Here is a 115,343-nt window from a genome sequence, read left to right as displayed (position 1 = left end):
CATTCATTAAATGAGCCAATATGACCAATTCCACCTAAAATCCAATTGATCATGGCAATGAAGGCTACGAAGACCAAAAGCATGGCCCCTACGTTCATGGCTAGTTTTAAACCTTCGGTGGTCCCATTGGAGATGGCGTCCAAAATATTGGCGCCAATTTTTTCCGAGGAAACATGTACATCCGTATTGACTTTCTCCGTTTGCGGATATAAAATTTTGGAAACCACGATAGCTCCAGGCGCAGCCATCACAGAAGCAGCCAAAAGATGCTTTGCAAAAATCAGACGTAAGGCTGGGTCATCTCCACCTAAGAATCCGATGTAAGCTGCCAATACCGCACCAGCTACAGTGGCCATTCCGCCGATCATAACCAGCAGGATTTCGGATTTGTTCATTTTTTCCAAATAGGCCTTGATCAGCAAAGGCGCTTCCGTCTGACCTAAAAAAATGTTTCCGGCAATGGAAAGACTTTCCGCTCCCGAAATGCCCAACGATTTGGATAACAACCATGCCAATGCCCGCACCACTTTTTGAATCACTCCTAAATAGAAGAGTACTGAAGTCAAGGCGGAAAAGAATATGATGGTCGGTAATACCTGAAAAGCGAAAATGAACCCAAAGGTATCCATGTCCACTACCAATCCTTCAAAAAGGAATTGGCTTCCGGCACGTGTGAAATTCAGAATTTCGACAAAAATTTCACCAATTACCTCAAAAACAAATTGAACTGCTGGAACTTTTAGAACCCCAATAGCAATAATCAGTTGAAGCACAAGGCCTATACCCACTGTTCTCCAATTAATGGCCCTTCTGTTGGCACTGAACAAAAAGGAAATCAATATCAAGACTGCCATTCCCAATGCCCCACGCCAGAGCGTGTTGATAGAAAACCCTTGGTTGGGTACCAATTGAGGAGTCTCCTTTGGGCTAATGTCGTCAATTATGGTGGTATCAATGGCCGCATTGATGGAATCCGCAGGAAGCAAATCCTGGCCCAAAGCAACGGTACTTGTAAAACATAATAGGGCAAGGAAAATCTTGATGGATTTTGGCATGCAGTGTTTTATTTACGTTTGGAGATTTCGTCCCGAAGTTTGGCAGCCTTTTCGTAGTCTTCATTGGCCACTGCCTTGTCCAGTTCTTTATGGAGTTCTTCCAAGGTCATTTCGCGATAGCCTTGGGAAGATGCACCGGATTCGATTTCCACGGTTTCGCCCTCCTGCAATATCTCGTCTACCACAATGCTGTCGTCCTCCTCGTTTTCCTCACTTTCCTTGGAAGAGAATTTCAAATAGATTCCAGCCTTGTCCAAAATGGTCTTGTACGTAAAAATGGGAGCATCAAACCGAAGGGCCAACGCTATGGCATCACTGGTGCGGGCATCCACAATTTCCTCTACTTTATCGCGCTCGCAGATGATACTGGAATAGAACACCCCATCCACCAATTTATGAATGATGACCTGCTTGACCACGATCTCAAATCTGTCCGCAAAATTCTTGAACAAATCGTGTGTGAGGGGTCGTGGAGGTTTTATTTCCTTTTCCAACGCAATGGCTATGGACTGGGCTTCAAAGGCACCAATGACAATGGGGAGCTTTCTATCCCCTTCAACTTCATTCAAAATAAGGGCATACGCGCCATTTTGGGTTTGGCTGTAGGATATCCCCTTTATTTTCAAACGTACTAAGCTCATATATTCTTCCTAAAACGAAAAAAGGCTGTTCAAATAAGTGGCACTACCATTATCTGAACAGCCCCTTGCTAAAGGCAAATTAACAAAAATTAAGTGTTCTGGGCTTTAAATTCCTTTAATTTTTCGATGAGTTCCGGTACCACTTCAAAGGCATCTCCAACGATTCCGTAATCCGCAGCTTTAAAGAAAGGTGCCTCTGGGTCGTTGTTGATCACTACTTTGGTTTTGGAGGCGCTCACCCCTGCCAAATGCTGGATGGCTCCTGAAATGCCCACGGCTATGTACAGGTTGCTGGCCACGGGTTTTCCTGTTTGTCCTACGTGTTCGCCATGGGGTCTCCAACCCAAATCGGATACAGGTTTGGAACAAGCTGTAGCTGCACCCAGCACATCGGCCAATTCCTCGATCATACCCCAATTCTCAGGCCCTTTAAGCCCTCTACCGCCAGAAACTACAATATCTGCATCCGCAATGGTCGCTTTTCCAACCACTTTGTCCACTTCCACAGATTTTGCAGTGAAATCGCCATCGCCCAGCGAAGGAGTAAAATCTTCCACTGTAGCGGAAACGTTGTTTTCATGAACGCCGTAAGCGTTGTTGGATACCCCAATTAACTTGGTGTCCGAATTGATTTCGGTATGCGCGAAACCTTTATTACTGAAAGCTGTTCTTTTTACCACAAAAGGAGAGGTGCTTTCTGGAGCGGCTACCACATTGGGTACATATCCGGCATTTAGTTTTGCGGAAAGAATAGGCGCCAAAAATTTGGCATCGGCGCTGGAACTTACAATAATGACCTTTGCACCTTCCGCTTCGGCCGCTTGGGCCAACACATGGGCATAAGCCTTGGCATTGAAGGTATCCAAATCCCCATTGCTGACCTTTAACACCTTGGAAACACCATAATTTCCCAAAGAGGCCTCATCTCCAGCGTTGATGGCCACCGCGGTAACGGATTCACCCATATCTTGGGCCACTTTGTAAGCGTAGGATGCAACCTCCAAAGCGTTCTTTTTAAATGTTCCCTTATCGGATTCTGTATATACTAGTATTGACATGTTTTTTAAAATTAAAAATCACAAGCTCCAAGCACCAATACCTTGGAATTTGGAAATTGTTGTTTGAGATTTAGATTACTTTGGCTTCGGTGTGTAAAAGATTGACCAATTCGCCCACATTTCCTGCATCCACCAACTTTACAGGGCCTTTGGCAGCGGGTTTTTCAAATTTTTGGTCTTGTGTAGGCTTTGGGGCATCTACGGGTTCCACCACATTCAACGCCTTTTTCCGTGCCATCATGATTCCGCGCATATTGGGAATTCGGAGATCACTTTCGGCTACCAACCCTTTTTGTCCACCGATAACAAGTGGCAAGGAGGTACTTATGGTTTCCTTTCCGCCGTCTATTTCCCTAATGGCTGTGGCTGAGGTACCATCCACTTCCAATCCTATACAAGTGTTTACAAAGTTCATATCCAACAGGGTGGCCAAGATACCTGGAACCATGCCTCCGTTGTAGTCGATGGATTCACGTCCGGCTATGATTAGGTCATACCCTCCATTTTTGATTACTTCGGCCAACTGACGGGCCACAAAGAAACCGTCTGTAGGTTCCGCATTGATTCTGATAGCCTCATCGGCCCCAATGGCCAGTGCTTTTCTAATGGTAGGCTCGGTTTGTGCGCCTCCTACAGTGGCAACATGTACCGCAGCTCCTTGTTTTTCCTTGAACCACATGGCACGGGTCAATCCAAACTCATCATTGGGATTAATAACAAATTGAACTCCGTTTGTATCAAACTTGGTATCCCCATCCGTAAAATTGATTTTGGAAGTGGTATCCGGTACGTTGCTAATGCAAACTAAAATCTTCATATCTTGTATATGTTTATCGCTTCAAAGATAGCTATAAAAATCATAAATTTATTATGCATGCATAATAAATTTTGTACTTTTTTTTGTTTTTCCTACTTCCTTTGTTCGTTTGGATTTTGCTATTTTTGCTTGCATTTTTAAGCACACAACTAATCTTAGTAGTACTACTTAATGAAAACATTACAATTTAGGCAAGCCATAGCCGAGGCCATGTCCGAGGAAATGCGAAGGGACGATACTATTTATTTGATGGGTGAGGAGGTTGCCGAATACAACGGAGCCTACAAAGCTTCCAAGGGAATGTTGGATGAATTTGGCCCGGAACGCGTGCTGGATACCCCGATTTCGGAATTGGGATTTGCAGGTATAGGTGTAGGTTCTGCCATGATCGGGAACCGTCCTATCATAGAATTCATGACTTTCAATTTCTCCTTGGTGGGAATAGATCAAATTATAAACAATGCGGCCAAGATCAGACAGATGTCTGCAGGTCAATTTCCATGCCCTATCGTTTTTAGGGGGCCTACTGCTTCCGCAGGCCAGTTGGCGGCCACACACTCACAAGCTTTTGAAAGCTGGTATGCCAATTGCCCGGGATTGAAAGTGGTGGTGCCATCCAACCCAGCTGATGCCAAAGGTTTGTTGAAATCCGCTATCCGTGATGATGACCCCGTGATTTTTATGGAATCCGAACAGATGTATGGCGATAAAGGTGAAGTACCGGAAGGTGAGTATACCATTCCGTTGGGTGTTGCTGATATCAAGAGAGAGGGAACCGATGTGACCATTGTTTCCTTCGGAAAGATCATCAAAGAGGCTTATAAGGCTGCGGATGAATTGGAGATAGAAGGCATAAGCTGCGAGATTATCGACTTGCGTACAGTAAGACCAATGGATCACGACGCCATTCTAAATTCTGTGAAGAAGACCAACCGCTTGGTAATTTTGGAAGAAGCCTGGCCTTTTGGCAATGTAGCCACGGAAATTACATATCATGTTCAGGACAAAGCTTTTGATTACCTGGATGCCCCTGTTGTAAAAATTAACACAGCTGATACCCCTGCACCTTACTCTCCCGTATTGTTAGCCGAATGGTTGCCCAATCATAACGATGTGATCAAGGCTGTTAAGAAAGTGTTATATAAATAAGTTACGTATATTTGTACGGTATATTAGCCTCGTCAACAAAAAGTTGATGAGGCTTTTTTTAAGGAATAGTTTTTGATAGAAAATTACTTTTAAACAAAAATGACCAAGCACTTTTGAAAAACCATCTCGGTTTTGCAGTGCGTATGTATCAGAACATGAGAAGATTCCTTGTCCCTATTTTTCTGTTATCCTTTTGTTCCCTTTTCTCGCAAACCAAAGTCAGTGGTATTGTGGTGGACGCTGATGGCTCTCCCATAGCCTTTGCCAATATTGTGTTCCCTAATTCTACAGAAGGAACCATAACCAACGATAATGGTCGTTTTTATCTGGAATCGGATAATACCTATTCGTCAGTGGAAGTTTCTTTCATTGGCTATGAATCTATGGTTATTGAGCTGGCCCAACGAGTCAACTACAACATGGAGGTGGTATTGGAGGAGTCCACGGAGCAATTAAAGGAAGTTATTGTATATACAGGGAAGCAATCCAAAAAAAATAATCCCGCCATTGATATCCTCAAGAAAATTTGGGCCAAAAAACGGGAGAATGGGGTGCGCAAGTTCAAGCAATACCAATATGACAAGTATGAAAAAGTAGAGTTTGATCTTAACACCATTGACAGCGCCCTGATTAAAAGTAAGCTCTTTAAAGGACTGGAGTTTATGTTCGAAAACCTGGATACCTCTCGGGTTACTGGAAAGACCTATCTCCCCATGTTTTTGAACGAGACCTTTTCCAAAGTTTATGGTGATAACCTTTTGGGTGAAGAAAAAGAGGATGTATTGGGGAATAAAAGCTCTGGTTTTGATGGACATCAATCCATTACCGCTTTTGTGGAAGACCTGTACTCCGATTATGATGTATACGAGAACTATCTGAAGTTTTTCGATAAGAGTTTTACAAGCCCGCTATCCAAAACTGGGGTGGATACCTATAATTATGTACTCTCGGATAGTACGTATATAGATGATAAGTGGTGTTATAACATCATCTATTACCCAAGACGAAAGAACGAGTTGACCTTTAAAGGGGATTTTTGGGTTGCGGATACTACCTATGCCATCAAAAAAATAAACCTTCAGGTCACCAAGAGTGCCAACATCAACTGGGTCAAGGAAATTTATATTGAACAGGAATTTGATGTGGTCAACGATTCTGTCTTTTTGCTAAAACGGGATTATATGTTAAGCGATTTCAGTTTTTCCAAAAAGGAGAAATCCCGGGGAATTTATGGAAAGCGGACATCCGTTTACGATAACTACCAGTTTGATACCAGTAGACCTGAGGACTTTTATAAGGCCGTTTCAGACCCGTATGACCCTAGGGTGTTTGCAAGGGATAGCACGTTTTGGAGCAATGCCCGTTTAGAGAGGCTGAATGAGGACGAATCTGGGATTTTCAAACTTCTGGACACCTTAAAAACAGTGCCCAAGTTCCGCACCTATTATGACATTGTCAGTATTCTCGGCTCTGGCTATGTGGAGATTGACAAATGGAATATTGATATCGGCGACATATACAGCACCTTCGGGTTCAATGACGCTGAGGGAACCCGATTAAGGGCTGGTGCGCGGACTTATTTTGGTCAAAATGATACCTGGCGATTGGAAGGGTATATGGCCTATGGCTTTACGGATAAGAAGTTCAAACATGGACTTTCTGCCAAGTTCTTGTTGGATAGGAATTCACGATTGATTTTGTCCGGGGGTCATCGAAGGGATATTGAACAGCTGGGATTGAGCCTAACCAGTACCAATGATGTATTGGGTAGAAGTATAGCTTCGTCCTCCCTGGTCACGGTTGGGAACAACAACCGACTGACCAATATTGACCTCTCCACGGTCAATGTGGAACTGGAGCCTGTGAAGAATTTTAGGGTTCGGTTTGGGAGTTCCATGCGCACCCTAAGCTCTGCCTTGCCAGATGATTTCAACTTGGATTATATTGATACTGAAGCGCCTGGCGGAATTTCATCAGAGGTCAAACAATTTGATATCAACACCACCTTAATCTATACCCCGGGAAGGCGGATTATTGGATATGGGGTGGAGCCAGTTTCGGTGAACGATGATTACAGCACCATTCTCCTTAACTATACCAAAGGGATTAGTGGGTTTTTGGAGAGCGATTTTGACTATGAACGAATCCAATTCTCCTACCGCCAACCTTGGCAAATAGGAGGTTTTGGTAGATTGACCAGTAGTGTGGAACTTGGGAAGACATTTGGAGAGGTGCCTTTAAGCTTATTGAGCGTAGTGCCAGGGAACCAGACCTTGTTTTCTTTGTATAATACCTTTCCCAACCTCGATTTTTATGAATTCGTTACGGATACCTATGCCACCCTTCATTTGGAGCATAACTTCAATGGGCGTTTGTTCTCAAGAATACCGGTACTTAGAAATTGGAATCTCCGTGAAATCGTAGGACTTCGGGGAGCTTGGGGACAACTTTCAGACGAAAACCGGGCCTTGAGTGCACCAGCCAATATTCCTTTAATGGCACCTGAAGATCAGATTTATTGGGAATACTCCTTTGGGATCGGAAACATCTTCAAAATCTTCCGGATTGACTTCAATTTCCGTGGCAATTATCTCGATAATCCGGATGCACGGCGTTTTGGGGTGACCGGAACCTTCGGATTTAACTTTTAATCAACATAATGTGTGCAATTTGTTGACGCAAATCCTTGGTTTGTGGCTATTTTTGCAAAAAATTAAATACCACACCCATGGCGAAAAATGAAGAAGTTACCTTTGATGTACTGATAGAAATTCCAAAGGGAAGTCGTAACAAATACGAATACGATTTTACCCTGCATAAAATCCGATTTGATAGAACCCTTTTTTCTTCTATGATGTATCCAGGTGATTATGGATTTGTTCCTGAAACCTTGGCTTTGGATAAAGATCCCTTGGATGTTCTGGTATTGGGAACGGAACCTACGTATCCCATGGTGGTAATGGAGGTGAAACCCATTGGGGTTTTCCACATGACCGATGAAAAAGGCCCGGATGAAAAGATCATATGCGTTCCGGTCAATGATCCGGTTTGGAGCAAGAGAAGTGATATCAGCGATATAAATCCACACCGTTTAAAGGAAATAGAGCACTTTTTTGCCGTATATAAGGATCTGGAAAAAAAGAAAGTAGATACTGGTGGATGGGGAGATGCCAAAGCCGCTGCGGAGATCTATAAGAAATGTGTGGATCGCTACAATGAGAGCGACCATAAAAAGAAACGCACCTTTACTATTTAGGAAGAATTTACCCGAAAAAAATGCGCTTTTGAACAACAAAAGCGCATTTTTTTTATTAGTCTGTATTTTACTACTTTTGCTGCCACTTAAAAACTCATAAATAACTACATAATTATGGAACTAATCGTAAAATTTCTGCCCGCATTCGGTGTTTTGGGCTTGTTGTACGTGTTGATCAAAAACGTATGGGTCTCAAAACAGGAAGTAGGGGATGCTAAGATGGCGAGGATCGCCAAAAATATTGCCGATGGGGCAATGTCATTTTTGAAGGCAGAATATAAAATACTCAGCATATTCGTAATCACCGTTGCCGTACTTCTTTATTTTAAGGGAAGTAACGAGGCAGGTTCCAATGGCATGGTAGCCGTATCCTTTATTGTGGGTGCTATCTGTTCTGCTTTGGCTGGTTTTATCGGAATGAAGGTAGCCACCAAAGCCAATGTAAGAACAACCAATGCTGCAAGAACTTCTTTGGGGAAAGCCCTAGAGGTTGCTTTTGCCGGTGGTGCTGTAATGGGTCTTGGTGTTGTTGGCTTGGGTGTACTTGGATTAAGTGGCCTATTTATGGTATATAGCGGACAAGGATGGGCGTTAGGTGAAGTATTGAATGTACTTTCCGGTTTCTCCTTGGGTGCTTCCTCTATTGCACTTTTTGCCCGTGTTGGTGGTGGTATTTATACCAAAGCTGCGGACGTTGGTGCTGACCTTGTAGGAAAGGTAGAGGCTGGTATTCCTGAAGATCACCCATTGAACCCTGCTACCATTGCAGATAACGTTGGTGATAACGTTGGTGATGTAGCCGGTATGGGTGCTGACCTCTTTGAATCGTACGTAGGTTCCATTATTGGTACCATGGTTTTGGGAGCTATTATTGTTACTCCTGGTTTTGATGGACTTGGTGCCGTTTATTTACCCTTGGCTTTGGCCGCGGTTGGTATTATAATGTCCATCATTGGTACTTTCTTTGTTCGTGTTAAGGATGGAGGTAACCCACAGACCGCTTTGAATATTGGTGAATTCGGTTCTGCTGCCTTGATGTTGGTAGCTTCATACTTTTTGATCAATGCCTTTATTCCAGAATCTATTGAAGGGCTTCCATTTGGAGCCATGGGTGTTTTCTGGGCAACAATTTCTGGTTTGGTTGCCGGTTTGTTGGTAGGAAAGGTTACCGAATATTATACGGGAACAGGTACCAAACCTGTTAACTCTATTGTTCGTCAGTCCGAAACAGGTTCTGCTACCAACATTATTGCAGGATTGGGTGTCGGAATGATGTCGACTATGATTCCAATTATTTTGATTGCCGCTGCGATTATCGTGTCCCACCACTTCGCTGGATTGTATGGAATTGCCATTGCTGCTGTAGGGATGTTGGCCAATACAGGTATCCAATTGGCGGTTGATGCTTACGGACCTATTTCCGACAATGCCGGTGGTATTGCAGAGATGGCCGAATTGCCAAGTGAAGTGCGTGAAAGAACAGATAAATTGGATGCTGTAGGTAACACTACTGCTGCTATTGGTAAAGGATTTGCGATTGCTTCCGCTGCCTTGACCGCTTTGGCACTTTTTGCTGCCTTTATGCAAACTGCAGGTATCCAATCCATCGATGTTTCCCAACCAAAGATTATGGCTGGTTTGTTGATCGGGGGAATGCTTCCCTTTGTTTTCTCAGCCCTGTCCATGAATGCCGTTGGTAGAGCTGCGATGGCAATGATTGAGGAAGTTAGACGACAGTTTAGGGATATTCCTCAATTGAAAGCCGCTTTGGAAGTAATGGTGAAATACGATTCTGATATTTCCAAAGCTTCCGAAGAAGATAGAAAGATATTTGATGCTGCAGATGGTGTAGCGGAATACGATAAGTGTGTTGAAATTTCCACCACGGCTTCTATTAAGGAGATGGTATTGCCAGGTCTTTTGGCCATTGCTGTACCTGTTGCTGTTGGGTTCTTGGGTGGTGCAAATATGTTGGGCGGTTTGTTAGCTGGTGTAACCACTGCCGGTGTTTTGATGGCTATTTTCCAGTCCAATGCAGGTGGTGCCTGGGATAACGCCAAGAAAACCATAGAAAGTGAAGGACGTAAAGGTTCCGATGCCCATAAAGCTGCGGTTGTAGGTGATACAGTAGGAGATCCATTCAAGGATACTTCCGGCCCTTCCTTGAACATCTTGTTGAAGTTGATGTCCGTTGTGGCCTTGGTTATTGCTCCTAGCTTGGTTAGTTTGTCTTCTGATGAGGTGAGCATGCTTAAGAAAGATGGAACAACTATTTCCATTACTGAGGACGGGATTAAGGAAACCGTTCCTGTGGAAAAGCAAATCAAAGTGGAAATGAGCAACACCGCTGAAGGAGAGTTTAAGGCTGTGGTTACTTCCACTTATGAAGTTGCTGGAGAACAAAAAGAAGAAGTAGAAGAGTTTGTTGCGGCTACCAAGGAAGAAGTTCAAAAATTAGTGGACGACTACAAAACGGCAAGCAAAGGATAAACCTTTTGTCATACAACAAATAAAAACCACGCCAAAGGCGTGGTTTTTTGTTCCCGATACTTTGAGATTGGGCTAATTCAATCTAAATGTTATGGGAATGGAAAAAGGAACTTTAACTGGCGTTCCTCTTTGCTTTCCAGGTTCCATTTTGGGAAGTTTGGATATGATCCTAGAGGCTTCGGATTCCAATATTTTGTGGGGGCCACGCATTCTTACATCGCCGATGCTTCCATCCTTTTGAATGGTAAAAACCACGTTGACCCGTCCTTGTAAGCCCATTTCTTGGGCAGGTTCTGGATAGCGGAAGTTTTTACGGATGTGTTTCTGGATCATATTTTGAAAACATTCTCTTTGGTCAGATGCATTTTCACAGCCTGGGAACATTGGGGCTTCTTCCACCGTTTTCCAGGGAACAATTTCAGGTTCTTCTTCTTTGGCAACTTCAATTTCGCCTATGCTGGCTATTACCGTTGTTTGATTTGGCTCAATTGGTTCAATAAAAGTTTCTGGTTTGTCATCGTCATCATCTATGATTTCTATGACTGGAGGTGTCTGAATTTTTGGAGGAGGAGGTGGTGGAAGCTTTTGAATGGTTACAGGAACGTTTTCCCTTAGATCATCGTCCGATTTTAAATGGGCTATATCCTTATAGGGTGTTTTGTGGAATGATTTCCATTCTAAAGCAACATAGGTCAGCAGTAGAACAGCGGCCAATCCAATGCTGAAATAGAGCAGACTATTTCGTTTCAATTCCAATTCTTGATTCTTTTTGAGTTCCATAATTTTCAAATTTTTTCCTTTTGGAAGTAAAAGGGAGTTATTAACTAGAACCAAGCTAGCTTGAAAATCAACCTGAAAAAACCAAGAATGAGGGAACGCTCCTTTTGGTTGAGGGAGCAGGAAAAATGTTAGAGTCCTAAGCCTTCTAAAGTAGTCTCCAACGCGTCGGTGGAAGGACTTGGCGCCATGGCATTTACTATTTTACCCTCGGGATCAATTAAAATATACCTAGGAATGCCCTTGATTTGGTAATCTTTTATAAATTCCGAATCCCAAGCCTTGTCCGCAATCAATTGAACCCCTGTCAATTCTTTGTCAACCACCATTTTTTTCCAATCGTCATAGCTACGGTCGGTATCAACAGAGATACTTAGAAATTCTATGTTTTTACCTCGGTATTTCTTTTCCACTTCCTTTAAGTCGGGAATCTCCTGGATACAGGGAGCGCACCAGGATGCCCATACATCAATATACACGTACTTGCCTTGAAAGTCTTCCAAGGATGAATGCCCGCCAGCATGGTTTTCATAAGCTTCAAAAGTAGGTGAATTAGCACCGGGCTTTATTTTTTTGATTCGGTTGTACGCATCCGTGATTTCCTGTTTGTGGGTCTCATTGGTGGAAAGGGACATAAACTTTTCATAGTAAGAATCCACATTTTGGATATAGGGCATGCTACCCCAAACGGTTCTATAAAGAACTGAATTTTTGATATTTTCCACTGGAATTTCCCCAACCACTTGAAAAAAGACTTCATTGGGATCCACCAAACTGTCTTTCTGCGCACGTTGTTTTATTTGTTCCTTGTAATGCAGATGTACCAGGGAATTGTAAAATACTGAATAGTCAAAATCCTCCTTGTTTAAAAAAGGCATGCTGGATCTTTCGTCCTCAAAGTTCTCTGAAACCGTGAAATTTGGATTTGCCGTAACATCGGCATGAGCAAAATCCTTATACTGCGCAAGTTGAATTATACTGTAATGGTCAATGGCTCTTTTCTCTTTTTCCCTAACATATTCTGGAATGTTAACTGTAGAATCGAGCAAACCATTGATAGCTAAGTTTAATTCTTCAACTTTTTTGACGAACGCTGGTTCTTTAAGGCCATAAAAAGTTTTAAAATCCATTCCTTCTATTTCCCGGTTTTTATCCTGTTTTTGGAGATAGTAACGGTTCAGGTCGGCCCCATCCCCCTCAAATTGAATTGTATTGGCAAAATCCCTAGGGTTGTAATCAAGATGGACAGCATACCCTTTTTCAAGATAAAGTACAATGTGGTTGATGCCGTCAGTCAATCTGTGCGGCATATCTGCCGTTAAAAAAAGAGTGTCCAAAAATTGACCTTCATCGCTCACGGGAATTTCCTTATTGAAGTCGCCATTAATTGAAATCAATCTGACCGACTCAATATCGGAGTTCGATAATTTGCCTGAAACGATGGCGTATTCCTTTTTAACCTCTTTTTGGGCGCAAGAAGCCATAAAAATGGCGAGCAGAATGGGAATAATGCTTCTCATGGTTTTGCTTTTATGTTCCGGTAATATCGGAAATGGATCGGTATAATCTAGAAATGTTGGCGGGGTGAATCATCAGAACAACCCGTGCAGTTCTGCATCAATACGGTTAATGACCTTGCCCAAATCCTCAGGGTCATCAACAAAGTTGATGTTGTCCACATCAAAAACAAGTAATTTGCCTTTTTCGTAAGTGTTGACCCAGGCTTCATATCGTTCGTTCAATCGACTTAGATAGTCAATGGAAATACTGTTTTCGTAATCCCGTCCCCGTTTATGAATTTGGTTCACCAAATTGGGAATGGAGCTTCTTAAATAAATAAGAAGGTCTGGGGGCTGCACCAAACTTTCCATGAGCTCAAACAGACTGGAGTAATTCTCAAAATCCCTATTGGTCATCAGTCCCATGGCATGCAGGTTCGGCGCAAAAATATGGGCATCCTCATATATGGTCCGATCCTGTATCACGTTCTTTCCACTTTCCCTGATTCTGAGAATCTGTCTGTAACGACTGTTCAGGAAGTAAATTTGAAGGTTAAAACTCCACCGTTCCATCTGGGTATAAAAATCATCCAGATATGGGTTGTCCACCACGTCCTCAAAATGGGCCTCCCATTTGTAATGTTTTGCTAGTAAATTGGTTAGTGTGGTTTTTCCAGCGCCAATGTTTCCGGCTACAGCAATGTGCATGGGGTAGTAGTGTTTTTTAGATTGGTGTTTGTACTATGGGGAAACCCTTAGCGCAATATACAAAGTATATCCAGTTGAAGAAAAAAAACAGATATAAATGGGGCTAAAAGATGATTTCAACAAAGTTTTAAAAATTACTTCCAAAGATGTATTTTAGCGCTTCAAAATGAGGATAGATTTGACTGATTGCAACCTCATAGACTGATTCAAATTCAGCAGCAAAAAATGCTAAAGCAGTTTACCCGGACAGGCTTTCGGGCTTCTCATAAGAGATTTGTAAACTCCTTTATACTTTTCCGTCAAATCCTATCCAACTAAAAAAGGACTATGGCATATTTGTTTACTTCTGAATCGGTAAGTGAAGGACATCCAGATAAAATTGCGGATCAAATCAGTGATGCCTTATTGGATAATTTTCTAGCCTTTGACCCCGAAAGCAAAGTAGCATGCGAAACTTTGGTCACTACTGGTCAAGTGGTATTGGCAGGTGAGGTAAAGAGCAACACCTATTTAGATGTGCAAAATATTGCCCGGGAGGTGATCAATAAAATTGGATATACCAAGGGGGAATATCAATTCAGTGGAGATTCCTGTGGAGTGATTTCGTTGATTCACGAACAGTCCCAAGATATCAATCAAGGTGTTGATAGAGGCAGCAAGGAAGAGCAGGGAGCTGGAGATCAGGGAATGATGTTTGGTTATGCCACCAAGGAAACGGAAAACTATATGCCCTTGGCACTGGATATTTCCCATAAAATCCTTCAGGTTTTGGCAGAGTTAAGACGTGAGGGATCTCAAATTGGGTATTTGCGCCCAGATGCCAAGGCCCAGGTAACCATAGAATATTCGGATGAGAACGTTCCTCAACGGATCGATACCATTGTGGTCTCTACCCAGCATGATGAGTTTGACTCAGATCAAAAGATGTTGGACAAGATCAAAAAGGACATCATAGCTATTTTGATTCCCAAGGTGAAGGAGTTATTGCCGAGCAATATCCAAGCCTTGTTCAACAATGATATCAAATACCACATCAACCCAACAGGAAAATTTGTGATTGGAGGCCCACATGGGGATGCGGGACTAACCGGACGAAAAATCATTGTAGACACCTATGGGGGAAAGGGAGCCCATGGTGGGGGAGCCTTTAGCGGTAAAGACCCAAGTAAGGTGGACCGCAGTGCCGCCTACGCTGCCAGACATGCAGCAAAAAATTTGGTGGCAGCAGGAGTTGCAGATGAGATTTTGGTACAGGTGAGCTATGCCATTGGGGTGGTGGAGCCTACCTCCATTTTTGTGGATACCTACGGCACGTCCAACGTTGATTTTTCAGATGGGGAAATAGCGGAAAAGACAGCAAAATTGTTCGATATGCGGCCTTCAGCCATTGAAGACCGACTTAAGTTGCGAAACCCCATTTACTTGGAAACAGCGGCCTATGGCCATATGGGCAAACAACCCCAGACTTTAACCAAGGTGTTTGAGTCACCATACAATGGTCGTGTAGAAAAAGAAGTGGAGCTTTTTACTTGGGAGAAATTGAACATGCTGGATGATGTAAAAAGAGAATTTGGAATTTAAAATCCCCCGTGTTCATCATAGACAGGAAAAGGGAACCTTTTGGTTCCCTTTTTTATTGGCATACTCTTTTGAACTTTAGTAGCTTTAGCAATTAAAATTTTCCACATGAGATTTCCCATCCAGACTTTGGTAGTGATTATTGGTCTATTGTTGGCCATTTCAAGCTGTAAAAAAACAGTCAAAACTGAAACAGCGGCAGAGGTCAATTTTGTCCAAGAGAATTATACCAAGCAAGAGGTGGATATTGAAATGCGGGACGGGGTAAAATTACATACCACAATCTATACACCAAAGGACACTTCAAAGGAATATCCCATTTTGATGCAACGAACACCCTATAGTTCCAGACCGTATGGAGCAGGGAACTATCGGTCTCAAATTGGTCCAAATGAACATTTGATGAAAGAAGGTAACATTATCGTATACCAGGATGTTCGTGGGAGATGGTTGAGCGAAGGGCATTATGAAAATATGCGGGCTTACATACCTAACAAGACTTCCAATGAACAGGTGGACGAAAGTTCGGATACCTATGACACCATTGAATGGCTCGTGAACAATGTGGAACATAACAATGGAAAAGTGGGTGTTTGGGGGATTTCATATCCAGGTTTTTACGCCACTTATGCCACAGTGGATGCGCATCCAGCACTAAAAGCAGCCTCGCCACAAGCTTGTATTGGGGATTTCTTTTTTGACGATTTTCACCATAACGGAGCCTATTTATTGAGCTATTTCAGGGCAACTTCCCTATTTGGTACGCCAAGACCCAACAATGACCAACCCATTGACACCGCATGGTATGTTTTACCGGATATTCAGACGGAAGACCAATACCAGTTCTTTTTGGACAATGGCCCCCTTAAAAACCTAAATTCCTTTTTTGAGTATGAAACGGTGGATACCCCAACCTTAAGGCCTGATGGTGTAACCGATGATTATTTCTGGAATGAGCTGAAGGAACATCCCAACTATGACGAACTCTGGCAAAGTAGGGGCATTATCCAACATTTAAAAAATGTAAAATCCCATGTGGCCACCATGATTGTGGGTGGTTGGTTTGATGCAGAAGACCTTTACGGGCCATTGGAAACCTATAAAAACATTGAAAAACATAATACTGGAAACTACAATACCATGGTATTTGGACCATGGGACCATGGGGGATGGGCTAGAAAAAAAGCCAGAAACGCAGTTGGGAACTACTATTTCGGCGATTCCATTTCCTTATTTTATCAGAAGAATATCGAAACCAAGTTTTTCAATCATTTCTTAAAAGCAGAAGGAGACCAAAATAGTGGTCTTCCTGAAGCCTATGTGTTCGATTCCGGGAAAAAAGAATGGAGTACTTTGGATGCTTGGCCTCCAAAAGAAGCTGAAAAACAGACATTTTTTCTTTCAGAAAACCAAGAATTGACTCAAACGGCAGAAAGTACCGTCCCGCTTAAATTTATTAGTGATGTTAAGAAACCTGTTCCCTATTCGGAAGACATCGAATCTGTTTTCACGCCAAGAAAATATATGACGGATGACCAACGTTTTGCCGCAAGGAGGTCAGATGTGCTAGTGTTTGAAACCGAAGTTTTGGAAGAAGACCTCACCTTAGCTGGGGATATCATGGCCAAATTGAAAGTGGCCACAACGGGGACCGCCGCGGATTGGATAGTCAAGATCATTGATGTGCATCCTACGAATGTGGAGACCAATGAAGAAATGCAAGACCATCTAAAATTGGCCAACTACCATTTAATGGTAAGGAGTGAGGTTTTACGGGGCAGGTTCAGAAACAGTTTCTCCAAGCCAGAACCCTTTGTGCCCAATCAAAAAACCGAGGTGAACATCAAATTGCAGGATGTATTCCATACCATCAAAAAAGGACATAAGCTTCAAGTTCAGGTACAAAGTACCTGGTTTCCGCTCATCGATTTAAATCCGCAAACCTATGTGGACAATATCTTTAAGGCAGAAGAAAGCGATTTCAAAACCCAAACACATACGGTTTTCACGGACTCACAAATTGAGTTTTCTGTATTGAGGTAACATTCTTTCTTCGAGAATAGATTTGGAAACCCTCGATGGTACCCATCCAGCTTAAGCTGGATGGCGAGGTTTCAAAATCGGTTTCTGTTGGAAGCAACTGAAAATTCTTGCGAAGAAAGTGTGGTTTCTTTTGTTTCGTTTTCTTTGGACAAGCAAAGAAAATGAAAGGAAATCGCTGATTTTTAACTTCAAAATAGTTTCATAAGCCCTTTTAGGGAATTTTAATCCGTATTGAATTCTGAAATTTTAAAAAAGATTAGGATATTAAAATAATCTACCCTTATCTTTGTCCTGTAAGTTCAAACACGTATTGAATAGTTATCAAGAAAGGTGGAGGGAATAGACCCTATGAAGCCTTAGCAACCCTTGGCCCTAGTCCAAGAAGGTGCTAAATTCTATCCTCGTCCTGGACTCGTTTCAGGATCTCAAACTGGATAAAACCATAATTGAGACAGGAATAGATAACAACAATCGAAAATCTTCGATTTCTCTTTCTTATAACTTTTTGATTTTACCCGTAGGCTGCGTTTTTCTATAGGGGTTTGGCTTTTTTGCGTTTTTAAATGGAATTTAAAAAAATGTCATTCCCACTTTAGTGGGAATCTAAAACGGAAAAGTATTAATTAAAACGAAAAAATCATGAGTGATCAAAACTTTGCAACCAACGCCCTACACGCTGGGCACGATGTAACCACTAACGGCGGAACCAGGGCTGTGCCCATCTACCAAAGTACCGCCTATGTGTTCAACAATTCGGATCATGCGGCCAATCTATTCTCCTTAGCGGAATTCGGAAATATTTATACTCGTATAAACAACCCTACCAACGATATTTTGGAGCAACGTTTGGCGGCTTTGGAAGGTGGAATTGCTTCCGTGGTTTGCTCTTCCGGAACAGGAGCAATCAATACTGCTCTTTTGGTGTTGTTAAAGGCAGGAGATCACATTGTGGCATCCAACAGTTTGTATGGGGGAACCTATAATCTTTTTAGTGTTACCCTTCCTAGGTTGGGAATCACCACAACTTTTGTGGATCCATCCGATCCTGCCAATTTTGGAAAGGCAGTACAGGAGAACACTCGAGCCTTTTTTGTGGAGTCCTTAGGGAATCCGAAACTCGACGTATTGGATCTAAAAGCTATTTCAAAAGAAGCCAAAGCAGCGAAAGTTCCATTTATTGTGGACAACACTGTGGCATCCCCTGCACTATTAAATCCAATAGAGCACGGAGCAAATATTGTAATCCACTCCTTGACCAAATACATCAATGGAAATGGTACTGCATTGGGTGGAGCCATAATCGATGCAGGAACCTTTGATTGGGCCAATGGAAAATTCCCAGAGTTTACGGAACCTTCCCCGGGCTATCATGGATTGGTATATCATGATGCCTTGGGGCCAGCTGCGTTTATTGCGAAGGTTAGGATAGAAGGTCTTCGGGATCACGGGGCATGTTTGAGTCCGTTCAATGCCTTCCAGATAATTCAAGGACTCGAAACCTTGGAAGTACGTATGAAAAAACATAGCGAAAATGCTTTGGCCTTGGCCAAATGGTTGGAATCCAAAGAAGAAGTTACCTGGGTAAATTATCCTGGCTTGGAATCCAGCAAATACAAAAAGCTATCGGATGAATATTTGCCAAAGGGGCAGAGCAGTATTTTAACCTTTGGGGTTAAAGGTGGATTTGAATCCTCCAAAAAAATTGCCGATGAAACCAAGATATTCTCGCTTCTTGCGAATATTGGAGACACCAAATCCTTGATCATTCACCCGGCCAGTACCACGCACCAACAATTGGATGAAGCTGCACAGGAATCCACGGGGGTGACCAAGGATTTAATCCGATTGTCCGTTGGCTTGGAGAATCTTGAAGATTTAAAGGCCGATTTGGAAAGTGCTTTCGCAACGCTATAATTCTCAACTGATTTTCTTGGAATGCTCCATAAAATTGACATAAAAGAATACAAGACCCTAAGTGGAATTTCCAAAGACTTGCAATTGTCCTATCAGGTTTTTGGTCAGAAATTGCACACCGCTCCCATTGTTTTGGTCAATCATGCGTTAACTGGCAACTCCAATGTTACGGGTGAAAATGGATGGTGGTCAGATATTATTGGGAAGGATAAGTGCATTGATACGGAAACTTACACCATTCTGGCATTTAATGTTCCTGGAAACGGATATGATGGTTTTGTGATTGACAACTATAAGGATTTTGTGGCCGGTGACATTGCCAGAATCTTTTTACAAGGTCTGGAGAAACTTAAGGTGGAACAGCTTTTTGCAATCATTGGTGGATCTTTGGGAGGAGGAGTTGCTTGGGAAATGGCAGCATTGAATCCAAAAATCACCAAGCATCTTATTCCCGTTGCTTCGGATTGGAAGTCCACAGATTGGTTGATTGCCAACTGCCAGATCCAAGAGCAATTTTTGGTCAATTCCAAGCAGCCTGTACATGATGCACGTATGCACGCCATGCTCTGCTATAGAACCCCGGAATCCTTTAAGGAAAGGTTCAAGAGAAGTACCAACGAAGAACTTAAGGTGTTCAATGTGGAAAGCTGGCTTATGCACCATGGCAAGAAGCTTCAGGAGCGTTTTCAGCTCTCAGCATACAAATTGATGAACCAGCTGCTAAAAACCATTGATATTACAAGAGCCGGTGATAAAGCCTTTCAAGAATTACAGGCTAGTGAAACAAGGATTCATATTATTGGGGTTAATTCGGATTTGTTTTTTACGGCTGAAGAGAACAAGGAAACCTTTAGACATTTGGCCCAGGCCAATGCCAATGTCACCTATGGTGAAGTGCAATCGCTACATGGACACGATGCTTTTTTAATAGAATTCCAACAGCTGGAAAACCTGTTAAAACCAATTTTTCACGAGCAAACTGTTAAGGAGCGAATTAAAATCCTAAAGTTTGGAGGTAAGTCGCTGGCCAATGGGGATGGTCTTGAAAATGTACTGTCCATAATTACCAAGCGAGCCCAAGAAAAGGAGCACTTTGGAGTAGTATTGTCTGCTCGAGGTAAGGCCACGGACCAACTGGAGGCTCTACTCAAAAACGCAGCTCGGGGAGAGGATTTTTTAACGTCGTTTAAGGAGTTTTCCACTTACCAAAAAGCGGCCTTACCAAAAGTGGATTTAGCGGAGGAACTCCAAACTATTGAAAAGTTGCTGAAAGGGGTTTCCCTTACAGGGGATTATAGTCTAAAAACCAAGGATGAACTTCTGGCTTATGGCGAATTGATATCGGCGAAAGTAGTTACCGCTTTGCTGTTGGAAAGGGGCGTAAATGCAAAATTTGTCGATTCGCGATCCCTAATCAAAACGGACGACACCTTTAATAATGCTGAGGTGGATGAGGCCGTTTCCAAAGAAAATGTAATACGATGTTTTCGGGAGTTGGAGGCTGGAGCGGTTGCCATTACTACTGGATTCATTGCGTCCACCCATGAAGGGGAAACAACCACTTTGGGACGGAATGGGAGTAACTATTCCGCTGCGCTTTTAGCCAACTTTTTGGATGCCCAGGTTCTGGTAAATTATACCCATGTTGACGGAATTTTTACCGCCAACCCAGATTTGGTGTCAGAAGCCAAGCTGATTGACTCCATTTCGTACGCAGAAGCCAATGAATTGGCCAATTTTGGGGCCAATATCCTGCATGCAAAGACAATAATTCCCCTAATAGAGAAGAATATTCCACTTCGTATAAAGAACACCTTCAATGCCGAAAGTGATGGAACCTTGATTGGCCCAAAAACGGACAATGGGGGCATTAAATCCCTGTCGGTTTTGGAAGATGTGGCTCTGGTAAACCTATCAGGGCGTGGGTTGTTGGGAAAAGTGGGGATAGATGCCCGGATTTTTAAGACACTGGGGCAAAACAATATTAATGTTGGAATTATTTCCCAGGGTTCCTCCGAAAGGGGAATAGGACTGGTGGTTGATGCCAAAAAAGCCCAAAAGGCCAAAAAAGTGTTGGACCAAGAATTTGAAACCGACTATTCCGCACAGGATGTGAACCAGATTACCGTACAGCACGACGTTTCTGTAATCTCTATTGTTGGGATGGATTTAAGCACCTTCCACAAACCTTTTAATGCCTTGGTTAAGAACCAAGTGGTGCCTTTGCTTTTTAACAATACGGTCACAGGTAAAAATGTGAGTTTAGTAGTTAATAGATCCGATTTGCACAAGGCCATCAATGTAGTTCACGGGCAGATTTTCGGTATTGCCAAAAAGGTAAACCTTGCTATTTTTGGGCACGGCAATGTGGGCGCAACCTTGATTGACCAGATATTGGATTCCCAAAAGAGTATAGAAAACCGAAAAGGATTGGATTTAAGGATTTTTTCAGTCTCCAATTCCAAAAAAGTTTTGCTGAACAATAGAGGTATTTCAAAAAAATGGAGGGATGAGTTGGATTCCAGGGGTGAGCCTTACACGGTGGAAGACGTAATAGATTATGCCAGGGAGCACCATTTGGAAAACTTGATCGCCGTGGACAATACAGCTAGCGAGGCTTTTGTTGCTAACTATGATAAATTGATTGAGGGCGGTTTTGACTTGGTGTCCTCCAATAAAATTGCCAATACCCTTGGTTTTGATTACTATAAATCCGTAAGAAGGAAATTGGAAAAGAATCAAAAGCAATACCTGTATGAGACCAATGTTGGTGCTGGACTTCCCTTAATAGATACCATCAAATTGTTACACCTTTCCGGGGAGAATATCACCAGAATAAAGGGTGTTTTTTCGGGCTCGTTGAGCTATATTTTCAATACATTTTCCGAAAAGAAAGCTCCATTTTCATCCATAGTGAAAGAGGCCATGGCACAGGGATTTACAGAACCCGACCCTAGGGAGGACTTATCAGGGAATGATGTGGGTAGAAAATTGTTGATTTTGGCTCGGGAATTGGATCTTCAAAACGAATTTTCGGATATCTCGGTTGAAAATCTTATTCCAGAGGAATTACGATCATTGGATTTTGACAACTTCATTTCCCAAATTGAAAAGATGGATGATATCTATGAAGTCATTAAAGGACAACAAGAAGAGGGGCATGTACTTCGATATATTGGGGATTTGCATGGTGACCTGCAAAAGGATAAGGGAATTTTGGACGTAAAGCTGGTTTCCGTTCCCAAAGGGAGTGCATTGGGACAGGTGAGTGGTTCAGATTCAATTATAGAAATTTATACGGAGTCCTATGGTGAGAATCCTTTGGTGATTCAGGGTGCCGGGGCCGGTTCAGCGGTAACGGCCAGAGGCGTATTTGGCGACATACTTAGAATAGCAGAAAAGATATAGCTTCGGCTACGCTCAGCTACCTTTAAAGGTTTGATTTTGGTGGCTGAGCGAAGTCGAAGCCACAATGAAATAGATTATGAAGGGGTATGTTTATATATTGGAATGTGCAGATGGAAGCTATTACACGGGCAGCACTATAGATTTGGATAAAAGGCTTAATGAGCATAAAGACGGAAGAGGAGCGAATCATACCAAAAAAAGATTACCAGTACAATTAGTATACGTTGAAGAATATTTGAGAATTGATACTGCATTTAGCCGTGAAAAACAAATTCAAGGTTGGTCCAGGATTAAAAAAGAAGCTCTGATTAATGGAGCATTTGAAACCTTTCCCAATTTAGCTGAATGCAAGAATGAAACACATTATAGATATTTTAAAGAGAAGGAATAGTATGCCCTCATCGACGCTTAGTCACTGAATAGAAGAATATGACAAAGGAATCAAATAATAATACCCGCAAATTTGAAACAGAAGCGGTTAGAACGCAAACAGAGCGATCACAATTTCTGGAGCATTCCACACCAATGTACCTCACATCGAGCTTTGTATTTGAGGATGCGGAGGACATGAGGGCTTCTTTTGCGGAAGAAAAGGACAGGAATATCTATTCTCGGTATTCCAATCCCACTTCCACAGAGTTCATCGACAAGGTTTGTAAAATGGAAGGGGCGGAAGCCGGTTTTGCATTTGCATCAGGGATGGCTGCGGTGTATTCCACCTTTGTAGCTTTGCTTGAATGCGGAGATCATATTGTATCCTGTAAGAGCGTCTTTGGATCCACACATACCTTGTTTACCCAGTTTTTTCCAAAGTGGGACATTTCCACCAGCTATTTTGATGTGAATGACCTGGATGCCTTGGAGGGTCTCATTACCTCCAAGACCAAGATAATTTATGCGGAAACACCTACCAATCCCGGTGTTGATGTCCTGGATTTGGAAGTTCTTGGAAACATAGCCAAAAAGCATGGGTTAATCTTTATTATTGATAACTGCTTTGCCTCGCCTTACTTGCAACAACCCATAAAGTTTGGAGCAGATTTGATCATTCATTCCGGAACCAAGTTAATGGATGGTCAGGGTAGGGTACTTGCCGGTATTACCGTTGGGAGTCATGAACTGATGGACAAAATTTACCGTTTTGCCCGAATTACCGGGCCAGCACTATCTCCTTTTAACGCGTGGGTGCTGTCCAAAAGTCTGGAAACTTTGGCACTTCGGGTAGATAGGCATTGTTCCAATGCTTTGGCATTGGCCACTTTTTTGGAAGATCATCCCAAAGTGGAATGGGTGAAATATCCTTTTTTAAAGTCCCATCCCAAGTACGAAATTGCCAAAAAACAAATGAAAGCAGGGGGATGTGTAGTTGCTTTTGAGGTAAAGGGAGGTTTGGAAGCGGGCAAAAGATTCTTTGATTCGATAAAAATGTTATCTCTATCTGCCAATCTTGGGGATTCTAGAAGTATTGTTACTCATCCCGCGTCCACCACACATAGCAAACTGACTACCGAGGAGCGAAAGGCAGTTGGAATTTCAGATGGAATGGTGCGTGTTTCGGTGGGATTGGAGCATATTGACGATATTGTTCAAGATATAGAACAGGCACTTGGTTAGGAGCTGCACAGTTCACTTAAAATAGTGGGCGGGGAAAGTCTTTTTTGGCTATATTCGTGAGATGCTCTCCAAGAAGACAAAATACGGCTTAAAAGCACTTACTTATTTAGCTTCCATAGATAGAAAGGAACCCATGCAAATAGCTGAAATTGCGAAGCATGAGAACATTTCCCAAAAATTTCTGGAAAGCATACTTCTTACGCTTCGCCGCAATGGATTTTTGGGCTCCAAAAAGGGAAAGGGAGGGGGGTACTATCTCATTAGGGAACCCCATGAAATTTTAATGACCTCGGTTATTCGGGTATTGGAAGGTCCTATTGCCATGGTTCCTTGTGTGAGCCTCAATTTCTATGAAAAATGCGACGATTGTCCCGATGAAAATAAATGTTCTGTCCACAAGTTAATGCTTCAAGTAAGGGACAGTGCATTGGAAGTGTACCGAAATACCACCTTGGCCGATTTAATTTCTTAAGCTTGAAATATATGCTGCTTGCATGGGATGCAGGTGGAAAATCCATAAAATCCAGTTTCAATTTTGTTAAAATCTATAAAAACTATGGGGTAATGGCAATTTTGTGTTGGAATTAACGATCAGTTCTCAAAAATTACAGTACTTTTAATTATCCTATTAATCCCATAGGAAATTAGAAAAGGAGATGATAGCAGATCAGTTAGTACTAAACAAAGAAGGTCAAAAAGCTTCCTTCTCTAAAGATAAAAGTTCTGAAAACCCTAAGCGCAGCATCGTTAAATCCATCAGTTGGAGGATTGTGGGAACTCTTGATACCATTATAATTTCTTGGATTATCACGGGCACGTTGACCCTTGCTTTTTCAATTGGTTTGGTAGAGTTGGTCACTAAAATGGTGTTGTATTTTTTTCATGAGAGAATTTGGAACACGATTTCCTGGGGCAAATAAAAATATTTGATTATGGCATTTACAGCAGAAGACATTGAAAGTTTAAACAAGCAGTTTAGGGGAATACCTCCTCATGAAATAATTTCTTGGGCCATCAATAATGGAAAAAATCCGGTGGTTACCACCAATTTTAGGCCTTATGAGGTAGCTATTTTGCATGCGGTTTCCGATGTGGATGCCGATATACCTGTTATTTGGTGTGATACAGGCTACAATACGCCCCAAACCTACAAGCATGCTGAAGAACTGATTTCTCGTTTGGGGTTGAACGTTAAGCATTATGTACCATTGCAAACCTCGGCCCATAGGGATGCCGTCATGGGAATCCCACAGATTGATGATCCCATGCATGCAATTTTTACGGAACAAGTAAAACTCGAACCATTTAGAAGGGCCATGAAAGAGCATAAACCGGACATTTGGTTTACTAACCTAAGAAAGGGACAAACAGCCCATAGGGATTCGTTGGATGTGTTAAGTCTAAGTAGTGACGGTGTGCTAAAAGTAAGCCCGTTTTACTATTGGAGCGATACCCAGTTGGATTTCTATTTGGCAGAATACAAACTTCCCAACGAACATAAGTACTTTGACCCGACCAAGGTGTTGGAAAACCGCGAATGCGGATTACATACCTAGTCTCTGTTTAACAAGCTTTGCATGTGCAAGCAAAAGCATTGCGTTAAGGAAAGCGCTTTTCAACCCAATTGAAATGCCACCTTCGTCTATTTGCTTAAGGCCAAAAAATATGTTGTTTACATAGGGAGCGGGTAGGAAATCCTCAAAATTTAGCATCAATTTTATTAAAATCTATAAAAACGATAGGGTAAATCTAAATTTATAAAGTTTTTAACCATTTGTTACGTTTGAAGGGCTATCTTTGATATTCCTATTAAATCCATAGGGTAATATGAAATTAAATATCGATACCGAATATTACAACAAGCAGTTCAGGGGCATTCCGCCTGAAGAAATCATTGAATGGGCAATGCGGTTGTCCAATAAGCGCATTGTAACCACAAGTTTTGGTAAGTACTCTGCAGTTTTGTTGAGTACTTTTCAACGAATCGACCCGAAAATCGATGTGGTATGGTGTGATACTGGATACAATCTGCCCGAAACGTATGAACATGCACGTATGTTGACCGAGCGATTTGAGCTCAATTTAAATACGTATGTACCTAGAGAAACTCGCGCATTTATAGAACATCGTTTGGGTTTTCCCACGGCAGACCAACCTGAACATTTGGAGTTTTCGGAAATCATAAAACTTGAACCTTTTCGAAGAGCCTTGGAAGAACACCAACCTGACATTTGGTTTACCAATATTCGCATTCGTCAGACTGCACTCAGAAGTGAGAAAGATATTTTGAGCTATTCAAAAGACGGTATTTTAAAAGTGAGTCCTTTTTACTATTGGACAGATGATGACTTGGACAGCTACCTGGAAGCCTACGATTTACCAAAGAACAGTACCTATTTTGACCCTGTAAAAGCCTTGGAAACAAGGGAGTGCGGAATTCATTTACAATAATTCGATTATGCAAAGCTTTAGAACAGAAATAGAAAATCCTGTAGTAGAAAAGGACATCATTGAGCTGGAACGCAAGATCAGACAGTTCAAGGGCGGCGAGGTGGACGAGGAAAAGTTCAGAAGCCTGCGTCTGGCTCGCGGAGTCTATGGCCAGCGTCAGCAAGGTGTTCAAATGGTGAGGATCAAATTGCCTTATGGAAAGGTGTCCTCCAAACAACTACTTCGTATTTGTGATGTTTCTGATGAATATTCCAGAGGGAGATTGCACATTACCACGAGACAGGATATCCAAATCCACTACGTGGACTTGGAACGAACCCCTGAACTATGGGCAGAATTGGAGCGGGATGACGTTACCCTTCGTGAAGCTTGTGGCAATACGGTTCGGAACGTGACCGCCAGTGAAACCGCTGGAATAGATGTCGATGAACCCTTTGATGTTTCTCCGTATGCCCATGCGGTATTCCAATATTTTTTGAGAAACCCCATTGGTCAGGAAATGGGGCGTAAGTTCAAGGTTTCCTTCTCTGCCAGTGATGCAGATACCGGGCTTTCCTACATGCACGATCTCGGCTTTATCGCCAAGGTTAAAAATGGAGAAAGAGGATTCAAAGTGATGCTTGCTGGTGGTTTGGGCTCGCAACCGCGTCATGCGGATGAATTGTATAGCTTTTTACCTACAGATAAAATAATTCCACTAATGGAAGGGGTTATCCGCATCTTTGACCGTCATGGGGAGAGAAGGAGTAGGGCCAAAGCTAGATTGAAATTCTTGCTCAAAGACATTGGACTTGATGGATTTAAGGCGCTATTGGAAGAGGAGCAATTGGCCATTCCACATAAAACCTATCCTATTAACTTTGAAAGTTATCCAAGGCCTGTAGTGGCCAATGTGGAAGCGCCTCAAGTGGAAATTGAGGATGTGGAGGCTTTCAATAATTGGAAGTCCACCAACTTGGTTCCCCAAAAGCAAAAAGGCTATGTGGCTATCGGAATCAAGGTGCTATTGGGAGATTTCTATACGGATAAAGCTAGAAAACTGGCCCGATTGGTCCAGGATTATGCAGCAGGGGAAATTCGTCTTTCACTGCGACAAAATATAATGATTCCCCATGTGAAGGAAGCGTTGGTACCATTCTTTTACACCGAATTGCAAAAATTGGGATTTGCGGAAGCAGGGTACAATAAAGCCTTGGACATTACCGCCTGCCCGGGAACAGATACCTGTAACCTTGGAATTTCAAGTAGTACCGGTATTGCAGAAGAGTTGGAACGCGTTATCAAAGCAGAGTATCCACAATATATAAGCAACCCCGATGTGGTCATCAAAATTAGTGGTTGTATGAATGCCTGTGGGCAGCACAATATGGCCAACATTGGTTTTCAGGGAATGTCCATACGCACCAAGGATAAATTGGTGGCCCCAGCACTTCAAGTGCTATTGGGTGGTGGAAATTTCGGAAATGGAAAAGCCAGATTTGCGGACAAAGTGATTAAGATTCCAAGTAAAAGGGGGCCGCAAGCATTAAGGTTGATTTTGGACGATTTCAACAGTAACGGAAACGGTGCCTCATTTGCCGATTACTATTGGGAAAAAGGAGAGCACTACTTCTATGATTTCCTAAAACCTTTGGCAGATATCGAAAACCTTACCCAAGACGATTTTATTGATTGGGGAACAGAGGAAAAGTATAAAAAGGAGATAGGTATTGGTGAATGTGCTGGGGTCATTGTGGATCTTGTAGCTACGCTATTCTTTGAAAGTCAGGAAAAAATAGACAGCGCCCAAGAAGCTGTGAACGAGGAAAAATGGGCGGCAAGTATCTATTATTCCTATCAATCCATAGTAAACTCGGCCAAGGCCCTGTTGACTTCGGAAAAAGTAAAAGTGAACACCCATGCAGGGATTATCAAGGATTTTGACAGACTCTACGTGGAAACGGATAAAATTGGCTTTACAGGAAGTTTTGCGGATTTGGCCCTACAGTTGAACAAGAACAAGCCAAGTCAGGCATTTGCAGAAAGCTTTTTGGATGACGCCAAATCAGTGTTGGAAAAATTGGAAGCCTTTAGAAAATTGGAATTAGCCCATGTATAACGGCAAATTAACAGTAGTTGGAGCAGGTCCCGGTGATGTGGATCTAATAACACTCAAGGGAATCAAAGCCTTGGGAGCTGCCGATGTGGTTCTTTATGATGCCTTGGTAGATACCCAACTCTTGGATTATGCGCAGGACGCGGAGAAGATTTTCGTAGGAAAGCGAAAGGGATGTTATTCCTATCAACAGGACCAAATCAATGAGTTGATTGTTCAAAGGGCACAGACCAAAGGTCATGTGGTTCGTCTTAAAGGCGGAGATCCATTCGTTTTTGGCCGTGGAGCTGAGGAAATGGAATACGCAGCCCAATTTGGTGTTGAGGTGGCCGTTGTACCAGGGATTTCTTCCGCAGTTTCTGTCCCAGCAGCTCAAAATATTCCGGTTACCAAGAGAGGTGCAACCGAGAGTTTCTGGGTGATTACGGGAACTACCAAAGAGCACAAACTGTCAAAGGATGTGGAATTGGCGGCCAAATCAAACGCAACGGTCCTGATTTTGATGGGGATGTCCAAGTTGGGGGAAATCATGGAGCTGTTCAAAAATGAAGGAAAAGAAAATACACCGGTGGCCATTATTCAAAATGGCACCATGGAAAACGAAAAAATAGGAATTGGTACTGTTGCTTCCATTGAGTACAAGGCAAAGGAGCAGCAGTTATCCAATCCTGCCATTATACTAATTGGTGAGGTGGTGAACCATCGACAGCGATTATTGGAAATTCAAAGAGAAAACAGAAACAAAGAATTGGAGTTAGTAGAAAAAGGAATAAGATGATAAAGACAGATATACTTATAATTGGCGCTGGGCCAACAGGTTTATTTACCGTGTTTGAAGCTGGACTTTTAAAATTGAAGACCCATTTGATTGATGCACTTCCGCAACCAGGTGGCCAATGTTCAGAGATTTATCCCAAAAAACCGATTTATGATATCCCTGCTTATCCAGAGATTTTGGCAGGAGATTTAGTAGACAGGCTGATGGAGCAGATAAAGCCCTTTGAGCCTGGATTTACTTTGGGAGAACGGGCCGAAACCTTGGAGAAACAAGAGGATGGCTCTTTCATTGTCACTACAAACAAAGGAACCCAACACCATGCTCCTGTAGTCGTAATCGCTGGAGGATTAGGGTCATTTGAGCCTAGAAAACCCTTGATTTCCAATATTGCGAACTACGAGGACAAAGGAGTGGTCTATATGATCAAGGACCCTGAAGTATATCGGGATAAAAAAGTAGTGATCGCAGGGGGAGGTGATTCCGCCTTGGATTGGGCCATTTATTTAGCAGATGTAGCTTCCGAAGTGGCCTTGGTACACCGAAGAAATGAGTTTAGAGGCGCCTTGGACTCTGTTGAAAAAGCTTCTGAATTGGCCAAATTGGGGAAAATCCAATTGTATACCGAGGCTGAAGTGAAGGAAATCCACGGAGAAAATGAGCTAAAAGCGGTGGTCATCAAACATAACGATGAAGCCAAGGGCCAGACCTATGTGGAAACAGACTACTTTATTCCATTGTTTGGTTTGTCACCAAAATTGGGACCCATTGGAAATTGGGGCTTGGAAATTCAGAAGAACGCTATCAAAGTGAACAATGCCAAGGATTACCAGACCAATATTCCAGGTGTATTTGCCATTGGCGATGTAAACACCTATGAAGGCAAATTAAAATTGATTCTATCCGGATTCCATGAGGCAGCTGTAATGTGTCAGTATGCGTATCAAATTATCAATCCAGATAAACGATTTGTAATGAAATATACCACCGTTGGCGGAGTGCAAGGATTTGACGGATCCAAAAAAGAAGCCAAAAAAGAGGTGGTGCAAAGTATAGTCTAGAGCTTTTTTTAGATTATTTTGAGTTAGTCAACGCCCTCTTATGCAACGCTTAGGAGGGTATTGACCAACAAAATGTAGATTTCTGTTGTTTTTGAGGACAAAACGTGGTTATTTTGTCCTCAGTTCATTAAAAAATTGAATTGGTTATCAAGAAAGGTGGAGGGAATAGACCCGATGAAGCCTTAGCAACCCTTAGGAATTCCATTTCTTGGATCTAAGAAGGTGCTACATTCTACCCTCAAACATCAAAATATGGTGGTTCTGGGATGGATAACGCAAAGAATACTTCTCAACGTCGTTTCCGCAACTTTCTTGATACATCTAAATCCCTTTACGGGACTATGTTGTTATGGAAGCAATTGAAGATATTTTACAAAAACGCATTCTGGTATTGGACGGTGCCATGGGTACCATGCTGCAGCGATACAAATTTACCGAAGAAGATTTCCGCGGGGAACGCTTCAAGGATTGGGAACATCCCTTGGTGGGGAATAACGATCTCTTGTCACTGACACAGCCAGAAGCTATTGCGGAGGTTCACGCCAAGTACTTTGAGGCGGGTGCGGATATCGTGGAAACCAACACCTTTTCTGGGACTACTATTGCTATGGCAGATTACCACATGGAAGAACTGGTGTACGAACTTAACTATGAGTCGGCCAGGATTGCCAAAAAAGTGGCAGATGAGTTTACGGCCAAAGAACCGCATAAACCCAGGTTTGTGGCTGGAAGTATAGGGCCTACCAATAAAACGGCCAGCATGTCGCCCGATGTAAATGACCCTGGTTTTAGGGCCATTTCTTTTGATGAGTTGCGAATAGCCTATAAGCAGCAGGTAGAGGCCCTGTTGGATGGGGGAGCAGATATTCTGTTGGTTGAGACCATTTTTGATACCCTGAATGCCAAGGCAGCCTTGTTCGCGATTGAAGAGGTAAAGGAAGAACGGAACATCCATGTGCCTATTATGGTAAGTGGTACCATTACCGACGCCTCTGGGAGAACCTTATCTGGCCAAACTGCAGAGGCATTTTTGATATCCATTTCCCATTTGCCCATTTTATCCGTTGGATTCAACTGTGCTTTAGGGGCAAATCAATTGGTACCCCATTTAGAGGTAGTTTCTGCCAAATCGGAATTTGCAATTTCTGCGCACCCCAATGCTGGATTGCCCAACGCCTTTGGAGAATATGACGAGACCCCCGAGCAAATGGCAGCGCAAATCAAGGAATATTTGGAAAAGAGCCTGGTAAATATTGTGGGAGGATGTTGTGGGACCACCCCCGAACATATTAAGGAAATTGCAGATTTGGTTAAGAAATATGAACCTCGCAAGTCTCAAGTATTGATTTAACGTGATATGGTACTGGAGGTGGCAATATTGAACATAAAGAATGGCCTTACGTCGGAATTTGAAGCAAGTTTCAAGGAAGCTTCTTTAATTATTGAAACGATGAAAGGTTACATTCATCATGAACTCAAAAAGTGTATTGAAAATCCAGACCAATACATTTTATTGGTCAAATGGGAAACCTTGGAAGACCATGAAGAAGGATTTCGAAAATCCAAGGAATATCAAAACTGGAAAAAGCTGTTGCACCATTTTTATGAACCTTTTCCTGAAGTATTGCATTATAGCTAAATGATAGATAAAAACACAAAATACCTGAAACTTAGTGGTCTGGAACCCCTGATCATCACCCCGGAAAGCAATTTTGTCAATGTGGGGGAGCGGACCAATGTGGCTGGATCCAAAAAGTTCCTTCGCTTGATCAAGGAGCGGAAATTTGAGGAAGCCTTGGATGTGGCGCGTCATCAGGTAGAGGGTGGTGCCCAAATTATCGACATTAACATGGATGATGGCCTTATAGATGGAAAAGAGGCCATGGTCAACTTTTTGAACCTTATCGGCTCGGAACCAGATATTGCCCGTGTTCCTATCATGATTGATAGTTCCAAATGGGAAATTATTGAGGCGGGATTACAGGTAGTCCAGGGAAAGTGCGTGGTGAATTCCATCAGCTTAAAGGAAGGCGAGGCGGAATTCATTAGGCAGGCTACTTTGATCAAAAGATATGGCGCTGCCGTAATTGTCATGGCATTTGATGAGGTAGGTCAGGCAGATAACTACGAGCGCAGGATAGAGATTGCCAAACGTTCTTATGATGTTTTGGTGAATCAGGTAAAATTCCCTCCAGAAGACATCATTTTCGATTTAAACATTTTCCCGGTGGCCACAGGAATGGAAGAGCACCGTAATAATGCCATCGATTTTATTGAGGGAACCCGCTGGGTACGTGAAAATTTGCCCCATTGCAGCGTTAGCGGGGGAGTGAGTAATGTCTCTTTCTCTTTTAGGGGGAATAATCCCGTAAGGGAGGCCATGCATTCCGTGTTTTTGTACCACGCCATTGAGGCTGGGATGAACATGGGAATTGTAAATCCCGCTTTGTTGGAAGTCTATGATGACATTCCCAAGGATCTTTTGGAACATGTAGAGGATGTGATTCTGGATAGACGGGATGATGCTACGGAACGTCTATTGGAATTTGCCGAAACCGTTGTGGGCAAGGCCAAGGAAAACAAAGTGGACTTATCTTGGCGGGAGGAACCCTTGCAAAATCGGATTACCAGAGCTTTGGTAAAGGGGATTGATCAATTCATTGTGGAGGATATTGAAGAAGCTCGTCAGCAAGCCTCAAGACCTTTGGAGGTGATTGAAGGGAATTTAATGACCGGGATGAATGTGGTCGGCGACCTTTTTGGAAGTGGAAAGATGTTTTTGCCACAGGTGGTAAAATCGGCCAGGGTTATGAAAAAGGCCGTTGCTTATTTGACACCATATATTGAAGAATCCAAAGATGCCAGTACTGCCGCGGCCGGTAAAATATTGATGGCCACGGTGAAGGGAGATGTCCATGATATAGGAAAGAACATCGTAAGTGTGGTACTGGCCTGCAACAACTATGAAATTGTTGACCTCGGTGTGATGGTGCCGCCAGAGGTGATTATTCAGAAAGCAAGGGAAGAACAGGTAGATGTTATTGGGTTGAGCGGATTGATCACCCCCTCCTTGGATGAGATGGTCTTTTTGGCCAAGGAAATGGAACGGCAACAGTTTACGGTTCCCTTGCTCATTGGGGGAGCAACGACCAGTAAGGCCCATACAGCTGTAAAAATTGACCCAGTGTATAGTCAATCCGTGGTGCATGTAAATGATGCCTCAAGGGCAGTAACCGTGGTGGGTGACCTTTTGCAAAAAGATACTTCGGATGGGTATAAGAAATCCATCAAGCTGGATTATGAGAGCTTTAGGGATCGATTTTTAAACCGGACCAAGCAGAAGGAGTATTTGACGCTGGAAGAAGCACGTCAAAATAAATTGCAGATTGCATGGAAGGCTTCGGATATCACTGAACCCAAAGCATTGGGAATTCAGGTTTGGGAGGATTTCGATTTGAAAAAACTGAAAGATTTCATTGATTGGAGCCCCTTCTTTCGAAGTTGGGATCTGCATGGAAAGTATCCCAATATTCTCAAGGATGAAGTGGTGGGCGAACAAGCCCAAGAACTTTTTCAGGATGCACAAAAGATGTTGAATCAGATTATGGAAGAAAAACTGCTGAAAGCCAAGGCGATTTTTGGATTGTTTCCAGCCCATCAGGTCAATGACGATGACATTGCACTTGCAGTAGAGAACCAAGACTCCAAGAAATTCACCTTCCGAACCTTAAGACAACAGTTAAAAAAGCGTGAAGGCGTTCCCAATATTGCTTTGGCAGATTTCATCGCTCCAAAGACAACAGGAATCCAGGATTATATGGGCTGTTTTTGTGTGACCACAGGATTCGGCACCCAAGAATTGGCGCAGGAATATGAAAAAAACTTGGATGATTATGGTTCCATCATGGTTAAAGCACTCGCAGATCGTTTGGCAGAAGCCTTTGCGGAATACCTACATAAGGAAGTGCGGACCAAACATTGGGGTTATGCAACATCAGAGACCCTGTCCAACGATGAACTGATCGAGGAGAAGTACCAAGGAATACGCCCTGCTCCAGGCTATCCCGCATGTCCTGACCACTTGGAGAAGTTGACTATCTGGGAATTGCTCAAAGTGGAAGAAAAAATCGGTGTTCAATTGACCGACAGCTTGGCTATGTGGCCAGCAGCCAGTGTGAGCGGCTACTATTTTGGACATCCCGAAACAAAGTATTTTGGATTGGGAAAAATTAAACCGGATCAAGTAGCGGATTTTGCGGAACGAAAAGGAATGCCAATTGAGGAGGCTGAAAAATGGCTGGCCCCTAACATCGTGGAGAATTGATTTTTTTCAATAACCAATAACCAATAACCAATAACCACAAAACCTACATCAACATAAATTGAATGAAAGTAACAGACCACATAAAACAAGCTAAAGGAGAAACCCTTTTTAGTTTCGAAATTATTCCCCCGGTAAAAGGCAGGAGCATCCAGGAACTATATAATAACATAGACCCTTTGATGGAGTTTAAGCCCCCATTTATTGATGTGACCACCTCTAGGGAGGAGTTTGTCTATATTGACCGCGATGGGCTTTTGGACAAAAAGCTCACCCGCATGCGACCCGGAACTTTGGGAATCTGTGCCTCAATCAAGCACAAGTACGATGTTGATACCGTTCCACATGTGCTATGCGGCGGGTTTACCAGGGAGGAGACTGAATATTTGTTGGTGGACTGTCACTATTTGGGTATTGACAACGTCATGGCGCTAAGGGGCGATGCCATGAAAGAGGAAAAATATTTTGCTCCGACCTCTGGCGGGCATAAGTACGCTTCAGACCTTGTGGGCCAAATCCGAGAATTGAACAAGGGCAATTATCTACATGAGGTGATTGAAACCGATAATTGCGCCGATTTCTGTATTGGCGTAGCGGGATATCCAGAGAAGCATATGGAGGCACCTTCCCTGAAATCGGATCTAAAAAGACTGAAACAAAAAGTGGAATTGGGAGCTGATTATGTGGTGACACAGATGTTTTTCGATAACCAGAAATTCTTTGAATTTGTTGAGGAAGCCCGAAAAATTGGTATTGATGTGCCCATAATCCCTGGAATTAAGCCCATTGCCGTAAAAAGGCATTTGCAACTATTGCCCCAAGTTTTCCGAGTGGATATTCCAGAGGACCTGATAGAAGCTGTGGAATCCTGCAAGAATAACAAAGAAGTACGTCAAGTAGGCGTAGAATGGTGCATTCAGCAATCCAAGGAGTTAAAGGATGCAGGGGTACCTGTACTTCACTATTATTCCATGGGAAAATCTGACAATATTAAGGCTATAGCTAAGGCTGTTTTCTAAGATTTGTCTGATCGGGAGCAAAGGGACAAGGTGGTTTTGTAAGTCATTGGATTCAATCAATTATGTCTATTTTTGCCCCTCATGAAGCACCTACTTCTTTTATGCGTTCTATTGGGTTTATCTGTGACCCGCGGATTCAGCCAGGAAGACCAACCACTTAAAAAGTACGTCATAGATGCGAATTACTTCTATGGCTCCATCCTTTTGCACAATCCGGATATTTCCCATTTGATCACCGAACATCCAAGCGGATTTATTCTGGGAATTAACAGAAAACGTTATGGACAGGAAGCTTGGGAAGGCCTGTATGGGTATCCAGATACTGGATTTACATTTATCTATCAGAGCATGAACAATCCCACCTTGGGAGAGCATTTGGGTCTGTATGCCCATTATAATTTCTATTTCTTTAAACGGAAGCTACAATTAAGAGTGGGGCAGGGTGTTGCCTACAACACCAATCCATACGACAAGGACACCAATTTCAGGAACAATGCCTACGGAACACATTTGTTGAGTTCCACTATGGCCATGGTCAATTATCAAAAGGATAATCTATGGCATAATTTGGGTGTCAAGGCCGGAATTTCCCTAATTCACTATTCCAATGCCAATTTTAAAGCACCCAATACATCAACCAATACCTTTGCCTTAAATCTGGGATTGACATACGATTTAAGTGGCGGTCAGACTTATGATTACATTCCAACGGAAAAAGTAGAGAAAAAGAACTACCCAATCCAGTATAATTTAGCGTTACGGGGCGGGGTAAATGAAAGTGATGTGATCAATTCTGGCAGGTACGGTTTTTGGATATTTTCTGCTTATGCGGACAAGCGTTTGGGGAGAAAAAGTGCCATTCAGTTTGGGGTGGATGCTTTTTTCTCCAATTTTCTGAAGGAGCTGATTCGGCTTCAGGCCACCTCCTTTCCTGAGTTGGGTGTGGCACCGGACACCGATTTTAAAAGGGTTGGGATTTTTGCAGGTCACGAGCTTTTCATCAATAAAATGAGTATTGAAACCCAATTGGGGTATTATGTGTACTATCCATTCGATTTTGAAGGCCGTATGTATAATAGAATTGGATTGAAGCGCTATTTTGGGGACAAGCTCTTCGGAGCCATCACCCTAAAATCTCATGGAGCTAAAGCAGAAACCGTTGAATTTGGAATTGGGGTCAGATTATAGATATATGATGAAAGCATTGAAAAAACCAAAAAACAGGGCGAATGTCACCCCGAGCGCCGTGTCTGCCGGCCGGCAGGCAGTCGTGAGGTCTTTTTATTTGTTTTTGGCTTTTCTTTTGGCCGCGTGCAACGGCGACAACGTCCCCGATTGCTTTCAAAATGCCGGGGATTTGACCCGAAGGACTGTCGAGCTGTCCAACTTTACAAAAATCACTGTTTTTGAGAATATCAACCTGGTGTTGTCCGAGGGTGACACCCAAAGGGTGGAAATAGAAACTGGGGAATTTCTCCAGAATGAAGTATCGGCAAGGGTGTCAGGGGACAGGCTCATCCTCGAGAATGCGAATGGGTGTAATTTTATTCGGGATTACGGCCTAACCACCATCCATGTAACCTCGCCAAATATTGAAGAAATTAGGAGCAGCACGGGGCTATTGATTTCCAGTGATGGTGTACTTTCATACCCTAACCTTAGTTTAATATCCGAAAGTTTTATCAATCCGGAAACGGAAACCACCGATGGGTCTTTCGATTTAAACTTGAACTCAACTTCGGTTAGTGTTGTGGTCAACGGAATCGCATACTTCAAGTTGCGTGGTGCAACTACCAATCTCAATGTGAACATAGCCGCTGGGGACTCCCGGATAGAGGCAGAAGATTTGGTAGCTGAAAATGTGAATGTCAGCCATAGGGGTACCAACGATATTCTGGTAAACCCCCAGCAACGGATTTCAGGGACAATCCGAAGTACAGGGGATGTTGTCAGCATCAATCGCCCTCCAGAAATTGATGTGGAAGAAATCTTTAATGGGCGATTGATTTTTAGGGATTAATTATTTGATTGGGATGTAAATCTCGGTTTTAAGCTTGCTTTCCTCAGTTTTTTCAGCATTGTTCAAGTACTTCTCGCGAACTGGCTCATCCCGGAGTTCATATTCACTCCCTATAAGCCAAGTATTAAAGATGTAGTTGTAAACTTGCTCAAATTTGGTATAACTACCTTGATAGTGGAACACGGCAAATTTTCCGCCAGCTATGGTTTTAACCCCCACCTTTCCACTGGGCTTGGCTTCCTTATGAATGATTAGGCAGGCATCATAGCGAATATTGCTTTCTTCGGTTACCTTGGGGTCGTCAAATGGGAGACCAATATGTTCAATACCGGCGGTGAACAGTTTTTGGCTCTTGACCTCTCCCCAGAGGGCAGCCCAAGCAGAAGGGTAGTCCAATTTTTGATAAGCCCCTTTGAGGGTAATGTAGATACAATTTTTATCCTCAACGGTCAGGATTTTGGGTTTTTTAATGTTCAGGGATGTTGTTTCCATCTTATTTACGCTATTTAAGTTCAATGTTTTGTTTTTTCTGTAGGCCGAGGGCGTTACCCCAAAATGATGCTTGAAGGCCTTGGTTAGGGAAGAAGGGGTTTCATATCCAATATTATACCCGATCTCTTCCATGGACAATGTGGTATATCGAATCATTTTGGCTGCAGCTTCCAACCGTACCCTATTGATGTAAGCTCCGATAGGTTCACCGAGCATGGCCCGTGTTATCCGATGAAAATGAAAAGGGGAAAAGTGGGAGAGTTCTGCCAAAGCCCTTACGTCAATTTTTTCGTCCAGATGGTTATGTATGTATTCCACAACACGATTCAATTTTTGATGATAAAGTTGTCTATTGTCCGTGGATTGCATTTTATGTTTTGTTTGACACAAATGTATACGGAATTTGAACGGGTAACTTTTCCGTTCTTGCTCATTTGGGATAAAACCCGTTTTTTGTTCTTTGGAATTCTCACTATGTTAGGAGACTTAAGCATATAAGGTGAAGGCATTTTTCTCAAACATTAAAAGTTGGTTTTCCAACCCTGGGGCAAGGTCAATTGAGGATTTACAGGGCCTTGAAAAGGTAGACGCCATGTTCACTGATTTGGCGACCGAAACTCGAATTCCCGGAATGTCGGTGGGTTTGATAAAACAAGGTCGACCATTGCTGCAAAAAGGCTATGGCTATGCCAATTTGGAAGAAAAAACAGAGGTTGATCCGCAAACTACCTTGTTTAGAATAGCAAGTGTATCCAAATGCATTACGGGTCTTGCTTTGGCGAGGATGGTAGAGGAGGGGCTCTTAGACCTGGACGATTCCTTTTATAAACATGTACCCTATTTTCCCCAAAAAGAGTTTGATTTTAGCTTGAGGCAATTGGCGGGCCATACCGCTGGAATCAGATCATATCGCGGAAAGGAATATGCGTTGAACCTACCTTATTCCATTAAGGACAGCATTGAGGTATTTAAGGGCACCCCCTTGCAGTTTCAACCAGGGAAGGGGTATTTGTACAATAGCTTTGATTTTGTTCTACTTTCCCTGGCCATGCAAGAAGCTAGTGGAGTTTCTTTTGAACAATATGTCCAGAACAAAGTATTGGGGCCATTGGGGATGCATCATACCCTTTCACCCAATCAGGTTGAGCAAAACCCAAGTGTTTTGACGACCACAGGCTTGCAAAAAGCTGGGTTCTATACCAAAACAAGAGGAGGTTTTAAGAAGGCAGTTTCGGTTAACAACCAATACAAATTAGCTGGCGGGGGATACCTATCCACAGCTTCGGATATTGGAAAGTTGGGCGTGGCCATTTTGGAGGGCAAATTGGTACGGTCTGAGCTGATGCAAGAAATCCTCACTTCGCAAAAGGTGGATGGAGATGCTACTTACTACGGATTGGGTTTTCAGGTGAGCCAAGATGAACAAGGCATACCCTTTGTAGGGCATGTAGGCAATAGCGTAGGCGCGTATTCCAATTTTTTTATCTATCCCACAGAAGAGATGGTGATCACTATCCTGATCAACAGCACAGACCCCAAAGTGCAAGAGGAACTAAACGCAATAGTTAAATATTTACTGAAAAATAATTAATAATAAGGAATCCTTACTATATTTGCAGCGCAATAGTGCGATAACTTAAATTTTAAGACAAATGAGTAGATCAGTTTTTTATCATGCTGGATGTCCAGTATGTGTAAGTGCCGAACAAGATTTGGTTAACCTTATTGGAGCCGAAAAGGTCTCCATCGTTCATTTAGGGGAGGACCAAGCTAGAATTCCCGAGGCGGAACAACATGGAGTAAAGTCGGTTCCTGCATTGGTTACACCTAATGGAAATGTGCTTCACATCAATTTTGGAGCTTCCATTGTAGACGTGAAAGGTTAATTTTATATTGCATAGTTAGGAATCCTAAATAAATAAAATGAAAGCAAAAACTTTATACCTGTTGGGACTGCTCTTAATGGGAAATATGTTGACCTCGTGTGGCCAGCAAAGTCCTTACAACAATGAGGATTTTAAGATACAAGACGTTCAGGTGACCCATCAGGAAGAGTTGGGGGTCACTGTTTGGAAAATTAAGGTGGAGGGAAGCGCAGGAAACACCGTGCCACAAAAATTGGGTCAATTGGATGGTGCCCCAGTACTAGGGTATGTGTTTCCCACCACCCTTAAACCGGAGTTTGTTGGATTTGGCAAAACCGAGGGAATCTTGGCTTTGGCACTGACTTCCCATCCGGATTTTGATGATACGCCCTTATGGGATGAAAATGGCGATGCCAATTTTAACAACGATGGAGTAGTTTGGCACCCACATTGGGTGGTGCTCGTAGAAGACAAAAGAGTGGCGGGTGGATTATCGGTAAAACAGTTTAAAAAGGCGGATGAGACTGTGGTGTTGCCACCAACAAATCCTGGGATGCCCATGTATATGGACTCTCCTGGATACCCTGTCGTAACGTCTTCTCATCATATTAAGGTGGTGGTTCCGGACTATCGGATTCAGCATCAAACGGAATTTAATTACGATGGAGTGTCCGCATTCATGAAAGTAAACACGAGCAACGAAGAACTACCTATGTTGGGCGTTTATGAGGTTTACAGTGTTAGTAGTGGAGACCTATCCTTACCTTATACCGTAAAGTAGATACTATGAAAATCGCAGTATGGGATACCTACGTGGAAAGGGAAGATGGCATAACGATGCATTTCGATATTTTGGTTCCCAAGGAATTAACTGATGAGGGCCGTATTTTTTTATACGGGCAACAGTATTTAGAAACCAAAACATTTAAAACAGGTACGCTTACCTCCAACGAATGCAGATTTTGCCATATCCAATCAGTACAAACTGAAGTGGAAGATGAGATTAGAACCAAAGGGTACTTTATTGTCGAAATGGAAAATTGTTCCTAATTTAATTAGGATAGCTAACTTTGCCTGTCGGTACACCCGGCAGGCACTTTTTTATGGAAAACAAAAGTACATTTGACCCCACTCGACAGCAAGAAGACCTTTCCAGTAAGATTGTTATAGGTCTGGAGCGTATTTCCCAGGCCTTTAAAGTACTGCTTTGGAACAAGGCCAAGGAATTGGCATTGAGTCCGATTCAGATTCAAATCTTGCTTTTTGTGGCCTATCACAAAAGTGAACACAATAACGTTAGTGCCCTGGCCCAGGAATTCAATGTGACCAAACCCACGATCAGTGACGCCATTCGGGTTCTGGATAAAAAATCTTTGATTATCAAGGATTACTCCTCAGAGGATAACCGTAGCTATACCATTTTATTGTCGAGTTTGGGAAGTGAAATAGTAAAAAGCACCCAACATTTTGCGGGAGGCCTAACTGACTTTTTTGACGATGTTATGCCCGAGGAGAAAGAAGGCTTTTTTAAGGTCTTGACCCAACTGATCAGCAAGTTGAACAGGGAAGGTATATTAACGGTGCAGCGTACTTGTTTTGCCTGTAAATTTTATGAGAAAACAAGGGCCAATCATTATTGTCACTTGTTGGAAAAGCAGTTGAAGCACGAAGACATTCGCTTGGATTGCATTGAATTTGAGGAAAAACTATGATTCCAGACGAGCTATTAGATCAATATGGAGCACAAAAAATAGCCTTAAAGAAGAAGGAGGTTCTTTTTCATATAGACACCCAACCTCGGTATTATTTTCAAGTTTTGTCCGGTAAGATCAAAATGAACAACTACAGCGAGGATGGTAAAGAATATATTCAAGGTATTTTTCCGCCAGGTTCCAGTTTTGGTGAACCGCCCTTGTTTCAGGATTTGGACTATCCAGCACAAGCAGAGGCCGTTGAGGATGCAGTGGTCTGGAAATTGGAAAAGTCCAAATTCTTACAATTGCTTAAAGAACATCCCGAAGTACACCTTGAACTAACCAAGGTTTTGGCCAGTAGGTTGCATTATAAGGCAACCATGGTTGCCGAAATTTCCACAGAAAATCCAGAGCACCGCTTACTGAAGCTCATCGATTACTTCAAATCCCATATTCATCATATTCCCGAATCCGAGCTGTATTTGGTGGAATTGTCCAGACAACAAATGGCCGACTTGACCGGGTTAAGGGTTGAAACCGTGATTAGGGCGGTAAAATCCCTAGAAAAAAAGGGATTTTTACAATTACAATCGCATAAAATCCTGCGGTAACTTCCCAGAGAGGCTTGGATATGATTTCGGTCATAAAAATGCCCGGTCAATCGGAAATAAATTTGTTCCATACAATGACAAATGACAGGATTATGGAACTATATCTTAAAAGTTTAAAAGCATTTGAAAAGGACGCAAGGGGCTATTCCACAATTTTTATCATTGCCCAAAGCTGTTTGGGTTCTGTAGCGGCCATGTACATCTTGATCAATGGCGTGCAGGCATGGCAGATGGTCCAACTTTTTTTGGTCACTATAGCTTGTATGGGATTCAACGCCGCAGTTTTGTCGCAACAAAAACCCAAAATCGTAATAAACTTGTTTATTCTTAGTTTAGTGGTGAGTACCGTGGCATTAATTTTAAATTTGTTGTGAGATGTCCAGAGTAGAAATTGAATCCCGGGAAGATGTGACCCTATTGGTCACCCGCTTTTATGAGAAAGTAAGGGCGGACAAGGAAATAGGTCATTTTTTTAATGAAACCATCAAGGATTGGCCAGAACATATAGAAAAACTGGTCAATTTTTGGGAGACCAATTTGTTCTTTGTCCAAAAATATAAAGGCAACCCGTTAAAGGTGCATGCGGAAGTGGATGAAAATATGGGCAATACCATAACCAATTACCACTTTGGGATTTGGCTACGGCATTGGATTGAGACCATAGACACCTATTTTGTGGGAGCCAATGCTGAAAAGGCCAAACAGCGCGCCAGAAATATTAGCGTTCGCATGTTCATCACCATTTTTGAACAACAAAAACGCAAAACAGAATCGTATCGCTAGTGCTTTGTTTGGATTTTTTGCGTGTATTCCCTGGCATAATGTTCACAAAGCTCCAAAGTCTCCATCACGTCGGAAAAGCTTGTTCTAGGATTGATCAAGCACATGCGAAGTACCACTTGTCCGTGCAGCAAAGTGGTCACCAATAGGGCTTTTCGTGAGGTTACCACCTGTTCTGATATGTACTGGTTGATTTGATCTAGTTGTTTTGGCGAGTACTTTTTTCCAATAGGATGATACCTAAAGTTAATGACCGCCAAGGTCGCTGGAAAAATCACCTCCCAATGCTGACTGCTCCGCAGATGGTTCTCAACTTCTTCGGCAAGTTCTATGTTATAGGTAATGGCCTTTCTAAATTCCTTAAGCCCGAATGTCTTAATTGACATATAGAACTTAAGCGCCCTAAACCTTCGGGTCAGCTGGATTCCATGATCATAAAAGTTGATTTCGGAGGTATTACCTTCAATGTCCCTGAGATATTCTGGCTTTTCGGTGAAGGTTTGGCTGAGGTGTTTATGATTTCGTACTAACAGACAGCCCATTTCATAAGGTTGGAAAAACCACTTGTGAGGATCTACGGTCAAGGAATCCGCTTTCTCAATTCCTTTCAATAGCGACTTGCCTTTTTTGGATAAAATGGCCGCGGCTCCGTAGGCACCATCAATATGGAACCAAATATTTTCTTTTTTGCAGATTTTGGACAAATCCACCAATGGATCCACTGTCCCGGTGTTGGTCGTACCCGAGGTGGCTATCAAACAAAAGGGCTGCAACCCTTCCAATCGGTCTTTGGCAATGCAGTTTTTGAGTTTGTTTACGGCAAACTTAAATTCAATATCGGTAGGGATAATCCGAATCTGTTCTTTTTTAAATCCGAGAACGCGGATGGCCTTAATATTGGAAGAATGGGCTTGGTCCGACAAGTAAATCACGGCTTTGGAGAAATCTTGACCACATTTTACTTTTCTGGCCGTGGTAAGCGCCGTTAAATTGGCCATGGAACCTCCACTGGTGAATATTCCACCGCCTTTTTTAGCTGGAAATCCAAAGATTTTGAGCAACCATTGGATGGTAATGATCTCCAATTCGGCTGCTGCTGGTGAAGCTGCCCACCCACCCGAAAAAATATTGTATCCTGTGGCGAGCGTATCTGCCATGACGCTTACATAGTTGCTCGGGCCAGGAACAAAGGAATAGGATTTGGGGTGGGACATATTGGTGCTATTGGTCATAACCTCTTTCAAGACAAATTGAAGCACCTGATCTGGATTTGTTCCCTTTTCGGGAGCTTCCTCCAAAAACAGGGAGTCCATTTCCTCCCTAGATCCAAGAGCAACGGGTTGCTGGTCACCCTGGGTGCAATGGTGGTTTACAATGGCATCAACAACCTGATATCCATATTCTTGCATGGCCTCTTTGGATAATTCGAGCTGTGCTGTGTTCTTTTTCATGAACTCTATTTAAACTGAAGCGCAAAAATACCGATTTGGACATCGTGATAATATGATTTTTGATCTAAATTGTTGTCCATGCACCAAAAAAGATGAAACTGGGAATAATATTGCTTCTGCAATACAAATACAGTAAATTTAAGCGATGAAGAACCTTATTCTGCTTCTTGTTTTTGTTTTATCCAGTTTGCAACTCAATGCGCAGCAGGCGGTTTCGGGTTTTGTGAATTTTGACAGTTCCGCCAATTGGAAACCACAAATTTATTTGAGCCACTTATCCGTTTCGAATACTGCAAACCAAAACGAGGCTAAACCAATTGCTATAGCGGATGTTCAAAAAGATGGATTTTTTAAGTTTGACAAAAAGCACTTTTCGGATAGCAATAAGATTTATCGCCTCCATGTGGAACGGATCAGAAAAATTGTAAACGATTCCGTGAACAAGGAGGTTCGTTTTATGTTCTCTGCGAAGGATAAAATCGAATTTAAGAAAGGTCCTCAGGTTTTTGGAGCGTATACCAATACCAATCAAGGGGATAGGGAATGGCAAAAATTGAAAACCTTTGAATCAAAGTTGGTAAAACAATATCTGGCTCAAGAAAACAAAATCGACCCAAGAAAGGGTTTTGTAAAGGATTCATTACAGATTTTGATGGTGAAGCTAATTGGAATAAAACAATTGGCGGATAAAAAATTATTGGATAAGGACATTTCTGAAAACCCAACCTACTATCTTGAATTGTTGTCCGAATTAAAAGAAAGTCCCATTGAGGCCTCTGAATACTGGTTTTTGGAGAAAAGATTGGCCTATTTGACCCAGCTGGCAACAGAGCAGGAATTAAAAACCAGTAGATGGCTTAATCTGATTCTGCTTGTATTGGTCGCCGGTTTGGGCATTCTCAGCTTTAAACTGGGTAGACGTACCCTGCCCAATGCCCACTTGAGTAGACAGGAAAAAAATGTCAAGGCTTTGATTTTGGAGGGTAAAACCAATAAGGAAATTGCCAATGAGCTTTTCATAAGCCTGAGTACCGTTAAAACCCATATTACGAGTATTTACAGCAAGCTCAATGTAAAGGGGAGGCAAGAGTTACTGCAAAAAAATACGGGTGCTAGTACCTAATTCAGACCGCTAAAATGCTTCAATAAGCGTGTTTCCAATCTTAATTTGTCTTTAAACACGACAGTTTTGAGACGAATAATTGCTTTACTTTTTTTTGTTGTTTCCCATTCCAACGCACAAAATACCCATCAAATCACAGGACAGGTTTTCGATGAAAACGGCACCGTAGTGACGGTAGGGGATGCACTTTTGTTTATAGAAGGGAGCGAAACATTGGTGAAGTACGCCACAATATTGGAAGGTCATTTTACCTTGGAAGATGTCCCAATCGGGGAATACCAATTACAGGTATCTGCTCTGGGGTTTGAAACCTATAAGGAAACTTTTTCCCTTACCGGTGATCATCAGTTCTCCATAAGCCTGAAAGAAGCAACGACCCAGTTAAGTGAAGTTGAGGTGGTGGCAGCTAAGAATCCCATAGAATACATATCAGGTAATTTAAAGGTGGATGTCCAGAATCCCTATTTTTCATCCATACCCAATCCCATTGATTTGTTGTCCAGACTTCCCAATGTACAAGTGGCACCGGATAGGGAATCCATTTCCATTTTGGGCAAAGGCAATCCCTTGATTTATCTAGGCAATCAACGCATTTCAATTGAAGAGTTTGTTGGGCTACCGATTGACGGGATAGCTACGATTGAACTGATCAACAATCCATCTGCAAAATATGAAGCTGAAGGTCGGGCAGTCTTATTGATAAGCTTGAAAAAGAATGCCCAACTAGGTTTTCGTGGAAGTGTATCCGAGACGGCATCTTCAAAACAGAATTTTAACAACTATCTGGATTTTAACTCAAGTTACGCCAGCAATGATTGGACATTTCGGGGCAATTTGGCCTACAACCAGCTGCTGCAGTGGGAAAGCAATAGTTTTCTGTTCGAAATACCGGCAAGGGACGTCGCCGTGGATTACACTGTTTTGGTGCCAAGAAATGACAGATTGCAGGTCAACGCTGGATTTGGCACCTACTTTCAATGGAACGAAACCGATTATGTGTCGTTAAATACGACCTTACGGTTGCAGACCGATGATGCCCCCATAGTTACGGATACTTTTTTACGGGATGGGGCAGAGCAATTTATCCAGACAGATACGGGGAATGACCAAACGAAGAACTATTATAGTGCCTCGTTCAATTTCAACAAAAAGTTAAGTGATTCGTGGAACCTTTTTTCGGGGGTACAAAGTACTGGCTTTAGCCAAACCTTGTCCACGGAGATTGCAAACAATATTGACAATTCAGAGTTTGTAATGGACCAAAAGCGGGAGCAGGAGTACGATATTCATTCCTTGGCCTTCCGACTGGATATTGAAAAAGAGTTATCACAAGATCATAAATGGGAATCGGGGATAAATCTGAGTAAAGCCAAGGCCGATGCGTTTACCGAAATCCAAGATTTGGCAAATGCCGAAGAAACTATTATCGATTTTTCATACGAAGAGAAATTGTATGCCGCATATAGTTCCGTCTCTGGTAAGCTTAGCAATAAAATCGATTTTGAGTTGGGTATGCGCATAGAATATAATAAGGTTGATGGCGCCACGGTAAATGACGGTTCGCCCATAGTTTCCAGAGCGCAGACCAATCTGTTTCCAAAGGCCAATGTTGCCATTGCTTTGGATTCCAGCCAAACCCTGAACCTAAATTATGGGAGGAGCATCCGGCGACCTGATTTTTCAAGGGCCAGCTCCATTACGGTTTTTATCAATCCATTTTTGGAAGGGGCGGGTAACGTGAACCTAATTCCCACCCGTACCAATGAAGTTTCGCTTAACTATCAAAAAAAGAACAAGACTTTATTTATGACTTATTACCAAAGTGCCGACCCCATGAATTTTACCATTTCCTATGACGAAACCAATGATAGGGCGGTTCTTTCCCAGGTAAATTTGGACAAGGAAATTGGGGTGTATGCGGGTGTGACCCTCCCTTTTTCCAAAGGGATATGGACTTCAAACAACACCATTTCCTTGAATTATAACAAGCTAAAGGATGATGACGCTGGTTTTTCCACCGTTAAACCCTTTGTTTATGCCTATACCAATCACCAGCTGAAGATCGCAAAAGACACCACTTTGGTTTTGGGAGCCTGGGGTATGGGCAGACGGCAAGAGGGTATTTTTAAAAGAAATGGCCTGGCAGTTTTTGAGGCGTCCGTATCCAAAACCCTTTTCACCAATTGGGATTGTACATTACGATTCAATGATATTACTCGAGCCATGAACTTTGAGGAGCGCTATGCCATAAATGGCGTTAATGCCGATGGGGTGTATTATGCTGATGGGAGGGAAGTGGCACTGTCATTAAAATATCGATTTGGAAATAAGAAAAGTGCCGACTTTAAGAATCGGGATGTGGACTCCAATTTGGAGCGGATAAATTGAAAATACAACCCTTGCTGTTGTTCAATGTGAACCAACTCAATCGCATAAGGAAACTGAATAAAACGAAAAATATGAAACTTATATCAATCTTGACCTCGATAATATTGTTCTCCTCATTGATGCTACCAATTTACGCTCAGGAAAATAGCTTTATCAAGGAATACTTAGAACGGCTAGAAAATTCAAAAAAGTACTTAATTCTTGTCGCGGAAACTATGCCAGAGGACAAATACAATTTTAAAGCAACGACCGAATCAATGAGTTTTGCTGAGAATTTAATGCATATCGGTTGGGCAATGGATTGGCACAGTCAATCACTAATGGGCGAACGTGAAGCCCGAGATTGGAATATAGACGAGGAACTCAAAGTGGCCAACAAATCAAAAAAAGAGATGATTGACAAAATCAGCGAAACCTTTGACAAGACAATAACATTCATCACAAATTTTGACCCAAATAGACTTAAGGTGAGATTGGATTATTTTGGAGCGGATAGAACTAAAAGACAGATTTTGTTATTACTTGCCGACCATATAACTCATCACAGAGGACAAATGCTCGTTTATTTACGATTGAATGGACTTAAACCACCTAGATATGTTTTGTATCAGTAGCTTAAAATCCGTAACTGCTGTTTGTAAGAATCTGTTCTCAATACTTTTTCCTTTGGAAAAAACTCGAACTGACCGGTTTTTGAATCACTTAATTCACAAACGCCAACAGGCTGAGTAAATCCAATCCTAACTAAGAAGTCAATTCAGCGAACAAGCTCTCCAGGTTTTTGTTCTTTCTGCTCAGCTGCAAGGTTTTGAGTTCGTTGTCATGCGCAAAATCAAACACGACAGGACGCATATCTTTATCCGTGGAAAAAGTAAGCTCGTAGACAAAACCACCCGTGTTTTTTACCTTGGAAACATTAGGCAATTGGTTGAGCAAGACCTCTTCCACCCGATAATCAAATTCAACTTCAATAATCTGCTCATTGACCTCCCTAAGCTCTTCCATTTTTTTGTCGGCCACCAACTTTCCTTTATGAATAAGAATAACACGGTCGCAGACCGCCTCCACTTCCTTCATGATGTGGGTAGAGAGTAAAATGGTCTTTTCCTTTCCAATTTCCCGAATCAATTTTCGGATTTCCACCAATTGGTTGGGGTCAAGGCCGGTGGTAGGTTCATCCAAAATCAACACCTCCGGATTATGGAGTAAGGCGGCCGCCAATCCAACACGTTGTCGATAACCCTTGGAAAGCTGACCTATTTTTTTGTGTGATTCCGGGGTCAGGCCTGTTTGTTCTATGACTTCATCAACACGGTTTTTAGAAACTTTGTAGACATCTGCGTTGAACGCCAAGTATTCCTTTACATACATATCCAAATAAAGCGGGTTGTGCTCCGGTAGGTATCCTATACTTTTTTTAACCTCACTTTCCGCATGCTGGACATCAAACCCGTTGACCTCGGCATTACCATTATCCGCTTTATAATAGGTGGTCAAAATGCGCATCATGGTGGATTTTCCAGCCCCATTGGGCCCAAGGAAACCCACAATCTCCCCTTTTGCTATGGAAAAGGATACATCTTTCAGGGCTTTTTGCTTTCCAAAGTGTTTGGAAACATTCTTTACGATGATGGACATGAATGCGAATTTGAATCAAAAATACAGCTTTAGTTAGATTCCGATAAACGCTTATTTGATAATTCCAAATATTGAATATTCATAAAGAAAGGGGGATTTGAGCGAGCAAAATTCAAAAAAAGAAGGAGTTAAACAAAAAATCAAAAAAAATTTATGATCTGCTATCGATTTTCATATGAATACCTATCTTAGCCCAAGATTTTTGAAAAATGACAAAGACGTATTTCTGGAACGGTTTTTATTTCTACTTCTTTTTTAAGAGAAGCATGGGACTGTTCTAGGTGTACGAAAAGTATATAAAATAGATAAAGTCCCGTTTTAGCGGGACTTTTTTTTTACCATGAATTTAAAAGTAGCTATTCAGGGAATTAAGGGATCTAACCATCATCAAGTGGCCAAGGAGTATTTCGGGGAGCAAATTGAGCTGGTGGAATGTCTTTCATTTGATGCCATGATCGACCACCTATGCCAAGGCACTGCGGACAAAGGGATTATGGCCATTGAAAATTCCATTGCGGGATCCATTATCCCCAACTACAATTTGGTGTACCACAATAACATCCACATTATAGGGGAGCATTATTTAAGTATCCACCACAATCTAATGGCACTTAAGGGCACGGCCATTGAGGATGTGGAGGAAGTCCGATCGCATCCCATGGCTTTGCTTCAGTGCAAGACCTTTTTAAAACAGTACCCACATATCAAATTGGTGGAAGACGTGGACACGGCTGAAACCGCAAAACGTATCAGGGATAATCAATTGACCAAGGTTGCGGCCATTGCTCCAAAAGTAGCTGCAGATTTATATGATTTGGATATCATAGCCCCAGAAATCCAGACCATTAAAAACAATGCCACCCGTTTTATCATCCTTAAGAAAAAGAATAAAGTGTTGCCTAAGGAAGCAATCAACAAAGCTTCTTTGAGATTTATCACCGATCATAAACGCGGAAGTTTGGCTACGGTGTTGAACGTAATGAGCGATTGCAACCTTAACCTGACCAAGATACAATCCTTGCCCGTGATAGAAACGCCTTGGAAATATGCCTTTTTTGTGGATGTCACTTTTGAGACCTATGATCATTTTGCCAAGGCCAAATCTTTGTTGGAGATCATGTCCGAAGATTTCAGGTTGTTGGGAGAATATAAAAATGCATTGTTGCCATGATTACAGCAGATAGGTTGCAAACAGTCCAGGAATACTACTTTTCTAGAAAGCTTAGGGAAGTAAGAGGGATGATCAAGGAAGGGAAACCCATTATAAATATGGGTATAGGAAGTCCTGATCTGGCTCCGTCCCCTGAGGTTTTGGAAACACTTAAGGATGCCATCACGGATACTGGGGCACATCAGTATCAGAGCTATCAAGGGTTGCCCGAACTTCGGATGGCCATTGCTGATTTCTATCAAGAAAAATTTGGGGTGCAAGTAGATGAGGCCAATGAAATTCTTCCTTTGATGGGATCTAAGGAAGGCATTATGCACATAGGTCTTGCCTTTTTGAATGAAGGGGATGAAGTTTTATTGCCCAACCCTGGATATCCTACCTATACCTCGGTTACCAAGCTGATTGGTGCAGTGCCCAAATCGTATGACCTAAAGGAAGAAAATGGATGGTTTCCAGATTTGGAGGCTTTGGCCCAAAGGGATTTATCCAAGGTGAAATTAATGTGGGTAAGCTATCCGCATATGCCCACAGGGGCAACAGCCAGTCTTGAGGAACTTTTGGCCTTGGTGAATTTTGCAAAGGAGCATGAAATACTATTGGTGAATGACAATCCGTACAGTTTTGTATTGTCCAAGAACCCAACCAGTATTTTGTCCATTCCAGGAGCCAAGGACTGCGCTTTGGAACTGAACAGTTTAAGCAAAACCTTCAACATGGCCGGTTGGCGTGTGGGTATGGTATTGGGAAACCAAGAGCATATCAATGCGGTGCTAAAAGTGAAGAGCAATATGGATTCAGGAATGTTCTACGGCATCCAAAAGGGAGCCATAGCCGCTTTACAAAGTGGGCAAGAATGGTTCAAGGCTTTGGATGAGGTGTATACAAAAAGAAGGGAACTGATGTTCCAATTGGTGGAAAAACTGGGATGTTCCTATGATAGAAATGCGGTAGGAATGTTTGTTTGGGCCAAATTACCGCAAGGTTCTATTCCTTCGGAAGAATTTATAGACCAGGTGTTGAATGACAAACACATCTTTATTGCCCCAGGAACCATTTTTGGGAGCAATGGGGAGGGGTACATTCGTTTTTCCCTTTGCGTGAAAGAAGAAAAAATTAAAGAAGCTATCAATAGATTTTAAACAGAAGATGAAGTCAACAAACTCACATCCCAACTTTCAAATCCCAAAATCAGTGGTATGCAACTAGTTGTCATCGGAATAGGGTTGATTGGGGGCTCTTTTGCCAAGGATGTCAAAAAAATGCATCCAGATACCCATATTGTTGGAATTGATAAAAACGAATCCCATTTGGATGAAGCTCTGGAATTGGGAATCATAGATCAAAAAGGGGGGTACGATACTTTGGCCTCAGCCGATGTGGTCTATGTGAGTATCCCGGTAAACGCATTAACGGAAGAACTGCCAAAGATTTTGGATGCCGTGGATGACGATACCGTGGTCATAGATGCCGGATCAACCAAAGGACTAATCTGTGAAGCAGTAAAAGACCATCTTAAAAGAAGGAATTTCTTGGCTTGTCACCCAATTGCGGGTACGGAGTTTTCTGGACCTTCAGCTGCAATAAACGGTTTGTATGAAGGAAAGACCAACATTATTTGCGAAGTGGAAAAAACCGCTTTTAAGCTTCAAGAACGAGCATTGGAACTTTTTCAGGAGATGAAAATGCGCATTCGGTACATGAATCCTCAGGCGCATGATAAACACATAGCTTACGTCTCCCATTTATCACATATAAGCTCGTTTATGTTGGGAAAAACGGTTATTGAGAAAGAAAAAAATGAGCGTGATATTTTTGACCTCGCGGGTAGTGGATTTGAGAGTACCGTGCGCTTGGCCAAGAGTTCGCCAGACATGTGGACCCCCATCTTTGAACAGAATAAAGAGAATGTGGTGGAATCGCTTGAAGAGTATATCCAAAATTTGGAAAACTTTAAGCAGTTGCTCTTGGACAACGAGTTTGAGGATGTCCATCAAGAAATGAACAACACCAATAGAATAAAACAAATATTAAAAGGAATACCCCTCACAAAAAGTTAGAACTGATTATGGAAAACAATAAAGAAATGAGAAAATGGCTGGATGACCTGGATTTACCACATCCATTGGTAATTGCCGGACCCTGCAGTGCTGAAACGGAAGAGCAGGTGTTAAAAATTGCCCACGATTTGAAGGATACAGATGTCAACTACTATAGAGCAGGTATCTGGAAGCCCAGGACGCGCCCAGGAAATTTTGAAGGGGTGGGGGCCATAGGCCTAAAGTGGCTTCAGAAAGTCAAGGAAGAAACTGGTTTGAAAACAGCCACCGAAGTGGCCAATAGGGCTCATGTGGACCTTGCATTGGAACACGATGTGGATTTGCTTTGGATTGGGGCAAGATCAACCGTAAGCCCGTTCATCGTACAGGAAATTGCAGACGCTCTGGAAGGAACAGACAAGGTTGTGTTGGTCAAAAACCCGGTTAACCCCGATTTATCCTTGTGGTTGGGAGCGGTGGAAAGATTGTATTCTGCGGATATCAAGAAATTGGGAGTCATCCACAGAGGATTCTCAACCTATGAAAAAACGAAGTACAGAAATATCCCGGAATGGCAAATGGCCATTGAACTGCAGTCCAAGTTTCCGGATTTGCCCATCATCAATGACCCAAGCCATATCACTGGGAAACGCGATATGATTTTTGACGTATCCCAAACCGCCCTTGACCTTAATTTTGATGGCTTGATGATCGAGACACATCATGATCCTGATAGTGCGTGGAGTGATGCAGCGCAGCAAGTAACACCAGCTGCTTTGGTACAGATTATGAAAGACCTTCGCATTAGAAAAGAGACTGACCAAGAAGCTGAATACAACAGCAAATTGAGCAATTTAAGGGCCCAAATCGATGTGATTGACAATCAATTGATCGATATCCTTGGCAAGCGTATGAAAGTTTCTGACGGAATCGGAGAACTTAAGAAGCAAAGGAATGTAGCTGTACTACAGTCCAACAGATGGAACGCTATTTTGGGCAAGATGATTTTGGAAGGCGAGTCGCAAGGACTTAGTGAGGAATTTGTTTTGAGAATGTTCAAGGCCATCCACCAAGAATCCATCAACCACCAAGAGAAGATTATCAACGCATAGCGTTTAAAACCAATCGGATAAAGTGCCATTTGAACCAGGGATACCACCTTGGGCAAATGGCATTTTTTTATGCGTTAACTGTAACAAACTCCAAAATGGATTATCTTTTAGAAAGTTAACACCAATAGTCATGAAAAAACTGCTACTACTCAGCCTTATCCTTACATCTTCAGTTCTTTTTGCGCAACGTACCATTGATACCGAAGTTGGGGAGTTCAATGAAATCAAGGTTTTTGACCTTATCGAAGTCAATTTGATCCAATCCGATGAGAATAGAATTGTGATTAAGGGAAGAAACGTAGACGACATCAAATGGATGAACAAGAAAGGTGTCCTAAAACTTAGAATGCAGTTGGATATGAAATTCACGGGCGAGGATACCTTCATTGAGGTGTACTATACCAATTTGGATGTCATAGATGCGAATGAAGGAGCCCAAATCACCTGCAACGAACTTGTTACAAAGAACAATCTGGAATTAAGGGCTCAGGAAGGCGCGAGGATACGAATTGGAATGGATGTAGAAAATGTGGACATCAGAGCGGTGACCGGTGGTATTGTGGAAGCAACAGGATTGGCAAATAATCAGTCCATTGTCTTGAATACAGGAGGTATTTTTGATGGTAGAGATCTACGCACTTCCAATACGGACATCAAGATTTCTGCTGGAGGTGAAGCTGATGTTTTTGCTTCGGAGGTTGTGGATATCAATGTACGGGCCGGGGGGGATGTAAATGTCTACGGAAAACCCAAAAGGGTATATAAGAATACTTTTGCCGGTGGGAGAATTCATGTTGTGGATTAGCTAGATCGTTATAAAAAGAAAAGCCCAGTGAGAATACACTGGGCTTTTCTTTTGGATTGAACTTTCTATTTTTTGAAGATGTAACGCGTAATAAAGATACCTTGTTGGTCATCTTCCCCTGCGTTGCTCTCCACGGCACTGCTTACAAAGGCCAATTCCCAACCGTTGGCCACCATATCGTTCATCATGGAGGTTAACATGGCGTCATTGGCAGCAATGTTCTGAAATCGGATGCCACCGAGGTTAAAGAAGTTAAGTAGTTTGGTTTCCTCAAAATTTTTAACACGAATGTTGGCTCTTTTTGATTTGTTTCGAGTGTTGTCCTCGGCAGTTTGTACGCTGGTATATTCCTTGTAATCCTTGTCTTCCAATGCGTTGATAATCCGCGAGCGACCTAGTCCACTGGGGATTATGGATTCCACACTGGTAATTACCTTGTATTCCTGGGCGGTAAGGCCAAAATTTACTCCTAAGGCCATCCCGATAATGATGAATGCTTTTTTCATAATGTCTTAATTTATTCTACTCTAAAGACAATATGAAATAACCAAGGGTTGCATGCATAAAAAAAGCCCTTGGATTTCCAAGGGCTTTCAAATACACCGTAGGTGTTTTATTTTCTAAAAATATATCGAGTAATAAAAATACCCTGTCCATCTCCTTTACCACCTTCACTTTCCACTGCACTGTTCACAAAGGCCAGTTCCCATCCATCAGCAATCATGCTATTGATCATGGAAGTAATTAGCGCATCGTTGGCTGCAATGTTCTGAAAACGGATACCACCCAAGTTGTAGAAGTTCAACAATTTGGTTTCCTCAAAGTTCTTTACACGGATCTCTCCACGCTTGGATTTGTTTCTGGTATTATCCTCTTCGGTCTGAACACTGGTGTACTCCCTGTAATCCTTGTCTTCAAGGGCATTTACAATTCGTGAACGCCCAAGACCGTTGGGAACAATGGATTCCACACTGGTAATTACCTTGTACTGTTGTGCATTCATTTCAAAGGTTGTGGCAAGCACCACAAAAGCGATAAATAAGATTTTTTTCATAATTGGATTGATTATAGTTAATACTGTACACAAACATATACGCCGTAAAAGGAGGATTATTGTTTCTTTGTAGTGAAAATATGAACAAATAAGTGCAAGGAACTGTTTATAAATCCACAGGTAGTTGGTACACCGTGAAATCGGAAAATGCTGATTTTTATGAGTGTAGGATAAAAGGGAAGTTCCGAATCAAAGGGATTAAGAGCACAAATCCTGTTGCCGTAGGGGATGAAGTTGTCTTTGATTTGCAAAAAATTGGGGATGAGACGGTTGCAGTGATTTCCGAAATTAAGGAACGAAAGAATTACATTATTCGTAAATCGGTAAACCTCTCCAAACAAACGCATATTATTGCCACAAATCTGGATCAGGTTTTTTTGTTGATTACCCTCAACAATCCCCCAACATTTACAAGTTTTATAGATCGATTTTTGGTCACTGCGGAAGCTTATGATATTCCCGTGGTATTGCTTTTCAATAAAATGGACGACTATGATGAGGACGAGATGGTGGAAGTGAATTATCTGGTACAGCTTTACAGAAGCATTGGGTACCCATGTCTGGAAATCGCAGCTAAAGAAGGCACCAATGTTGAACAAGTCAGGGATTTGATGTTGGATAAGACCAGTATGTTCGCAGGTCATTCCGGGGTGGGAAAATCAACTTTGGTGAATGCGCTGGAACCAGGATTGAAGCTAAAAACGGCAGAGATTTCGGAGCAACATCTTCAGGGGCAGCACACCACCACCTTTGCAGAGATGTACGATTTGTCATTTGGGGCAAGAATTATTGATACCCCTGGAATAAAAGGGTTTGGTATTGTGGATATGGAGGAGGATGAGATTGGGGATTATTTTCCTGAGTTTTTCAAACTAAAGTCGGAATGCAAGTTCAATAATTGCCTCCATCTGGACGAACCCAAATGTGCCATAAAAAATGCCCTGGAAAACAATGAATTGGCCTGGAGCAGGTATAGAAGTTATGTGCAAATGATTACGGGCGAGGAAGAGAATTACAGAACCGATATCTATAAAGAGCGATAATTGAGAGCAGTAATCCAAAGGGTCTCAGAGGCCAGTGTAACGGTTGAAGGTAAAGTGGTATCCAAAATTGATCATGGGCTTTTGGTGCTGCTGGGAATTGAGGATGCGGATAACGACTCGGATATACAATGGTTGGCCAAAAAGATTGCCAATCTCCGAATCTTTAACGATGCCAACGGAGTTATGAACCGCTCCGTGCTAGACGAAAAAGGAGAGGCTATTGTGGTGAGTCAGTTTACACTGCATGCCATGACCAAAAAAGGGAACAGACCCTCTTATATTAAAGCCTCCAAGCCTGATATCGCCGTTCCTCTGTACGAAAAATTCGTGCAGCGTATAGAACTGGAACTGGGCAGGAAAGTTGGGACAGGGATATTTGGAGCTGACATGAAAGTAAACTTGCGGAATGATGGCCCTGTTACCATCATAATCGATACAAAGAACAAAGAATAGTGTGCTTTTATCGATTAGTGTTTTTCAGTTTGTAGGAAAATTGGCATCTTAGCAGCGACTAAATCAACCTACCGTCTTTTGATGCGAATTCTTACTTTCCTACTTGCCTTCCTTAGTTTTTATATTTCATTTACCCAAGAATCGGACTTGTCCATGTCCTCTATAAATCAGGACTTGCTTGAAGGTTCAAATGCAGTTGTTAGAAACCATCAAATGCATGTTAGGCTGATTTCCTTAAAGGACATGGAAGTAGATTATGAACGTACCATTACCGTACTAAATGAGAATGGGAATATCCACACCAATTTATTTGTAAGCTATAATAACGGCATACATGTAAAAAACGCATACGCAGAAGTTTATGATAAGTCTGGGGAGCTTATTAAAAAAATCAAAAAGAAGGATTTTTTGGATGTCAGCGCCGTAGATGGTGGAACTTTGTATTCAGATTCCAGGGTTCTATATACAGGATATTTACCTGTGGAATACCCATATACCATAAAATTCCAATATCAAATAAAAACAGGTAACACCGGTACCGTTCCTTCCTGGTCATTCGTTGATAATTTTTTGGTAAGTACTGAAACTTCCAACTACACCATTGAATATGCAGACGCAGCATTAAAACCTAATATACTAGAAAAGAACCTGGATAATTTTCCGGTTAATGTAAGCAAATTGGAAAATGGCATTTCCTACGAAGCCAAAAACATTAAAGCCTTTAAAGATGAAAGCCTAAGGCCTTCCGGGCATAAGATTTTCCCCCAACTTGTCGTAAGTCCAATTAATTTTCACTACGAGGGCTACAATGCATTCATCAATAACTGGACTGATTTGGGCAATTGGATGAACAATAACTTGTTGAAAGACCAAGATGAGCTAGATCCCTCAACGATTGCTAAAATCAAAAATTTAGTGAAGGGTTCCGATAATGTTTTGGAGAGAGCAAAAAAGGTTTATGAATATGTTCAGCAGAATACAAGATATATAAGTGTACAAATAGGAATCGGGGGACTTAAACCAATAAGTGCCATAGAGGTGGATAGGTTGAAATACGGGGATTGCAAAGGATTGGCAAATTATACAAAAGCACTTTTAAGCGCTGCAGGGGTCCGATCTTACTATGTTCATGTTGAAGCTGGATCGGAAAAAGTAGATTTCGAGTCGGACGTGGCCTCCCTAAGCCAGGGGAACCATGTAATATTGGCCATACCCTATGACGGTAATTATTATTGGATAGATTGTACATCCCAAGTTCATCCCTTTGGTTTTTTGGGAGATTTCACGGATGACCGAACTGTTTTGGTCATGAAACCGGATGGCGGGGAAATTGCTCGTACAGTATCATATATCAATGAAGAAAATTTGCAGCGGACCACAGGTTACATTCAATTGAACGAGCAAGGAGATTTTTATGGTAATGTTCAAATAGAAACCAAGGGCATTCAATATGATCAACATTTTGGATTGCAGCAGAGCACCAAGACAGATATTGAAAAATACTATAAGCACTATTGGTCAAATATTGACAATCTAACCATTGAGCAATTTGAATTCAACAATGATAAGGAGAAGGTGACCTTTAAGGAAAAAGTAATCCTTAATTCTGTCAAATACGCTTCAAGGTCTGACAATAGATTGGTTTTTGTTGCCAATGCCCTGAACAATCCTCAAAATGTGCCCAGACGCTATAGAAACAGGAAGTTTCCCTTGGAGATTTCCAGAGGTTATTTGGATGAAGATGAATTTAAGATATCCATTCCTGAGAACTATAAAATTGAGTCATTGCCCAATTCCATTGATTTGGAAACAAAATTTGGTAGTTATTCCCTAGGTTTTGAATCGGTGGGTGATCAGATACTCGTGAAACGAAGGATATTGATCAAAAAAGGAACCTATTTGAGTTCCGATTATAACGAATATAGAAGTTTTAAAAGGAATGTTTCCAAAATGGATAATTCCAAAATAGTAATAATAAAAAAGTCCTAGAATGAATAGATTGTTTTGTGTTGCCTTGCTATTTCTTTTGTGTATTACACAAGGAAATTCCCAAAAGTTGAAATTTGGAGAAATTTCCAATGAAGAATTGATGGAAAAGGAGTATGAACATGACAAATCGGCTCACGCCGTTATTCTGTATAAGAATAGGGATACCTACATTCAATCCTCAGGTGGAACCAATCACTTAATTACGGAGATACATGAGCGTATCAAAATATATGATCAACAAGGTTTTGATTATGCCACCAAGGAGGTAAATCTGTTTAAGCAGAGACATGAAGATGAAATGATAAAGAATATTAAGGCGGTTACCTATAATCTTGAAAACGGTAAAATTGTTGAGGCTGAGCTACGGAAGGATGAGATATTTAAGACCGAAGCAAGTTATAATTACAATCAGGTAAAGTTTACACTGCCCAATGTTAAAGAGGGGTCGGTAATCGAATATTCCTATAAAGTGGTCTCACCGTTCATTTGGAACATTGATGAATTTCAGTTTCAATATGACATTCCCGTAAAAAGACTTCGGGCCGAGATTAGAACTCCAAAGGGATTCAGGTTTAAACAAACCCCTAAAGGCTACTACAATGTTTTCCCAAAGACAACAACAAAAAGGGATAATAGAATCGGAATGGATGTGGTTATTAACACGTATAATCTTGAGAAAATGCCAGCACTTGAGGAGGAAAACTATGTTGATAACATCGACAATTATCGCTCTGGGGTGATTTTTGAGTTGGTTTCCATTGAATTACCAGGTTTTTATAGAAGCTATTCCAAATCCTGGGCAGACGTGGCCAAAACCATTGGAAATTCGGATGATTATAAAAACAAATTGGATAAGACCAAATCCTTCGATGATGAAATTGATTCCTTAATCAGCCAAAACCCTACAAAGATTGATAAGATGAATGCCATTTTCAAGTATGTCAAAGACGAAATAACTTGGAATGGAATGGATGGCAAATACTTTTTCAATGGTATTAAAAAAACGTTGAAGGAGAAAAAAGGCAATGTTGCGGATATCAATTTACTTTTGGTGGCCATGCTTAGGTATGCAGGGATTGATGCCAATCCGGTAATCATAAGTACCAAGGACAATCTTGTTCCAATTTTTCCAACTATTGATCGATTGAATTATGTCTTGGCCTATGCCATTATCGATGAGCAAAAGTATTTTATGGATGCAACAGAGGAATTTAGCGATTTGAATGTACTTCCCATAAAAGATTACAATTGGAAAGGCATTCTAATTGATAACCACGATATGGTTTGGAAGCAGATTGATATTATGTCCCCAGGATCATCTTCCAATATGTATGCATTGGATCTAAATGTAAACGAGGATGGAAGTTGTGAGGGCACATGCAAGGCAAGATTTGACAGACATAGCGCCCTTAGATTTCGAAAGGCTTATAAAGAGCAAGAATTGGAATCATTTTTGACGGAAAAGGAAAAAAAGCTCTCTGATATTGAAATCAATGACTATGAAGCAAAAAAAGTGGACACCTATAAAGGTGCAGTAAGCGAATCTTTTAACTTTTTTAACGATTACGGAGCGGATGTGATTGATGACAAACTATACCTTAAACCCCTAGGCTTTCTTTGTTTGGAAGAAAATCCATTCAAAACAGAGACCCGTGAGTATCCAGTGGATTTTGGATACCCGTTTAAGGATGTTTACATGGTGAATATTGGGATACCGGAAGGATATAAAGTAGACTTTATACCGGCTCCTACGGTAATGAACATGCCAGATAAAATGGGTTCCTTTAAATATATTGTGGCGCAAGAAGGGAATAAAATAACTGTTAGGGTTAATTTTGAAATAAATAGGGCCATGATTGCGGCTGTAACCTATCCTTATCTAAGGGAATTTTTTAAACAGGTAATTGCAAAAGAAGAAGAACAACTAGTTTTGTCCAAAATCTAGATTATGAATATCCAAAATGCCCAACAAGCGGTTGATGAATGGATCCAAAATCACGGGGTTCGCTACTTCAACGAGCTTACCAATATGGCCCAACTCACCGAGGAAGTTGGGGAGGTGGCCCGTATCATCGCCAGGCGCTATGGCGAACAAAGCGAAAAGGAGTCTGATAAGGATAAAGATCTAGGTGAGGAACTGGCAGATGTCCTGTTTGTGGTGCTCTGTTTGGCCAATCAAACTGGGGTGGACCTGCAGGAGGCCTTCGACAAAAAGTTGGACTTAAAGGCCAAGCGTGACCATGATCGTCATCAGAATAACAAAAAGCTCAAATAAAGTTAGCCCTGTACAGGGACTTTAGGGGTGTTTTTTCTAGTTTTGGTCTTTCAACCAAACAGCTAGGCTTTGAAACTTAAACTGTCCTTTTCCCAAAGTAAAAAAATTGATAAATCCATTGCAGTTACAGGTTCCAAGAGCGAGACCAACCGGTCATTGCTCTTGCAGGCATTGTTTCCCAATGTGACTATAAAAAATTTATCCAACTCTGACGATGGCCAAGTTATGCAAAAGGGTTTGGCCACTTCTCACGGAGTGGTGGATATCCATCATGCCGGTACGGCTATGCGGTTTTTAACCGCCTATTTTGCTTCGCAAGAAGGAAAGGAGGTAGTGCTAACGGGTTCCCAACGTATGCAGGAGCGTCCCATTAAGGTTTTGGTGGATGCATTACGCGATTTGGGCGCCGAAATAACCTATGAAAAAAATGAAGGATACCCACCCATTAAAATAACGGGAAAGACTTTGACCAAAAGTCGGGTTTCCTTACCTGCCAATATTAGTAGCCAGTATATTTCGGCCCTTCTTTTGATAGCCCCAAGTTTGGCCAATGGATTGGAATTGGAGCTTGTTGGTAAAATCACTTCGGTGCCTTACATAAAAATGACATTGGGATTGTTGGAGCAAATAGGGGTGGAGACTAAGTTTGAAGGCAACCATATCCAGATTGCACCTAAGGAAAATGTTGAAGACACTACTTTGGTCGTGGAATCCGATTGGAGCTCTGCCAGTTACTTCTATAGCATAGCTGCATTGTGCGATGTGGGAACCAAAATCCAGCTTTCAGCTTATATGGAGAACTCCTTGCAGGGTGACAGTGTACTTGCTCAGATTTATCAGGATTTTGGCGTTAAAACAAGCTACTCTGACACCAGAATAACCCTGGAGAAAGTTCAGGAATGTAATTTGGAAACCGTTAACTACGATTTGGCCAATGCCCCGGACATTGCCCAGACCATTTCAGTGACCTGTTTTGGATTGGGCATGGGATGTCATTTGACCGGCTTGCACACCTTACCCATTAAAGAAACCGATAGGTTGGGAGCCATGAAAACCGAATTGGAAAAAGTAGGGGCAAAAGTGGCCATAGATCATGAAAGTTTAACTCTAGAACCTTCCCAAAACATCATTTCCGATGTTGCCATAGATACTTACCACGACCACAGAATGGCGATGGCCTTTGGTCCTTTGGGCATGAAAACCACATTGTTGGTCAATGAAGCGGAGGTGGTATCCAAGTCCTATCCAGATTATTGGAAGGATCTCGCAACCCTTGGTTTTAGCGTGGACACGCTGTAATTAACATTTAATCACCAAATTACTTGACATCCCCTATGTCGAGATTGTATATTTGCGCTCTTTAAAAATTTCCAAAAAAAGTCTACATGAAATTATCAAACTTCAACTTTGAATTACCTAAGGAACTATTGGCCGAATACCCTGCTGAAAATCGGGATGAGTCCAAACTCATGGTGATTCATAGGGAAACCGGTAAAATTGAGCACAAAATGTTCAAAGACCTTATCGATTATTTTGACGAGGGAGATGTAATGGTTTTGAACAACACCAAGGTTTTTCCGGCAAGACTTTATGGAAACAAAGAAAAGACCGGTGCAAGAATTGAAGTGTTTTTGCTGCGCGAATTAAATCAAGAGCAAAGACTTTGGGATGTTTTGGTTGATCCCGCGAGGAAGATCAGAATTGGAAACAAATTATATTTTGGAGATGATGAAAGCTTGGTGGCTGAGGTTATCGACAATACTACCTCAAGGGGGAGGACATTGCGTTTCCTTTATGATGGATCCTATACTGACTTTAGAAGGAAGCTTCGGGAGTTGGGAGAAACCCCACTTCCCAAGTACATAAAGAGGGATGTGGAGCCAGAGGATGAAGAGCGCTACCAAACAATTTATGCAAAGTACGAAGGTGCTGTGGCTGCTCCTACGGCAGGTTTGCACTTCTCCAAGCATTTGTTGAAAAGATTGGAGATAAAAGGTATCGATTTTGCCGAGGTGACCCTACACGTTGGACTGGGAACTTTCAATCCCGTTGAAGTAGAAGATTTGTCCAAGCACAAAATGGACAGTGAGGAATTGGTCATTGACGAAAAGGCAACGGAAGTGGTTAACAACGCCAAGGCAAATAAAAGAAAGGTATGTGCTGTTGGAACTACGGTGATGCGTGGTTTGGAAAGTGCGGTTTCATCAGAACATTCATTGAACACTTTTGAAGGGTGGACAAACAAGTTTATTTTCCCTCCTTATGACTTCAGCATTGCCAACTGTATGATTACCAATTTCCATTTGCCAAAATCCACTCTTTTGATGATGGTTTCGGCATTTATTGGTCACGATTTGATGAAAAAAGCGTACAAGCAGGCCATCTTGGAGCAGTACAGGTTCTACTCTTATGGAGACGCTATGTTGGTCATCTAAAATAAAATAGTTCCTTATGTAAAGGAACCTTAAGTAATTGATCCCGAGTAGTAGATTGCTTCTCGGGATTTTTCTTGACTATCTTTAAACGGTGGAAACCAAAAAAAAGGACATACGGGCATTGACCAAGGAACAACTGCGGGATTTCTTTGTTTCCCAAGGGGATAAGGCTTTCCGTGGGAATCAGGTGTACGAATGGCTTTGGCAAAAATCTGCGCATTCTTTTGATGCCATGACCAACATTTCCAAGGAAACAAGGCAAATGTTGGAGGACCACTTTGTAATCAATCACATCAGGGTGGATCAAATGCAGCGTAGTTCGGATGGGACCATAAAAAATGCAGTCCGACTACATGATGGATTGGTAGTGGAGTCCGTGTTGATACCTACCCAAACTAGGACAACAGCTTGTGTTTCCAGTCAGGTAGGTTGTAGCTTGGATTGTAGATTTTGTGCAACCGCCAGACTTAAACGAATGCGGAATCTGAATCCGGATGAAATCTACGATCAGGTGGTAGCCATTGACAATGAAAGTCGATTGTATTTTGATCGCCCATTGAGCAATATTGTTTTTATGGGCATGGGAGAACCTTTGATGAACTATAACAATGTGCTCAAGGCCATTGAAAAAATAACTTCCCCGGAAGGACTGGGCATGTCGCCAAAAAGAATTGTGGTGTCAACTTCAGGGGTGCCCAAAATGATCAAAAAAATGGCGGATGAAGAGGTCAAATTCAGCTTGGCGGTATCCTTGCATTCAGCCATAGATGAAGTGCGAACATCCATTATGCCGTTTAATGCCACTTTTCCTTTGAAAGATCTTAGGGAGGCCTTGGAGTATTGGTATCAAAAAACCAAAAACCGTATTACGTACGAATATGTGGTCTGGAAGGGAATCAATGATACGCAAGAGGCTGTGGATGCCTTGGTCAAGTTTTGCCGTTTTGCGCCTTCCAAGGTAAACCTTATCGAGTATAATCCCATTGATGATGGGGAGTTCCAACAAGCATCGGAAGCCGCTGTGGAAATGTATAAAAAGACTTTGGAACGAAATGGGATTACAGTGACTGTTCGTCGCTCTAGGGGTAAGGACATTGATGCTGCATGTGGACAGTTAGCCAATAAGCAATAAGTGGTTAATAGTGAACAGTTGGCAATTAGCAGTTAACAGTTGGTTTTAACCAAACACCAAATACCAAACACCAAACACCAAACACCAAACACCAAGCACCAAGCACCAAGCATCCAACACCTTTAAATAGTAGTTTGTTGATAATTGTCAACTGTATTTTGTCGACGCTTTAAACCGCCCATCTTAAAACTTTGGGCATCCAGTGCTGAACTCTTCCATTTTCCCTACTTTTAGCGTCCAAAACCAAATTTGCTAACGTCTAAGTTTTGAAGGTAGTTTCACAAATTAGGGAACCTATTGAACGGGAGATGCAACTATTTGAGGAGAAGTTTCTCAAATCCATGTCCTCTAAGGTGGCATTGTTCAATAGAATTACCTTTTACATTGTGAATCGAAAAGGGAAGCAGATGCGACCCATGTTCGTTTTCTTGACCGCCAAGTTGATCAATGGGGGAAATGTCAACGAAAGAACCTATACCGGTGCCTCCATAATAGAATTGATCCATACCGCAAGTTTGGTACACGATGATGTTGTGGATGACAGCCATAAACGTAGAGGTTTCTTCTCTATAAATGCCCTGTGGAAAAACAAGATTGCCGTCCTGGTTGGGGATTTTCTATTTTCCAAAGGAGTTTTGGTGGCTCTGGAGAACAAGAATTACGACCTTTTACATATTATATCCAACGCAGTTCGGGACATGAGCGAGGGAGAGCTGCTTCAGATTGAAAAAGCGCGACTTTTGGATATTACGGAAGAGGTCTATTATGATATCATCAGACAAAAAACTGCGACTCTGATTGCTGCTTGCTGCAGTATGGGGGCATGCTCGGTTAAACCCGATTCAGAGGAAGTGGAAACTTTTAGACGGTTTGGGGAACTTTGCGGAATGGCCTTTCAGATTAAGGATGACCTGTTCGACTATGGTGAGGAGAAAATCGGAAAGCCAACCGGAATCGATATTAAGGAACAAAAAATGACCCTTCCGCTAATTTATGTCTTGAACCAAAGTGATAAAGACAAGAAGCGTTGGCTTATAAATTCCATCAAAAAACACAACAAGAACAAGAAACGGGTAAAGGAAGTTATAGCCTATGTTAAAGAAATGGGCGGACTGGATTACGCCGTTACCAAAATGCTTGCTTTTAAGGACGAGGCGCTGGCCTTACTGGACAACTACCCAGATTCCGAATACAAGAGTGCGCTTACTTTGATGGTCAACTACGTTGTGGATCGTAAAAAATAGATTTTGCTAGATGCTAGATGCTAGATGCTAGATGCTAGATGTCAGAAGGTTTAAAGCGCTCATTCTGTAACTATATCACATTAAAATTTCCAAAGAGGCAACCATTTTGAAAAATGCCTCGTCTATCTTTATAACAAACTAAACGAGAACCACTGTTGAAAATCGTGTCATTATATACGAACGAGAAGCAACTGATCAAAAAGTCCATTTCTGGCGATTCCAATTGTCAGAAGTTGCTTTATGAAAAATTTGCTCCCAAAATGTTGGGCGTATGTCGCCAATACATAAAGGATGTGCAGTTTGCAGAGGATGTTATGGTCAGTGCGTTCGTGAAGGTATTCCGCAATCTGGCTTCCTTTGAGCACAGGGGAAGTTTTGAAGGATGGATTCGGAAAATAATGGTGAGGGAGAGTATTTCCTTTTTACGGAAAAAGCAATTTGTGGTTTATGATGATGAAGCCTATCAGCAGGCAGAAAAATCGGAAGAACAATCCTCCATTTTGGATGTGGAATATGTACAGCAGTTGATAGATAATTTGCCTGAGGGGTATAAAATGGTGTTTTTGTTAAATGCCATTGAAGGCTACAAGCACCACGAAATAGCAGAAATGTTGCAAATATCGGAGGGCACTTCAAAATCACAATTGTTCAAGGCTCGAAAGATGCTACAAGAAAATTTAAAGTTACAGGGAATGATAAGTCGAGCACAGTCTAGACAAAAATAGTAGGAGTTATGGAGAAACTGGAAAAACATATCAAGGACAAACTGGGGAATCGGGAGATTGCGCCATCTGCAGGAGCTTGGGAGAAAATTTCAAGCCAGTTGGATGCGACTGTCGCCACGAAACCCAAGAGAAAATATGTATATGCCATTGCTGCTGGGTTTGTGGGTTTACTTTTGGCATCCGTTTTCTTTTTCGCATCTGGTGAAAAAGGTGAGCCCGCTCGAGTGGTTGATGAAAACTTGCATGTGAACCCTGTAATCCCTGCTTTGGAAGGGCAAACGGAAATTGTGGATGAGAACGGGACGAAATCCGTGCTGATGGTTACTGAAAATGGCACCAAAAACTTGCAAGACCAAGGAATGGAAAATCAAACTTTGAAATCCATGCCCTTGAATGAAACGGAAGTAGCTTCCAAACAATCCATTCAAAGTAATCTAATACAAGAAACCGACCCGCTAATCGCCAAAAAAGTAAATGAAGTAATGGCTCAGGTTCAGCTCTTGGAATCAGTTAACGCTCAAGTGACCGACGCTGAAGTGGACTCGTTGCTACGTGCTGCCCAGAAAGAAATTCTAACCGAAAAATTGTTTGACGAAAGTGGCTCGGTAGATGCCATGGCCCTCCTAACCGAAGTTGAAGACGAACTGGATGCCTCTTTTAGAGATCAGATATTTGATGCACTTAAGGATGGGTATTTCAAATTAAGAACCGCTGTGGCAGACAGAAACAACTAGAACTTATTCATCAATCAAAAATACCTTTTTAGTTTCCCGCTCCTGGAATAGTCCGGGAGGGGAGATTAGGAGGGGCAAATCAAAAACAATCATGAGAACAATTACCTTTTACTTGGCAGCATTTGTATTGTTGTTGCTATCGCAAAACCTGATGGCACAAGAACCTTATCAGCAAAAAATCGAAGATTTAAGGGGAAAAAAGGAAAAAATAACCCAACAGGAAAAAGATGCGCTAAAAGAGGAGGTCGAAAGCATCAATAGGAGATTGGAACGGGGAGATTTGAGTGCGGAAGAAGCTAAAGTGCTAAAGTCCGAGGCCGCAAAAAAGAGAGCGCTGAACATTGAAAACAGAGTAGCCATAATAGACCATCAAATTTCACTTTTGGAGCGAAATCAAGGGGAAACCTTGAGCATTGCGGATGAACGGGACCGATGGGACGATGAAGACGGCTTTTCAATTCGGATAGATGGGGAACCTATTTTCTTTACCAATTCCAGAAGATGGAAAGATGATATTAAATATGACCGAAGAACCTATTCTGACCCGGTATTTGCCATTGGACTCAACAATGCCTTAATTGATGGCCAATCCCTGGATGATTCCCCATATAAGGTAGGTGGTAGTCGATTTTTTGAAATGGGTTGGCAATGGCGGACGCGGGTATTCAAAAACTCCAATTGGCTGCGCTTCAATTATGGTTTTTCATTTCAGTTCAATGGTTTAAAACCAGATGACAACCAAATTTTTGTCCAAAATGGAGACCAAACGGTTTTGGAGGAATTTGAATTTGAATTAGACAAATCCAAGCTTCGGATGGATAATCTTGTCTTTCCCGTACATTTTGAATTTGGTCCTTCCCGTTTTCGGGAAACTGAAAAAAGCATTAGATACTCCATTCAAAACCAATTCAGGATGGGCGTTGGTGGCTATGGTGGATTTAATTTGGGAACTCGGCAGAAGCTCAAATATTCACGCGATGGGGAAAATGTAAAGGACAAATTTAAACGGGATTACAATACCAGCGATTTGATATACGGAATTAGCGGGTATGTTGGCTTCGATGAGATTCTTCTTTATGTAAAATATGACTTGAATCCCATTTTTAAGGATGCGGATGTGGAACAACATAATATTTCCCTGGGCCTAAGGTTTGATTTATAACCAACTGTCAATTCGAGCACAGTCGAGAATTCTTAATTCGGGTTGCGCTCTTTTTTCATTTGTTAATAGCCCGTTCCATTTCTGCGGAAAACTCTTCTTTATAAAACCCTCTTTTGCAATGGGAACATTCCGCAAAACTTGATGAGCCAATTTTAAATAAAGGAAGCCAGAACAAGTGGAAGTAGTTGGCTTGGGAAATAGAGGTCAAGGTTCCGTGTTGACCACAATGAGGACAGCTTACCCCCATTAGGTTTTTAGTTTCTTTTTTACTCGGTCTGGTTCCGAAGAAGAGAATCATATGGAAAAATTATACCCCTATAAAAATAGAGGTATAATGAATGCCGGCCAAAATTTTTGAATGCTACTCGGTAACTGTTATTTCCTTTGAAAATGTAGGAGAGTCAGAGTTCATCTCAAAATACTCTATTCTGTACTGTCCTACATCGAAGACCATGTTTAAATCACATGACTTGCCATCATCAATTGAATTGAATATCTGAGAATTAGTCTCAAAGTCGTATTTGAATATGTTCCAGTTTACATCGGAACCCGACCAGTGCCATGGTAGTCCTTCTCCAAGCGAGGTGATTTTGATCATAAGAGTTGCACTTTTTTTGAGCTTAACTGCCAAACTAAGATCATTCCCATTGTTATGACCTCCAGAATATTGCAATTTGTCCAAATCCAATATGTTTGGCCCATACTCTCCATTTTCTGGATATTCAATAAGTTTTTCAGTAATTTCAAAATCGGTACCTTCAACAAATTCTTTTATGTACTTCTCAAAATTTGGGATTTCGGCATCAATATCCAATTCTTCGTAACGTGTCTCCAGATTTTCACGAATTCCAGCAACATCCAAATAACCAACATGGTTTACCAAGTCGGAACCAAGGCTTAAGTCATCCAATGTTCCATCCTCCTTTAAGTCCTCACTAATATTGGACAAGAGTTCAGTAAGTTCTCCCTCCGTTCGATATCCATTTAATATAAGTGAAGCCGCCAACAACATTGCGTTGTTTTCTCCACTTTGTGAAATGTCAAGCAATTCTGAGGACTGTGTGGCTTCCGAACTAAACCCAAAGATATCCAACACCTCATTTTGCGCTTGTGACTTGGCGTCCTTAAAGGTTGACCCTTCTCCAATTAGATATTCCACGCGCTCTTTCTCCAGATGGGATAAAATATTGACATTAATAGTGGTTTTGTTTGATACATCCGAAATGGCGTTCAAGGTCAATTGCGCGGAGGATTGTTCACCCAATATCTCATTGAAGTAAAAACCATTGGCCTGCAGATGCACAAAGTTTGAGATTAATTCCACGTTGTTGATTTCAAAACTTCCTTGACTGTTGGTAATCTGGGTATTAAAAGTTTTACCGGTTTGCGATAAATTTTCTTCCAGTTCATTGATGGAAATACTGGTTCCATTTACAAAGGGACCCTTTTGTACCGCACCAGACAAGCTACTTTTTGAAATTAAGTCATCACCACTGTTTTCTTTTTCGCACCCAGTCAACACAACAACTAAGGCAAGACATAATAGTACTTTTTTCATAGTTTACTTTTTAGATTAAAATGTTCATGTTTGACGGGGTTGGCTGTTATTTGGAATTTTAACACCTGTAAAAGGAAGGAAAAGATATTCTTTTGCCCATTCTGAATTGACGAATGCCCGTTTTCAATTGACGGATGGGGATTTTGGGCATGGGCCATATTGGTTTTCTTCCATTATACCATTTTTTACGAGCTGAATAAAAACCCAAAGCGCCCCAACAATGGGAATAAACAGAATTAGAAGGGTCCAACCACTTTTACCAACATCATGTAATCGTCTTACCGTGGCTGAAAGTGAAGGGAGAAAAACGGCTAATACGTACAATATATAGAGTGGACCAAAACCTATATTAGCTATGGCGATTTCAAAAACGTTATCCAAGGCAATGGCAAATAAGCTAAAGAACAAACAAAATAAAGTAAACATCCAATATTCAGCCCTACGGGCTCTTCCCTTAAAATTTGCGTAGTTTTTTATGACTTGTAAATACCATTCCATGTTCTATTGCTTTAGGGTTATGTTGTTAAAGGAAATGGAGGTTGAATTGTGCGGTAATTACACCGGTATCAGTTTGGGATTTGCCCCATAGGCATTTTCATTAGGGTCGCTGTCCTTGACCAATAAGAAAAGCAGCCAAAGCGATCCGATAACAGGAATCAATACCACAAAGAGCATTGCTCCTTTCTTTCCAACGTCATGTAATCTTCTAACAGCAACAGCAAGTCCGGGAATCAACATCGCAAGGGCATAGAGCCCATAAATGGGGCCAACACCCATTTGAGCTAGGCCTATAGCATTGTCCAAGGAAACGGCTATCCCACTAAAAATGATATTGAACAAGGTAAACATCCAATATTCCGAGCGTCTGGCCCTTCCTTTAAAATCCGCATACTGTTTCAAAACTTTTAAATACCAATTCATCTTTGTGTTTTTGGTTGGTTGTCCTACTCATATGGCTTTTCGGTTTCGCCCCGTTTTTGGTTTCTGGACTCCATTTTTCATGGAAAAAGTAGCCCAATCAAGTCAAATTCAAGGGGTTGGTTTGATGGATGCCCCTTTTCAGTTGATGGATGATGCTTTTCAGCTAAAATTTTGTTTTTTCGCTACCTTTAAAGGCTATTTAAATTCAAGCATTGATTTCCAAGACCACCATAGATCAAGTTTATGAGACCGCCAGACTGGAAGAGGTCATTGGGGATTTTGTCCAATTGAAGAAATCCGGTTCCAACTTTAAGGGCTTAAGCCCATTCACGGATGAACGGACTCCTAGTTTTATGGTGTCTCCCGTAAAGCAGATTTGGAAGGATTTCAGTAGTGGCAAAGGAGGGAATGTGGTGGCTTTTTTAATGGAACATGAGCACTTCAGTTATCCGGAAGCCATTAAGTATTTGGCCAAAAAATACAATATTGAGGTAGAGGAGACCGAACAGACCAACGAACAAAACGAGCAGGCCAACGAACGGGAAAGTATGTACCTGGTTTCGGAGTATGCCCAAACCTATTTTTCCGAATCCTTGTGGGAACGTGAATCGGGCAAGGCCATTGGACTTACATATTTTAAGGAACGAGGGTTTTCTGATGAAACCATTAAAAAATTTGGACTCGGATATTGTCTAGACAATTGGGACGCCTTTACCAATACCGCCTTGGACAAAGGATACCAGCTAGAGTTTTTGGAAAAAACGGGCCTCACAATCGTTAAAGAGCAGGCTGGGGGCGAATCCAGAAAATTTGACCGCTTTAAGGGCAGGGTCATGTTTCCCATCCATTCCATGAGTGGTCGTGTGCTGGGTTTTGGAGGACGTATTTTAACGAATGATAAGAAAGCTGCCAAATATCTGAACTCTCCAGAAAGCGAGATTTACCATAAAAGCAAAGTGCTTTATGGGATTTACTTTGCCAAGCAATCTATAGCCAAAGAGGATAATTGTTACCTGGTTGAGGGTTATACCGACGTGATACAACTCTACCAAAGCGGGGTAAAGAATGTGGTTTCTTCCAGTGGTACCGCTCTTACACCCGAGCAAATTAGACTCATCAATAGGCTTACCAAGAACATCACCGTACTTTTTGATGGGGATGCTGCTGGTTTACGGGCTTCCCTGCGTGGAATAGACCTGATTTTGGAACAGGGAATGAACGTAAAAGTCTGCACCTTCCCCGAAGGGGAAGACCCCGATAGTTTCGCCAAAAACAATTCCTATGAAGATTTGGTGCTGTACTTAGAGGAAAATGCCAAGGATTTTATCCAATTCAAAACATCACTTTTAGCCGAAGAAGCTGCCAACGATCCCATAAAAAGGGCAGATACGGTAAGGGACATTGTAAATAGCATTAGTAAAATTCCCGACCGAATCAAAAAAGAGATCTACATTCAGGAATGTGCAAAAATAATGCATATTTCAGAAGAGGTACTGTACAATACCTTGGCCCAAATCGATAAAAAAGGGGTAGCGGATGCTTCCAAAAAGCTTAAGCAGGAGCAAAAAGCCTTTGAAGTGGTGAAGTCCCAGCAGACCGTTGAGAAGGTGGATGTTCAGTACGAACTGGAAAAGCAGATTATTGAATTGCTGTTGTTGTACGGAGGTGAAAAACAGGAATTTGAGGATTTGGTGTTGAAAGAAAATGATGAGGGTGATTTGGTTTTGGAACCGGAAATTGTAGAAGCCAAAGTCTATGAAAAAGTGTACCTGGATCTTCAGGAAGACGAAATTGAACTGACCAATGATCAATTTAGAAGTATTTACTACAAGCTAATTGAGGATTTGAATGAGCGTGAGGAGTTCACGGTAAATGCGTTTTTATCCAATTTGGATCAAGAAATGGTCAATGAGGTGTCTTCCATTTTGATGGAAGAGGAGCGCTATACCTTACATGATTGGGAGCGCAAGGATATTTATCCCAAAGCCAAAAAAATGGGGGTGGCCCAGTTGGTGGCCGAAACTATTCTTACCCTTCGCTGCAACCTTATAAAAAACCGGATAAAAAAACTTCAAAAGGACACCGAAGGTAGTAATGGTGACAATTCTGAAGTGTTGGAGGAAATTGTGAACTACCTGCAGTTAAACAAGCTTCTCAATGCCAAATTGAATCGAGTACTTTCATAAAAAAAATCCCGAACAATTGCCCGGGATTTCAAATTTTATGCTTGGGGTACTAGTACAATTCCAAGGCCTTTGCCTGTTGCAAAAGGTCTACCAAGTTGTCCACGTTCAATTTTTTCATCAAACGTGCTTTGTACGTACTTACCGTTTTTTCGTTGAGATTTAAGCCTTCGGCTACCTCTTTGTTTCGCTTTCCGCTGGCCAAGAGCTTCAAAACCTCCACTTCTCTCGAAGAGAGTTTTCTAAAGAACCTTCTTGGTTTTTGTGTTCCTTCGTCAAAAGCAAGTCGTTGGGCCAGTTCATTGGTGATGAACATGTTTCCTTCACTTACTTTTCTAACGGCGGTCATGATGTAATCCAAGTCGGCACTTTTGGATAAATATCCAAAGGCTCCGGCCCGAATGGTGCTCAGGGCGTACACATCTTCCGATTGTCCGCTATACATTAAGGTTTTTACTGCGGGGAAATCTTGTTTTAACTTCCTTAGGGTGGCAATCCCGTTAATTTCGGGAATGTCCATTTCCAACATGACTACATCAGGGGAAACTTCTTCCAATGTTCCGAATAGTTCCGAGGTTGTGGAAACATCAGCAATGACCTCAATATCTGAACTATGTTCCAGGACTTGTTTAAGGCCCAAGCGAACAATGGGATGGTTGTCAGCTATTAATACTTTAATCATTTGGTTTGAGTTTTACGTTGTTTAGTACTTAATTCCTTACGTGGCGTAGCAGGCAAGTTAACAAATTGAGAACGTAAAACTGTAATTTTTTTCTTAAAACCTTAGAATTTCTGGGGTTTTTTTCGTCTTAAGCTGGGTTTTTTCGGTCAAAAGGTCATTTTAGGCTTGCAGGAATTTCACAAATTGGTATCGGAATCATCTTATGCTTGTTGGAAGTATTAAACTTTTTAAAAATTGCGAATACTTCCCGTTTTCTGTCGGAAAAATCGTCAATTGTCTTTCCTTCATCGTCCATTTGCATGGCCCACTCCAACTCTGGATAGCTGGCGCCAATCTGATCTTCATCCGTTCTGCTATCTCCCCAAAGCCCGTCTGTAGGCGCTGCGTCCATAATATCTTGGTTAACGCCAAGAACATTTCCAAGGGCATACACTTCGGTTTTGAGTAGATCGGCAATAGGACTAAGATCTACACCGCCATCCCCGTATTTGGTATAGAAACCAATGCCAAAATCCTCTACTTTGTTCCCAGTTCCGGCCACCAAATAACCTTTTAAGGCCGCAAAGTAATACAGGGTGGTCATGCGAAGTCGGGCTCGGGTATTGGCCAAGGACATAAATCGCTCTTCTTCATTTTCAACTTTAGGAAGCGCGGCAACCAAGCCATCGAACACGGGAGTCAAATTTACAGGTTGCCGTTTGACGTTGGGATAGTTTGAAATTAACCAATTGATATGCCTATCTGCCCGGGTAACCTGATTTTCACCTTGATGTATGGGCATCTCCACACATAAGAGGTCCAATCCCGTTTTAGCACATAAAGTTGATGTGACGGCTGAGTCTATCCCTCCGGAAACTCCAATGACAAATCCTTTGCAATTGGCCTTGGTGGCGTAGTCCTTTAACCAGTCAACAATATGTTCGATTACCTTTTCAGTTTGCATACCTTATTTTTTTAGATTCAATAAATTACCTTTGTGCCCTGTAAATTTAAACGCTGTAGTGCTAAAAATAAAGAGCTTGCCTGATTACTTTGGATTGCCTGTTTTGTGGCTTTCGTTTCTTCTGTTGGTTGTTGGCTGCAAAAATGAGGACAAAACCGCGGAGGAGGTGGCCAAAATACCCATTGAGCTCTCCATCTCGCGTTTTGATCGGGAGTTCGCCAATGCCAATCCGCAGGATTTACCTGAGCTAAAATCCAAATACCCTTATCTATTCCCTGCCCAGTTTCCAGATAGTATTTGGGAAGCAAAGCTTACGGATACCATTCAAATAGAATTGTCAGAAGAAGTACATAATGCTTTTGGGGATTTTAAAACCGAGGAGGAAGATCTGGAATCCCTTTTTAGGCATGTGAAATATTATTTTCCTGAGGTGAAGCCACCAGCGGTGGTGACCGTTACTTCGGATGTAAGATATGACCAACGCGTGATTCTAACCGATACGCTTTTGTTATTGGGACTGGATAATTATCTGGGACCAGATCATCACTTCTATAGAGGCATTCAAAAATATCTGGCAGCTGGCCTGGACAAGAGGTATCTTACTTCTGATGTGGCCAGCGCAATAGCAAAGAAGGTGGTGAATTATCCAAAAAACCGTTCCTTTTTATCCCGAATGATATATTACGGAAAAGAGTTATATATAAAGGACAAGTTGTTGCCCAATGCCTCAAATGGGCAAAAAATGGGTTATTCCGAAGAAGAGATTACGTGGGCCCAAGACAACGAGGAGCAAATATGGCGATACTTTGTGGAGCGGGAACTGCTATATAGTACAGATGCTAAACTTGATAGGCGCTTTTTGGATCCTGCCCCGTTCTCCAAGTTTCAATTGGAGTTGGACAGTGAGTCGCCTGGGAAGTTGGGAAGGTATATGGGTTGGCAAATAGTAAGGGCCTTTATGGACAAGAACGAGGTGAACTTACAGCAAATGTTGGCCTTGTCTGCGGACGAAATTTTTAAGAAATCAAATTACAAACCAAGAAAATAGATGGCGATAGCACATACTTCAGAAATAAAATTAACGGTTGGCCTGGATGAAAATAGGGTTCCAGAAGAATTGCATTGGTCGGCCGAGGACGGTGGTGTACAGCACGAAGAAGCAAAGGCCATGATGCTTTCTGTTTGGGATAGCAAAAATCAAGAATCCCTAAAGATAGATCTTTGGACCAAGGACATGCCGGTGGATGAAATGAAGGTATTCTTTCATCAGACTTTGGTGACCATGTCGGATACTTTTATGAAGGCTACACAAGATGAAAAGATGACGGCAACGATGAGGGATTTTTGCGACTATTTTGCCGAAAAGCTGGAGTTGAAGAAATAACGGTTCCGGCTACGGGATGGGTTGATTGGATTTGTTGAATTGGGATTTCTCTTCCCCTTTGAGCTGCAAGCCAAGTTCAATCTTCTCTTTAGTGGGTCTCAGTAGATACAAGAACAGGATCAGTACCCCTGCTATATATAAATAGGTAAGGTTTCCTGTATTTAAAAAGGCTACGGCTCCCAGGAAGGCAGGACCCTCTATCAATGCATATTTAATCAGGGAAGCAGTTTGGAAACGGACGAGTTTTGTCCGTAATCCATCGGTCTTCATTGCGGAGGTCATCATCTGTTTAAAGAGTAAGTTTCCAACAAAAATTCCGCTTAGGGCAAAAATGGGAACCACGTATAGAAAAACATCTTCGGTATTCGTGTAATCCAAAAAGGGATGCTCTGTTTGTAAATAGGCAACGACCCCCAGAATAAAAGGCCCGGCCAATAACCCCAGATGAATGATGGACAAGGTTTTTACATAAGAATTCGGCGTAAGTGGTGTGCTGGATTGGTCCATAATAATTAAAAGAAGCTGTCTATATTGATATAAGTAAGGTACAAACAAAGGCCATGCACCATTTGGTCAAAACCTAGAACGGGATAAAATACCCGGGGATTGTCTTGATATTTCGAAGCCAGTTTGCTGGTGAAAAAATCGGTCACAAAATGCAGCAGTGCGTTTAGTGCCACATAAATCAAGGCCGATTCCAATGGGAAAAGAAAGATGGCAAAAACTCCAAGAACCAAGGAATAGGTTAATACATGTGCGGTTAACCACTTAAGACTGGAACTTTTTTTGACCGCCATATTGCTTGTCTGAAACAAATAGTCCCCCAACCAATGAGCTACCAAGATCAGTGCAAAAGTCATGGGGTTAAGATAGCAAACAACATCGGTATTAGCTGTCCAAACATATAATTAATTGAAATTGACGCCAACTGAAATGACTATTCTGGTATTGCGACAAATACTTTTAATTTTAGCTATCCATGAAAAATAAAAGTGCCGAACTCGTATTTGTATACAACGCCAATTCAGGTGGTCGAAATGCCATTTTGGACAGTATGCACAAAGTATTTAGTCCTTCGACCTATCAATGCAGCTTGTGCGATATCACCTTTGGCCTAATCTCTGAAAACAAGGAATGGAAGAAGTTTCGGGAGGAAAGCAATCTACAAATGGTTTTTTTGCACAAGGACGAATTTGCCCAGCAAATAGGTAATGAAGTAGCCGAAAAGTATACCCTGCCTATAGTTTTGGTTAAGGAAAATGAAGGATTGAGAGTTTTGGTTGAAACCGGGGAGCTTAATCAACTGGGGTCGGCAAAAAATCTCATTGACCTCATACACAAACGTACCTAGCATTTGGCACCCGATTTATTGATTGGCAAAGAATTCTTTGTTGATGTCGTCAATGTAGCCCAATAGCTCGTCCTTGCCTATATGTTTGGATGAGGAGGTGATGAAGTAGGGAGGAGCTTCTTCCCAAACCCCTTCCAAAAGTTTTTTCAGGTAGTTGGAAACATGGGTTTCGACGGCTCCAGGTTTTAACTTGTCTGCTTTGGTAAAAACAATAGCAAAAGGGATGGCATTGGTACCCAGCCATTCCATAAATTCCGTATCCACCGGTTGGGGTTCATGTCTTATATCCACCAAGACAAAACCGCATACCAACTGCTTCCTTTTTTGAAAGTACTCCCGAATGTACTTTTGAAATACTTTTTTGTCCTTTTTGGAAACCCGGGCGTAGCCGTAGCCAGGCAAATCCACCAAAAACCAGTTCTTATTGATCTTAAAATGATTGATGAGTTGGGTCTTACCTGGTCTTCCAGAGGTTTTGGCCAAATTTTTCTGATCCATCAGCATATTGATCAATGAGGACTTTCCCACATTGGACCGTCCAATAAAAGCATATTCCGGCAGGGGCTCATTGGGGCATTTGGCCACGTTGGAATTACTCATTACAAATTCGGCGGAAGTGATTTTCATTGCAGGAATTAAGAATCAGGGGCAAAGATACAAGACTAGTCGGAATGGACATTGGATTTTTGGCCACTTGGATGATTGGAGTTAGGTCTTCCAAATTTGAACGCTATAAATGGAAAATTGAAAATGGAAAACTGGACTTTATGCCGTCAACTTGTCCAACAATCCAACAATCGGATAATCAAGTTTGAACTTGAACTTGTGCTTTTCTTTGTAATTGAAAGATAAGGGGGTATTTGGGCTAAGAACATCTGACATCCAGCACCAATCACCTCATTAAAACTCTCGCTTCTCCAACCAAGCTTCCAATACTTTGTTGAATTCGTCAGGATGTTCCATCATAGGGGCATGACCGCATTTTTCAATCCAGAACAAATCGGAATCAGGAAGCAGTTCGTGGAATTCCTCGGCAACGTTGGGTGGGGTAACAGAATCGTTTTCTCCCCAGATGATACAGGTAGGGGTATTCATGTGTGGCAGGTCCTTGGACATATTATGACGGATAGCACTTTTGGCTATAGCCAAAGTTTTGACCAACTTCATGCGATCGTTTACGGTGGCAAACACCTCGTCCACAATTTCTTTCGTGGCTACTTCAGGGTCGTAGAACACGTCCTGTGCCTTCTTTTTGATGAACTCGTAATCGCCACGTTTGGGATATCCGTCTCCCATAGCGCTTTCGTACAGGCCTGAACTTCCGGTTATCACCAAGGCCTTGACCATTTCCGGGAACATTTTGGTGTGCAAAAGACCAATATGTCCGCCAAGCGAGTTACCCAAAAGAATCACATCCTTTAATCCCTTAAATTCTATGAACTCCTCCAAGAATTTGGCAAAATTCTTTACTGTGGTCTTAAGCATGGGCATGTCATAGATGGGAAGTTCGGGGATGAGTACCTGGTACCCCTTGGAAGGAAAGTACTCGGATACGCCCTGGAAGTTGCTCAATCCCCCCATCAAGCCATGTAGGATGATCATTGTGGTTCCTTCACCTATTTCAATATACCTGAATTTACCTTCCTTAATGATTTGGTCTTCCATCTACGATCAGTTGGTCCTTGGTAGGCAAATATAGACAATTCAGACTACACAAAACTTGACTTTGAACACGTCCTCAAAATGGGGAATTTATAGATGGGTTTTGACCGCTGGATAGACCAAATGGATTCTTGGGATGATTTCATACCCCTAATTCCGCTTTTCATCTAAAAAGTGGAGAATTTATTAACAAAAGTGTTTTTAAGTGGAGAAATGTGGAAATAAAATCTATATATTTGAGTTATAGTTTATAACTAATTGATTTCGAGTGACCCATATCATAGGACAACATGATTGTAAAGCTGACACCAAAGGTAGGGTGATTTTGCCCATATCCCTTAAGAATCAGTTGTTGCCTGTTTTAAACGATGGGTTTGTGATCAAACGGTCTGTTTTTCAGCAGTGTTTGGAGCTGTATCCCAAACAGGAATTTGATGTTTTGATGCAGAAAGTGATGAAGAAAAGCAAGATCAATCGCAAGTACGATGCCTTTGTCCGAAACTTTGTGGCGGGAATGAAAGAGTTGTCCATTGACGGGGATACCGGGAGGATTCAGATTCCAAGAAACCTGGTGGAATATGCGGGCATTGAAAAAGAAGTGGTCCTTAATGCGGTGTTTGACAAGATAGAGATCTGGAGCAAGGACAAATATGAAAAAGTCCTGGCGGAAAGCGAAAAAGACTACGCGGATTTGGCAGAAGAGATTTTTGCTGACGATGAGTAATCAATACCATGATCCCGTTTTGCTGCAAGAATCAGTTGACGGGTTGAATATAAAAGAAAGTGGAGTGTATGTGGATGTCACCTTTGGTGGCGGAGGGCATTCCAAGGAGATTTTGAAACGGCTGGGTAAGGAAGGTAAGTTGTTTGCCTTTGATCAAGATGAGGATGCACTGGCCAACGCCATTGATGACGATAGATTTCAATTGATCAACCAAAACTTTCAATTTCTAAAGCAGTATTTAAAGTTCTATGGCATTCGGAAAGTTGACGGAATCTTGGCAGATTTTGGGGTGTCTTCTCACCAATTTGATGAAGCTGAACGTGGTTTCTCCATTCGGTATGATGCCGAATTGGATATGCGGATGAACAGAAACAGGGAATTGTCCGCATATGAAGTGGTCAATACCTATTCCCAAGAAGATTTAGCAGCAGTTTTATTTCAGTATGGCGAATTGCGAAATGCCAAAGCATTGGCAAAAACCATAGCGGATTATAGGACTGAACAACCCATTAAGACCACGGATCAGTTGAAAGCGGTTTTGCAAAGGTTTCTGCCCAAGATGAAGGAGAACAAGATTTTGGCACAAATCTATCAGGCTATAAGGATTGAGGTCAACCAGGAAATTGAGGTCTTGAAGGCATTTTTGCAGCAAGCGCCAGATCTATTGGAGGCAGGAGGGAGATTAAGCCTGATCAGTTACCATTCTTTGGAGGATCGTTTGGTAAAGCGATTTATCCGAGCCGGCAAGTTTGAAGGGGAGCCGGAAAAGGATTTTTATGGCAATATCAGCGTTCCCTTAAAAAAAGTGGGTGGTCTCATAGTTCCGACAACCGAAGAAATAGCTAGGAATAACCGTGCAAGAAGTGCAAAACTCCGCATAGCGGAACGGATATAAGATGTATGTCCAATAGAGGGTATCTGTGAAATTCGTGTCAAGCCCATGATGGATTTTGGGAGTTTGCACAGAGAACTGTTTAAGAATAAGACATTTGGATTGCCGCCTTTGCGGAAATGACAAAAGGAACATAGAAATGAAAAAAGGATTACTGGACATACTAAAAGGAAAGTTTTTGGTGAGTGGGGATGCTCCCAAAAACTGGATGTTTTTGTTGTTCGCCTCTTTCTTGGCGGCCATGATGATCTCCAGTAGTCACAACGCCGATAAAAAGGTACATGAAATCGCGGCCTTGAACGAAGAGGTGAGAAAGCTTAAAAGCGAATTCTTCAAGCACCGTTCCTCCGTACAACAGCTCAAACTGGAGTCCACATTAAGGGAGACCGTTGCGGTTGAAGGTTTGGCGCCATCAAAAAATCCACCGCAAAAAATCAAAGTAAAGTCTGAAGATTAATGGCCATCACCGAAAAAAATATCATGAATCGCCTATACCTTGTCGCAGGATGTCTGCTGGTATTCGCTATTGCCGTGGTGGTGCGTTTGGTGGATATCCAAATGGTCAAGGGGGAAGAATATAAGGAGCTGGCCCTTAGTAAGACCGAGAAAATGTTCACCATAGAACCAAACCGGGGCAATCTGTATTCAGATGACGGAAGTTTGTTGGCTGCTTCAGTGCCCAAATATGAGATTCGGTTTGATGCCAAAACGGTATCCGAAGAAAATTTCACCCAAAACGTGGCTGCCCTATCCGATTCCTTGGGCAATATGTTCAATAGGCCATCTTCGTATTATCGGACGTTGTTCAGAAAAGCCAGGGCCAATGGCAATCGCTACAAATTGGTGGCCCGCAACGTGGATTACCTGGATTATGTCCGCATCAAACAATTCCCTCTTTTTGAAAAAGGACCCTATAAAGGTGGTTTTATAGAAACCCATCGAGTGGTTCGGGAATATCCATTGGGTAAAATGGCGGCCCGGAGTATTGGTTATGAGCGCGTGGATGAAAATGGATATTATACCCGAGTTGGCTTGGACGGGGCCTTTGGGGAGCAATATTTACGAGGTAAGGAGGGTAAGCGCCTTAAGCAAAAAATAGCCAAGGGACAATGGAAACCCGTAGGCTTGGATAACATTGTGGAGCCTCAGGATGGTTTGGACGTGGTGTCCACCATTGATATCAGCATTCAGGACATAGCGCACCATGAATTGCTGGCCCAATTGGAAAAGTATCAAGCAGACCACGGCTGCGTGGTGGTCATGGAAACAAATACTGGAGAGGTGAAGGCCATCTCCAATTTGGGGAGGACATCGGAAGGAAAATACTATGAAAAACTCAACTACGCTGTTGGGGAATCCCATGAGCCTGGTTCCACATTTAAGTTGATGTCACTTGTGGCCGCTTTGGAAGATCAAGTAGTAGACACCAGTTCAGTAATCGATACGGAAAAAGGAAGGTATCGAATCTATGATAGGGTGGTCAAGGACTCAAAATGGGGCGGCTACGGAAAGATTTCCGTTTCAGAAGCATTTGCAGTTTCCTCAAATACGGCATTTGCCAAAATGATTCATGAAAACTACAAGGAAACTCCGGGAAAATTTGTGAACCGCTTAATGAACATGGGGCTGCATAAAAAACTGGATTTACCCATAATCGGAGAAGGAAAACCTGTGATCCGCTACCCTGGTGATGAAGGTTGGTCAGGTATTTCCTTGGGGTGGATGTCGCATGGTTATGAAGTTTCACTTACGCCCATGCAAACCCTGGCCTTTTACAATGCCATTGCCAATGATGGTGAGATGGTAAAGCCAAGACTGATCAAGGCGGTTAAGGAAGGAAATAAAGTATTGAAAAGGTTTGATAAGGAAGTGGCCAATGCGTCCATTTGTTCGGAGGAAACAGTTAAAAAGGTAAAACACTTGATGAAGGAAGTGGTGGAAAAGGATTATGGAACAGGTCATAAACTGTATTCCAAAAGCTTTTCCATGGCTGGTAAAACAGGAACCACACAAAAGAACTATGTGGCCAAGGATCCGGATAAATTGGCCTATATCTCGTCCTTTGCAGGTTATTTTCCAGCGGATAACCCCAAGTATTCCTGCATTGTGGTCATTCATGAACCTGACAAGAGTGTGGGCTACTACGGTGCTGACGTATCTGGACCTGTATTCAAGTCCATGGCCCAAAAAATATATGCCACATCCCCCATTACGGATGAAGTAAAGGGTAAAGCATTCAACGGAGAACTTTTGGATGAAAGATACCAGCAATACTATGCCCATGTGCAAAAAGAGCACCCAATAGTGCCCAATGTAAAAGGCATGTGCGGTATGGATGCCGTATCCCTGCTGGAAAATTTGGGATTGGAAGTGGAGGTAAGAGGTAATGGTAAGGTGAAAAAACAATCGGTCAATCAAGGAACGGATATCAACCAGGTTACAAAAATTGTGTTGGAACTTTCATGAAATTGTTGAAGGACATATTATATGGAGTAAGTCTATCTGCCGTAAGTGGGGATACAAATGTTATGATCAATAACGTGCATTTTGATTCCAGGGAGGTAGAAATGGATGATGTCTTTGTAGCTGTAAGGGGCACTCTGACCGACGGCCACAAGTACATTCAGAAAGCGGTGGAGTTGGGTGCAAAAGCTGTGGTTTGTGAAGAACTTCCGGATATTTTGGTCAACGGCGTTACCTATTTAAAAGTAGCTGATAGTAACAGCGCACTTGCTGTTTTGGCCTCCAATTTTTATGACAAGCCTTCCAAAAACCTGAAACTGGTCGGGATTACGGGTACCAATGGAAAAACAACGGTAAGCACCTTGTTGTACAATTTGTTCAAAAAGGCGGGCTACAAAGTTGGGTTGATTTCTACCATCAAGATTATGGTGGATAACCAGGAATACAAAACAAGCCATACTACTCCAGATGTGTTGACCATTAATCAACGACTTGCCCAAATGAATGAGGAAGGGGTTGAGTTTTGTTTTATGGAAGTGAGTTCCCACGGGATACATCAAAAACGGTCAGAAGGACTGCACTTTGCAGGGGCCATTTTCACCAATCTTTCCCATGATCATTTGGACTACCACAAGAGTTTTGCGGAATACAGGGATACCAAGAAGAAGTTGTTTGATGCCCTCCCCAAATCTGCTTTTGCCTTAACCAATCTTGATGATAAGAATGGGAAGGTAATGTTGCAGAACACCAAGGCCAGAAAGCAAACCTATGCCCTAAAAACCTATGCGGATTATAGGGCGCAAATTTTGGAAAAGCAGTTCAATGGGCAGTTGTTGAAGATTGATGATAATGAACTGTGGTCAAAGCTAATAGGCGATTTCAATGCCTATAACCTACTGGCAATTTATGCCACAGCAGACCTTTTGGGTCTCGAAAAAATGGAAACCTTGAAACTTATCAGTGAGCTGGAAAACGTTGACGGTAGGTTCCAATATTTTATATCGAAAGAGAAAATTACGGCTATTGTTGATTATGCCCATACGCCGGATGCATTAAAAAATGTGTTGGTTACCATCAACGCATTGAGGACTGGAAATGAAAACGTCATCACCGTAGTGGGGTGTGGTGGTGATCGTGACAAGTCTAAGCGTCCGGTTATGGGTCATATCGCCTCCGAAATGAGCAATCAGGCCATATTTACATCGGACAATCCCAGAACCGAGTCCCCAACAACAATAATTGAGGAAATGGAAGCCGGGGTAGAACCCCAAAACACCAAGAAGGTCTTGTCCATTGAAAACAGGAAGCAAGCCATTAAGACAGCTTGCAAACTGGCTTTGGCCAACGATATCATTCTGGTGGCGGGCAAAGGCCATGAAACCTATCAGGAAACGGATGGGGTCCGGGTGGATTTTGATGATTTTAAAGAAGTAAAGGAGGCCCTTGAGGGTCTAGGAAAGTAATATTGAAAAGAAAGATGAACCAAGAAACAAGAGGCAAGATTCAGGATTCAAGACCTGCCATGGTACCGTCTTATGTCTAATGTCTTTTGTCTCATGTCTATTGCCTAACGTCTAGCGAATGCTGTACTACTTATTTGATTATTTAGAGAAACAATACCAGCTACCGGGAGCAGGACTCTTTGGGTTCCTTACCTTCCGAGCAGCCATGTCCGTGCTTTTATCGCTTTTAATTGCCATGGTCTACGGTAAAAGAATCATTCTCTTCCTTCAAAAAAAGCAGATAGGGGAAAGCATTCGTGATTTGGGATTGGAAGGACAGCAACAAAAGGCGGGTACACCCACCATGGGAGGACTGATCATCATTATGTCCACCCTTATACCGGTCTTGTTGTTTGCCGATATAAAGAACATCTATGTCATCCTATTGGTTATAACCACCATATGGATGGGCATCATTGGCTTTGTGGATGACTATATCAAGATTTTCAAAAAAGACAAAAAAGGACTGAAAGGGCGCTTCAAGATTATGGGGCAGGTGGTATTGGGTCTTATTGTTGGCTCTATCATGTATTTCCATCCCGAAGTGACCATTAAGGAAAAGGACAGCACCCGAATTACGGAAAATTTTAAGGTTGAAACCGTTTTTGGTCAGGAAACCAAATCCGTTATGACCAATGTGCCCTTTTTTAAGAACAATGAGCTGGACTATGCCGAGTGGATTTCTTGGACCGGGGAGGGTATGGAAAGTTATGCCTGGCTCATATTTATTCCGGTAGTGATTTTGATTGTTACCGCAGTTTCCAATGGGGCCAACCTCACGGATGGGATTGATGGTCTGGCAGCGGGTTCTTCGGCAATAATAGCATTGGCACTTGGGATATTTGCCTGGGTGTCAGGGAACATCCAATTTTCGGATTATTTGGACATTTTTTATATCCCAAGGGTGAGTGAGCTTTTGATTTTTATTGCTGCTTTTGTAGGAGCGCTGATAGGATTTTTATGGTATAACGCATATCCAGCCCAAGTCTTTATGGGCGATACTGGTAGTTTGACCATAGGTGGGGTTATTGCGGTGATTGCCATAATTGTAAGAAAGGAATTGTTGATTCCCATTTTGTGTGGAATCTTCTTTGCAGAGACCTTGTCGGTAATGTTGCAGGTGAGTTATTTCAAAAGAACCAAGAAGAAATACGGTGAAGGCAAACGGTTGTTTTTAATGGCTCCGTTGCATCATCATTTTCAGAAGAAAATGTACCATGAAAGCAAGATAGTAACACGCTTTTGGATTATTGGAATATTTCTGGCCATCGTGAGCATCGTCACCTTGAAGATTCGGTAGATGGCACGCTTGGTGGTACTTGGTGGGGGAGAAAGCGGTGTGGGAACCGCCATATTGGGATTAAAAAAAGGATTTGAGGTCTTTGTTTCGGACAAAGGTGAAATCCAAGAAGATTACAAAAAAGTTCTTGAACATTTTGAGATTGAATGGGAGTCGGGACAGCATACGGAAGCTAAGATTCTGAATGCTGATCTGGTGATGAAAAGCCCGGGGATTCCGGATAAGGTTCCCTTGGTTCAGCAATTGGTGAATAAAGGGATTCCGGTCATTTCTGAAATTGAGTTTGCATCCAACTATACCGATGCCAAGCTCATTGGAATTACGGGAAGTAATGGAAAAACCACAACCACCATGTTGACCTATCACCTGCTAAAGGAAGAAGGTTTGCATGTGGGAATGGCAGGAAACATTGGCGATAGCTATGCTAAAATGGTGGCGCAGGAGGATTTGGATTCTTATGTGTTGGAGATTAGCAGTTTCCAATTGGATGGCATTATGGATTTTAAACCGAACATAGCCATCATCACCAACATTACCCCCGATCATTTGGATAGGTACGATTACAAGTTTGAAAACTATATCGCCTCCAAATTTAGAATTGCCATGAATCAAGATTACAATGATTATCTGATTTATGATGCTGATGATCCAGTGATTGGTGAATGGCTTTTGCAAAACCCAGTTCAATCCAAATTGTTGCCCTTTTCATTAAAGGCAAAACAGGAAAGTGGAGCTTGGCTCGATAAGAATATTATAAAGATGAATGTAGAACATAAAACCTTGGAAATGAGCACAGATATTTTGGCCTTGGATGGTCAGCACAACGTAAAAAACACCATGGCAGCGGGTTTGGCAGCCCTATTGGTGAATGTGAGAAAGGAAACTATCCGTAAGAGTATCCAGTCTTTCCAGGGGGTACCGCATAGATTGGAAAAAGTATTGAAAATCAATCATGTGGAATATGTAAACGATTCCAAAGCAACAAACGTGAATGCTACCTATTACGCCCTGGATGGTATAAAGAAGCCTATTGTCTGGATTGTGGGTGGCGTGGATAAAGGCAACGATTATTCGGAATTAATGCCTTTGGTAAGGGAGAAGGTAAAGGCCATTGTGTGTTTGGGGATGGACAATTCCAAACTCAAGGAAGCCTTTGGTAATGTCATTGATTTGATGGTCGAGACCTATTCCATGGAAGAAGCGGTCAAGGTGGCCTATAAAATTTCAGAACGCGGGGATTCCGTATTACTGTCGCCAGCCTGTGCCAGCTTCGACCTTTTTGAAAACTATGAGGACAGGGGAAATCAATTTAAAAAAGCGATTAAAAATTTATAAAGGGGAATCGTCATTCTGAACTTGTTTCAGAATCGCATTTGAGGATAAACAAAATCTGGTAGGGAGACCCTGAAATAAATTAAGGGTGACGAATGTAGCTAAGACATAAAACAGATATTTAAAAAGAGGTAAAGTGTTGGCAATTTTTAAAAATTTGAAAGGGGATAAAGCCATCTGGGGACTCGTGGCCCTGCTGGCCCTTTTCTCATTTTTGCCAGTTTACAGCGCCAGTACCAACTTGGTCTATGTCAATGATGATGGAACCACTATTGGACATTTGGTAAAACATGGAGTGTTGTTGTTTTTGGGATTTGGAATTATCTATGCGGTGCATCGCATACCCACCCACTACTTCAAGGGGCTGTCGATAATAGCTTTACCCATCGTTCTCATTCTATTGGCATATACCTTAACTGTGGAAACCAAAATTGGTGGTGTCACGGCCAATAGATGGATCAAGATTCCCTTTGTTGGAGTCAACTTTCAGACCTCCACATTGGCATCTGTGGTATTGATGATCTGGGTGGCCAGATATCTTACCAAGATCAAGGATACGGTCATAACATTTAAGGAAAGCATATTGCCACTTTGGCTACCAACGGCATTGGTGGTTTTACTGATTTTACCTGAGAACTTCTCTACGGCAGCGATTATATCTTTTTTGGTTTTGATTTTGTGCTTTTTAGGGGGATATCCTTTAAAGTACCTCTTTTCAATTTTGGGAGCAGGATTGATTTTGGGAGCCATGTTTATGTTCGTGGTCTTCAAAACACCAGAAGTGATTCCTGGACAGCGGGCCACAACATGGAAATCCAGAATAGAGACCTTTTGGAGTCCCGAAAAAGCGGACAAAGATGATTTGCACCAATTGACCTTAGCCAAAATTGCCATTGCGGAAGGTGGAGTGGTTGGAAAAGGAGCTGGAAAAAGTGTGATCAAGAACATGTTGTCCCAAAGCACCTCGGATTTCATTTTTGCAATCATCATTGAGGAGTATGGATTGTTGGGCGGAGGTGCATTGTTGTTTTTCTATTTGCTATTGCTGTTTCGGATAGTGGTGGTTGCCAATTCGGCCAAGACCATCTTTTCCAAGCTTTTGGTCATAGGCGTGGGCCTGCCCATCGTTTTTCAGGCCTTTATCAATATGGCGGTGGTGGTTCAATTGTTTCCCGTAACTGGACAGCCCTTGCCGCTTATAAGCATGGGAGGAACCTCCATTTGGATGACCTGTATGGCCATCGGAATTGTGTTGAGTGCCAGCAATAAAAAAGAAAATTTGGAGGAGGAATCCTATGATATAGATGAAACCAATCCTTTAGAAGTATTAAGTGGGCAACTATAGGTTTATACTTTCTGGAGGAGGTACGGGAGGACATATTTATCCGGCCATTGCCATAGCTGGTGAGCTTAAAAGGAGGCATCCAAACGCGGAGTTCCTTTTTGTTGGGGCCAAGGATAAAATGGAAATGGAAAAAGTACCGCAGGCGGGCTATAAAATAGAAGGGCTGTGGATAAGCGGATTACAACGGAAACTGACATTGAAAAATCTCATGTTTCCCATTAAACTGATAAGTAGTTTGTTGAGAGCGCGCAACATAGTAAAAAGGTTTCAACCCGATGTAGCTATCGGCACCGGGGGATTTGCAAGCGGACCGCTATTGCGAGTAGCGGCAGGTTCCCGGGTGCCATGTGTGCTTCAAGAACAGAATTCCTATGCAGGAATAACCAACAAGATTTTAGCTGGGAAGGCCCAAAGTATTTGTGTGGCCTATGATGGAATGGAAAAGTTTTTCCCGAAGGAAAAGATTGTAAAAACGGGAAATCCGGTGCGGCAGGATTTGGTGAATTTGCAAGTTGGACAAAAACAGGCACTGGAGACCTTTGGTTTGGACGGAGAAAGGAAAACGGTATTGATTCTTGGCGGGAGCTTAGGTGCTAGACGCATCAATCAGTTAATAGAACAAAAACTCGATTTTTTCAAACAACAAAACGTGCAGCTGTTGTGGCAATGTGGGAAACTGTACCACGATGAATACAAAAAACACGATTCTGATACAGTAAAGGTTATGGCCTTCATCAACAAAATGGATCATGCCTATGCCGCAGCGGATTTTATTATTTCCAGATCAGGGGCCAGTTCCGTTTCTGAACTGTGTCTGGTGGGTAAACCGGTGATTTTTATCCCCTCGCCAAACGTGGCTGAAGATCACCAAACCAAAAACGCACATGCATTGACATCCAAAAACGCGGCCGTGTTATTGAGAGAATCCGAATTGGAATCCAAGTTTGAAACCGTATTTGGGGAAATAAAGGAATCAGAGGAGAAACAGGTCGAACTAAGCTCGAATATTAAAAAACTGGCTTTGCCAAAGGCCACTGAACATATTGCTGACGAGATTGATAAGTTGTTAAAAGTTAAAAGTTGAAGGGAATTTTTGGGATTTGGATTTGAAATTTTTGCTTGACACAAATGATACTAATGAACTTTGGAATTGATTCTTGATTTTGAACTTAAAAGATATACATAACGTCTTTTTTATTGGTATTGGAGGCATTGGAATGTCTGCTTTGGCCCGCTATTTCAAGTATGTTGACAAAAAAGTAATGGGCTATGACAAAACACAATCCCCCATCACGGAAGAGCTGATTGAAAGCGAAATTTTTGTCCATTTCAGGGATGAGGTGTATTTAATTCCAGACCTCTTTAAGAATCCTGAAAACACCTTAGTGGTATATACTCCTGCCGTTCCTAATTCGCATAGGCAATTGCAGTATTTCAAAAGAAACGGTTTTGAGGTTAAAAAGAGATCAGAGGTACTGGGAATAATCACCAAGGATACTTTTTGCTTTGCAGTGGCAGGAACACATGGAAAAACCACCACCTCCTGTATATTGGCCCACTTGCTCAAAGAGACCGGAACTCCTTTTGTAGCGTTTTTAGGTGGGATTTCGGAGGATTTCAACAGCAATTTTGTGTTGGAGGGTACCTCCCATGCAGTGGTAGAGGCTGATGAGTTTGACCGGTCATTTTTGCAGTTATCACCCAATGTGGCCTGTGTAACCTCTATGGATGCGGATCATTTGGATATCTACGGAACCAGGGAGGAACTACATAAATCCTTTCAGGATTTTGTGGACAAAATAAAACCTGGAGGGCATTTGTTTGTTAAAAACGGCCTGCCCCTGAATGGATTTACTTATGGCATTGATGACCATTCGGACTATAGAATAGAAAATATTTCAATTGAACGAGGCACCTACATTTTTGACTTGATTACCCCGTCTGAAGTGGTAAAGCAAGTACGTTTCAATAAACCGGGCAGACACAACTTGCTCAATGGATTAGCTGCTTTTGCAATGGCGATGCAGGCCGGTTCCCCTCCGCATCGTCTTGCTGAAGCTTTAGGGACCTTTAAAGGCGTGCAGCGACGCTTTTCGTATCAAATTAAGGAAAAGGATTTTGTCTTTATTGATGATTATGCACATCATCCCACAGAAATCAACGCGGTTTATGATGCCATTCGGGAAATGCATCCGGAGGAAGAAGTGACGGCCATATTCCAGCCCCATTTATTTTCAAGGACCCAGGATTTTGGGGATGACTTTGCCAAAAGCCTTGCACAGTTCGATATCATTTTCTTATTGGAAATCTATCCGGCAAGGGAAGAACCAATTACTGGAATCAATTCGGAATGGCTATTGGACAAGATTCAAAACCCTCGAAAAAAATTGATTTCAAAATCCAACTTGATTGATGAGATAAAACAAAGTAAAACAGGGGTTTTGGTGACCATGGGAGCAGGTGACATTGGATTGGAAGTTCCCAAAATCAGAAAAGAATTGGCCTATGCGAGTTAACTGGAACAACATAAAACTGGGATTTTTGGGTATGATGGTTATCGCCCTTTATGGGTTTGCCGATTATAGGAGTGACCAAAAAACAATAGACGATATTTCCATTAAATTTTTGGGAGACAACAATTTATATCTCACAGAAGCCTCAGTTAATAAATTGTTAATACAAAATTATGGCACCGTAAAAAATAGGCCTAAAGAACAATTAGTTTTGAATACCATAGAGGAGGTATTACGGTCCAATGATATGGTGAAAAATGCCCAAGTCTATCTTACTGTAAACGGAGAACTTATATCCAAGATTGTTCAGCGAAAACCAATTGGAAGGGTAGAGGGAATCTCCAAATTTTATTTGGATGATTTGGGAGAACGCATGCCGTTGTCCAAGCATCATTCCGCAAGGGTGCCCATAATTACAGGGAAGATTACGGGGAAAACCTTGGAGGATGCCTATGTCATTTTGAATTATATCAACGAAGACGATTTTCTAAGAAAAAATGTCATCGGAATACATATCGAGGAAGAAGGGAAATATCAACTCAAATTCCGTCTAGAGAATTTTGTGGTGAATTTGGGCGGGGTTGAGAATCTCGATGAGAAGTTCAAAAATTTTATGGCCTTTTATGCAAAAGCTGCCAAGGATAAATCCTTGGAGAAATATGCAGTAGTAAGTTTAGAATTCAGCAATCAAGTGGTTTGTACCAAAATTTAAAATATGGAACAGGGGAATTATTCAGTTGGATTGGACATTGGAACTACCAAGATCGTAGCGATCATTGGAAGGGAAAATGATTACGGAAAAATTGAAATTTTAGGAACCGGTAGATCCAAGAGTTTGGGTGTGCACCGTGGGGTGGTCAATAACATTACCCAAACCATTTCTTCCATCCAGCAAGCGGTGGAACAGGCAGAGTTGAATTCGGGTCTGAAGATTGGATCGGTTGTTGTAGGCATTGCTGGGCAGCATATAAGAAGCCTTCAACATAGCGACTATATCACCCGTCCCAATTCCGAGGAAGTCATAGATGATGATGATTTGGAAAAACTGTGTAACCAAGTGTACAAATTGGTCATGCTTCCCGGGGAAGAGATCATCCATGTTTTGCCACAGGAATATAAGGTGGACGGTCAATCGGAGATTAAGGAGCCCAAAGGAATGTATGGCGGCCGATTGGAAGCTAATTTCCATGTGGTAGTAGGGCAAGTTTCGTCCATCAAGAATATTGGTCGATGCATCAAAAGTGCAGGACTTGATCTGGGCAACATCACCTTAGAGCCTTTGGCCTCGGCAGAAGCAGTTTTAAGTCAAGAAGAAAAGGAAGCGGGAGTTGCCTTGATCGATATAGGAGGTGGAACCACGGATTTGGCCATTTTTAAGGATGGTATCATTCGACACACCTCTGTTATCCCTTTCGGAGGAAACGTTATCACTGAAGATATCAAGGAAGGTTGTTCCATTATTGAGAAACAGGCGGAGCTTTTGAAAATCAAATTTGGATCCGCATGGCCAGGAGAGAACAAGGACAACGAAATTGTTTCCATTCCTGGACTAAGAGGGCGCGAACCTAAGGAAATCACCCTGAAAAACCTTTCCAAGATTATCCATGCCAGAGTAGTGGAAATTGTGGAGCAGGTTTATGTGGAGATAAAAAATTACGGCCACGAAGAGCAAAAGAAAAAACTTATTGCCGGAATAGTTTTGACCGGTGGTGGAAGCCAATTGAAACATTTGAAGCAATTGGTGGAATATATCACAGGAATGGACACCCGTATTGGGTATCCAAACGAACATTTGGCCGGCGATTCTGATGAGGAAATTGCCAGCCCATTGTATGCTACGGCCGTAGGGCTGTTGATGAACGCTTTGGAAACAACGAACAGGCAGCATGCGGTTGAGGAGGAAGCAATTGTTGAAGAGGAAAAGGTACTTGTTGGCCAAGAGCACGCGGGAAGCACTTCCCATAAAGAACGCAAATCGATATTTGACAAATGGTCCGAGAAATTGAAGGACTTTTTGGATAACGCAGAATAATAACCCCATTAAAACGAAACACAACTGTCATGAGTAAGAGCACCGAATTTGACAACATCGCTTTTGATCTCCCCAAAAACAAAAGCAACGTAATTAAGGTAATCGGCGTTGGTGGAGGTGGTGGAAACGCCATCAATCACATGTTCCAAGCCGGAATCAACGGAGTGGACTTTGTCATCTGCAACACAGATGCGCAAGCCCTGCAAAACAGCCCAATTCCCAATAAAATCCAGTTGGGGGTTTCCCTAACGGAAGGATTGGGAGCTGGAGCCAATCCCGAAATTGGCGAGCAAGCAGCCTTGGAAAGCATGGAAGAGGTTAAGGGTATGCTGGAGAGCAATACCAAAATGGCATTTATCACCGCAGGAATGGGTGGTGGAACGGGGACAGGTGCTGCCCCGATCATAGCCAAGGTAGCGAGGGAGATGGATGTGCTTACCGTGGGGATCGTGACCATACCTTTTCAGTTTGAAGGAGCCATGCGTAACAAACAAGCGCAGGCTGGGATAGAAAAATTAAGGGCCAATGTGGATTCACTGATTGTGATCAACAACAACAAGCTTCGCGAAGTTTATGGAAATTTAGGGTTCAAGGCAGGTTTTTCCAAAGCGGATGAAGTATTGGCAACGGCAGCAAGGGGTATTGCCGAAGTTATTACACACCATTACACCCAAAACATTGACCTCAGGGATGCTAAAACAGTGCTTTCCAATAGTGGTACGGCCATAATGGGCTCTTCCACGGCATCTGGGTCGGCAAGGGCCAGTGAGGCAATAATGAAAGCCTTGGATTCTCCATTGTTGAACGATAACAAGATCAATGGCGCCAAAAATGTGCTATTGCTGATAGTTTCGGGAACCCAAGAAATTACCATTGATGAAATTGGGGAAATCAATGATTATATCCAGATAGAAGCAGGTCATAGCGCCAATATTATCATGGGTGTTGGGGAAGATGAGAATTTGGGAGATGCCATTGCGGTAACTGTTATTGCAACGGGATTTAATGTGGATCAACAAGACCATATTGTAAACACGGAGAGCAAAAAAGTGTTTTACACTTTGGAAGATGAGCAAACCGCTGAGCAAGAGTTGACCCCTGAAGCAACATCCGTACAAGAAATTAAATTGGAGAAACCTCCAGTCAAGGAGGAACCTGAGGTGGTGCGACATACGTTGGACATGGAGGAAGAAGTGAGCGAACCTGAACTTGTTCCCCAAGAGGTTGAGTCAGATTTGATTCCGACCACCAACTACATCAGAAACTTCAATGTTTTCTATGAGGAAGTTGTTCCAGAAAATGTAGAGGACGACTTTGTGATCATTGAAGCTAAAAGTATCCTAAATGATATTGAGGTTGTTGATCCCGAAATTCTGGCACCAAAAGCCGAGGAAGATCAGTTTGCTTTGACCTTTGACATGCCATTGAATGCCATCGAGCCGGAGGAAGATGAAACCCAGCATACCATCACTTTCGATTTGGATGACGATACCATTAAAGAAATTGATGTAGAGGAGTATGTAGAAGTAAAGCCAGTGTTGGAATACAACAAGCAAGGTGAAACTCGATATGATTTGGAGGAATATATGGAATTGGAGACACAACTGACGGGAGCAAAATCAGTTGCCGAGACCCATGAGCCTAAATTGGTGGAAAATGAGTTGGTTTTTGAGAAAAAGACCATAAAACCGCAAGCTTCCACAGGAGATAAGGCCTCTGGGGACCAAGACCCGTTCAATAGCTCCATCAGTGATATGCTGAAGGACAGAGCTGATGAACGTAGAAAAAAACTGAAAAATTTCAATTATAAGTTTCAGAATAACAGAAACAGCATAGATGAAATAGAGAAGCAGCCAGCCTATAAAAGGCAGGGGGTTGATATATCAGATACGCCCAAAGAGCAAAAGGTTTCCCGCACCACATTGAGTGAGGATAGCAATGACGAAATGCAGTTGCGTTCCAACAACTCCTTTTTGCACGATAATGTTGATTAGTAGTGTTTAAATTGTATCCATTTTAAATGGAAATGATAAGCCCGATGGTTAAGAGACTTTCGGGTTTATTTTTTTATCTTCGCAGCCCAAAATAATTTCAAATGGGTTTGCAGGAAAAAGTTATGACGGAAATGAAAGCGGCAATGAAGGCAAAAGATGCTGTTGCCCTTGAGTCATTACGTGCTATAAAATCTGCCATTTTGTTGGCTAAAACAGATAAAGGTGCGGGAGGAGAACTTTCTGAGGAAGATGAGATTAAATTGGTACAGAAGTTGGTAAAACAACGCAAGGACAGTGCTACCATCTTTACCGAGCAGGGAAGAGATGATTTAGCTGCTCCTGAGCTTGCCCAGGTTGCAGTTATTGAAAAGTTTTTGCCAGAACAATTGACTGAAGAGGAAATTGAAAAGGTGGTTGTTCAGACCATTGATGCAGTAGGTGCAGAAGGGATGAAAGATATGGGAAAGGTGATGGGAATGGTTTCCAAGGAATTGGCTGGTCAGGCAGACGGAAAGACCATTTCAAGTATTGTTAAGGCAAAATTGAGTAGCTAAGTGCTGGATTCCTGCCTTCGCAGGAATGACATATTGATAACAAATTTAATTGGCCCAGTAGTTCAACTGGATAGAATATCAGATTTCGGCTCTGAGGGTTGGGGGTTCGAATCCTCCCTGGGTCACGAATAAATAGTTCGATTAGAAAAAACGCCAAGCTTGCTTGAGCGTTTTTTTGTTTGAACTATTTTCAAAGCGGAGCTTTGTGAGGATATCCAATCCGTCGCATCGAAGTTCACCGAATTAAAGGAGGTCCTTGCTTGAGCGTTTTTTGTTTGAACTATTTTCAAAGCGGAGCTTTGTGAGGATATCCAATCCGTTTGATGGAAGTTCATCGGTGCAAAAAAGTCATCCCTAATCCATCCATTATTTTCCTTTTTCCTTTGTTTGGATCCTACTACCTTTAGCCACTAATTATAATCTGGACAATTATGCATTTGAGTGGGAAAAATATCCTTGGAAATGATCAATCGGCGGAAGGTGCAACTACTTTTTACGCCAATAATCCTGCAACAGGTGATGCATTGGAGGTTGCATTTACCGAAGCTACCCAAGCCGAAGTGGACAAGGCTGTTGAATTGGCTGAATCCGCCTTTGACGTTTACAGACAAAAGTCTGGAATGGAACGTGCGGAATTTTTGGAGACCATAGCCTCTGAGCTTGCCAAAATTGTGACCTCCCTTGTTGAAAGGTGTACGTTGGAAACTGGACTCCCAGAAGGTAGGTTAAAGGGCGAATTGGGAAGAACCACGGGACAATTGAGATTGTTTGCGAGTTTATTGCGCGAAGGTTCATGGGTTGATGCCAGGATAGATCGTGCCAATCCCGATAGAACCCCGGTGCCCAAACCGGATACCCGTCAAATGCAAATAGCACTTGGGCCTGTAGGGGTCTTTGGCGCCAGTAATTTTCCCTTGGCTTTTTCCGTGGCTGGAGGAGACACAGCTTCTGCACTTGCTGCGGGCTGCCCAGTAGTCGTAAAAGCGCATCCCGCGCATCCTGGAACTTCGGAATTGGTGGGACAAGCCATTGCCAATGCAGCTCACCTATGCAACATGCCCAATGGGGTCTTTTCATTGGTACATGGGGCATCCATTGCCGTGGGTCAGGCCATTGTGAGACATCCTTTGATAAAAGCCATTGGTTTTACAGGATCTTTTAGAGGCGGAAAGGCACTTTTTGACGAAGCCGCCAGACGCGAGGAACCCATTCCCGTATATGCCGAAATGGGAAGTTCCAATCCAGTTTTTATGTTACCTGGAGCATTGAAAGAGAATTTTGGAAGTTTGGCCGCAGGTCTTGCTGGCTCGGTGCAATTAGGCGTGGGACAATTCTGTACCAATCCTGGAATTACCATTGTACCCAAATCAGAAGATGCAGCCAATTTTGAAAAAGAATTAGAGAAGCAAATTACAACTTCAGAGTCGGCTACCATGTTGACCGAGGCTATTCAAAAAAACTATGTTTCCGGTTTGGAGACCTTAAAATCGAAAAGCGAGGTGACATCACTTGGAAAAGGGAGCCAAACGGATGGGGGCGCTCAGGGTACCGCGGAAGTACTTACTGCTACTGCAACGGATTTTATTGCCGACAAGGAAATGGAAGAGGAGATTTTTGGACCTTCCACGCTTTTGGTCAAATCCGAAAATAAGGAAGAGATGCTTGAAATTGCCAAGAATCTCAATGGGCATCTCACAGCAACCGTGCATGGTACCGATGAAGATCTAAAGGAATATGCAGATCTACTCAAGTTGTTGGAAAGAAAAGTGGGTCGATTGCTCATCAATTCTTTTCCTACGGGAGTGGAAGTATGCCATTCCATGGTTCATGGAGGGCCTTTCCCAGCAACATCGGATGCTAGGATGACCTCTGTGGGAACAGAAGCCATAACACGCTTTACAAGACCTATTTGTTACCAAGGTTTCCCGGATTCCCTGCTACCTGATGAATTAAAAGATGGGAACCCACTTAATATTTTGAGGCTGGAAGACGGTACCTATCAATTGCCAAGATCCTAAAGGGTAAGCTTACTCCTCTTCTTGCAGTGTCTTGATATCGGCTATAAGCTGATGGATTGCTGTTTTGTTGAGCCCGTTATAGATTCCACGGATATGTCTCTTTTTATCAATGAGAACAAAGTTTTCCGTGTGGAGAAATTCGTCCATGGATTTTTGAAAGCCTAAATCTTCCTCAACAAAATAGGCGAATCGCCCAAGGTTATAGATATCTCTGCGCTCTCCGGTGACCAAATGCCATTTGTTTTCCAAAACGCCTTTGGTCTCTGCATAATGTCTTAGGATGGGAACAGAGTCAAGCTGGGGAGTAACAGAATGGGACAACAAAAGAATCTCCTCGTCGTCCTTAAACGCTTGTTGGATAAGGTTCATGTTCTCGGTCATCTTGGGGCATATTCCTGGACAAGAAGTAAAGAAAAAGTCGGTGACGTAGATTTTGTTGTCAAAAGTCTTTTCCGTAATCGTATCACCCAATTGATTTATCAATTTGAAATTGGGAATCCTATGCAGGCCGTATATGGAATCACTTTTGGGATTGACCCATTTAGGGGTAAATGAAGGGTCATCATAATAGGGCAACATAGCGACCCTGCTTTCCTTTTTGGTCGGATGGTTTTCCTTGCATTGATAACTTAGCATAGCTATCAAACATAACAAGATAAAAATTTGGCTATTTCTGAACGATTTCATCCTTAAGTTCATAGCATAGATTTGAGCGTTTCAATCCAAAAAAGCGACCATTTTTGGCCTCGTAGTTGGCATAGATCTTCCCGGACGCAAGCCAAGCCTGTTGAAGACCTTCTTCTTTTCCCAAATTCAAACGGGTGACCCTAGCAAGTTGTCCAGTGGGATACCATTTGCACTGCTCCCCATGTTTGACTCCCATCCTATATTGTGAAGTGGTGCTTAGGATGCCATTTGGCCACCAGGACTTATATTCCCCGTTAAGCCTATTTCGAACATAATTCCCTTGGCTGCGAAGCATTCCTGAACTGAACCACTTTCTGGCCATTCCCTCTTTCTTTCCTTGGAAATACCCAATTTGTTCTGCCAATACGCCATTTGGATGGTAGTTTAAGGCGTATCCCGTAAAAGGTTGGCCTTCATAATACCAAACCCCTTTCAAAGGGTTGAGGACTAGTTCTTCCTTAAAAACTTCTTGCCCTTCCATTAGGATACTTTTTCCCAAAGGGAAAGATGGACCGCTATCCATGGATAAAATGGATAACAGTCCAACAAAGGCACATTTAGTTAATTGCATTGGGACTACCTTGATAATCACCTGGAAAAATGACATAATACTCATTCAAGTAAAGTTCGTTCTCAATATGATAGTGATATTCGGCCTCATCCGTATGTTGTGTGGTGGAGGTGTGTCCTCCAGAAGCGTCCAAATCGGTAGGATAGTCTCCGGTGGAATTACATTTTCTACCATAAATGAAGAAACCGTCTGCCATAATTCCAATAAGGTTGTCATCGTCCTCGGACCAAGCAGTGGGTTCCAAATGGTAGTGGTATTCGGCAGGGCCAATGTGCCCTCCTGTATAGTCCAAAGATGCAGCTGCTTCGTTAAGCGGACCACTTCCTTCCTGATCGTTAAATATAGCTGCCCCACTTATGGCAATTCCTATAGCACCCATATTGGTGGAGGAACTGCTGGATGCCAGTTCCGGACTTTGGGGAACCCTTAGGGTAGCTTCTCCGTTAAAATTCGGGATGATACTTGGGGTGGTTTCTACATCTGGTTCGTCCAAATATAAATCTTGACCCACTCCCCAATATACGGTGGAGTGATTTGGAAGTCCGTTGGTCTCTATGACTACATTGGTACCCTCAAGATAAATATCCGTATTAGCCTCATCAAACTCTGAAAATGCGGCATGCAATTCTCCAGTAGTTGTAATTTCTCCATCATCGCCATCTTCCGCATCCGAGCTGCATGCAATAAACCCGGCCAGTATCATGGACATTAAAGTAGATCCACTGATTAATTGTTGTATAATCGATTTCTTTTTCATTGTATTGGGATTTGAAATATTAGACCTTAATGCTATTATTGGTTTTTCTCCCTTCTTTTGGGTTTTGGAGCTTTATCGAATTCCTCTTCTGAGATATAACCATCTTCGTTCAGGTCCACTTTGGCAAAGTCCTTTTTCAATGGTCCCTTTACTTCTTCCTCAGAAAGCTTTCCATCTTCGTTGGCGTCCATTTTTTCCAAAAGCATTTCAAAAGAGGGCGGTCCTTTTCTTTCTCCTCTATTTGATCCTTCTTGGGCAGTTAACTGACAGGAAAAAAGTGCAGCTGCAGTCACTGCTAGAATTCCAAATGTTGTCTTCTTTTTAATCATTGTTCAATTGTTTTACATTTCTAGTTTAGATGTGAACCCGTAAAAAAACTTGTGGGCTTAGGTGATTTTTTTTGGATGATGGTTCCAAAAAAGCTTATAAATTGCGATAGGAACAAGCGCTAATTCATTGGAAGACAATCAGTTTTTACAAGATCTGAAGGACAAAAAACAATCTGCCTATAGCAGACTGTTGGATGAATATCAGGCAAAGGTTTTCAATACCTGTCTTTCCTTTGTGCCCAATAGGGAGGATGCGGAAGATATAGCCCAGGAAGTATTTGTGGAGGTGTACCATGCCATTTCCAAATTCAAGGGAGAAGCCAGATTGTCTACATGGATCTATAGGATTTCAGTGAACAAAAGCTTGGAATTCATTCGGAAAAAGAATGCAAAAAAACGGTTTGGTTTTATGCAGTCCATTACAGGGAACATGGTTCCCATGGATAAATCCACCTATTTTACCGAATTTGACCATCCTGGGATACAGCTGGAAAACAAGGAACGAAATGAAACTTTGTTTCAGGCCATAAACAGATTACCGGAAGCCCAGCGTGTGGTTTTTACGCTGCACAAAATTGATGGATTGAGTTATAAGGAAGTGGCCGCCATTACCAACAAAAGTGTTTCCTCAGTTGAATCGCTTTTGTTTCGAGCTAAAAAGAACTTGCAGAAAATATTGGCCCATTTTTATAAAAGTGAAAAATAAGCGCAAGTTTCAATAAGAAATAACATCTAAAGAAATAACATAAAAACAATGGATGCTAAAAAAACTACACAACAAGAGATAGATAAAATACTGGAGTCCGCAGATGGCATTGAGGCTGTCAATACCCCGCCATTTTTTAAGGATAAGGTGCTCAGAAAACTGATGGACTTGGAAGAAGTTAAGCCGCAATTGGATGTTTTGGCCTGGTTTGTTCCCAAATATCAAATTGCCGTTTTATTACTTTTTGCTGCGCTAAATTTTGCCGCGTTGTACCTTTATAACAGTTCCAATAAACAGGATGAGCTTCAGACTTTTGCAGAATCCTATAATTTGTCTGGCTCGGATAATACCTCTTTCCTAAATTAGACACCGATGAAAAATAAGTTAATTGCAGCCATACTATTTTTCTTGATGATCATGAACGGGGTATTGCTTTACCTTGTGCTATCAGAACCTGGACCTCGGAAAAGACCGCCGCATGATTTTATCATCAATGAGTTGAATTTGACAGCGGACCAAACCCAAGAATTCAGAATGTTGGAGGGGGAACATCGCATACGTATGAAAACAATGGATGGCCAACTTCGGGAAATGAGGCATATGCTTTTTTCCAATACCCAAAATGAGGATTTTTTGGAAAGAAAAAGAGATTCCATTGTTGAGCTTATGGGTTGGCTCCATCAGCAAAAGGATTTGGAGGTGTTCAACCATTTTAAGCGTATTGGAGATCTATGTACCCCAGAACAACGGAAAGTTTTGGAAAGCATATTAAGTGAGACGCTTAGAAGAGGCCCGGGAAGAAAAGGCCCGCCCGAAGGACATATGGGTCCTCCACCTCCTAGAGAGCATTAAAAAATAGTCTTTCAAAGGATTTGTATGATCAAGCGCAAGTTTAGCACCACGTTTGCATCTAAACCTTTTCTGTATTGAACTACTTGGGTTTAATTACCAGTGTGGTTGTAGATTTTTGGTTAGCAAACGTCCAGGGATTGTGAAATCTTTGGGCGTTTTTGTTTGGGCATACCCCTAAAATGGAAATCTGACCATTTTGTGCTATCTTAAGTAGGAATTGGGCTCGGCTTAAAACGCTCTGATGTAATGAGTTTTATTTGGGCTCGACCTAAGTTTTATATCTAACCTAAATACCCAACAAATATGTCTCAGAAATTGATTGAAATAGCCAAGGTGTCACAACTGAAAGCTAAAGAACCTTCCTATGCCCTCGTTAAAAACACAGATTTGGTCATTGTTAAGCACGAAACAGGGATATCGGTGCTATATGGAAGATGTCACCACAGAGGGGCCTTGTTGGCAGATGGGCATATAGATGGGAAAAACTTGATTTGTGGGGTACACGGTTGGGACTACCGATACGATACTGGGATTAGTGAATACAATAACGATGAACAACTGCACAAGTTCCAGGAATACATTGAGGGGGATTCACTGCAAATTGACGAAAATGAAGTAGCACAGTTTGAACAGCAGCATCCGCAACCTTTTGACAGGGAGGCTTATCTCGGAACTTATGCGGACACCCACCCGGAAGATACGGAACCTTATACGGGTTATATCAAGGAATTGGCCAGAAATGGTTTAAAAAATCTAGGACATCATGGTTTTTCCGCCTCTATGGGCGTGGATAGGAATACGCTGCCCAAATGGAGCGATATTCAATTTTTACCTGCCCAGTTGGCCACACGACCTTTGCTGGATCACGAGGAAGTTTCCACCAAGGTGACCATTGGCCCAAAAGCAAAAAAACCGTTGGTTTTGGACATTCCCCTTTTTGTTAGTGACATGAGTTTTGGGGCATTGAGCAGGGAAGCAAAAATTGCCCTGTCCAAAGGAGCAGAGATGGCCGGTACGGGTATTTGCTCTGGGGAAGGGGGCATGCTGCCGGACGAACAAAAGAACAATTCCAGATATTTTTACGAGTTGGCTTCGGCCCAGTTTGGTTTTAGCTGGGACAAATTGGACAAGGTCCAAGCCTTTCATTTTAAAGGAGGCCAGGGAGCCAAGACGGGAACCGGGGGTCATTTGCCCGGAAATAAAGTGAGCAAGGAAATAGCTGAGGTTCGAGGTCTAAAAGAAGGAGAAACTGCTATTAGCCCAGCCACTTTTCCTGATTTTCATGGAGTGGAAGATTTTAAGGCCTTTGCCCAAAAAGTGAGGGAGCGCACGGGAGGAATTCCCATCGGTTTTAAGATTGCGGCCAGCCATATCGAAAAAGACATCCAGTTTGCCCTGGATGTGGGAGTGGATTATATTATTTTGGATGGAAGGGGAGGTGGAACAGGCTCGGCACCAACCATCTTAAGGGATAATATCAATGTCCCTACGATTCCCGCACTGGCCAGAGCTAGAAAATATCTGGACAAGGTTGGAGCAACAGATGTTTCTTTGGTAATTACGGGAGGACTTCGTATTGCTGAAGATTTTTCAAAGGCGATGATGTTGGGTGCAGATGCCATTGCGGTATCCAATTCCGCTATCCAGGCCGTTGGATGCTTGGGAATGCGAGCCTGCGGGAGTAACAACTGCCCTGTGGGAATTGCTACCCAAAAAGAACATCTGAGAAGCCGATTGATTGTGGATGCATCGGCCAAACAATTGTATAATTTTTTCTCCGCCACCAACGATTTGATTAAGGTAGTGGCGCGTTCATGCGGTTATGACGACATTGCCAAGTTCAACCATGATGATTTGTCAACTTTTAATAAGGAAATGCATGAACTTACGGGAATTAACTATGCAGGAATAAAATAAACGAATCAATCTATGGCTACTTCAAAGAAAAAGGTATGGTACAAGGTACTGGATAATAAGAATGAGTTGCCCGAAGGACGGGTGAAAACCGTTACTGCTGCGCACAAGGGAATATGTCTTACCCATTTCAAGGGTAAATTTTCAGCCTTGGATAACAAATGTCCCCATCAGGGAGGCCCGTTGGGAGAAGGATCCATTGAAAATGGGATGCTGCGTTGTCCTTGGCATGGGTGGGATTTTAATCCACAAACCGGGGTTCCGCCGGGGGGATATGATGATGGCATTGAAACCTTTGAAGTCAAAGAGGAAAACAATGCCATTTATGTGGGAGTGGAGGAGGAAGTGCCCCATGAAACCACGGTTTCGGACATCATGGTAGAGACCATGGTCAACTGGGGAGTGACCAAGGTTTTTGGAATGGTGGGCCATTCCAATTTGGGTTTTGCAGACGCCATGAAGCGTATGGAGCAAAAGGGCAAATTGAATTTTTATGGAATTAGACATGAAGGGGCAGCTGCGTTCGCGGCTTCAGCTTATGGCAAATTGACAGGGAAGCCAGCCGCATGTTTCTCCATAGCAGGCCCTGGTGCTACCAATATGTTTACTGGAATGTGGGACGCCAAGGTGGATAGAGCCCCTTTATTGGCATTGTCAGGTCAGGTGGCTACCCAAGTGGTGGGAACCGGAAATTTTCAAGAAGTTGACCTGGTTCAGGCTTTTGGAAGTGTGGCTGAATTTAACCATAGAGTGCAAAGTGACAGTAGACATGCGGAATTGATGTCATTAGCTGTCAAACACGCCATTCTTAAGCGGGATGTTTCCCATTTGACCTTTCCCGATGAGGTTCAGGAACGAAAAGCCAAGCCTTATGCCAAGGCAAAAACTCCTGAAAATAGAATGACCACTCTGGAAATTGCTCCACCAAAAGAGGCGGTGAAAGAGGCAGTGGATTTGATCAAAAAGGCCAAGAGACCCGTGATTATTTTGGGTCATGGAGCCAGGGCACATAAAAAACAACTGGCTGCTTTCGCTGAACAATTGAATGCTCCAGTGGTGACCACCTTTAAAGGGAAGGGCCTTATTTCAGATCATCATCCCTTGGGAGGAGGGGTTTTGGGCAGGAGCGGAACGCCTATTGCATCATGGTTTATGAACGAATCAGATTTGTTGATTGTCTTTGGTGCCTCCTTTTCAAATCACACGGGGATTACCCCTAAAAAACCGATTATCCAAGTGGACTTTGATCCCTTGGCACTAAGTAAATTCCATAAAGTTGAAGTGGCCGTATGGGGTGAAATCTCCAGAACTTTGGAAATTTTTGGGGAAGAACTAAAATCAGGCATAAATGCTCTGGATCAAACCAAGGAAGTGGCCGAGCGCTGGAAAATATGGAAAGAGGAGAAGGCCAAGCGCCTTTTGGAAACTTCAGATAACGGGGTGAGTTCCATTGCGGTCTTTGATGCTATGAATAAGCTAACCCCTGAAAACGCTGTAATGTGTGTTGATGTGGGGAATAATGCCTATTCTTTTGGACGTTATTTTGAATCCAAGGAGCAGGATTTTCTAATGTCAGGCTATTTGGGTTCCATTGGTTTTGCCTTGCCTGCGGCCATGGGGGCATGGACGGCTGTTGGGGATGAGAGACCTGTTGTTGCTGTTGCAGGGGATGGCGGTCTCTGTCAGTACTTGGCTGAAATCACCACCTTGGTCAAGTATAAAATGCCCATAAAATTGATTGTGTTGAACAATCATGAACTGGGTAAAATATCCAAAGAACAACGTGCTGGGGAATTTGATGTATGGCAAACCTCCCTCTCCAATCCTAATTTTGCCGAATTTGCCCAGTCCTGCGGTGCCTGGGGTAAGCGTGTGGAAAATCAAGAACATTTGAAGGCTGCAATGGAAGAACTTTTTGAAGAAAACGGCCCAGCTGTTTTGGAAGTGATCACTGATGTGAATCTGATTTAAGTGGCATCTTTCCATTCCCATTTGTCGGTGGGAATGAAAGGAATCCCTTGGCATAAAGACATAATATCATATGTAGTCCAACTCCTTGAACGGGTTAGTGGGATGGAAAAAACGAGGGACTGGTACCAGATAGGTATTGATATCAACACCAGTCAAACACTAGATAAAAAATCTTCAATCTATTAATATGAAAAGAATACTGATTTTAGCATTTTTCTTTACGGGAGCCCTAATGTATGGGCAATCCAAGCATGTAAACACCAAAAAAGGGTATGCGGCCAATGGGTATGACGTAGTTGCATACTTTAATGGCAAGGCAGAGGAAGGAAGTAAAAAATATAAGGCAAACCATGCTGGGATTGACTATAAGTTTTCATCCGAGGAAAACTTGAATACGTTCAAGGCCAATCCGGATAAATTTGTTCCCCAGTATGGCGGATATTGTGCATATGCCGTTGCAGTCTCAGGAAAAAGGGTCAACGTTAATCCCGAAACCTATGAAATTCGGGATGATAAACTCTATTTATTCTATAATTCCGGAAACACAAACACTTTGGAGCTTTGGTTGAAGGAATCCCCGGAAAAATTAAGAACCAAGGCGGATCAGAACTGGAGCAATCTCATTGCCGATTAATCTTAAGCTTAGGTTAAATTTGCAATTCTTCGCTTCAAATTTGGTTTAGGCTGTTAGGTATCCCTATTTTAGAGACTATAATAAACAATGTTTTAGCGAACACTTGTTGTCAAATGAATAAGCACGCAAAGGTTGGTTTTTATGGTGTATTGGTTAGCTTTTTGGGAGCATTGCCCTTGGGAACGCTTAACCTCACTGCCTTTGATATTGCAGCTTCCCAAGGTTTAACTGCTGCTATTTGGTTCGCACTGGCCGTAGTGCTTGTAGAGTTGACCGTGGTTAGACTTACATTACTGGGAAATGAACATTTGCAATTTGGGGAGAAGTTTTCATCATACCTAATACTATTGGGAATTGCGTTGTTGTTGTATCTGTCAATTTCCAGTTTTCAAGCTTCGATGCGTTTAGCAAATATGGAGCAACAAATCACGGCTTTGCCCAAGATAAGTTCGGCCTTTGTGCTAGGATTGTTGTTAAGCGCCCTCAATCCTTTACAAGTTCCCTTTTGGATGACATGGAACAAGGTGCTCTCCAACAAAGGAGTGCTTAAAAGTACCAAAGGTCACTACAATTTTTATCTTGCTGGGATAGGATTTGGATCCTTATTGGGTCTTGGAGTTTTTATTGCAGCAGGAAAATTCATTTTTGCCAACTACGGTAACTATACCATGATTACCAACATATTTATGGGATTGCTCTATTTGGGCTTCGCTATTTATCTCGGGTATTTGTTGCTTAAAAAACGTCTTAAACTAAAAATTCAATAAACCATATGTTCAGGTCTTCCATTAACACATTGGAACAATTCAAGGAAATTCTGCTGCAATTGCCAGAAGGATGCTATACACATTCTTGCGCTGTGCTTTCCAACAGCAGTATTGGTCAACATACCCGACATATCATTGAGCTGTATCTATGTCTTCTCAAAGGATATCAGAATGCGGATGTGTCCTACGACAATAGGGAAAGGAACAAGCGCATAGAACAGGAACTCCCATTTGCCATTGAGCAACTTGAATTGATACAGGAACATTTGGAGAAACCTAACAAGGCCGTTAAGGTCACCTATGAACTCTGTGGGGAGAAAACTTGTCTGGAATCCAATTACTTTCGTGAGGTAATGTACAATCTGGAACATACCATTCACCACCACGCCTTAATCAAAGTAGGTATACAGCATTTCACCCAAATGGAGCTTCCGGAATCGTTTGGAGTGGCTCCATCCACGCTTCAATACAGACAAGCATGTGTACAGTAAGCTATATATCAAGACAGGGACGTTGCTTTATTACATCCAATAGGGATGAGCATATCTCCCGTCCGATAGCTTTGGAACCACAGGAACAAGTTGTCAATTCGGTTAAACTGTTGTTTCCAAAAGATCCACAAGCAGGCGGTACCTGGTTTGCCATCAATGAATTTGGAGCGGTAGCCGTATTGTTGAATGGTGCCTTTGAAAACCATGAACGCAAATTGCCCTATGCTCGGAGTAGGGGCCTGATTTTGTTGGACGTAATAGCCAACCCGGAACCACAGGTAGCTTTACAGACCATGGAGTTGAAACAGGTTGAACCCTTTACCTTGGTTTTGTATGTCGGTGCAGATTTATTGGAACTTCGATGGGACGGAGAAAAGAAACATCTAAAGCAGTTGGATGCTGGAAAAGACCATATCTGGTCCTCTGTAACTTTGTATGATGAGAAGGCCATTGCTCTGCGCGAATCCTTGTTTGAAGATTTCATTGCCACTACCAAAGAAATTACGGAGTCTAAAATTGTTGATTTTCATTCCAATAACCATCAGGATTTTGAAAACGGCTTTATTATCGACAGAAATACGGGTCTCAAAACCTTTAGCGTAACCCAAATGGTTTTGGATCAAGACAAAGCGTCTATGGCACATTTTGATTTATTGAACGATAAAGCATACCATATCCCATTTTCACCCAAAACACCGGCAACGACATAATGGATACGTGGAAATTAAAATGGCATAAACTAACACACTGGGAATATTGGCCCCTATGGGCCATATATTATCCCCTGTTCCCGGTATGGCTTTATTTTTCATTGAAAGCCCGTTCCTTTTTCTTTTTCAATGCAGCCAATCCCTCTATGAAAAATGGGGGTATGGCCATGGAGTCCAAAATGGATATTTACAAGCTGATTCCCCAAGAACATATCCCTCAAACCCTGTTTGTTTCCAAGGAAGCCAATCCAGCAATGATGTTGGAGAACATTCTGGATAGCGGTATTTCGTTCCCATTTATTGCAAAGCCGGATATTGGAATGAAGGCTTTCGGGGTCGAAAAAATTCACAACAAGGATGAATTTCAGGGGTATTTTGCAAAGACACCCGAGAATTTTTTAGTGCAAGAACTTATTCCACACACCAAGGAGGTGGGTATTTTTTATGTCCGTATTCCTGGGGATGAAAATGGTAAAATCACTGGAATAGTATCCAAAGAGTTTTTGTCCGTGATTGGTGATGGCAAAAGTTCCATTGAGCAGCTTATCAAGAAAAATCCAAGAAGTCATTTGCAGCTAAAAGCACTGCAGAAAAAGTTTGGAGCTGGGTTAAAGCAAGTGTTGGGCCCGGACGAAGAATTTATCTTGGTGCCTTTCGGAAGTCATACCCGCGGAGCCAAATTTGTGGATATTACCCATAAATTGAATGAGGGGCTATCCAAAACCATTGATGGTATATGCTCCAGAATGAACGGCTTTTACTATGGTCGTTTGGATGTCCTTTACCATTCTTTGGAGGACCTTGCGGAAGGCAAGAATTTCAGCATTATTGAAATTAACGGGGCAGGGGGAGAAGCCACGCATATTTATGACCCAAAACATTCCCTGTTTTTTGCTTGGAGGGAAATTACCAAGCATTGGAATTATATGAACAAGATCAGCATTCTGAACCACCAAATGGGTCACTCTTATTTGAGTTTTAGGGATGGAAGGGAAATGCTGCGGGCCAATGGCGCCCTGGAGGCCCAATTAAGAGTGATTTAAATGGACAAAAGAGCACTTTTAGGTTTGTTTCTAGTGGTAGGTATATGGTATTCACATGCACAGGAGACAGCAGTAGGTGTTTCTTTTCAAGTATATCCGGCCGGTTTTATCCCAACCTTGAATTTTGAACACGAGGTAAACGAAAATACTTCCCTGCTGTTTAGGGCAGGTGCAAACTTCACCGATAGAAAGGATTTCAGTGATGTCAACATATCCGAAGAAGGAGATGGTTTTGGGGGAACTGTGGGGCTTAGGAAACACTTTCCCTCTGGTAACGGAAAGTTTATTGCGGGCCTAAACTTGGATGTTTGGAGCATGCATATCGATTGGACAGATATGGGCCCTGCAGATAGAATCATTTCGGGAAGTACCTATATTCTGGTAGTACAGCCTTGGTTGGAAGGAGGGTACTTTTTGCCTTTTAAAAAGTCGAATTCGGAGATTGGACTTACGTTGGGATTAGGTAGGGAAATCAATGCCATTACCAGTGGTGAAGAAGTGGAACAAGGCTTTATTGCAAGTATTTCCCTTCAGTATTTGATTTTACTCTAGATTTTTATAACGCGCCAAGGCCTCTTGGAAAAATTGCACCGCCATATCCTTGGTTAAACCGGATACGGGCAATACTGCACCCTTGAATGCATCATTTACCCATTTCCCACGAGTCAAGGATTTGAAGGCCCAGGTTCGGAGGGCATCGTGGCCACGATACCCGCTAATGTACAGGTAAAGGTCATCAACAAGAGTGTCGGGGATGGCCATGCCCAAACCAATCGACTTTCCAGAACCGTCATTTAAGGCCGTAAAGGCCCCCGTATCAAAATGGTGTGGCCAGATTCGGATTTCCGAAACCAATTCTTCCTTTTCCAGAAAAGAAGCCAAAGCCTGTTGTGCCAAGGTTCTGGATTGAATTAAATGTTCTACTTGATCTGCATTGGACAACTCAAATTTGAAATTGTCATCCATACTATAGGGTAGTGAATAGTGCAAATCAAAGTGATATGACGGTAAACCCAATTGTTCTGACGTTTTCTTCAACCATGTTACAACTTCCTCATGACCCTTCCCTCTTAAATCCATGGTAAGTTCTTCTGCGGAAGACCACGCCAAAGCAAACTCTCTATAATTTAGAAATAATTGTGTTCCAGTTGAATCCAGTGGCCAGGTTTCCAAGCGCGCTTTGTCTATTGAAAAACCAAGGTTGGTATGGCTATCATCCGCTTTTTTCTCCAAAAAACTGATACCGGAAGTGGCTAGGTATTGGGCAGCAAGATGCAATTGTTGAAGCATTTCCATGGCGATATTTTATAGGTACTCCCTTAAAAATACGGAATTTTGGGATGCGTTTGAAGCGGTTGTCGGACTTTGGTCTGACTTAGGATTTCTGCACCAATTGCATTTTTTCTACAATGCTGTTAATGATGATGGGAGCGTGAATTCTTGAATTCTCAATAAACCATTTATGGGTTTCCATACCCCCGCAGATTACCCCTGCCAAAAACAAACCTTCAACATTGGTTTCCATGGTATCGGGATTGTACTTGGGAAGTTTTTTATCGTCATCGGATAATTCAATCCCCAATTGTTCCAAAAACTCAAAATTGGGCATGTAACCTGTCAAGGCCAGCACAAAGTCGTTTTGGAGATTAAGATCTCCTTCTGGGGTATTAATAATGATTTCGGTATCTTTTATTTCCTTGATGATGGAATTGTAATAGGCCTTTATACTCCCTTCCTTAATCCGATTGATGATATCTGGTCTCACCCAGTATTTAACCCGTTGCCCCACCTCAGGACCACGGATGATCAGGGTTACTTCGGCTCCTTTCCGCCAGCATTCAAGTGCGGCGTCTATGGCTGAATTGCTTGCTCCCACAATGGCAAGTTTTTGACTTGCGTAAAAATGGGGATCCTTGTAATAATGGGATACTTTGGGCAGCTTTTCTCCAGGAACATTGATCTTGTTGGGGAGATCGTAAAACCCTGTGGCCACAATAATGTGTTTCCCTCTGTATTCGGATTTATCTGTTTGAACCCAAAATTCATCCACTTCCTTTTTGACCTGAAGCACTTTTTCGAAAAGATGGATGTTCAATTGGTTGGAAGTGACAATTCTGCGATAGTATTCCAGGGCTTCATTGCGTTTGGGCTTGGCTTCCTTACTGATAAAGGGGATTTCATCAATCTCCAATTTTTCCGAAGAAGAAAAAAATTGCATGTTGATGGGGTAATTGAACAGCGAATTGACGATGGGTCCTTTCTCGATGATTAAATACGTTAAGCCTTGCTTTTTTGCCTCCAGCCCACAAGCGATGCCAATGGGGCCGCCACCAACAATAATGATATCAAACTTCTCCTGCATTATGCAATCTGTTCTTTTAAAGCTTTTATGGTCGTGGTTGGATCATCACTCTTAAAAACAAAGCTTCCAGCCACTAGTACATCTGCCCCAACTTCCACTAGCTTCCTGGCATTGGTCGCATTTACCCCTCCATCAATTTCAATTAGGGTGTTGGAATTCTTTTGTTCGATCAGATTTTTTAGGTCTGCAACTTTTTGATAGGTGTTCTCAATAAAGGATTGTCCTCCAAATCCGGGGTTTACACTCATCAGGCAAACCAAATCAATATCTTGGATAGTGTCTTCCAATAATTTTATGGAAGTGTGGGGATTCAAAGCCACCCCAGCTTTCATACCTTCGGCCTTAATGGACTGAAGCGTTCGATGCAAATGATTGCAGGCTTCGTAGTGAACCGTCAAATTATGGGAACCTAAATCCGCAAAGGTTTTGATATATCGATCAGGGTCAACGATCATTAGATGTACATCCAAGGTTTTTTGGGTGTGTTGGGCCATGGCCTTGATCACGGGCATCCCAAACGAAATGTTCGGGACAAAAACCCCATCCATTACATCCAAATGAAACCAATCGGCCTCACTTTGGTTTACCATTTCAATATCTCGTTGTAAGTTGGCAAAGTCGGCTGCCAAAAGGGAAGGTGCAACTAATTTTTTATGCATCGGAATAAAACTTACACAAAAATAGCGAAATGATCCGGCTTTAAACCCTAGGGAGAAAGTTTACTATAACCAATAGGTGACCTTCAACACCACAGATCTGTTTTTGATTCCAAATCCAGCAGTATCGTGGTTTTCATTATAGATCAGAAAAATGTCGGACATGGGACTGTAACGCCATTGCAGACGGGAGAATACGCTTACATTATCACCTTGCGTATTGTATTGTACCACATTCCTCATAAAGAGTTTGTTGGAAAAACTAATATCCCCGTTGAATCGCATAAGATGAATCTTATCCTCCCCATAGCCTTCTGCCAGACGGATGTCGTTGTAATCGTAGGTAATCCCGAAACTACCCCAAGGTCTTAGTCGGTATGAGCCTTCCACCATGGCTCCGTTGCGCGTTCCATTGAAGAATTGCCCGTACGCAAGATTGGCTTTCCAGACAAACTTCTTGCGCACATCCGAGCTATAACGAAGTTCTCCCCATGGAAAATTATATTCCCCAATAGGAATAGGAGTAAAATCATCCCCCAGTAGGGAGGTGGGAAACATCAGATCCACTTTTCTAAAGCGTGTAAGTACGATCATACGGGCGGTATTCCGGTATTCAAAGTCCCAGCCCACATTATTCTGGCTCTCATTAAAAGTTCCATCAGAATTGAGATAGAGGTTGTGCCAGGTCCTTAGCCCGTGGTAGTTCAACTTTTTGTTTTCATCTTCTATAAAAGTCAAATACCGTAGCCATGGGTTGATCAAGGTGTAACCCAATCGCACAGTTTCCTCGGTCTCCGCATTGTAGTTCTCCAATCGCGGATTGATTCCCAATTCTGTGATGTAATTATCCCCAACAACATTTAAGGTCCATCCGGTCCGTAACCGTTTGGAGCTGTAGTAACCATCAAAACCATAGAAGTGGGTGTCTTTGTAGTTTTCTGGGGTAATGGAAGTGTGGTACAAAAAAGTAGTGTTCAGTTTCCCACTTTCGGACACATAACTAAACTCCAATCCAGCATTTCTGGAGTACTCCAATTCTTGGGTATTGCTGGTTGCCTGCCGATTTATAAATATCCCTTTGATCACGGACCGTTTCAAAACTTTCTGTTGAAACGCACCAACACTGTAGTTTTGGGCAGCAAACTCCTCGGTTTGTCGGGTTTGAACGTTCATTACCCCAATACGAAGATTGGGGGAGATGTTACCCGTTAAGCGTCCACCAAAATCGATTGGAATGGCTTCCCCGTCCATAATACCAATTCTTCTGGAGAAGAAGGGTTTTACGTCATAGGTTCCAAAATTGGAGAATACGTCATTGTTTTCCAGAAAGAAGTTCCGCTGCTCTGGTAGGAATATATTGAAACGGGTAATATTGGTCACCTGTTGGTCCACATCGGCATTGGAAAAGTCTGGAAATAGGGTCAAATCCAAGTTTAGGTTGCTAGTCAGTGCAATTTTGACTTCCCCACCCAAATCGCTGTTCAATTGCGCTTCCAATTCTTCACCATCTTCAAAGTCGCGAATGGATGAGGAGGTCACATATGGATTAAAAATAAAAGTACCTTTTGCCTTTTCGGGACTTCGGTCCCATTGCAGGGAGCCCATATAGTTCATGCTTATGCCATTAAAATTTACAGGAAACTGTGTCCATGTGGTATAGGCGTTGTTTTGTTTGTCACCACGAACAAAATTGATGCCCCAAGTACTTTGGTTTGGGTTGTATCGCAAGGTTTTAAAGGGAATGGCCATTTCAACGAGCCAGTATCCTGGATACTGGGCGGTTTTAGAGGCCCATTTGTTGTCCCAATTTTCCGAAAGCCAGGTCAAGGATCCCTCAATGGTTAGGCTACCTTCCGTTTCGGCGCCACCAGCGGTTACCCCAAAAAAGAATCCACTTTGTTTGGTATTCACGGGATCCAGCACCAGGGAGAAATTATCACTGCCCCAGTAGTCCTCATCACTATCCCTTACCAATGATTGTACAATCCGTTCCCCATTGTCAAAACACTTGGCCAAAAGGTATAGGTTCTGATCATCGTAGGTCAGTTTTACTTCGGTTTGGTTTTGGGCCTGACCTATATCAGAGGGCCAATGATTGAAAAATTGACTCACCGGCATATGGTTGTCCCATTCGTTTTCCCCCACGGCAGCATCCAAGGTAATAGGATGCGTAGTTTTTTTGATGTGGTATTGGTACTGCGCCCTTGTGTCGACACTGCCGTTTTGGGAAAAACCAAGTATTGGAATCAATAAAAGCAGGTGTGGCCAAATGGTTTTCATGAACCGTTCGTTTTTTGATTGATGATGATGATGACATCAAAGAACCGTAGTCAAAAAGGCAATAACAAATGCTCCTTGGGAATGTAGGGTGGGTGCTTG

The 115,343-nt window shown here is 42.2% G+C and carries 111 protein-coding genes, 1 tRNA gene, 1 pseudogene and 2 riboswitches (1 of these 115 only partly in view); of the genes and pseudogenes, 83 read left to right on the top strand and 30 right to left on the bottom strand.

From position 1 onward, the window contains the following. The 4 genes from ACRHOZ_RS16065 to ACRHOZ_RS16050 form a co-directional block, all read right to left on the bottom strand. Nucleotides 1-1,055, bottom strand: partial view of a NupC/NupG family nucleoside CNT transporter gene (locus ACRHOZ_RS16065; protein ID WP_431127584.1) — the 5' portion only. 409 nt of this gene lie to the left of the window's left edge; 1,055 of the gene's 1,464 nt are visible here — the first part of the coding sequence; its start codon is at nucleotides 1,053-1,055; the stop codon falls past the left edge of the window. Nucleotides 1,056-1,063: 8 nt separating this feature from the next. Then, nucleotides 1,064-1,696: a bifunctional nuclease family protein gene (locus ACRHOZ_RS16060; RefSeq protein WP_420398745.1), complete on the bottom strand. Its 633-nt coding sequence runs from the start codon at nucleotides 1,694-1,696 to the stop codon at nucleotides 1,064-1,066. 89 nt (nucleotides 1,697-1,785) lie between these two features. Further along, nucleotides 1,786-2,754 (bottom strand): electron transfer flavoprotein subunit alpha/FixB family protein, encoded by a 969-nt coding sequence (locus ACRHOZ_RS16055; RefSeq protein WP_431127580.1) that lies wholly within the window; start codon nucleotides 2,752-2,754, stop codon nucleotides 1,786-1,788. A gap of 70 nt (nucleotides 2,755-2,824) precedes the next feature. Continuing rightward, entirely contained in the window at nucleotides 2,825-3,571 is a 747-nt protein-coding gene (locus ACRHOZ_RS16050; RefSeq protein WP_431127577.1) for an electron transfer flavoprotein subunit beta/FixA family protein, read from the bottom strand. 171 nt (nucleotides 3,572-3,742) lie between these two features. On the opposite strand from ACRHOZ_RS16050, the gene ACRHOZ_RS16045 reads away from it, so the two are divergent. The 4 genes from ACRHOZ_RS16045 to ACRHOZ_RS16030 all read left to right on the top strand — a co-directional run bounded on the left by ACRHOZ_RS16045 (nucleotide 3,743) and on the right by ACRHOZ_RS16030 (nucleotide 10,466). Then, on the top strand, nucleotides 3,743-4,720 hold the full coding sequence (locus tag ACRHOZ_RS16045) for a pyruvate dehydrogenase complex E1 component subunit beta (protein ID WP_431127574.1): 978 nt from the start codon (nucleotides 3,743-3,745) through the stop codon (nucleotides 4,718-4,720). Nucleotides 4,721-4,875: 155 nt separating this feature from the next. Then, a complete protein-coding gene (locus ACRHOZ_RS16040) occupies nucleotides 4,876-7,371 on the top strand; it encodes a DUF5686 family protein (protein ID WP_431127864.1) in 2,496 nt (831 codons plus the stop codon). A gap of 77 nt (nucleotides 7,372-7,448) precedes the next feature. After that, the gene (locus tag ACRHOZ_RS16035; RefSeq protein ID WP_431127571.1) at nucleotides 7,449-7,976 is read left to right on the top strand and encodes an inorganic diphosphatase; all 528 of its coding nucleotides are present in this window, start codon (nucleotides 7,449-7,451) and stop codon (nucleotides 7,974-7,976) included. 114 nt (nucleotides 7,977-8,090) lie between these two features. Beyond that, the gene (locus ACRHOZ_RS16030) at nucleotides 8,091-10,466 is read left to right on the top strand and encodes a sodium-translocating pyrophosphatase (RefSeq protein ID WP_431127568.1); all 2,376 of its coding nucleotides are present in this window, start codon (nucleotides 8,091-8,093) and stop codon (nucleotides 10,464-10,466) included. Nucleotides 10,467-10,538: 72 nt separating this feature from the next. Here the strand turns inward: ACRHOZ_RS16030 and ACRHOZ_RS16025 are convergent, their stop codons facing one another. The 3 genes from ACRHOZ_RS16025 to ACRHOZ_RS16015 form a co-directional block, all read right to left on the bottom strand. Then, nucleotides 10,539-11,246 (bottom strand): energy transducer TonB, encoded by a 708-nt coding sequence (locus ACRHOZ_RS16025; RefSeq protein ID WP_431127565.1) that lies wholly within the window; start codon nucleotides 11,244-11,246, stop codon nucleotides 10,539-10,541. A gap of 128 nt (nucleotides 11,247-11,374) precedes the next feature. Then, nucleotides 11,375-12,763: a TlpA family protein disulfide reductase gene (locus tag ACRHOZ_RS16020; RefSeq protein ID WP_431127562.1), complete on the bottom strand. Its 1,389-nt coding sequence runs from the start codon at nucleotides 12,761-12,763 to the stop codon at nucleotides 11,375-11,377. A gap of 72 nt (nucleotides 12,764-12,835) precedes the next feature. After that, nucleotides 12,836-13,450, bottom strand: coding sequence for a deoxynucleoside kinase (locus tag ACRHOZ_RS16015; RefSeq protein WP_431127559.1), 615 nt, complete (start codon nucleotides 13,448-13,450; stop codon nucleotides 12,836-12,838). Nucleotides 13,451-13,777: 327 nt separating this feature from the next. Between ACRHOZ_RS16015 and metK the strand changes: the two genes are divergently transcribed. From metK to ACRHOZ_RS15920, 19 genes are all read left to right on the top strand, one after another. Continuing rightward, complete coding sequence (gene metK / locus ACRHOZ_RS16010; RefSeq protein WP_431127556.1) at nucleotides 13,778-15,031, top strand: methionine adenosyltransferase; 1,254 nt, start codon at nucleotides 13,778-13,780, stop codon at nucleotides 15,029-15,031. A 105-nt stretch (nucleotides 15,032-15,136) separates the two neighbouring features. After that, a complete protein-coding gene (locus ACRHOZ_RS16005; RefSeq protein ID WP_431127553.1) occupies nucleotides 15,137-17,071 on the top strand; it encodes a CocE/NonD family hydrolase in 1,935 nt (644 codons plus the stop codon). A gap of 315 nt (nucleotides 17,072-17,386) precedes the next feature. After that, a riboswitch (SAM riboswitch) is annotated at nucleotides 17,387-17,520 on the top strand. 190 nt (nucleotides 17,521-17,710) lie between these two features. Then, on the top strand, nucleotides 17,711-18,985 hold the full coding sequence (locus ACRHOZ_RS16000; RefSeq protein ID WP_431127550.1) for an O-acetylhomoserine aminocarboxypropyltransferase/cysteine synthase family protein: 1,275 nt from the start codon (nucleotides 17,711-17,713) through the stop codon (nucleotides 18,983-18,985). Between the two features lie 21 nt (nucleotides 18,986-19,006). Then, nucleotides 19,007-22,393, top strand: a complete 3,387-nt coding sequence (gene thrA / locus ACRHOZ_RS15995; RefSeq protein WP_431127546.1) for a bifunctional aspartate kinase/homoserine dehydrogenase I — start codon at nucleotides 19,007-19,009, stop codon at nucleotides 22,391-22,393. A 76-nt stretch (nucleotides 22,394-22,469) separates the two neighbouring features. After that, nucleotides 22,470-22,784, top strand: coding sequence for a GIY-YIG nuclease family protein (locus ACRHOZ_RS15990; protein WP_431127543.1), 315 nt, complete (start codon nucleotides 22,470-22,472; stop codon nucleotides 22,782-22,784). A 38-nt stretch (nucleotides 22,785-22,822) separates the two neighbouring features. Beyond that, nucleotides 22,823-24,007 carry a trans-sulfuration enzyme family protein gene (locus ACRHOZ_RS15985; protein WP_431127540.1) on the top strand — a complete coding sequence of 395 codons (1,185 nt, stop codon included), beginning with the start codon at nucleotides 22,823-22,825 and terminating at the stop codon, nucleotides 24,005-24,007. A 61-nt stretch (nucleotides 24,008-24,068) separates the two neighbouring features. Continuing rightward, nucleotides 24,069-24,479, top strand: coding sequence for an RrF2 family transcriptional regulator (locus tag ACRHOZ_RS15980; protein ID WP_431127537.1), 411 nt, complete (start codon nucleotides 24,069-24,071; stop codon nucleotides 24,477-24,479). Nucleotides 24,480-24,663: 184 nt separating this feature from the next. Continuing rightward, complete coding sequence (locus ACRHOZ_RS15975) at nucleotides 24,664-24,927, top strand: DUF2061 domain-containing protein (RefSeq protein ID WP_431127534.1); 264 nt, start codon at nucleotides 24,664-24,666, stop codon at nucleotides 24,925-24,927. 12 nt (nucleotides 24,928-24,939) lie between these two features. Beyond that, entirely contained in the window at nucleotides 24,940-25,563 is a 624-nt protein-coding gene (locus tag ACRHOZ_RS15970; protein WP_431127531.1) for a phosphoadenosine phosphosulfate reductase family protein, read from the top strand. Nucleotides 25,564-25,834: 271 nt separating this feature from the next. Next, complete coding sequence (locus tag ACRHOZ_RS15965) at nucleotides 25,835-26,458, top strand: phosphoadenosine phosphosulfate reductase family protein (RefSeq protein ID WP_431127528.1); 624 nt, start codon at nucleotides 25,835-25,837, stop codon at nucleotides 26,456-26,458. A 7-nt stretch (nucleotides 26,459-26,465) separates the two neighbouring features. Further along, on the top strand, nucleotides 26,466-28,556 hold the full coding sequence (locus ACRHOZ_RS15960) for a HEPN domain-containing protein (RefSeq protein WP_431127526.1): 2,091 nt from the start codon (nucleotides 26,466-26,468) through the stop codon (nucleotides 28,554-28,556). Further along, nucleotides 28,549-29,331, top strand: coding sequence for a uroporphyrinogen-III C-methyltransferase (gene cobA / locus ACRHOZ_RS15955; RefSeq protein WP_431127523.1), 783 nt, complete (start codon nucleotides 28,549-28,551; stop codon nucleotides 29,329-29,331). The genes ACRHOZ_RS15960 and cobA overlap by 8 nt, the downstream gene beginning before the upstream one ends. Next, nucleotides 29,328-30,389, top strand: coding sequence for an NAD(P)/FAD-dependent oxidoreductase (locus ACRHOZ_RS15950; protein WP_422350335.1), 1,062 nt, complete (start codon nucleotides 29,328-29,330; stop codon nucleotides 30,387-30,389). Before cobA ends, ACRHOZ_RS15950 begins: the two co-directional genes overlap by 4 nt. A 141-nt stretch (nucleotides 30,390-30,530) precedes the next feature. Continuing rightward, nucleotides 30,531-30,666: riboswitch (SAM riboswitch) on the top strand. Between the two features lie 72 nt (nucleotides 30,667-30,738). Then, on the top strand, nucleotides 30,739-31,740 hold the full coding sequence (locus ACRHOZ_RS15945) for a homocysteine S-methyltransferase family protein (RefSeq protein WP_431127519.1): 1,002 nt from the start codon (nucleotides 30,739-30,741) through the stop codon (nucleotides 31,738-31,740). Between the two features lie 6 nt (nucleotides 31,741-31,746). Continuing rightward, entirely contained in the window at nucleotides 31,747-32,028 is a 282-nt protein-coding gene (locus ACRHOZ_RS15940; RefSeq protein ID WP_431127516.1) for an antibiotic biosynthesis monooxygenase family protein, read from the top strand. Continuing rightward, complete coding sequence (metH, locus tag ACRHOZ_RS15935; RefSeq protein ID WP_431127513.1) at nucleotides 32,029-34,713, top strand: methionine synthase; 2,685 nt, start codon at nucleotides 32,029-32,031, stop codon at nucleotides 34,711-34,713. Nucleotides 34,714-34,775: 62 nt separating this feature from the next. Further along, nucleotides 34,776-35,729, top strand: a complete 954-nt coding sequence (metF, locus tag ACRHOZ_RS15930; RefSeq protein ID WP_431127510.1) for a methylenetetrahydrofolate reductase [NAD(P)H] — start codon at nucleotides 34,776-34,778, stop codon at nucleotides 35,727-35,729. Nucleotides 35,730-35,810: 81 nt separating this feature from the next. Further along, a complete protein-coding gene (locus ACRHOZ_RS15925; RefSeq protein ID WP_431127507.1) occupies nucleotides 35,811-36,917 on the top strand; it encodes an acyloxyacyl hydrolase in 1,107 nt (368 codons plus the stop codon). Then, a complete protein-coding gene (locus ACRHOZ_RS15920) occupies nucleotides 36,868-37,749 on the top strand; it encodes a head GIN domain-containing protein (protein ID WP_431127504.1) in 882 nt (293 codons plus the stop codon). The genes ACRHOZ_RS15925 and ACRHOZ_RS15920 overlap by 50 nt, the downstream gene beginning before the upstream one ends. On the opposite strand, the gene ACRHOZ_RS15915 is transcribed toward ACRHOZ_RS15920, so the two are convergent. Then, entirely contained in the window at nucleotides 37,750-38,610 is an 861-nt protein-coding gene (locus ACRHOZ_RS15915) for an AraC family transcriptional regulator (protein ID WP_431127501.1), read from the bottom strand. It lies immediately after the preceding gene. 130 nt (nucleotides 38,611-38,740) lie between these two features. On the opposite strand from ACRHOZ_RS15915, the gene ACRHOZ_RS15910 reads away from it, so the two are divergent. From ACRHOZ_RS15910 to ACRHOZ_RS15875, 8 genes are all read left to right on the top strand, one after another. Continuing rightward, nucleotides 38,741-39,832, top strand: coding sequence for a serine hydrolase domain-containing protein (locus ACRHOZ_RS15910; RefSeq protein ID WP_431127498.1), 1,092 nt, complete (start codon nucleotides 38,741-38,743; stop codon nucleotides 39,830-39,832). Between the two features lie 61 nt (nucleotides 39,833-39,893). Then, the gene (locus ACRHOZ_RS15905; RefSeq protein WP_431127495.1) at nucleotides 39,894-40,127 is read left to right on the top strand and encodes a thioredoxin family protein; all 234 of its coding nucleotides are present in this window, start codon (nucleotides 39,894-39,896) and stop codon (nucleotides 40,125-40,127) included. Nucleotides 40,128-40,164: 37 nt separating this feature from the next. After that, a complete protein-coding gene (locus ACRHOZ_RS15900) occupies nucleotides 40,165-40,887 on the top strand; it encodes a hypothetical protein (RefSeq protein WP_431127492.1) in 723 nt (240 codons plus the stop codon). Between the two features lie 5 nt (nucleotides 40,888-40,892). Further along, a complete protein-coding gene (locus tag ACRHOZ_RS15895; RefSeq protein ID WP_431127489.1) occupies nucleotides 40,893-41,156 on the top strand; it encodes a DUF2024 family protein in 264 nt (87 codons plus the stop codon). Between the two features lie 53 nt (nucleotides 41,157-41,209). Further along, on the top strand, nucleotides 41,210-41,818 hold the full coding sequence (locus tag ACRHOZ_RS15890) for a MarR family winged helix-turn-helix transcriptional regulator (RefSeq protein ID WP_431127486.1): 609 nt from the start codon (nucleotides 41,210-41,212) through the stop codon (nucleotides 41,816-41,818). Continuing rightward, nucleotides 41,815-42,411 carry a Crp/Fnr family transcriptional regulator gene (locus tag ACRHOZ_RS15885; RefSeq protein WP_431127483.1) on the top strand — a complete coding sequence of 199 codons (597 nt, stop codon included), beginning with the start codon at nucleotides 41,815-41,817 and terminating at the stop codon, nucleotides 42,409-42,411. The genes ACRHOZ_RS15890 and ACRHOZ_RS15885 overlap by 4 nt, the downstream gene beginning before the upstream one ends. A gap of 92 nt (nucleotides 42,412-42,503) precedes the next feature. Beyond that, nucleotides 42,504-42,785 (top strand): hypothetical protein, encoded by a 282-nt coding sequence (locus ACRHOZ_RS15880; protein WP_431127480.1) that lies wholly within the window; start codon nucleotides 42,504-42,506, stop codon nucleotides 42,783-42,785. Nucleotide 42,786: 1 nt separating this feature from the next. Continuing rightward, the gene (locus tag ACRHOZ_RS15875; protein WP_431127477.1) at nucleotides 42,787-43,194 is read left to right on the top strand and encodes a group III truncated hemoglobin; all 408 of its coding nucleotides are present in this window, start codon (nucleotides 42,787-42,789) and stop codon (nucleotides 43,192-43,194) included. On the opposite strand, the gene ACRHOZ_RS15870 is transcribed toward ACRHOZ_RS15875, so the two are convergent. Then, nucleotides 43,191-44,642: a pyridoxal phosphate-dependent decarboxylase family protein gene (locus ACRHOZ_RS15870; protein ID WP_431127474.1), complete on the bottom strand. Its 1,452-nt coding sequence runs from the start codon at nucleotides 44,640-44,642 to the stop codon at nucleotides 43,191-43,193. The genes ACRHOZ_RS15875 and ACRHOZ_RS15870 overlap by 4 nt on opposite strands. A gap of 145 nt (nucleotides 44,643-44,787) precedes the next feature. Between ACRHOZ_RS15870 and ACRHOZ_RS15865 the strand changes: the two genes are divergently transcribed. The 3 genes from ACRHOZ_RS15865 to ACRHOZ_RS15855 all read left to right on the top strand — a co-directional run bounded on the left by ACRHOZ_RS15865 (nucleotide 44,788) and on the right by ACRHOZ_RS15855 (nucleotide 48,767). After that, on the top strand, nucleotides 44,788-45,765 hold the full coding sequence (locus ACRHOZ_RS15865; RefSeq protein WP_431127472.1) for a LuxR C-terminal-related transcriptional regulator: 978 nt from the start codon (nucleotides 44,788-44,790) through the stop codon (nucleotides 45,763-45,765). 66 nt (nucleotides 45,766-45,831) lie between these two features. Next, complete coding sequence (locus ACRHOZ_RS15860) at nucleotides 45,832-48,153, top strand: TonB-dependent receptor domain-containing protein (protein ID WP_431127469.1); 2,322 nt, start codon at nucleotides 45,832-45,834, stop codon at nucleotides 48,151-48,153. A gap of 71 nt (nucleotides 48,154-48,224) precedes the next feature. Then, nucleotides 48,225-48,767, top strand: a complete 543-nt coding sequence (locus ACRHOZ_RS15855) for a DinB family protein (protein WP_431127466.1) — start codon at nucleotides 48,225-48,227, stop codon at nucleotides 48,765-48,767. 130 nt (nucleotides 48,768-48,897) lie between these two features. On the opposite strand, the gene gldA is transcribed toward ACRHOZ_RS15855, so the two are convergent. Next, nucleotides 48,898-49,791 (bottom strand): gliding motility-associated ABC transporter ATP-binding subunit GldA, encoded by an 894-nt coding sequence (gene gldA, locus ACRHOZ_RS15850; protein WP_431127464.1) that lies wholly within the window; start codon nucleotides 49,789-49,791, stop codon nucleotides 48,898-48,900. A 340-nt stretch (nucleotides 49,792-50,131) separates the two neighbouring features. Here gldA and ACRHOZ_RS15845 point away from each other — a divergent pair, with 340 nt between their 5' ends. From ACRHOZ_RS15845 to ACRHOZ_RS15825, 5 genes and pseudogenes are all read left to right on the top strand, one after another. Next, nucleotides 50,132-50,962: a prephenate dehydratase gene (locus ACRHOZ_RS15845; protein WP_431127461.1), complete on the top strand. Its 831-nt coding sequence runs from the start codon at nucleotides 50,132-50,134 to the stop codon at nucleotides 50,960-50,962. Beyond that, a complete protein-coding gene (locus ACRHOZ_RS15840) occupies nucleotides 50,959-52,101 on the top strand; it encodes a pyridoxal phosphate-dependent aminotransferase (protein WP_431127458.1) in 1,143 nt (380 codons plus the stop codon). The genes ACRHOZ_RS15845 and ACRHOZ_RS15840 overlap by 4 nt, the downstream gene beginning before the upstream one ends. Before the next feature lie 42 nt (nucleotides 52,102-52,143). Continuing rightward, nucleotides 52,144-53,019: pseudogene (locus tag ACRHOZ_RS15835) on the top strand (prephenate dehydrogenase); the annotation flags it as partial. An 8-nt stretch (nucleotides 53,020-53,027) separates the two neighbouring features. After that, nucleotides 53,028-54,110 (top strand): chorismate mutase, encoded by a 1,083-nt coding sequence (locus tag ACRHOZ_RS15830; protein ID WP_431127455.1) that lies wholly within the window; start codon nucleotides 53,028-53,030, stop codon nucleotides 54,108-54,110. Nucleotides 54,111-54,240: 130 nt separating this feature from the next. Beyond that, the gene (locus tag ACRHOZ_RS15825) at nucleotides 54,241-54,915 is read left to right on the top strand and encodes a head GIN domain-containing protein (protein ID WP_431127452.1); all 675 of its coding nucleotides are present in this window, start codon (nucleotides 54,241-54,243) and stop codon (nucleotides 54,913-54,915) included. Between the two features lie 65 nt (nucleotides 54,916-54,980). On the opposite strand, the gene ACRHOZ_RS15820 is transcribed toward ACRHOZ_RS15825, so the two are convergent. Further along, nucleotides 54,981-55,421, bottom strand: coding sequence for a hypothetical protein (locus tag ACRHOZ_RS15820; protein ID WP_431127449.1), 441 nt, complete (start codon nucleotides 55,419-55,421; stop codon nucleotides 54,981-54,983). 107 nt (nucleotides 55,422-55,528) lie between these two features. After that, the gene (locus ACRHOZ_RS15815; protein ID WP_431127446.1) at nucleotides 55,529-55,969 is read right to left on the bottom strand and encodes a hypothetical protein; all 441 of its coding nucleotides are present in this window, start codon (nucleotides 55,967-55,969) and stop codon (nucleotides 55,529-55,531) included. 92 nt (nucleotides 55,970-56,061) lie between these two features. Here ACRHOZ_RS15815 and rsgA point away from each other — a divergent pair, with 92 nt between their 5' ends. The 12 genes from rsgA to ACRHOZ_RS15755 all read left to right on the top strand — a co-directional run bounded on the left by rsgA (nucleotide 56,062) and on the right by ACRHOZ_RS15755 (nucleotide 69,161). Beyond that, entirely contained in the window at nucleotides 56,062-57,012 is a 951-nt protein-coding gene (gene rsgA, locus ACRHOZ_RS15810) for a ribosome small subunit-dependent GTPase A (RefSeq protein ID WP_431127443.1), read from the top strand. Beyond that, on the top strand, nucleotides 57,013-57,465 hold the full coding sequence (gene dtd, locus ACRHOZ_RS15805; RefSeq protein WP_431127440.1) for a D-aminoacyl-tRNA deacylase: 453 nt from the start codon (nucleotides 57,013-57,015) through the stop codon (nucleotides 57,463-57,465). It begins immediately after the preceding gene. Between the two features lie 81 nt (nucleotides 57,466-57,546). After that, nucleotides 57,547-59,454, top strand: coding sequence for a DUF3857 domain-containing protein (locus ACRHOZ_RS15800; protein WP_431127437.1), 1,908 nt, complete (start codon nucleotides 57,547-57,549; stop codon nucleotides 59,452-59,454). Between the two features lies 1 nt (nucleotide 59,455). Further along, nucleotides 59,456-61,399 (top strand): transglutaminase domain-containing protein, encoded by a 1,944-nt coding sequence (locus tag ACRHOZ_RS15795; RefSeq protein WP_431127434.1) that lies wholly within the window; start codon nucleotides 59,456-59,458, stop codon nucleotides 61,397-61,399. Between the two features lie 3 nt (nucleotides 61,400-61,402). After that, complete coding sequence (locus ACRHOZ_RS15790; protein WP_420398796.1) at nucleotides 61,403-61,729, top strand: nucleotide pyrophosphohydrolase; 327 nt, start codon at nucleotides 61,403-61,405, stop codon at nucleotides 61,727-61,729. 69 nt (nucleotides 61,730-61,798) lie between these two features. Beyond that, nucleotides 61,799-63,028 carry a 3-phosphoshikimate 1-carboxyvinyltransferase gene (locus ACRHOZ_RS15785; RefSeq protein ID WP_431127430.1) on the top strand — a complete coding sequence of 410 codons (1,230 nt, stop codon included), beginning with the start codon at nucleotides 61,799-61,801 and terminating at the stop codon, nucleotides 63,026-63,028. An 86-nt stretch (nucleotides 63,029-63,114) separates the two neighbouring features. Next, the gene (gene queA / locus ACRHOZ_RS15780; RefSeq protein WP_422350367.1) at nucleotides 63,115-64,164 is read left to right on the top strand and encodes a tRNA preQ1(34) S-adenosylmethionine ribosyltransferase-isomerase QueA; all 1,050 of its coding nucleotides are present in this window, start codon (nucleotides 63,115-63,117) and stop codon (nucleotides 64,162-64,164) included. 91 nt (nucleotides 64,165-64,255) lie between these two features. Next, on the top strand, nucleotides 64,256-65,296 hold the full coding sequence (gene rlmN, locus ACRHOZ_RS15775; RefSeq protein WP_431127426.1) for a 23S rRNA (adenine(2503)-C(2))-methyltransferase RlmN: 1,041 nt from the start codon (nucleotides 64,256-64,258) through the stop codon (nucleotides 65,294-65,296). Between the two features lie 266 nt (nucleotides 65,297-65,562). Further along, nucleotides 65,563-66,540 carry a polyprenyl synthetase family protein gene (locus ACRHOZ_RS15770; RefSeq protein WP_431127423.1) on the top strand — a complete coding sequence of 326 codons (978 nt, stop codon included), beginning with the start codon at nucleotides 65,563-65,565 and terminating at the stop codon, nucleotides 66,538-66,540. A 155-nt stretch (nucleotides 66,541-66,695) separates the two neighbouring features. Next, on the top strand, nucleotides 66,696-67,265 hold the full coding sequence (locus tag ACRHOZ_RS15765) for an RNA polymerase sigma factor (protein ID WP_431127420.1): 570 nt from the start codon (nucleotides 66,696-66,698) through the stop codon (nucleotides 67,263-67,265). Between the two features lie 8 nt (nucleotides 67,266-67,273). After that, entirely contained in the window at nucleotides 67,274-67,999 is a 726-nt protein-coding gene (locus tag ACRHOZ_RS15760) for a hypothetical protein (RefSeq protein WP_431127417.1), read from the top strand. Nucleotides 68,000-68,090: 91 nt separating this feature from the next. Beyond that, a complete protein-coding gene (locus ACRHOZ_RS15755) occupies nucleotides 68,091-69,161 on the top strand; it encodes a hypothetical protein (protein WP_431127414.1) in 1,071 nt (356 codons plus the stop codon). Between the two features lie 55 nt (nucleotides 69,162-69,216). Here ACRHOZ_RS15755 and ACRHOZ_RS15750 read toward each other — a convergent pair whose 3' ends face one another. The 4 genes from ACRHOZ_RS15750 to ACRHOZ_RS15735 form a co-directional block, all read right to left on the bottom strand. After that, nucleotides 69,217-69,408, bottom strand: coding sequence for a zinc-ribbon domain-containing protein (locus tag ACRHOZ_RS15750; protein WP_431127861.1), 192 nt, complete (start codon nucleotides 69,406-69,408; stop codon nucleotides 69,217-69,219). Nucleotides 69,409-69,522: 114 nt separating this feature from the next. Beyond that, entirely contained in the window at nucleotides 69,523-70,719 is a 1,197-nt protein-coding gene (locus tag ACRHOZ_RS15745; protein ID WP_431127411.1) for a hypothetical protein, read from the bottom strand. A 123-nt stretch (nucleotides 70,720-70,842) separates the two neighbouring features. Then, nucleotides 70,843-71,145 (bottom strand): DUF805 domain-containing protein, encoded by a 303-nt coding sequence (locus ACRHOZ_RS15740; RefSeq protein WP_431127859.1) that lies wholly within the window; start codon nucleotides 71,143-71,145, stop codon nucleotides 70,843-70,845. A 129-nt stretch (nucleotides 71,146-71,274) separates the two neighbouring features. After that, a complete protein-coding gene (locus ACRHOZ_RS15735) occupies nucleotides 71,275-71,640 on the bottom strand; it encodes a DUF805 domain-containing protein (RefSeq protein WP_431127408.1) in 366 nt (121 codons plus the stop codon). Between the two features lie 212 nt (nucleotides 71,641-71,852). Here ACRHOZ_RS15735 and dnaG point away from each other — a divergent pair, with 212 nt between their 5' ends. Continuing rightward, entirely contained in the window at nucleotides 71,853-73,826 is a 1,974-nt protein-coding gene (gene dnaG / locus ACRHOZ_RS15730; protein ID WP_431127405.1) for a DNA primase, read from the top strand. A gap of 49 nt (nucleotides 73,827-73,875) precedes the next feature. Here the strand turns inward: dnaG and ACRHOZ_RS15725 are convergent, their stop codons facing one another. Together ACRHOZ_RS15725 and nadE are read right to left on the bottom strand one after the other, a co-directional pair. Next, the gene (locus tag ACRHOZ_RS15725; RefSeq protein ID WP_420398810.1) at nucleotides 73,876-74,505 is read right to left on the bottom strand and encodes a response regulator; all 630 of its coding nucleotides are present in this window, start codon (nucleotides 74,503-74,505) and stop codon (nucleotides 73,876-73,878) included. Between the two features lie 154 nt (nucleotides 74,506-74,659). Beyond that, nucleotides 74,660-75,448, bottom strand: a complete 789-nt coding sequence (nadE, locus tag ACRHOZ_RS15720) for an NAD(+) synthase (RefSeq protein ID WP_431127401.1) — start codon at nucleotides 75,446-75,448, stop codon at nucleotides 74,660-74,662. 58 nt (nucleotides 75,449-75,506) lie between these two features. On the opposite strand from nadE, the gene gldB reads away from it, so the two are divergent. Continuing rightward, nucleotides 75,507-76,496 (top strand): gliding motility lipoprotein GldB, encoded by a 990-nt coding sequence (gldB, locus tag ACRHOZ_RS15715; RefSeq protein WP_431127398.1) that lies wholly within the window; start codon nucleotides 75,507-75,509, stop codon nucleotides 76,494-76,496. Further along, a complete protein-coding gene (gldC, locus tag ACRHOZ_RS15710; RefSeq protein ID WP_431127395.1) occupies nucleotides 76,497-76,832 on the top strand; it encodes a gliding motility protein GldC in 336 nt (111 codons plus the stop codon). Between the two features lie 9 nt (nucleotides 76,833-76,841). On the opposite strand, the gene ACRHOZ_RS15705 is transcribed toward gldC, so the two are convergent. Both ACRHOZ_RS15705 and ACRHOZ_RS15700 read right to left on the bottom strand, forming a co-directional pair. Further along, nucleotides 76,842-77,339: a hypothetical protein gene (locus ACRHOZ_RS15705; protein WP_431127393.1), complete on the bottom strand. Its 498-nt coding sequence runs from the start codon at nucleotides 77,337-77,339 to the stop codon at nucleotides 76,842-76,844. Nucleotides 77,340-77,344: 5 nt separating this feature from the next. Beyond that, on the bottom strand, nucleotides 77,345-77,692 hold the full coding sequence (locus ACRHOZ_RS15700) for a DUF3307 domain-containing protein (RefSeq protein WP_431127390.1): 348 nt from the start codon (nucleotides 77,690-77,692) through the stop codon (nucleotides 77,345-77,347). 119 nt (nucleotides 77,693-77,811) lie between these two features. Between ACRHOZ_RS15700 and ACRHOZ_RS15695 the strand changes: the two genes are divergently transcribed. Beyond that, nucleotides 77,812-78,183 carry a GTPase gene (locus ACRHOZ_RS15695; protein WP_431127387.1) on the top strand — a complete coding sequence of 124 codons (372 nt, stop codon included), beginning with the start codon at nucleotides 77,812-77,814 and terminating at the stop codon, nucleotides 78,181-78,183. A gap of 15 nt (nucleotides 78,184-78,198) precedes the next feature. Here ACRHOZ_RS15695 and yihA read toward each other — a convergent pair whose 3' ends face one another. Further along, the gene (yihA, locus tag ACRHOZ_RS15690) at nucleotides 78,199-78,810 is read right to left on the bottom strand and encodes a ribosome biogenesis GTP-binding protein YihA/YsxC (RefSeq protein WP_431127384.1); all 612 of its coding nucleotides are present in this window, start codon (nucleotides 78,808-78,810) and stop codon (nucleotides 78,199-78,201) included. Nucleotides 78,811-78,854: 44 nt separating this feature from the next. Between yihA and ACRHOZ_RS15685 the strand changes: the two genes are divergently transcribed. Then, on the top strand, nucleotides 78,855-78,998 hold the full coding sequence (locus tag ACRHOZ_RS15685) for a hypothetical protein (protein WP_431127381.1): 144 nt from the start codon (nucleotides 78,855-78,857) through the stop codon (nucleotides 78,996-78,998). A gap of 85 nt (nucleotides 78,999-79,083) precedes the next feature. Here ACRHOZ_RS15685 and ACRHOZ_RS15680 read toward each other — a convergent pair whose 3' ends face one another. Then, on the bottom strand, nucleotides 79,084-79,848 hold the full coding sequence (locus ACRHOZ_RS15680) for an alpha/beta fold hydrolase (RefSeq protein WP_431127378.1): 765 nt from the start codon (nucleotides 79,846-79,848) through the stop codon (nucleotides 79,084-79,086). 265 nt (nucleotides 79,849-80,113) lie between these two features. Here ACRHOZ_RS15680 and mraZ point away from each other — a divergent pair, with 265 nt between their 5' ends. The 16 genes from mraZ to ACRHOZ_RS15600 all read left to right on the top strand — a co-directional run bounded on the left by mraZ (nucleotide 80,114) and on the right by ACRHOZ_RS15600 (nucleotide 98,514). Next, complete coding sequence (gene mraZ, locus ACRHOZ_RS15675; protein ID WP_431127375.1) at nucleotides 80,114-80,569, top strand: division/cell wall cluster transcriptional repressor MraZ; 456 nt, start codon at nucleotides 80,114-80,116, stop codon at nucleotides 80,567-80,569. Further along, complete coding sequence (gene rsmH / locus ACRHOZ_RS15670; protein ID WP_431127372.1) at nucleotides 80,562-81,464, top strand: 16S rRNA (cytosine(1402)-N(4))-methyltransferase RsmH; 903 nt, start codon at nucleotides 80,562-80,564, stop codon at nucleotides 81,462-81,464. Before mraZ ends, rsmH begins: the two co-directional genes overlap by 8 nt. A gap of 136 nt (nucleotides 81,465-81,600) precedes the next feature. Further along, nucleotides 81,601-81,918 (top strand): FtsL-like putative cell division protein, encoded by a 318-nt coding sequence (locus ACRHOZ_RS15665; protein WP_431127369.1) that lies wholly within the window; start codon nucleotides 81,601-81,603, stop codon nucleotides 81,916-81,918. Continuing rightward, the gene (locus tag ACRHOZ_RS15660) at nucleotides 81,918-83,927 is read left to right on the top strand and encodes a penicillin-binding protein (protein WP_431127366.1); all 2,010 of its coding nucleotides are present in this window, start codon (nucleotides 81,918-81,920) and stop codon (nucleotides 83,925-83,927) included. Before ACRHOZ_RS15665 ends, ACRHOZ_RS15660 begins: the two co-directional genes overlap by 1 nt. Continuing rightward, complete coding sequence (locus ACRHOZ_RS15655) at nucleotides 83,924-85,387, top strand: UDP-N-acetylmuramoyl-L-alanyl-D-glutamate--2,6-diaminopimelate ligase (protein ID WP_431127363.1); 1,464 nt, start codon at nucleotides 83,924-83,926, stop codon at nucleotides 85,385-85,387. The genes ACRHOZ_RS15660 and ACRHOZ_RS15655 overlap by 4 nt, the downstream gene beginning before the upstream one ends. Nucleotides 85,388-85,505: 118 nt before the next feature. Continuing rightward, nucleotides 85,506-86,726, top strand: a complete 1,221-nt coding sequence (mraY, locus tag ACRHOZ_RS15650) for a phospho-N-acetylmuramoyl-pentapeptide-transferase (RefSeq protein WP_431127360.1) — start codon at nucleotides 85,506-85,508, stop codon at nucleotides 86,724-86,726. Continuing rightward, the gene (gene murD / locus ACRHOZ_RS15645; RefSeq protein ID WP_431127358.1) at nucleotides 86,727-88,061 is read left to right on the top strand and encodes a UDP-N-acetylmuramoyl-L-alanine--D-glutamate ligase; all 1,335 of its coding nucleotides are present in this window, start codon (nucleotides 86,727-86,729) and stop codon (nucleotides 88,059-88,061) included. A gap of 133 nt (nucleotides 88,062-88,194) precedes the next feature. Beyond that, nucleotides 88,195-89,403 (top strand): FtsW/RodA/SpoVE family cell cycle protein, encoded by a 1,209-nt coding sequence (locus ACRHOZ_RS15640; RefSeq protein ID WP_431127355.1) that lies wholly within the window; start codon nucleotides 88,195-88,197, stop codon nucleotides 89,401-89,403. After that, the gene (gene murG, locus ACRHOZ_RS15635; protein WP_431127352.1) at nucleotides 89,390-90,487 is read left to right on the top strand and encodes an undecaprenyldiphospho-muramoylpentapeptide beta-N-acetylglucosaminyltransferase; all 1,098 of its coding nucleotides are present in this window, start codon (nucleotides 89,390-89,392) and stop codon (nucleotides 90,485-90,487) included. The genes ACRHOZ_RS15640 and murG overlap by 14 nt, the downstream gene beginning before the upstream one ends. Nucleotides 90,488-90,566: 79 nt before the next feature. Further along, nucleotides 90,567-91,919: a UDP-N-acetylmuramate--L-alanine ligase gene (murC, locus tag ACRHOZ_RS15630; RefSeq protein ID WP_431127349.1), complete on the top strand. Its 1,353-nt coding sequence runs from the start codon at nucleotides 90,567-90,569 to the stop codon at nucleotides 91,917-91,919. Continuing rightward, the gene (locus ACRHOZ_RS15625) at nucleotides 91,909-92,628 is read left to right on the top strand and encodes a cell division protein FtsQ/DivIB (RefSeq protein WP_431127346.1); all 720 of its coding nucleotides are present in this window, start codon (nucleotides 91,909-91,911) and stop codon (nucleotides 92,626-92,628) included. Before murC ends, ACRHOZ_RS15625 begins: the two co-directional genes overlap by 11 nt. A 3-nt stretch (nucleotides 92,629-92,631) precedes the next feature. Continuing rightward, nucleotides 92,632-93,948: a cell division protein FtsA gene (gene ftsA / locus ACRHOZ_RS15620; RefSeq protein WP_431127343.1), complete on the top strand. Its 1,317-nt coding sequence runs from the start codon at nucleotides 92,632-92,634 to the stop codon at nucleotides 93,946-93,948. 29 nt (nucleotides 93,949-93,977) lie between these two features. Then, on the top strand, nucleotides 93,978-95,942 hold the full coding sequence (ftsZ, locus tag ACRHOZ_RS15615; RefSeq protein WP_431127340.1) for a cell division protein FtsZ: 1,965 nt from the start codon (nucleotides 93,978-93,980) through the stop codon (nucleotides 95,940-95,942). Nucleotides 95,943-96,043: 101 nt separating this feature from the next. Beyond that, nucleotides 96,044-96,496, top strand: a complete 453-nt coding sequence (locus tag ACRHOZ_RS15610) for a GatB/YqeY domain-containing protein (RefSeq protein ID WP_420398830.1) — start codon at nucleotides 96,044-96,046, stop codon at nucleotides 96,494-96,496. Between the two features lie 51 nt (nucleotides 96,497-96,547). Further along, nucleotides 96,548-96,621: transfer RNA gene (locus ACRHOZ_RS15605), tRNA-Arg, on the top strand. Nucleotides 96,622-96,927: 306 nt separating this feature from the next. After that, nucleotides 96,928-98,514 (top strand): aldehyde dehydrogenase (NADP(+)), encoded by a 1,587-nt coding sequence (locus tag ACRHOZ_RS15600; protein ID WP_431127337.1) that lies wholly within the window; start codon nucleotides 96,928-96,930, stop codon nucleotides 98,512-98,514. A gap of 9 nt (nucleotides 98,515-98,523) precedes the next feature. Here ACRHOZ_RS15600 and ACRHOZ_RS15595 read toward each other — a convergent pair whose 3' ends face one another. The 4 genes from ACRHOZ_RS15595 to ACRHOZ_RS15580 are packed head-to-tail and all read right to left on the bottom strand — an operon-like array spanning nucleotide 98,524 to nucleotide 100,858. Then, nucleotides 98,524-99,150 carry an SCO family protein gene (locus ACRHOZ_RS15595; protein WP_431127334.1) on the bottom strand — a complete coding sequence of 209 codons (627 nt, stop codon included), beginning with the start codon at nucleotides 99,148-99,150 and terminating at the stop codon, nucleotides 98,524-98,526. Between the two features lie 31 nt (nucleotides 99,151-99,181). Next, nucleotides 99,182-99,772, bottom strand: coding sequence for a toxin-antitoxin system YwqK family antitoxin (locus tag ACRHOZ_RS15590; RefSeq protein ID WP_431127331.1), 591 nt, complete (start codon nucleotides 99,770-99,772; stop codon nucleotides 99,182-99,184). Continuing rightward, the gene (locus tag ACRHOZ_RS15585; RefSeq protein ID WP_431127329.1) at nucleotides 99,759-100,529 is read right to left on the bottom strand and encodes a YHYH protein; all 771 of its coding nucleotides are present in this window, start codon (nucleotides 100,527-100,529) and stop codon (nucleotides 99,759-99,761) included. Before ACRHOZ_RS15585 ends, ACRHOZ_RS15590 begins: the two co-directional genes overlap by 14 nt. A 35-nt stretch (nucleotides 100,530-100,564) precedes the next feature. Then, a complete protein-coding gene (locus ACRHOZ_RS15580) occupies nucleotides 100,565-100,858 on the bottom strand; it encodes an EF-hand domain-containing protein (RefSeq protein WP_431127326.1) in 294 nt (97 codons plus the stop codon). Between the two features lie 127 nt (nucleotides 100,859-100,985). Here ACRHOZ_RS15580 and ACRHOZ_RS15575 point away from each other — a divergent pair, with 127 nt between their 5' ends. The 11 genes from ACRHOZ_RS15575 to ACRHOZ_RS15525 all read left to right on the top strand — a co-directional run bounded on the left by ACRHOZ_RS15575 (nucleotide 100,986) and on the right by ACRHOZ_RS15525 (nucleotide 110,498). Continuing rightward, nucleotides 100,986-101,564, top strand: coding sequence for an RNA polymerase sigma factor (locus ACRHOZ_RS15575; protein WP_431127323.1), 579 nt, complete (start codon nucleotides 100,986-100,988; stop codon nucleotides 101,562-101,564). Nucleotides 101,565-101,612: 48 nt separating this feature from the next. Continuing rightward, on the top strand, nucleotides 101,613-101,930 hold the full coding sequence (locus ACRHOZ_RS15570) for a hypothetical protein (RefSeq protein WP_431127320.1): 318 nt from the start codon (nucleotides 101,613-101,615) through the stop codon (nucleotides 101,928-101,930). 6 nt (nucleotides 101,931-101,936) lie between these two features. Then, nucleotides 101,937-102,416, top strand: a complete 480-nt coding sequence (locus tag ACRHOZ_RS15565; protein ID WP_431127318.1) for a Spy/CpxP family protein refolding chaperone — start codon at nucleotides 101,937-101,939, stop codon at nucleotides 102,414-102,416. 303 nt (nucleotides 102,417-102,719) lie between these two features. After that, on the top strand, nucleotides 102,720-104,333 hold the full coding sequence (locus ACRHOZ_RS15560; protein ID WP_431127315.1) for a glutamate synthase-related protein: 1,614 nt from the start codon (nucleotides 102,720-102,722) through the stop codon (nucleotides 104,331-104,333). 12 nt (nucleotides 104,334-104,345) lie between these two features. Continuing rightward, a complete protein-coding gene (locus ACRHOZ_RS15555) occupies nucleotides 104,346-106,301 on the top strand; it encodes a thiamine pyrophosphate-dependent enzyme (protein ID WP_431127312.1) in 1,956 nt (651 codons plus the stop codon). A 187-nt stretch (nucleotides 106,302-106,488) separates the two neighbouring features. Then, a complete protein-coding gene (locus tag ACRHOZ_RS15550) occupies nucleotides 106,489-106,935 on the top strand; it encodes a YHS domain-containing (seleno)protein (protein WP_431127309.1) in 447 nt (148 codons plus the stop codon). 113 nt (nucleotides 106,936-107,048) lie between these two features. After that, nucleotides 107,049-107,702 carry a LysE family transporter gene (locus ACRHOZ_RS15545; RefSeq protein ID WP_431127306.1) on the top strand — a complete coding sequence of 218 codons (654 nt, stop codon included), beginning with the start codon at nucleotides 107,049-107,051 and terminating at the stop codon, nucleotides 107,700-107,702. Nucleotides 107,703-107,707: 5 nt separating this feature from the next. Then, nucleotides 107,708-108,193, top strand: coding sequence for a DinB family protein (locus tag ACRHOZ_RS15540; protein ID WP_431127304.1), 486 nt, complete (start codon nucleotides 107,708-107,710; stop codon nucleotides 108,191-108,193). Next, a complete protein-coding gene (locus tag ACRHOZ_RS15535) occupies nucleotides 108,181-108,903 on the top strand; it encodes an NRDE family protein (protein WP_431127301.1) in 723 nt (240 codons plus the stop codon). Before ACRHOZ_RS15540 ends, ACRHOZ_RS15535 begins: the two co-directional genes overlap by 13 nt. Further along, nucleotides 108,903-109,946, top strand: a complete 1,044-nt coding sequence (locus tag ACRHOZ_RS15530) for a D-alanine--D-alanine ligase (protein WP_431127298.1) — start codon at nucleotides 108,903-108,905, stop codon at nucleotides 109,944-109,946. Before ACRHOZ_RS15535 ends, ACRHOZ_RS15530 begins: the two co-directional genes overlap by 1 nt. Next, complete coding sequence (locus ACRHOZ_RS15525; protein WP_431127295.1) at nucleotides 109,947-110,498, top strand: hypothetical protein; 552 nt, start codon at nucleotides 109,947-109,949, stop codon at nucleotides 110,496-110,498. It begins immediately after the preceding gene. Here the strand turns inward: ACRHOZ_RS15525 and ACRHOZ_RS15520 are convergent. The 4 genes from ACRHOZ_RS15520 to ACRHOZ_RS15505 form a co-directional block, all read right to left on the bottom strand. After that, a complete protein-coding gene (locus ACRHOZ_RS15520) occupies nucleotides 110,490-111,242 on the bottom strand; it encodes a hypothetical protein (protein ID WP_431127292.1) in 753 nt (250 codons plus the stop codon). The two genes, ACRHOZ_RS15525 and ACRHOZ_RS15520, sit on opposite strands and share 9 nt — an antisense overlap. 79 nt (nucleotides 111,243-111,321) lie before the next feature. Beyond that, complete coding sequence (locus tag ACRHOZ_RS15515) at nucleotides 111,322-112,308, bottom strand: YpdA family putative bacillithiol disulfide reductase (RefSeq protein WP_431127289.1); 987 nt, start codon at nucleotides 112,306-112,308, stop codon at nucleotides 111,322-111,324. Beyond that, a complete protein-coding gene (rpe, locus tag ACRHOZ_RS15510) occupies nucleotides 112,308-112,967 on the bottom strand; it encodes a ribulose-phosphate 3-epimerase (protein WP_431127286.1) in 660 nt (219 codons plus the stop codon). Before rpe ends, ACRHOZ_RS15515 begins: the two co-directional genes overlap by 1 nt. A 63-nt stretch (nucleotides 112,968-113,030) precedes the next feature. Next, nucleotides 113,031-115,244 (bottom strand): DUF5916 domain-containing protein, encoded by a 2,214-nt coding sequence (locus ACRHOZ_RS15505; protein WP_431127284.1) that lies wholly within the window; start codon nucleotides 115,242-115,244, stop codon nucleotides 113,031-113,033. Nucleotides 115,245-115,343 lie beyond the last annotated feature (99 nt).

Origin of the sequence: Flagellimonas flava, assembly GCF_050617915.1 — a bacterium.
Lineage (GTDB): Bacteria > Bacteroidota > Bacteroidia > Flavobacteriales > Flavobacteriaceae > Flagellimonas > Flagellimonas flava_A.
This window is presented reverse-complemented; position numbering and strand designations above follow the sequence as displayed.

Bases quoted from the DNA above. Each gene is read 5' to 3' on its own strand.
- ACRHOZ_RS16060 (WP_420398745.1), bottom strand. From the start codon at position 1,696: ATGAGCTTAGTACGTTTGAAAATAAAGGGGATATCCTACAGCCAAACC.
- ACRHOZ_RS16055 (WP_431127580.1), bottom strand. From the start codon at position 2,754: ATGTCAATACTAGTATATACAGAATCCGATAAGGGAACATTTAAAAAG.
- ACRHOZ_RS16050 (WP_431127577.1), bottom strand. From the start codon at position 3,571: ATGAAGATTTTAGTTTGCATTAGCAACGTACCGGATACCACTTCCAAA.
- ACRHOZ_RS16045 (WP_431127574.1), top strand. From the start codon at position 3,743: ATGAAAACATTACAATTTAGGCAAGCCATAGCCGAGGCCATGTCCGAG.
- ACRHOZ_RS16040 (WP_431127864.1), top strand. From the start codon at position 4,876: ATGAGAAGATTCCTTGTCCCTATTTTTCTGTTATCCTTTTGTTCCCTT.
- ACRHOZ_RS16035 (WP_431127571.1), top strand. From the start codon at position 7,449: ATGGCGAAAAATGAAGAAGTTACCTTTGATGTACTGATAGAAATTCCA.
- ACRHOZ_RS16030 (WP_431127568.1), top strand. From the start codon at position 8,091: ATGGAACTAATCGTAAAATTTCTGCCCGCATTCGGTGTTTTGGGCTTG.
- ACRHOZ_RS16025 (WP_431127565.1), bottom strand. From the start codon at position 11,246: ATGGAACTCAAAAAGAATCAAGAATTGGAATTGAAACGAAATAGTCTG.
- ACRHOZ_RS16020 (WP_431127562.1), bottom strand. From the start codon at position 12,763: ATGAGAAGCATTATTCCCATTCTGCTCGCCATTTTTATGGCTTCTTGC.
- ACRHOZ_RS16015 (WP_431127559.1), bottom strand. From the start codon at position 13,450: ATGCACATTGCTGTAGCCGGAAACATTGGCGCTGGAAAAACCACACTA.
- metK (WP_431127556.1), top strand. From the start codon at position 13,778: ATGGCATATTTGTTTACTTCTGAATCGGTAAGTGAAGGACATCCAGAT.
- ACRHOZ_RS16005 (WP_431127553.1), top strand. From the start codon at position 15,137: ATGAGATTTCCCATCCAGACTTTGGTAGTGATTATTGGTCTATTGTTG.
- ACRHOZ_RS16000 (WP_431127550.1), top strand. From the start codon at position 17,711: ATGAGTGATCAAAACTTTGCAACCAACGCCCTACACGCTGGGCACGAT.
- thrA (WP_431127546.1), top strand. From the start codon at position 19,007: ATGCTCCATAAAATTGACATAAAAGAATACAAGACCCTAAGTGGAATT.
- ACRHOZ_RS15990 (WP_431127543.1), top strand. From the start codon at position 22,470: ATGAAGGGGTATGTTTATATATTGGAATGTGCAGATGGAAGCTATTAC.
- ACRHOZ_RS15985 (WP_431127540.1), top strand. From the start codon at position 22,823: ATGACAAAGGAATCAAATAATAATACCCGCAAATTTGAAACAGAAGCG.
- ACRHOZ_RS15980 (WP_431127537.1), top strand. From the start codon at position 24,069: ATGCTCTCCAAGAAGACAAAATACGGCTTAAAAGCACTTACTTATTTA.
- ACRHOZ_RS15975 (WP_431127534.1), top strand. From the start codon at position 24,664: ATGATAGCAGATCAGTTAGTACTAAACAAAGAAGGTCAAAAAGCTTCC.
- ACRHOZ_RS15970 (WP_431127531.1), top strand. From the start codon at position 24,940: ATGGCATTTACAGCAGAAGACATTGAAAGTTTAAACAAGCAGTTTAGG.
- ACRHOZ_RS15965 (WP_431127528.1), top strand. From the start codon at position 25,835: ATGAAATTAAATATCGATACCGAATATTACAACAAGCAGTTCAGGGGC.
- ACRHOZ_RS15960 (WP_431127526.1), top strand. From the start codon at position 26,466: ATGCAAAGCTTTAGAACAGAAATAGAAAATCCTGTAGTAGAAAAGGAC.
- cobA (WP_431127523.1), top strand. From the start codon at position 28,549: ATGTATAACGGCAAATTAACAGTAGTTGGAGCAGGTCCCGGTGATGTG.
- ACRHOZ_RS15950 (WP_422350335.1), top strand. From the start codon at position 29,328: ATGATAAAGACAGATATACTTATAATTGGCGCTGGGCCAACAGGTTTA.
- ACRHOZ_RS15945 (WP_431127519.1), top strand. From the start codon at position 30,739: ATGGAAGCAATTGAAGATATTTTACAAAAACGCATTCTGGTATTGGAC.
- ACRHOZ_RS15940 (WP_431127516.1), top strand. From the start codon at position 31,747: ATGGTACTGGAGGTGGCAATATTGAACATAAAGAATGGCCTTACGTCG.
- metH (WP_431127513.1), top strand. From the start codon at position 32,029: ATGATAGATAAAAACACAAAATACCTGAAACTTAGTGGTCTGGAACCC.
- metF (WP_431127510.1), top strand. From the start codon at position 34,776: ATGAAAGTAACAGACCACATAAAACAAGCTAAAGGAGAAACCCTTTTT.
- ACRHOZ_RS15925 (WP_431127507.1), top strand. From the start codon at position 35,811: ATGAAGCACCTACTTCTTTTATGCGTTCTATTGGGTTTATCTGTGACC.
- ACRHOZ_RS15920 (WP_431127504.1), top strand. From the start codon at position 36,868: ATGGAGCTAAAGCAGAAACCGTTGAATTTGGAATTGGGGTCAGATTAT.
- ACRHOZ_RS15915 (WP_431127501.1), bottom strand. From the start codon at position 38,610: ATGCAATCCACGGACAATAGACAACTTTATCATCAAAAATTGAATCGT.
- ACRHOZ_RS15905 (WP_431127495.1), top strand. From the start codon at position 39,894: ATGAGTAGATCAGTTTTTTATCATGCTGGATGTCCAGTATGTGTAAGT.
- ACRHOZ_RS15900 (WP_431127492.1), top strand. From the start codon at position 40,165: ATGAAAGCAAAAACTTTATACCTGTTGGGACTGCTCTTAATGGGAAAT.
- ACRHOZ_RS15895 (WP_431127489.1), top strand. From the start codon at position 40,893: ATGAAAATCGCAGTATGGGATACCTACGTGGAAAGGGAAGATGGCATA.
- ACRHOZ_RS15890 (WP_431127486.1), top strand. From the start codon at position 41,210: ATGGAAAACAAAAGTACATTTGACCCCACTCGACAGCAAGAAGACCTT.
- ACRHOZ_RS15885 (WP_431127483.1), top strand. From the start codon at position 41,815: ATGATTCCAGACGAGCTATTAGATCAATATGGAGCACAAAAAATAGCC.
- ACRHOZ_RS15880 (WP_431127480.1), top strand. From the start codon at position 42,504: ATGGAACTATATCTTAAAAGTTTAAAAGCATTTGAAAAGGACGCAAGG.
- ACRHOZ_RS15875 (WP_431127477.1), top strand. From the start codon at position 42,787: ATGTCCAGAGTAGAAATTGAATCCCGGGAAGATGTGACCCTATTGGTC.
- ACRHOZ_RS15870 (WP_431127474.1), bottom strand. From the start codon at position 44,642: ATGAAAAAGAACACAGCACAGCTCGAATTATCCAAAGAGGCCATGCAA.
- ACRHOZ_RS15865 (WP_431127472.1), top strand. From the start codon at position 44,788: ATGAAGAACCTTATTCTGCTTCTTGTTTTTGTTTTATCCAGTTTGCAA.
- ACRHOZ_RS15855 (WP_431127466.1), top strand. From the start codon at position 48,225: ATGAAACTTATATCAATCTTGACCTCGATAATATTGTTCTCCTCATTG.
- gldA (WP_431127464.1), bottom strand. From the start codon at position 49,791: ATGTCCATCATCGTAAAGAATGTTTCCAAACACTTTGGAAAGCAAAAA.
- ACRHOZ_RS15845 (WP_431127461.1), top strand. From the start codon at position 50,132: ATGAATTTAAAAGTAGCTATTCAGGGAATTAAGGGATCTAACCATCAT.
- ACRHOZ_RS15840 (WP_431127458.1), top strand. From the start codon at position 50,959: ATGATTACAGCAGATAGGTTGCAAACAGTCCAGGAATACTACTTTTCT.
- ACRHOZ_RS15830 (WP_431127455.1), top strand. From the start codon at position 53,028: ATGGAAAACAATAAAGAAATGAGAAAATGGCTGGATGACCTGGATTTA.
- ACRHOZ_RS15825 (WP_431127452.1), top strand. From the start codon at position 54,241: ATGAAAAAACTGCTACTACTCAGCCTTATCCTTACATCTTCAGTTCTT.
- ACRHOZ_RS15820 (WP_431127449.1), bottom strand. From the start codon at position 55,421: ATGAAAAAAGCATTCATCATTATCGGGATGGCCTTAGGAGTAAATTTT.
- ACRHOZ_RS15815 (WP_431127446.1), bottom strand. From the start codon at position 55,969: ATGAAAAAAATCTTATTTATCGCTTTTGTGGTGCTTGCCACAACCTTT.
- ACRHOZ_RS15800 (WP_431127437.1), top strand. From the start codon at position 57,547: ATGCGAATTCTTACTTTCCTACTTGCCTTCCTTAGTTTTTATATTTCA.
- ACRHOZ_RS15795 (WP_431127434.1), top strand. From the start codon at position 59,456: ATGAATAGATTGTTTTGTGTTGCCTTGCTATTTCTTTTGTGTATTACA.
- ACRHOZ_RS15790 (WP_420398796.1), top strand. From the start codon at position 61,403: ATGAATATCCAAAATGCCCAACAAGCGGTTGATGAATGGATCCAAAAT.
- queA (WP_422350367.1), top strand. From the start codon at position 63,115: ATGAAATTATCAAACTTCAACTTTGAATTACCTAAGGAACTATTGGCC.
- ACRHOZ_RS15760 (WP_431127417.1), top strand. From the start codon at position 67,274: ATGGAGAAACTGGAAAAACATATCAAGGACAAACTGGGGAATCGGGAG.
- ACRHOZ_RS15755 (WP_431127414.1), top strand. From the start codon at position 68,091: ATGAGAACAATTACCTTTTACTTGGCAGCATTTGTATTGTTGTTGCTA.
- ACRHOZ_RS15750 (WP_431127861.1), bottom strand. From the start codon at position 69,408: ATGGGGGTAAGCTGTCCTCATTGTGGTCAACACGGAACCTTGACCTCT.
- ACRHOZ_RS15745 (WP_431127411.1), bottom strand. From the start codon at position 70,719: ATGAAAAAAGTACTATTATGTCTTGCCTTAGTTGTTGTGTTGACTGGG.
- ACRHOZ_RS15740 (WP_431127859.1), bottom strand. From the start codon at position 71,145: ATGTTTACTTTATTTTGTTTGTTCTTTAGCTTATTTGCCATTGCCTTG.
- ACRHOZ_RS15735 (WP_431127408.1), bottom strand. From the start codon at position 71,640: ATGAATTGGTATTTAAAAGTTTTGAAACAGTATGCGGATTTTAAAGGA.
- ACRHOZ_RS15725 (WP_420398810.1), bottom strand. From the start codon at position 74,505: ATGATTAAAGTATTAATAGCTGACAACCATCCCATTGTTCGCTTGGGC.
- nadE (WP_431127401.1), bottom strand. From the start codon at position 75,448: ATGCAAACTGAAAAGGTAATCGAACATATTGTTGACTGGTTAAAGGAC.
- gldC (WP_431127395.1), top strand. From the start codon at position 76,497: ATGGCGATAGCACATACTTCAGAAATAAAATTAACGGTTGGCCTGGAT.
- ACRHOZ_RS15705 (WP_431127393.1), bottom strand. From the start codon at position 77,339: ATGGACCAATCCAGCACACCACTTACGCCGAATTCTTATGTAAAAACC.
- ACRHOZ_RS15700 (WP_431127390.1), bottom strand. From the start codon at position 77,692: ATGACTTTTGCACTGATCTTGGTAGCTCATTGGTTGGGGGACTATTTG.
- ACRHOZ_RS15695 (WP_431127387.1), top strand. From the start codon at position 77,812: ATGAAAAATAAAAGTGCCGAACTCGTATTTGTATACAACGCCAATTCA.
- yihA (WP_431127384.1), bottom strand. From the start codon at position 78,810: ATGAAAATCACTTCCGCCGAATTTGTAATGAGTAATTCCAACGTGGCC.
- ACRHOZ_RS15685 (WP_431127381.1), top strand. From the start codon at position 78,855: ATGGACATTGGATTTTTGGCCACTTGGATGATTGGAGTTAGGTCTTCC.
- ACRHOZ_RS15680 (WP_431127378.1), bottom strand. From the start codon at position 79,848: ATGGAAGACCAAATCATTAAGGAAGGTAAATTCAGGTATATTGAAATA.
- rsmH (WP_431127372.1), top strand. From the start codon at position 80,562: ATGAGTAATCAATACCATGATCCCGTTTTGCTGCAAGAATCAGTTGAC.
- ACRHOZ_RS15665 (WP_431127369.1), top strand. From the start codon at position 81,601: ATGAAAAAAGGATTACTGGACATACTAAAAGGAAAGTTTTTGGTGAGT.
- ACRHOZ_RS15660 (WP_431127366.1), top strand. From the start codon at position 81,918: ATGGCCATCACCGAAAAAAATATCATGAATCGCCTATACCTTGTCGCA.
- ACRHOZ_RS15655 (WP_431127363.1), top strand. From the start codon at position 83,924: ATGAAATTGTTGAAGGACATATTATATGGAGTAAGTCTATCTGCCGTA.
- mraY (WP_431127360.1), top strand. From the start codon at position 85,506: ATGCTGTACTACTTATTTGATTATTTAGAGAAACAATACCAGCTACCG.
- murD (WP_431127358.1), top strand. From the start codon at position 86,727: ATGGCACGCTTGGTGGTACTTGGTGGGGGAGAAAGCGGTGTGGGAACC.
- ACRHOZ_RS15625 (WP_431127346.1), top strand. From the start codon at position 91,909: ATGCGAGTTAACTGGAACAACATAAAACTGGGATTTTTGGGTATGATG.
- ftsA (WP_431127343.1), top strand. From the start codon at position 92,632: ATGGAACAGGGGAATTATTCAGTTGGATTGGACATTGGAACTACCAAG.
- ftsZ (WP_431127340.1), top strand. From the start codon at position 93,978: ATGAGTAAGAGCACCGAATTTGACAACATCGCTTTTGATCTCCCCAAA.
- ACRHOZ_RS15610 (WP_420398830.1), top strand. From the start codon at position 96,044: ATGGGTTTGCAGGAAAAAGTTATGACGGAAATGAAAGCGGCAATGAAG.
- ACRHOZ_RS15600 (WP_431127337.1), top strand. From the start codon at position 96,928: ATGCATTTGAGTGGGAAAAATATCCTTGGAAATGATCAATCGGCGGAA.
- ACRHOZ_RS15595 (WP_431127334.1), bottom strand. From the start codon at position 99,150: ATGCTAAGTTATCAATGCAAGGAAAACCATCCGACCAAAAAGGAAAGC.
- ACRHOZ_RS15590 (WP_431127331.1), bottom strand. From the start codon at position 99,772: ATGCAATTAACTAAATGTGCCTTTGTTGGACTGTTATCCATTTTATCC.
- ACRHOZ_RS15585 (WP_431127329.1), bottom strand. From the start codon at position 100,529: ATGAAAAAGAAATCGATTATACAACAATTAATCAGTGGATCTACTTTA.
- ACRHOZ_RS15580 (WP_431127326.1), bottom strand. From the start codon at position 100,858: ATGATTAAAAAGAAGACAACATTTGGAATTCTAGCAGTGACTGCAGCT.
- ACRHOZ_RS15570 (WP_431127320.1), top strand. From the start codon at position 101,613: ATGGATGCTAAAAAAACTACACAACAAGAGATAGATAAAATACTGGAG.
- ACRHOZ_RS15565 (WP_431127318.1), top strand. From the start codon at position 101,937: ATGAAAAATAAGTTAATTGCAGCCATACTATTTTTCTTGATGATCATG.
- ACRHOZ_RS15560 (WP_431127315.1), top strand. From the start codon at position 102,720: ATGTCTCAGAAATTGATTGAAATAGCCAAGGTGTCACAACTGAAAGCT.
- ACRHOZ_RS15555 (WP_431127312.1), top strand. From the start codon at position 104,346: ATGGCTACTTCAAAGAAAAAGGTATGGTACAAGGTACTGGATAATAAG.
- ACRHOZ_RS15550 (WP_431127309.1), top strand. From the start codon at position 106,489: ATGAAAAGAATACTGATTTTAGCATTTTTCTTTACGGGAGCCCTAATG.
- ACRHOZ_RS15545 (WP_431127306.1), top strand. From the start codon at position 107,049: ATGAATAAGCACGCAAAGGTTGGTTTTTATGGTGTATTGGTTAGCTTT.
- ACRHOZ_RS15540 (WP_431127304.1), top strand. From the start codon at position 107,708: ATGTTCAGGTCTTCCATTAACACATTGGAACAATTCAAGGAAATTCTG.
- ACRHOZ_RS15535 (WP_431127301.1), top strand. From the start codon at position 108,181: ATGTGTACAGTAAGCTATATATCAAGACAGGGACGTTGCTTTATTACA.
- ACRHOZ_RS15530 (WP_431127298.1), top strand. From the start codon at position 108,903: ATGGATACGTGGAAATTAAAATGGCATAAACTAACACACTGGGAATAT.
- ACRHOZ_RS15525 (WP_431127295.1), top strand. From the start codon at position 109,947: ATGGACAAAAGAGCACTTTTAGGTTTGTTTCTAGTGGTAGGTATATGG.
- ACRHOZ_RS15520 (WP_431127292.1), bottom strand. From the start codon at position 111,242: ATGGAAATGCTTCAACAATTGCATCTTGCTGCCCAATACCTAGCCACT.
- ACRHOZ_RS15515 (WP_431127289.1), bottom strand. From the start codon at position 112,308: ATGCAGGAGAAGTTTGATATCATTATTGTTGGTGGCGGCCCCATTGGC.
- rpe (WP_431127286.1), bottom strand. From the start codon at position 112,967: ATGCATAAAAAATTAGTTGCACCTTCCCTTTTGGCAGCCGACTTTGCC.
- ACRHOZ_RS15505 (WP_431127284.1), bottom strand. From the start codon at position 115,244: ATGAAAACCATTTGGCCACACCTGCTTTTATTGATTCCAATACTTGGT.